Here is a 113,508-nt window from a genome sequence, read left to right on the forward strand (position 1 = left end):
GCCGTCGACGTCGAGCAGCAGGCCAAAGCGGGGAGAAGTCACCGTGCCAGTATTTCACCGGGGCAGCCGCGGCGAAAAACCGCAGGTGCGGGGCGTAGCTTCGCATTGATGCTGGTGAGAGCACGAATCACCGAAAAAGAACCCTTTGGCGCCCGTAATGTAGCGGAATGCACGGCGCCCCGCCGGGGCACGCTGTTTCAAAGGCCGCCGATCTTCCATACTCTGTATGAGTGATCTTCAAAGCTGTTGGCGACGGACGCCCTTACCCTGACCATGGATACGTGACACCCAAGGACTGGGCAGCGGTACCTCCCCGGCAGGTCCGGCTCGATGAGCTGGTCACCACCAAGAGCACTCTGGACCTCGGCGCGCTGCTGGCCGAGGACTCCACCTTTTTCGGCGATCTGTTTCCGCATGTTGTGCAATGGAAGGACACCATGTACTTGGAAGACGGGCTGCACCGGGCCGTGAGGACGGCGCTGCATCAGCGGACCATCCTGCATGCGCGCGTCCTGGTGATCGATGACTGACGAGCCCTCCGGCGCGCAGCACCGGAACAGGGCAGCGAGGAACGACCCCACCGAGTGGCACGGCCACCGGATCGTCACCGAAGACGATCTGGGGGCTGTGTTTGATCCCGCAGCTGACGCTGCCGCGCAGCTGCGCCGGCGGAGACGGCTGCGGCACCGGATCGTCATTGGCCTGCTGGCCGCTGTGCTCCTGGCGGCTGCGCTCTTCGCTGCGGCTGTCCTGCAGGGGTGGATCGTACTTTCCGAGCCGGAGCCGGCGCCCGCGGCGTCAACGGAATGCCCCGCAGGGCCCTTCTCCTATCAGGCACCGGACAGCATCACGGTCAATGTTTACAACACGACGGCGACGGCGGGACTCGCCTCGCAGGTCTCCGAGGCCCTCGCGGCCCGCGGGTTCCAGGCCGGAACCGTGGGGAACAGTTCCGTGAACCGTGAGGGAATGACGGCCATTATTGTCTCCGGCCCGGAAGGGGAAGCCGCTGCCTTCACCCTGCAGCAGCAGATTCCCGGAACGGAATACATCCAGGACGACCGCGCTGACGGCACCGTCGACGTCGTGCTGGGCTCCGGTTACACCGAGCTGGTGCCGGCGGAAAAGATTTCTGCAGCTGTCCCCGGGCCCATGAGCTGCCCCTGGGAATCGGCAACGCCGGCGCCTCCCGCCGGATAACCGGCCGGGGAGACGCCGGCGTGCCGTGCGTTGCCCGCGTATTAGTCCAGAGTGGCGGCCGTGGGATCCCAGTCTTCTGGCAGGGCAGGCACCCGTGCCGCCGAGCTCTCCACAGAAACGAAGTTTCCGGTTTCCACGGACTCCGTGATGGAGGCCATTGCATCCAGCACGTGGTAGGCCAGTTCACCCTGCGCCCGGTGCGGGCGCTCCTCCCTCAGCGCACGGGCCATTTCCAAGACGCCGCTGCCCCGCGTGGTGGTGGCACCGACGGACGGGACGGTGGTCCAGTCATCAGCGCCGGCCGCGCAGATCATGACGTTGCCGTCAAAGGTGTTGGGGTCGGGGAAGGCAATGGTGGCGTCCGTTCCGGTGACTTCCACCAGGCCTGGCCGCCGGTAGGGCGAGTCGAAACTGAAGATGCTCTGGGAGGACTCGCCGCCCTCAAACTGGGCGATGGCGCTGACATGCGTGGGGACGGTGACGGGGAACGTCTCCCCGGCGCGCGGCCCTGAACCGATGGTGCGCAGTTCCCGGGAGCGGGAGCCGAAGGCACCCACCTTGCGGATGGAGCCGAACGTCTGGACCAGGGCGGTCAGGTAATAGGGGCCAATGTCGAACAGCGGTCCGGCGCCCTCCTGGAACAGGAACGCGGGATTGGGGTGCCAGGACTCCGGCCCGGGGGACTGCATCAGGGTCAGGGCCGTGAGCGGGGTGCCGATGTCCCCGTTTTCAATCATCCGGCGGGCAGTCTGCAGTCCGGCGCCCAGGAACGTGTCCGGTGCGCAGCCGAGGCGGACACCGGCGGCGTCGGCAGCTTTGAGCAGCCCCAGGCCCGACTCGCGGTCCAGCGAGAACGGCTTTTCGCTCCAGACGTGTTTCCCCGCCGCGACCGCCGCCGTGGCGACTTCCACATGTGCGGACGGCACGGTCAGGTTCACGATGATCTCGACATCGGGATGGTTCAGGGCGGCGTCCACGCTGCCGGATTCTGCGATACCGAATTCCCGGGCGCGTTCCGCGGCGGCCTCAGGAAACAGGTCCGCCACAATGTGCACGGCGATGTCCGGAAAGGACGTGAGGTTGGTGAGGTATTCCTTGCTGATGACACCGGCGCCGATGATTCCGACGCCGACCGGTCCCCGCTTGGTCATGACGGCCTTCCTGCGTTGAGGTACTCGAAGCTTGCTGCGACTGCGTCCATCATGTTCCCGGCGTGGTCATCCAGTTCCACGACGCCGCTTTCCAGTGCGGATGCGGCATCGACGATGTTCCAGATCGGCAGGGTCCCGCTCCCCACGGCCACCTGGTCCGCGGGGTTGGAGGTTGCCGGGCCGTCCTTGATATGGATGAACCGGACCCGGTCGCCGAGCCGTTCCAGCAATTCCACCGGGTCCTGGCCGCCCACGGCCGCCCAGTAGGTGTCCACCTCCAGCACCACGTCGGGGCTCAGGTGTTCGGCCAGTACGTCCAGGCCGGTCCGGCCGTCGGGGAGCGTCTGCAATTCCCACCAGTGGTTGTGGTATCCCACGCGGACGCCGAGTGAAGCACCCTTTTCCGCCGCTGCGTTCAGGGCAGCGGCCGTAGCGGCGATGTCTTCCTCCGAGGTCCACTGTTCCTCCGGAACATGCGGATCAATCACCGTGCCAATGCCCAGCAGCCGGGCGGCTTCGAAGATGGCGTCCTGGTCGCTGCGCAGCAGGGGTGCATGGCCTGACGGGGCGCTGAGGTTGTTCTCCTTCAGGGCCGCCGCCAGCTCCTCCGCGTTGACATGGAAGTTGTAGGGTTCCACCTCGCGGAAGCCAATGGCTGCGAGCTGCTTGAGTGTCCCCGGAAGGTCGGCCTCAAGCTCCCTGCGGACGGTGTACAGCTGAAGGGAGAATGTCACTGCTCTGCTCCTCGTTGAGTACGATTGTGGTGCCCTGTGACCTACGGCACTCTCAATCTAGGGAGACTTATGACGACAGTCAAGCAAAAGTTGTCACCTGAGTGGGACCCGCTGCTTGGGCTGGGCCGGGCTCCTGGGGGCAAGCTCCGAAAGGATGCCGGAACGCTGGACGCAGGGACTCGCGGTGCGAATACTCGGGTTCATGACATCAACGCATTCCTGGGAGGAACGTGCCTTGCTGAGCTTGGAGTTCGGCACGGCGGCTGCGGCGCTCGGCGGGGGCATCCTTCTGGCCGTGCGCCCGGACGGAGCGTTCCTGCACGCTGATCCGTCGGTCCTGCGCCGCACGCCGTTCTCCGACTGGCGGGCTCCCGGTCTGCTTCTTGCCGCCGGGTGCGGAGGCGGTTTCCTGGTGGCGGGGCTGCTGCAGCTGCGCCGCCACCGGGCCGCCCGGCTGGTGTCGGCCGCCGCCGGAACGGCATTGATCGGGCTGGAAGCGTGGGAGATCGCCTTCGTGGAATTCCAGCCGCTGGAAGCGGTGTTCGCCGGAGTGGGAGCCGCCGTCGTCGTGCTGGCGCTGCGCTCACCGCCGGCAGCTGGCAGCCGGACCGCCGAGCGCCGGTGACCTACCTGTCGGCGTGCGCAGCCGTCCGGCTGTCCACGGTTTCGTCGGCCAGTTCGGCGCGGACCCGGCCGTTTCCGCGCACCCACAGGCGGTAGGCCGCGAACAGCAGGACAATCCAGGCCGCGCCCACCACCAGGGCCACGCGGGTGTCCGGCATGATGCCCAGCAGCACCACGATGAACGCCATGAACGCCAGGGCGGCGTAGGAGGCAAAGGGCCAGAACGGGGTGCCGAATTCGGAAGCCGGCAGGCCGCGGCGCTTAATGTCCCGCTTCATCGCGATGTGGGAGAGCAGGATCATCAGCCACACCCACACGGTGGCGAACGTGGCGATCGAGGCAATGATCGTGAACAGGGATTCAGGCAGCAGAGCGTTCAGCACCACGCCGGCCAGCAGCACCACGCCCATGGTGGCCACGGTCATCCACGGCACGCCGTGCCGGGAGATTTTCGAGAACGACGACGGCGCCTGGCCCTGCTGCGCGAGTCCGTAGAGCATGCGCCCGGCACCAAAAATGTCCGAGTTGATGGCCGAGAGGGCAGCGGTGATGACGACGGCGTTCAGGATGTGGGCGGCCGCGGGAATGCCCAGGGAATCGAAGATCTGCACAAACGGGCTGGTTTCGCCGTTGATGTCCTGCCACGGGAAAATCATCATCAGCACGCCCAGGGCGCAGACGTAGAAGAGCAGGATGCGCACCGGCACGGTGTTGACCGCGGCGGGGATGGCTTTCTTGGGGTTCTCGGCCTCGCCGGCAGTGATGCCCACGGTTTCGATCCCGCCAAAGGCGAACATCACAATGGAGAAGGAGGCCAGCAGGCCCCAGAAGCCGTTGGCGAAGAACCCGCCGGAGCCCAGCATGGTCTCCAGCCCCGGGTTTGCCGTGTCCGGCAGGCCGAAGCCGAACACCACGATTGCCGCGCCGCCCACAATCATGGCGATGATGGCGCTGACCTTAATGATGGACAGCCAGAACTCGGTCTCGCCAAAGACCTTCACCTTCATCAGGTTCAGTGCCGAAATCAGCAGGACGGCGGCCAGGATCCAGATCCATCGCGCCACCTCGGGGAACCAGAACCCCATGTAGATACCGAGCGCGGTGACATCGGCAATGGCGACGATGGCCATCTCAAAGGCGAACGTCCAGCCCGTGATGAATCCTGCGAACGGGCCGAGGTAGCGGCTCGCGTACTGGCCAAAGGAACCGGAGACCGGATGCCGCACCGCCATCTCCCCGAGCGCGCGCATGACCAAGAACACAGCCGCGCCGCCGATCATGTAGGCCAGCAGCACCGCCGGACCGGCTGACTGGATGGCCGAGGCAGACCCGTAGAACAGGCCCGTGCCGATGGCAGAACCGAGCGCCATGAAGCGGATGTGCCTGATATTCAGGCCGCGGGCCAGCGCCTGGGTAAAGGAGGACTTCAAAGAGAACGCACCTTGGAGATTGGGGGGATAGGCCGAATAGTCGGCCTATCCATATTACGCCGGTGAAGGGTTACGCCGGTGAAGGGGGCGACGCCGGAGGGTGCGGCCCCGGACGCCCCCTCGGGGACCGCCCCTAGCAGCCGTCCGGGCCGCAGGCCGGACCGTCCGCCGGACCGTCCGCCGAACCGGATGCCGGCACCGGAGTCAGGTTCACCAGCGGGTGGGCTTCCTGCCAGGCCTGTTCCAGGGCCGAAGTGAAGAGTTCGGCGGGCTGTGCACCGGAGATCCCGTACTTGTTGTCGAGGACAAAGAACGGCACTCCGCTGATTCCCAGCGACTGGGCCTGCGCAATGTCGGCTTTGACGGCGTCGGCGAATTCGTCGGTGGCCAGCACGGCGCGGATCCGTTCCGGATCGAGGCCTGCCCCGGCGCCAATCTCTGCAAGGGTATCCGCGGCACCGATGTCCCGGCCCTTCTCAAAGTGGGCGGACAGCAGCGCCTCCTTGACGGCGTCGGCGGCCTTGTTGCCGCCCTCGGCGCGTGCGAGGTGGATCAGGCGGTGCGCGGAGAAACTGTTGGCAACCACCAGGGAGTCGTAGTCGTAGTGCAGGCCCTCACCGGCGGCCTGTGCGGTGACCTGCTCCAGCATGCCGGCGAGCTGCGCGGGATCGATGCCCTTGCGCTCGCTCAGATACTCGACCTCGGTGCCGTCAAAGTGTTCGGGCAGGGACGGGTCCAGCTGGTAGCTGCGCCAGCGGACCTCCACCTCATCCCGGTGGGGGAAGCCGGCGAGGGCGGATTCAAAGCGGCGCTTGCCGATGTAGCACCAGGGGCAGGCAATGTCGGACCAAATATCAATCTTCATATCCGGTGCAACGCGGAAAGGACCGGAAGCCATTCCCGGAGTGCGCCAACACTCCGGGAACGGTTCCGGTCCTTGCTTAGGCCGCAGCCAGTTCCCGCGCTTCGTGCAGGAACCGGGCGTAGGCCGGAACCGTCAGGAAGGTCGGGAATTCCTCGCCGCAGGCCACTTCCTCGAAGAGCGCCCGGGCATCGTCGAAGCGGTCACCGTCGAAGCGCTGCAGGTTGTTGAACTCTTCCTCGAGGAGTTCCTCCACCCAGCGGTGCGTGATGATCTCGCCCTCGTCGGTGACGGCGGAGCAATGGATCCACTGCCAGATCTGTGAGCGGGAGATCTCGGCGGTGGCTGCGTCCTCCATCAGGTTGTTAATGGCGGCTGCACCGTTGCCGCGCAGCCAGGACTCGATGTAGCGGATGCCCACCTCAATGTTGCTGCGGATGCCCTCCTCGGTGATGACGCCCGGCGTGGAGGCAATGTCCAGCAGTGCCTTGTCGCTGGGCGCCACGTCCTCACGGGTGCGCTCCAGCTGGTTCGGGCGCTCGCCGAGGACGCCGTCGAACACCTCCATGGCCACCGGAACCAGGTCCGGGTGGGCTACCCAGGAACCGTCAAAGCCGTCTCCGGCCTCGCGGGTCTTGTCGGCACGCACCTTTTCCATGGCGACGTCGTTCACTGCGGCATCTTTGCGGTTCGGAATGAAGGCCGCCATGCCGCCGATTGCGTGGGCGCCGCGGCGGTGGCAGGCACGCACCAGCTGCTCGGTGTAGGAGCGCATGAAGGGCGCGGTCATGGTGACCATGTTGCGGTCAGGCAGCACAAACCGGGGGCCGCGGGTCCGGAAGTTCTTGATGACGGAGAAGATGTAATCCCAGCGTCCGGCATTCAGGCCGGCGGCGTGGTCCCGCAGTTCGTAGAGGATTTCCTCCATTTCAAACGCGGCGGTAATGGTTTCGATCAGGACTGTGGCGCGGATGGTGCCCTGCGGAATGCCCATCAGATCCTGTGCCAGGACAAAGATGTCATTCCACAGGCGTGCCTCGAGGTGGTTCTCAATCTTCGGCAGGTAGAAGTAGGGCCCCCGGCCCTGCGAAATCAAGCGGTGGGCGTTGTGGAAGAAGTACAGGCCAAAGTCGACGATGCCGCCGGCAATCGGGGTGTTGTCAATGAGCATGTGCTTTTCCGGCAGATGCCAGCCGCGGGGGCGGACCACGATGGTGGGCAGGTCGGTCAGCGAGGAGCCGGTCAGCTTGTAGTCCTTGCCCTCCGGGGAGGTGAAGTCGATCCGGCGGTCCAGGACATCGCGCAGGTTCAGCTGTCCGTTGATGACGTTGGACCACGACGGCGTGGAGGAGTCCTCCATGTCCGCCAGCCACACCTTTGCGCCGGAGTTCAGGGCGTTGACGGCCATCTTGCGGTCAACCGGCCCGGTGATTTCCACCCGGCGGTCTTCCAGCCCGGGTGCCGGAGGGGCAACCCGCCAGGAGTCGTCCTCGCGGATGGAGCGCGTCTCGGCCAGGAATGCGGGGTCCGCGCCGTTGGAGATCTGCCGGCGGCGGGTCTGGCGCTGCTGCAGCAGTTCCTGCCGGCGCGTGGCCGTGGCCCGGTGCAGCGCCTTGACGAAGTCCAACGCCTGCGGGGTGAGGATTTCCTCCTGGCGCCGCACAGCGGGAGCGGTGAGGGAAATACCGTTCAGCGTGATGGGGTCATTCATGGCGTTCTCCTTCGGGTCTTCAAGATGGGGGAATTTGCTTCTGCACATCCGCCGAGATGGCAGAAACTGCACGTACCAGCCCTGGGAAGAGCAGTTTCTGCCATCTCGCGGGGCGGGGTGGGGGAAGCGGGGGATGAGCGGGGGGAGGGGAGGTGAGGGTGGAGGATGGGGGCTCAGGGTGGTGGGTTAGTGGAACTGGGCGGACTCGGTGGAGCCGGCCAGGGCCAGGGTGCTTCCGGTCGGGTTCAGCGCGGTGGCAATGGCGTCGAAGTATCCGGTGCCGACCTCGCGCTGATGCTTGGTGGCGGTGTAGCCGCGGGATTCGGAAGCGAACTCCTTCTCCTGGAGTTCCACGTAGGCGCTCATTCCGTTGCGGGCGTAGCCGTGGGCCAGGTCGAACATGGAGTAGTTCAGGGCGTGGAAGCCGGCCAGGGTAATGAACTGGAACTTGAAGCCCATGGCGCCGAGTTCGCGCTGGAACCGGGCGATCGTGTCATCGTCCAGGTGCTTCTTCCAGTTGAAGGACGGCGAGCAGTTGTACGCCAGCATCTGGTCGGGGAACTCTGAGCGGACGGATTCTGCGAACTTCCGGGCCAGCTCCAGGTCCGGGGTGCCGGTCTCCATCCAGATGAGGTCGGAATACGGGGCGTAGGCCTTGGCGCGGGCGATGCAGGGCTCAATGCCGTTGCGGACCTTGTAGAAGCCTTCCGGGGTGCGCTCGCCTGTGATGAACTCCTGGTCACGCTCATCGACGTCGGACGTGATCAGGGTGGCAGCCTCGGCGTCGGTGCGGGCAATGACGACGGTTGGCGTGCCGGCAACATCTGCTGCCAGCCGGGCGGCGTTCAGCGTGCGGACGTGCTGGCCCGTGGGGATCAGGACCTTGCCGCCGAGGTGGCCGCACTTCTTCTCCGAGGCGAGCTGGTCTTCCCAGTGAACACCTGCTGCGCCCGCCTGGATCATGGACTTCATCAGCTCGTAGGCGTTCAGCGGGCCGCCAAAGCCGGCTTCGGCGTCGGCCACGATGGGGACCATGTAGTCCTCCACGCTCTGGATGCCTTCGGCGAACTCAATCTGATCGGCACGCAGCAGGGCGTTGTTGATGCGGCGGACCACGGTGGGAACCGAGTTTGCCGGGTAGAGGGACTGGTCCGGGTAGGTGTGGCCGGAATTGTTGGCGTCGGCTGCCACCTGCCAGCCGGAGAGGTAGATGGCCTTGAGGCCGGCCTTGACCTGCTGCACGGCCTGGTTGCCGGTCAGGGCGCCCAGAGCGTTGGTGTAACCCTCGTCGCCGGCGTTGCGGAGCTGGTCCCAGAGCTTCTCAGAACCGCGGCGTGCCAGCGTGTGCTCTTCCTGGAAGCGGCCGCGGAGGCGAACGACGTCGTCGGCGGTGTAGTCGCGCTCGATACCGGCCCAGCGGGGATCACTGGCCCACTCGGAGGCGAGCTGCTCGGCGGTGGGTGCGGTGTGCTGTTCCTGGGTCATGACCAACGTCTCCTTGAAGTGGTGCTGCTTCTCCGGCCATGAGAACCGGTGATTTCCTCTGTGCAACCCACTCTGCGGCAATAACAACCCCCTTTCTAGGACTTTTCCCTGGCAAGAAACGCAGTTCTTCGCATATTGTGAATTTGTGACCGACACAACATGGAACCGGCCCGTTCCGGCAGCCCGAACCTCCGCTCCCGGGTCTGAAGCGGAGCGCACTTTGGATGTGATCAGCCTCGGCAGGCGGGTTCGGCACCTGCGCAAAGCCAAGGGGATGACGCTCGACGACCTGGGCGCCGCCGTCGGAACCGTGGCCTCACAGTTGTCGCTCATCGAGAACGGCAAGCGTGAACCGAAACTGGGCATGATGCAGGCGCTGGCCGCCGCCCTGGATGTCAGCATCGATTCGCTGCTGGGTGCGGAGCCTCCGAGCCGGCGTGCTGCCCTGGAGATTGAGTTGGAACGGGCCCAGCGCGGGCCGCTGTATTCCTCCCTGGGCCTGCCGAAGGTCCGGATCAGCTCGCGGACTCCCATCGACGTCCTCGAGTCACTGGTGGGACTGCAGTCGGAGCTGGAGCGCCGGCTCAACGAGCAGGTGGCCACACCGGAGGAGGCACGCCGGGCCAACGGCGAACTGCGGAAGATGATGCGGGAGCGCAACAACTACTTTCCCGAATACGAGGCCGAGGCCCAGAAGGTGCTGGACTCGGTGGGGCACACGTCCGGGCCGCTGTCCCAGCACGTGATCGCTGATATTGCCGCGCACCTGGGATTCAGCCTGCATCACGTGAATGACCTGCCGCACTCCACCCGGTCCGTCACCGATTTGAAGAACCGGCGGATCTATCTCACGCAGTCCCAGCGTTCGGACCACGATCCGCGCTCGGTGTTGCTGCAGGCGCTGGGCCACTATGTGCTCCAGCACCGGACGCCCAGCAGCTACGGGGAGTTCCTCGGCCAGCGGGTGGCCACAAACTACTTTGCTGCGGCACTGCTGCTGCCGCGGAAGGCCACCGTGGAGTTCCTGCAGCGGGCCAAGGCGGCCAAGGAGATTGCCGTGGAGGACATCCGCGATGCCTTCGCCGTATCCTACGAGACCGCGGCGCACCGGTTCACCAACCTCGCCACGGAGCACCTGGGCATCCCTACCCACTTCCAGAAGGTGCACGAGAGCGGCATTGTCTACAAGGCCTACGAGAACGACGGCGTCACGTTCCCCGCCGATCACACCGGTGCCATTGAGGGCCAGCCAATCTGCCGGTACTGGACGTCGCGGGAGGTCTTCTCCGTGCCGGACCAATTCAGTGCATTCAACCAGTACACCGATACCCCGGCCGGGACCTACTGGTGCACCGCGCGCACCGAACGCAGCTCCGGCGGGCTGTTCTCCCTCAGCATCGGCGTTCCCTACGCGCACGTGAAATGGTTCCGCGGCCGCGACACCACCGCTCGTTCCAAGTCACGCTGCCCGGACCCGGACTGCTGCCGCACGCCTCCGGGCGCGCTGTCCTCGGAATGGTCCGGTTTTGCCTGGCCCAGTGCCCGGGCCCATTCGCATCTGCTGGCAGCCCTGCCGCCGGGAGCCTTTCCCGGCGTGGATGAAACCGAGGTGTATTCGTTCCTTCAGGCGCACTCGGCAGACTAGGGATCCCCTAGGAACGCCGGGACGGCAGCGTAAGGATCTCCGCGCCGTCGTCGGTAATGGCGATCGTGTGCTCGCTGTGCGCGCTGCGGCAGCCCGTTGCGCTTCGCAGCGTCCACCCGTCGTCGTCGGTCGTGAGTTCATCGGTGTCGGCCATGACCCACGGCTCCAGCGCGAGCAGCAGCCCGGGGCGCAGCTTGTAACCGCGGCCGGGCCTGCCGGCATTGGGAACGTGCGGGTCCTGGTGCATGGTTGATCCGATGCCGTGACCGCCGAACTGCGTGTTGACCGGGAATCCCGCGTCGCTCAGGACCGAGCCGATGGCGTCGGACAGATCGCCGATGCGCGCACCGGGCCGGGCTGCGGCGATGCCGGCGGCCAGGGCACGCTCGGTGGTCCTGATCATTTTCACGCTCTGCGGAGGCTTGGCGTCGCCCACGATGAAACTGATGGCCGAGTCGGCAGCGATACCGGCTTTGAGCACGGCGAGATCCAGGCTCACCAGGTCGCCGTCGGCAAGCGTGTAGTTGTGCGGGAGGCCGTGCAGCACCGCGTCGTTGACCGAGGTGCAGATGTAATGCCCAAAAGGTCCGCGTCCAAAGGACGGTTCATAGTCCACGTAACAGGACTCAGCTCCGGCTTCCGTGATCATGGCCGCCGCCCACCGGTCAATGTCCAGAAGATTCGTGCCAACCACGGCGCGGCTCTTCAGCGATTGAAGAATGTCTGCAACCAGCGCGCCCGTGACGCGTGCCTTGGCAATTTCGGCGGGATTCAGGATTTCGATCATGCGGTGCCTTTCGAGATGTCCAATAACTATACCGGCCATATTATCCCGGTAGGATAGTGCTCATGGTCAGACTGCCTCTTACACCCGGAGAAGTCGAGCGCGGACAGCGTCTTGGCGCCCTGCTGCGCCGAGCCCGGGGCGAACGCACCATGCTGGATATTGCGCTGCAGGCACATGTTTCCCCGGAGACCCTGCGAAAGATAGAGTCCGGCCGCGTGGCCACGCCTGCTTTCCCCACAGTCGCTGCCATCGCCGGGGTCCTCGGGCTCTCCCTGGACGCGGTGTGGGATGAGATCAGCCGGCCCGGTGTTGAGCAGCCCGGTGTTGAACAGTACGACGCCGTCCGCAGCGGATCCGGCCGCGGCAAGGATGAGCGGCTCGCCTCCTAAGGCTTGGCCCGGCTCCGGGTGAACTTCCGGCGCCGGTCACCGCGGCCTGTATGCACCGGCACAGACCGTTTAGGGTGTAGGCATGCCAGAGATGCCCGAGGTGCAGGGACTCGCCGATTTCCTGCGGACCAAGTTGATTGAGGCCGATGCTTCGCCTGCTGTGATTTCCGATGTGGAGGTCCTCTCCTTCTCCGTCCTGAAGACGGCAGGAGTTCCGCTGAGCGCCCTCACCGGTGCGCCGGTGACGGCTGTCCGGCGCCGGGGCAAGTTCCTGATCATCACCGCCGGCGGTGTCCATCTGGTGATGCACCTGGCCAAAGCGGGCTGGCTGCGCTGGTCCGATGCGCTGAAGCCGGGGCGGCTGCGGCCAGGCAAGGGGCCCATGGCGCTGCGGGTCCGCTTTGCTGCTTCCCCAGACGACGACGGCGGGGCTGAGCCGGGATTCGACCTAACCGAGGCCGGAACCAAGAAATCCCTGGCCGTCTACCTGGTGGAGGACCTGCAGGAGGTTCCGGGCATCGCGAGGCTGGGGCCGGAGGCGTTCGACGTCGACTATGACACTTTTGCTGCGCTGGTCGCCTCGCACCGGGGCCAAATCAAGGGGCTGCTGCGGGACCAATCGGTGATTGCCGGCATCGGGAACGCCTACAGCGACGAAATCCTGCACGCTGCACACCTCTCACCGTTCGCCAATGCTGCCCGGCTTCAGCCCGACGAGGTCCAGCGGCTGTACGAGGCGATGGAGGGCACCTTGGAATCTGCCATTGCCAATGCTGCGGGGCGCCCAGCCGCCCAGCTGAAGGACTCCAAGCGCCGGGCACTGCGGGTCCACGCACGCACCGGTGAGCCGTGTCCCGTCTGCGAGGATACGGTCCGGGAAGTGTCCTTTGCCGATTCCTCCCTTCAGTACTGTCCGCACTGCCAAACCGGCGGAAAACTACTGGCTGACCGCCGGATGTCCAAGCTGCTGAAGTGACGCTGCTTCACGTGAAGCGCCGGGGAAAGTAAACAGCGGGCGCTGAGGCGCCGGGAACAGTAAAACAGCGGGCCCGGGAGAATCTCCCGGGCCCGCTGTCTTTCTACCTGTTGGTGACTACTTGCAGTTACCGCCGTTGTCGGTGGTGTAACCGTCCAAGCGGTTGATGAACGCCGCCATGGCTTCACGCGAGACATCCTCCAGCGGACGGAACGAGTTGTCCGACCAACCTGTGGAAACGCCCGAGTCCTTCATCCACGAGATTTCCTTGTGGAAGAGGTTGTTCGTGGCAACGTCGGTGAAGGAAGCTGCAGCCGGGGCTTTGTATTCCGAGGCATCCCCGACGGAGCACTGCTCGCCGGCGAAGCGGTTCATGAACGCAGCCATCGCATCACGCTTGACCGGCGCCAGCGGGCGGAAAGAACCGTCCGGGTAGCCGGTGGAAACACCCGTCTCAGCGAGCCAGGAGATTTCCTTGTAGAACTGGTTGTTCGTAGCTACGTCAGTGAACGGGGACTTTGCCGGCGCGTTGTACGACGGGGATCCGGCCAGGCGGTAGAGGAACGCCGCCATGGCATCACGGTTGATCGAGCCAAGCGGGCGGTAGGTGCCGTCCGAGTAACCCGTGGTCAGTCCCTGATCTGCCATCCAGTTGATTTCGTTCTCGAACTTGGTACCGGCGACGTCGGTGAAGCGCAGGGCGCCCACCTCAACAGGAGACACCTGATCCTTGACGCCTTCGGCGTTGTGGTGGTGCAGGAACAGGGCCTTGCCGCTGGTGGTGGAGGCCTGGCGGTTGACCGCCAGGAGGGAGGCGTTCTCGTCTACGAACACGTTGGCGCCTTCGGAGCCGGGAGCTCCCTGGAACCACATGGCCGGTTCGGTGACGTTGAATCCGATCCAGGCGGTTTCATCAACGGGAACCTGTGCGCCGTCCGCGTTCACGCTGAAGGCGTTGTACGTGGAGACCCGGTACTGCATCGGAGCGGACTTGGAGAGGTCCAGTCCAAGCGCAGCGGCGGGGATCGGCAGGGTGACCACGTTGGTGTCGAAGTTGTTGGTATCTGTATCTCCGACAACCCCGTTGACCGGGAAGGTGCCCAGCGGCTTCACAGCCGGTGTGCCGTTGACAACCGGGTAGAGCGAGAACACGGACAGATCGATTCCGTCAGCAGAGCCGGTGTTCACCAGGAAATCGGCAGCGCCGTCGTTGTTGGTGTCCAGCTCAACGGAGATCTGGCTGTTGCTGTTCAGCGAGGCCCAGTTCTCCCACGTGCTCACACCGATATTCAGGACGGACTCCGCCAGGTCTCCCTTGGCGGCGGTCAGTGCGGGAACGGTGGAAGCGGCTCCCACATTGCGCAGGTCCAGTGAGTAGAGGGACTGCAGAGCCAGGTTGTCCCGGCGTGCGCTCTCTTCACCCAGTACCAGCGGCGTTACCAGCGAGGTGTACGCTTCGGTGCCCTCGCCCTGATTAAGGTCGCGGCCGTTGAAGGTTACTGCGGCAGTGCCGGCAGCAGAATCAGCAAAGGTGATCTTGGAGCTGGCCTGCATGTCGGACGTCGGCTTCGGAGCAGAGTAGACCGGCACCCGGAGGGTTCCGGCGGCGTCGCTCGTCAGCTGCAGACGGCCCGAGGCTTCCGCCACGTACTGGCGCGGAATGTCGCCCTGGGTCTTCTCTGCGGCGGGGTCGATCGTCTTGGCCAGCGCTGCGGGATCCTTGATGCTCAGCGTGACGGGAACCGTTGCCTTGCCGTTGGCAGGTACGGTGACCTGTCCGCCGGCGGTGATGGTGACGCCGGGGATCTGCGTTGCGGCAAGGTATTCGGCCGAGTAGGTCAGCACCTTGTCGCTCTTGTTCTCGACCGTCACGGAACGGGTGAGCTCGATGGGCGTGGACCCGAGTTCCAGGACGCCGAAGTTCACCGAGGTGAGTCCGGGCTGCTCGGAATCGTAGGCCAGGACCTTCGTGTTCAGTGCATCCAACGCGTCCACGCGGCCTGAACCGGTGCGGTTGGGTGCATAGACAACACCGTCAGCAGTCAGCAGGTCATGGGTGGCGGTGTTCATGATGATCGACTTGACCTCATACGGGTTGTAGTCGGTCTCGGCGATGACGAGGGCGGAGAGTCCGGCGACGTTTGGTGCCGCCATGGAGGTTCCGCTCTTGATGGAGGACCCGGTGCCCGTGCCCACCTGAGCGGACTTGATCTGGGTGCCCGGAGCGGCAACGTCAGGCTTGACGACGCCGTTGGAACCGTGGATGCCGCGCGAGGAGCTGGCGTTCAGGGTATCCAGTGCACCGGACTCGCCGGTCACGGTGCCCAGCAGGTCCTTGTTCAGGCGGACCTGAAGAGTACCGGCCTCAGCGGCGGGACGCAGTTCCTTCGCGGAATTCGCGGTGACCTGCATGCCCGGGATGGTTGCGTTTCCGGCAATGCCGGCGTCGAAACCGTTGAGGGTGGAGTCAATGATGACACCGGCGTAACCGGCCGCTGCGGCGTTGTTCCACCGGACTCCGGATCCGCACTCGCGGGTGCTGGAGTTGTCATCCCAAGTCAGCCAAACCCACTTGCCCTTGTTGGCGCCTGCAGGCTCAAGCGTGGCGCAACCGTCGGAGTTGTCTCCGGCCGGACCCATAACAACGGTGCCGGTCAGTGCTTCATCTGATGCGGTGGCGTAGTTGTAGTTCGCGGTGTACTGGCCGGACGCAGTTCCGGACTTCTTCTGCGACGTCGGTTCGAGAACCTCCGCGGCATCAAGAGTGGTCTGGGAACCAACGCTGTTGGCCACAGTCAGGGCTGTCTCAGCGCTGCCCGGGGATCCACCGATGTCGTAGATGTCGCCTGAGTTGCCCGAGGAGACAACGGACAGGATGCCCTGCGCGGTGAGGGCATTGACGATGTCGTTTTCCGGATCGTCATAGGCCGGGAAAGAAGAGCCGAGGGACATGTTGACTACCTGGGCGCGGTCATCGAAGTTGCCGTCGCCGTTCGGGTCAAGAACATAGTCCAGTGCCTGGCCAACAACTTCCGAGGAACCCTCGCAGCCGAAGACGCGGACGCTGACAAGCTTGGCCATGGGCGCGGTGCCCGGGCCAATGCCCATTCCGTTGACGTCCTTGGCGGTCAGGGCTGAGTAGTCGCCCCGGAAGGTGCTGCCGTCGGCGTTGGTGCCGTAGCCGGCCGCGGTACCGGCCACGTGCGAACCGTGGCTCTGGCAGTCCAGCGGGTTGGCATCCGGCTTGGGGATGGGGTTGTACAGCTCGGGGACCGAGGGATCGGCGTTGTAATCGTCACCCACCAGATCCCAGCCGCCGGCGAACTTCGCCGGATCGTAAAGTCCCGAATCCGCGGCCGGAATGGTCTCGGATGCCTGGGCCTGCGCGAAGGCTTCCATGGTCCCGGGGCCGCCGAAATCGGAGTGGGTATAGTCGAGGCCGGTATCCAGGACGGCGATGGTGACGCCCTCACCGGTCTGGTCGCGCTGAACCCAGGAGTCCAGGGCCCGGACATCAATGTCCCCGCCCTTGTTGTCGAACGTCTTGGGGACAATGCCGGTGATCTTAGCGACGTCACCGCGAGCTGCCAGTGCCCGAATCGCTTCGGCATCACCGTTAATGGCTACGCCCGGAATGGTGTTGGTGGTGGTGTAAATAATGCTGGACGACGCCTGCGCCGCAACATCGTCGGCCTGCGCCTCGATGGAGGCCCGGATCTGCTGGACCTCGGCTGTCTTGTTCAGCGGTGCTGCAAGTCCGTCGCGGACTTCCTGCGGCTGGGTCTGCTCAAAGGCACCCTTGCCGGTGAACTGAACAAATACGGAGACCTGACCTTGCTTGGCCAACAAGTCGCTGGAGACCTTAAGTTCCGGCGTCACACGGGCAAGGCCCTTGGCCGTCGGTTCCCCCTGAGTGTTCCCCTCAACGGCCGCGGCCGGGGTCCACATACTGGAGACCAGAGCAAGGCCGGCAACTGTTGCCAGCGCGGCCTTTCCTGATCTCCGATGGTTTGGATGCTTCATACTTCTCCTTATTAAGGGTCCGCCGGAGCCGGAATTGAAATCTGTTTGATTTCTAGTCCACCGACCGAGACCTAGCAATGACGTAGTGACGTAAAGACGGAGCTGAATCAGGTCCACGATTTTTTCGGTCAGGAAACAAATTGGGCCTTGCTTGTACCTTTGTTTGTCTCTTATCGAATGTCAACAGTATGAACGGATCCAATTTTCCCCGGAGTGCCGCCCTCGGCCGGCCGGTATATCGTAGTGGCTGAAGTGGAGCCGAACTATGGGAGCCAAGTGGCATCGCACGAACCATCGCACGTAGCAGTAATCGTTAGGACCAAGGATCGGCCGCTGTTCCTGAGAAGGGCTCTGCAGGACATTTTCGGCCAGACGTACGGCGGCTTCTCCGTAGTCGTGGTCAATGACGGGGGCGACGCCGACGAGGTTGACGGAGTGGTTGCCGAATTGCCCCCGGAGGTCCGGCAGCGGATCAACATCCTCCACCGTGAGCAGAGCACCGGCATGGAAGCAGCCTCCAATGCCGGCATCCGCAGCTGTGATTCCGCTTACATCGCCATCCACGACGACGACGACCTGTGGCATCCGGAATTCCTGCAGCGCACCGTCCGGCACCTTGAAAATTCGTTCGATGCCGGAGTTGTTGTTCGGACGAACGTCCGATTTGAGGAAGTGGTCGGCGACGATATCGTCGAAACCCGTTCCGAACCTTGTTGGCCGGCTTTCAACCGGATTTCGCTCGGGGAGCAGCTGCGCATTAATCGCGCGGTGCCTATTTCCTTCCTCTACCGGCGTTCACTTCATGAAGAAGTGGGATATTACAACGAAAACCTGGCGGTGTGCGGGGATTGGGAATTCAACCTCCGTGTCCTCGCGATGCACCCCGTCGGTTTTCTCGACGGCGAACCGCTGGCGTTCTGGTGCCAGCGGCCCACTGCCTCCGGTGCCGACGCCAACAGCATTTTTGAGAAGGCGGAGGAGCATCGCCACTTTGACCGCATGGTCCGGGACAACTACCTCCGGGAGGACCTGGCCAAGGGCGGATTGGGCTTCATGCTCCAGCTCAGCTCCCTGATGGCGCAGCAGGAAGAGCTGCTGCTTCAAAACCAGCGGCGAATGGACCGGATGCAGGAGGAACTGACCCAGGCCCTGCAGCGCGTGGAAGACACGGTCAAGCACCGGACCAGCCTGAGCAGTGTTTTCTCCAGGGGGAAAGCTGCCGTCTCGGTGGTCCGGGATGCGCTGCAGTTACGGCGGACATCATGACTGCAAAGATTGCAGTCCTTGCCGATCTTGGCCAGGATTTGTACCACGCGGGCGATGAAGCCATGGGCCACGCCGCTGCGGATGAGCTCCTGGCCCGCGGGTTCGAGGTCCTCCTGCTGTCCCGCAATCCGGAACAGACACAGCGCCTCTTTGGGGCCGGTGCTGCGGCCACGCTGCCGTTTCCCTGGCCTCCGGCCGAGCGCGAAGCGTATCTGAAGAGCATCCGCGAACACCTCTCCGGCACCGCCCCGCTTCCGGCAGGGGACCCGGCCCTGACCTTGATCGCTGAGCTGCAGAAGTGCGACGGCGTCGTCATTGCGGGCGGAGGCAACCTGAATTCACGCTATGGCTGGCTTTTGCATGAACGCGCCGCGCTGGTTGCCGTTGCCCGCTCCCTGGGGAAGCCCGTGGTGATATCCGGCCAGACGCTGGGCCCGCAGCTGACGGGCGTGGACGCAGGGATCCTGGCAGACATGTTTGAGGCAGCGAACCTGTGCTCAGTGAGGGAGCGGTCTTCGGCTGAGCTCTGCCGCCGGCTGGGGGTACGAGCCGTGAGCGGCCTGGATGACGCGTCGTTCCTGGCCTTCGGCGGCGGAACGGCAGGGAAGGATGCAGGGAAGGAAGCCTCCGGCCTTAATCTCCCGGAAACCGGCTATGTTGCCGTCACCGTGGCCCCGCATTCCGGGAACCCCGAGAACTTCCATGAACTCCTGGGTGCCCAGCTGGATGCCCTGCATGCCCGTACGGGCCTGGCGACGGTCTTCCTGCCGCACTTCGGTGTCGGCACCGAGGACAGTTGTGACCGGGAGACGCATGCCCGGATCGCGGCCTGCATGTCCTCTCCCCGGCGCCAGCTTCCGGTACTGCCTGCCCGGGACGTCGCGGCGGTCACTGCAGGCGCATCCCTTGTAGCTACAACGCGCTACCACCCCGCCGTCTTCGCACTTTCTTCCGCAGTGCCCGTGGCGGCGCTGACCAAAGACAATTACAGCGGCGCCAGGCTCGCCGGCGTCATGGCCAACTGGGGCCTGGCGGATTTTGTGGTTCCCCTGCCGGCGCTCTCCGACGGCACGCTGGCCGAAGCACTGGCAGAGACCTGGCAGCGCCGGGAGGAAATCTCGGCCCATCTGGAAGAACTGCAGCCGTCCCGGAGGGCCTGGTTCGCCCAGTGGTGGGACGGAGTGGCGGCGGTGCTTTCCGGCAGCAAGGATGCATCTGCTGCTGTGGACGAGCTTGCTCCGGCGCGTGCGCTGCGTGCCGCAGGGCCCTGGCATGCCGCGGTACAGGAGATAGCCGCCGGGTTCCATGGCCGGTCTGCGGTGGCAGCCCAGACAGACGTCGAAGAGGACAGGCTCCGCTCGTACGCCGTGCAGCGGGACCGTGAGCTCGAAGCTCTTCAGGCCGAGCACCAGCGCCTGCTGAATTCCCGTACGGTCAAGGCAGCGCTTTCCGCGCACCGGCTGTACGCAAAGATCCTGCGTCGCTAACGGGGCCCGGGCTCCCGGTCCCATCCGCCGACAATCCGGGGCCGCCTCGTTTTGCGGCGGGCGGCCCCGGCCGGATCCCAACAGGGCCCCGGGCACCAGCGGCCCGCCGCAAAACTACGTGAACCTACAGAGCAGGGCCGGAGCCTGCGTTGCCCTGCCACAGGGCGTCAAACGGCGTGTTGGAGGAAACCCGGTTGCGGATTCCTTCAGTGACAAAAGCCTTGGCGGTTTTTGCGGCCTGCAGGGGAGTGGCGCCCTTGCCTAGCTCGGCAGTAATGGCGGCGGCAAGCGTGCAGCCGGCTCCGCTGACGGCGACGTCGCCCACCTTGGGTGCCCGCAGGACCTCCATGGTTTCACCGTCGTAGAACACGTCCACGGCGTCGTCGCCTTCAAGGCGAACGCCCCCCTTGGCCAGGACCACGGCGCCGGAAGCTTCATGGATGCGCCGGGCGGCTTCCTTCAGGTCCTCGACGGTTTCGATGGAATCCATTCCGGAGAGGGACATGGACTCAAAGTGGTTGGGTGTCACAAAGGTTGCCAGCGGCAGGATTTGGGCTTTGAGCGCCTGATCCGTATCCAGCGCTGCACCCGGTTCCTGGCCCTTGCAGATCAGGACCGGATCCAGGACTATGTTGGTCCATTCCTGGCTCTGCAGCGCCTTGGCAACGGTGTCGATGGTGGCCGGTGTTCCCAGCATGCCGAGCTTGACGGTGTCCAAATCGTACGCGGACTGGATGGCTTCAAGCTGGTCACTGATGACCTGGGGATCCACGGGAACAAACCGGTGGTTCCAGTTGTCCTTCGGATCAAACGAGACAATGCAGGTCAGTGCGGCAATGCCGTAGGTGCCGAGCTCCTGGAAGGTTTTCAGGTCGGCCTGGGCGCCCGCGCCGCCCGTGGCTTCGGAACCGGCAATGGTCAAGGTAACGGCCGGGGCAGCCGTTTGCGCAGAATGTGTGTTAGCAGACATGCCTCCATCTTCCACCCATGACGGGCTTCGGTGCCACCGGCCGGCCGCAGCGCGAAATGCGCCCCGGTCCGGCCCCGGGAAGCCCGACGGCTGAAAGCAAGACTATGAGTCGACAAGGCCCCAGATGAGGGCCCGGCCCGCTGCCATGGACACGCCGATCGCCGTTCCCATCAGCAGGGGAACCAGCACCGCGTGCACGGTCAGGCCGATGATGATCCAGCCGAGCAGCAGGGGGACCAGAAAGAACGCCAGAAGGTGGATGCCCTGATTCGGGACCCGGCGCAGCAACCAGCCCAGGACGAGGGCTACGGGCAGGAGAGTGAACAGGCCGAGGCCGGCGGCATAGAACGCGGCGACGATGACGGTCCACACATAGCCCCAGAAGTCCCGCGAGGCGCCCCAGCCCACCGCAACGGTGGCAATTGTTGCCAGGACAACGCAGGCGGCGGCATATCCGAGCGCGGAGGCCAGCGGACCGGGGACCACGTAAGGCACGCTCACCACACGGCGAAGGGAGAGCGGAGCGGCGGGTTCGGCTGCGGAGGGAACTACGACGTCGTCGCTTCTGTCAGTCATCGCGCCTGGCTCCCTGGAAGAGGTGGACTACATCCTCAACGATATTTCGGACCACGGGAAGGCGGGAGAGGATAACGAGCTTCGCTGCCAGCGGTGCCACATTTTGCGCCAGCCTGCGCGACCGCCGCTGGCCGGGAGAACGGTCATAAATCCAGAAAAGCGTTACCCCCATGTGCATCAGCCACAGCAATTCGGGCAGATCGTCGCGGATGGCCAGCGGCGGCTGCGGCCGCGAAACGGTCACAACCTGCCGGAACAGGGCAATCGACTTGGCGCGGCCCACTTCCGCCCCGCCTCCGCCGGAGTGGCGGCCGCCGTTGGCCTCCGCTGCCGACGACGGCGGCGTCAAGGCAGTGCGCAGAAAATGGGCGCCGAAGTCGTGGTACGGCCCCAAGATGTCCAGGTTGGCCAGCAGAACCAGGCGCAGGTGTTCACTCAGGCTGTGTCCGTCGCGGAGCAGTGGAAGGGCCCGGCTGCGGTGTTCGTCCTGCAGGAACCGGTACAGCTCAGCCACCAGCTCATCCTTGGACCGGAAGTAGTAGTAGGCGTTGCCCACGGAGACCCCTGCGGCCTCGGCAATGCCGCGCATGGTGGTTTTTGCATATCCCTGTGTCTTGAACAGGGCGAGCGCTGAGTCGATCAGCAGCCGTCGGGTCTGCTCACTCTTGACCGTTGCGGTCATCAACGCTCCTGGATGCAGTTATATGCGGGCTTAGTGACGGGCGGGGAAGCGTGCTGCCATGCGCGCAGATCTCCCGGTCCGTCCGCCAGTACATCACGTTTTTGAACGCGTTCAAAAATGTGTCCGGAGCCTGCCTGCTACGCTGTCGATTTTGGCGCCGCTTGCGTCCGCAGGCCGCCTTTGGCATCTACCTGTCAGGAGTTCCATGTCCATCTCGCTGCGGTGCGGAGCGCTGCTTGTCTGAGTTGCTGCTGGATGCCCGGGGGGGTCGTCAAGGCTTTCCCCGCTCCGAGCCGCGGCGGGGAACCGGTCTCCGTGCTGCGGCATGTTTCGGCAGCCGTTGCACCGGGGGAGATGGTCAGCATTGTCGGCCCCAGCGGATCCGGGAAATCCACCCTGCTCTACTGTCTCGCTGGTCTGCAGGGATATGACGGCGGCCGGGTACACCTGCTGGGTGAGGATCTCGCCGGTCTTGGCCGCCGGCAGCTTGCTGCCCTCCGGCGGAATGAGGTGGGGTTTGTCTTCCAGTCATTCAACCTCATCCCGTCCTTGAACGTGCGGGAAAACATCGCACTTCCTGCCCGTCTGGCCAAGAAACGCCTCAGCGCAGAGGCGGTGGAGGACGTGCTGGCACGGGTGGGCTTGTCCGGGCAGGCCAAAAACCGCCCGGCCCAGTTGTCCGGCGGACAACGACAGCGGGTGGCGGTCGCCCGGGTGCTGGCTCTGCAGCCGAAGATCGTCTTCGCCGATGAGCCGACGGGTTCCCTGGATACCCTCACCGGTGCCACGGTTCTCAAGCTGCTGCGCGAAGCCGCCCGCGGGGATCGCGGGGTGGTCCTGGTGACCCACGACCTGGAAGCGGCAGCGCTGGCTGACCGGGTGCTTGTCCTTCGGGACGGCGCCATCCACGCCGAGCTGCGGGCTCCGTCACCGGCAGAGGTTTTTCCGCCGTCGCCGAGGCTGGAATTACCGCATGATCAAGCTGGTGGTCGCTGATTTGTGGACCCATGCCCGCGTCTGGGCGGGCGTCCTCCTGGTGTGCATTGCCACCGGCGGCATCGGCGCCGTCAGCGTTGGCCTGATCGAGACAGGCAACCACTACGGCGGCAGCATTCAATACGATCTTGCCGGCGCCAGCACCATCCTCATCCTGTTTTCCACGGCGGCCGCCCTGATCGTGCTCAGCTCTGCGACAGGTCTCGCTGTGGCACTGCAGCAGTGGACCTACGCGGTGTGGCAGCTGGCAGGATTGGCGCCCGAGCTGGTGACCGCCGTCGTTCTTGCCCAGCTGGCGGTGACCGGAGCCGTGGGAGCCGTGACCGGATGGGCCGTGGTGAAGGTGTTCTCCGCGCCGATCTTCGGGTGGTTGTGGAGGCCCCTGAATTTCGCTGAGGACATCAGTGTCCATCTCAGCGGAACGGGACTGGCCGGGATTGCCGCTGCACAGTGCCTGGTGGTGTTGGCGGGCGGGTTCGGCGGCGCCCGCAGGGCAGGGCGGGTGTCGCCCCTGGAAGCACTGCGGACGGCGGAGACCGCCATGATTCCTTTCGGGTGGGTGAGGGGCCTGGTTCTCCTGGTCCTGGCGGGTGCCGCAGCGGCATTCTCCGTGAGCCTGATGCAGGCCGAATTTGAGACGATTGCCGGCAGCGCGCTATTGCTGATTCCACTGTTTGCAGCGGTTTTGGCGGCCGCGGGAACCGTGGTGTTTCAGCCGGTGCTGAAGGGCTGGACATCGCTGGTTCCCCGGCGCTGGTCGGCCTCCTGGTATCTGGCGTGCAATTCCGCGGGTTACCGCCTGGGACAGAGCACTGCTTCCATCACGCCGCTGATGATGGCCACGGCCCTGTCCGGCGGGATCTTCACTACGGCAGCGACTCTGAGCGCCGCAGTGGGCGAGAAGAGGGAACTGTCTGTTGGGGTGGTCATCCTTATGATCGGCGGGCCGCTGCTGCTGGCCGGGGTGGGCGCCATGGCAACGGTGTTCATGTCCGGTTATGCCCGGGAGCGGGAGTTCGCGCTGATTCGCGCCGCGGGCTCAACTGCGGCCCTGGTGGTGCTGGCTGCAATCTGGGAAGCACTTATTTACACCGTTACCGCTGCGGTTTTGGGAACGGCAGCAATTCTGGCCGGTGCAGTGGTTCTTGCGCTCGCCCTGGGTTTGGACGCGCCGGTACTGTCACTGGCCAGCGTCGCCGTCGTGGGCGGCTGCGGGTTCGTCCTGCTTCTGGCGGCTACCCTCGTTCCCACCTTCCTCTGCCTGCGGGCTGAGGTCCCGAGCCAACTCGCTGCGGAATAGGGCGGCAGCGCCTGCTGCAGCGGCGGGGTGGCGGAACCGCGGACAAACGCCGGGGGCGGACGACGTGCCGGGCGTAACGTGGCAGAATTGACGGCGGCCCCTTCGGGCAGCCCGGTGCAGCGGGCCCAGTGCTAATACAGCCGGCAACAGCTACGGCGAACCACTAAGAAACGGAACACCCCAGATGCACACGCAGACAGGCGCCGCGACGGCGCCCGCTCCGGCCTTCGCCGCGCGCGGCAGCTCACATTACGACATCATCCTGACGCTCATGTGCGTCGTGATCGTCATCTCCAACATCGGCGCTACCAAGGGTGTGGTGCTCGGGCCGATCTTCGGCGACTTCAACATCGTGACGGACGGAGGTTTCTTCCTCTTTCCCGTGGCGTACATCCTCGGCGACGTGATCAGCGAGGTCTATGGATTCAAGGCAGCCCGCCGTGCGATCTTTACGGGTTTTGCCATGGCGGCACTGGCCGTGGTGAGTTTTGCCGTAATCATTGCGCTTCCGGGGTTCGACGACGATTACGGCCAGTCCAAGCAGGCGGCCCTGGAAATGGCGTTGGGACCCGTCTGGCGGATCGTCCTGGCCAGCCTGCTCGGTTTTGTGGCAGGTCAGATGCTCAATTCCTGGGTCCTGGTGCGGATGAAGCAGAAGTTCCGGGAACGCGCGCTGATCGGGCGGCTGATGGCTTCCACCGGCGTAGGCGAATTCGCGGACACGCTGATCTTCTGCATCATTGCCGCACCCGTCATCGGCATCACCGACGCCGGCGGCTTCATCAACTACGTGATCTTCGGGTTCGTGTACAAGACCCTTGTTGAATTCCTGTTTGTCCCGGTGACGGCCCTGGTCATCAAGGCCATCAAAAAGCGCGAACCCAGCTACACAGCTCCGGTGCTTGCCGGACCGCCGGAAAACTGACCGGTTCCGTCCAAATTTCTCTGGTCCTGCGGGTGCTGCTGCGCTAGCGTCGCATTGATGAGGGGGATCAGGCGCCAGCCGCCGGTCCCGTCGAGGAACAGGCAGCGAGCAGCCGGGAGGACAGCAATGGCGCAGGAAAAAGAGCGGCCCGACGAGGAAGAGTCCGCGGGCCCGGCTGCCCCGGATGGCCAAGCTGCTGCGGATGACCGCGGCGCTTCTGAAAACCGCAGCGACCCGGAGGGCCGCAGCGCTTCTGGAAACGGCGGGGCAGCCGGGGGACCCGAAGACCCCGCGGAGGCGGAGCAGTCTCCCACCGGCGAGGATGATCCGGAGCAGAACCCGCCGCTGCCCCGGGCCTGGAACTAGGGCCTGGGCAGCAACCGGGCCCGGCTAGATCTTGGCGCTGTAATAGTTGCCGAGGGTTTCGGCCTTGAAATCGAAGAATGACCCGTTCTCGATGGCCAGCCGGGCATCGTCCACGAGCTTTACCGTGAACCGCTCATTGTGGATGGAGACCAGTGTGGAGGCCACCATTTCCTTCGCCCGGAACAGATGGTGGATGTATGCCTTCGTGTAGTGCGCACAGGCATAGCAGTCGCAGCCCTCAACCAGCGGAGAGAAGTCCTTCTTGAAGCGGGCGTTGGAGAGATTCAAGCGGCCGTTCGGCGTATAGAAGGCGGACGTGCGCGCTACCCGGGTGGGGGAGACACAGTCGAAGGTGTCGGCACCGTTTTCGATGGCGGTGAAGATGTCATCGGGTTCGGAGATTCCCAGCAGGTGGCGGGGCTTGTCCTCGGGCAGTTCCTCGGTGCACCACCGCACGATGGTTCCCAGGTTTTCCTTCTCCAACGCCCCGCCAATGCCGAAGCCGTCAAAATCCATGGCACCGAGATCGCGGGAGGCCTTGCGCCGCAGATCCTCGTACTGGGCACCCTGCAGGACGCCGAACAGCGCCTGGTAAGGCTTCCCCGCGCGCTCCTTTGTGAGTCGCTGATGTTCGGCGATGCAGCGCAGCGCCCAGAGGCGGGTGCGTTCCAGCGACATTTCCTGGTACTCCCGCGAGTTCATCAGGGTGGTCAGCTCATCAAACGCAAACATGATGTCCGCGCCGATCTGGTGCTGCACCTGCATGGACACCTCAGGAGTGAAGCGGTGCTTGTCGCCGTTGAGGTGGGACTTGAACCAGACGCCGTCGTCGTCAATGTGGGCCAGGCGCTCCTTGCCGGGGGCGACGGCGTCGTCCGCTCCCGTAGCGTGGGTGGTGCCGTCCGCGTTCATGTTGATGACCTTCTTGAAGCCGGCGCCCAGGCTCATCACCTGGAAGCCGCCGGAATCAGTGAAGGTGGGTCCGGACCAGTTCATGAACTTGCCGAGCCCGCCCGCGGCGTCCAGAACATCGGGCCCGGGCTGGAGGTACAGGTGGTAGGCGTTCGCCAGGAGGGCCTGGGCGCCCAGGTCCGCCATGGACTCGGGAAGGACCGCCTTGACCGTGGCCTTGGTGCCTACGGCGATGAAGGCCGGCGTGGCAATTTCACCGTGCGGCGTGGTGATCGTTCCGGTGCGGCCCTGGAATTCACCGCCGTTGGCCTGCGTCTGCTCAGCTGAGGGGGCAGTGGTTTCGCGCAGGCGCTTACCAAGGGCGAAAGAAAAGGTTGAGGAAGGCACCTCTCCATTTTGCCCTACCCGGCATCTCGTTCCTGCCGCTCGGGGGCTGCTGCACCGCTCGAGGAGGGGGCGTGAAAGCAAAAGTCGGGGAAGACGCGACGCGCACCACACTTTTTAAGGACGGAAGGGTGCCGGGCGTAACGTGGAACGGGCGATTCTTGCCGTCCTCCCGTGTAAAGAAAGGCCATACCAGACCCTTGGATCAGCTACGAGAAATGTTCCGGATTGGTCCGGCCCACAATGACCATCAAGTGGCTATCCGCTGCGGGCTGGGTGTGGGATTACCGCTGCTGGTGCTGTTGGGGATGGACCGGATCGATCTTGCGATCTTCGCCAGCTTCGGTGCCTTCACCGGCATCTACGGCCGCAACGAGCCGCACCGCCAGCGGCTTGGGCATCAGCTGCGCGCGGGTTTCCTCATGCTCCTGGTGATTACGGCCGGAGCGCTGACTTCCCGGATTGACCCCAGTACCTGGGACATCGTCCTGGGCACATCCATAGTTGCCGGGCTGGGAACCCTGGCCTCCGGATTCTGGCGGCTGCGTCCGGCCGGGTCCCTCTTTCACATTTTTGCCTATGCCGCCATCTCCTCGGTGCCGAACCAGCCGCCGCTGTGGCAGGCGCTGCTGGTGGCCGTGTGCACCGTGGCGTTCTGCCTTTTGCTGGGCATTTCAGGCCGGCTCTTTCCCCGGCACCGCGGTCCGTGGACGAAGCCTGCCCGGCCGCGGTTCAGCTCTGCCCAGCGGAAGGCTGTATGTGCTGAGGCCTGCGAGTATGCCGTAGCCGCGGCGGTGGCCGGTTCCATTGCCACTCTGATGGGGATAGGACACAACTACTGGGCAATGGTCGCGGCTACGGTGCCGCTGGTGGGATTGGGCGCGCGGGTACGCATCTTCCGCGGCGTGCAGCGCATTCTGGGTACCTTCGGCGGTCTGGTGCTTACTGCGCTGATCCTGCTTCCGGGACTCAGCCCGTGGCAGATCGTGGTGGTCATCGCGCTGCTGCAGTTCGGGGCTGAAATGCTCATTGCCCGCCAGTATGCCCTGGCGCAGATTGTGGTCACGCCGCTGGCGCTGGTCAGCACCGAGCTGGCGCATCCGAGCAGCCCCGGGGTCCTGATCCGGGACAGGGCCATCGAAACAGTGATCGGCGCCGCAGTGGGCATGTCGATGGTCCTCATCATGCGCCTGTGGACAGATCACGTCCGCGGGCGTTCACGTCCGGATGCCGGATCCGGAACCCCGGCTCCGCAGAACCCCGAAGGGACCTAAAGGTCCTGGTTCAGTCCGCGGACCGCAATGAGCTCGTTGCGGATCCGGCGGTCCAGCTCATGCTCCGACAGCGTCTGGGAGCCGCCGTGGGCACGCAGGTACAGCAGGGCGTCCAGCCGCAGGACCCTCCAGTCCCGTTCGCCGCGGTCGTCCCCGGAATCGGACGCGCGGTGGATTTCACGGTCGTAGAGGTTCGGCTGGTTGAGCTGGCGCTGCAGCAACTCTGCTGCGAGCTTGGCCTTGAGCGGATCAGTTTCGGCAGTGTCGCCGGCCCGGACGGCCTGCGCATAGGCGGCTGACGTTTCCTGATCTCCAGCCTCATGGGTGATGCGCGCGGCCAGCGCAAGTGCACTCTGGATCCAGTTCCAGCGGCCGAAGTTCCCGTCAAACGGCAGGCCGGTGATGATATTGCAGACCTGCAGCGCGTTTTCGGCGTCGCTGAGGTTCACGTAGAGCATGTGCGCCAAATCCCGGACGTCACGAAGGTTGCTTCCGGACTTGACGTTCAGGCCGCGGCCCAGCCGGGAGGCCACCTCCTGGACGCGGACGTCGTCGGGGTGGGCCTGCGCAGCGGCTTCCACAATGGCAGCGTAGTTTTCCTCTTCATGAGGGACCAGGCGCACGGCGTCGGCCGGGGCACTGACGGGCGGGGGAGCCTGCACGCGCACGGACGAGCCGTACGCCAGGGACAGGGCCATGCCGTCCTCCAGGATCAGATTGACGAGCGCGGGCGTACCGAAATCGTCATCCTTCACCGTGCTGTCCTTCACCGGAGCCAGCGGGGCGCTTTCATGCACCGGGATTTGCCCGGGCTCCAGCAACTCGGCATTGACCCGGAATGTGTAGGATTCCGGTTGGCTCTCAGGCATGGCAGGTTCCTTCTCTTGAAGCAGTCGGCCCCCAGTATATAAAGAAGCGGTGCCGGTGCTCAGCGGCCCCAGGCAGCGGAGGCCAGGGCCTGCCGCAGCAGGTCCCCGCGGCCGCCGGCAAATTCTGCATAAATGTCCGGGCTGAGGGCTTCTTCCGGTGTCAGCCAGGACAGTTCCAGGGCATCCTGCCGCGGGTCGCATTCCCCGGTGACGGGGATGAGGTATGCCAGGGCGACGGCGTGCTGGCGCTCATCGGTCAGCCCCGACTGGGAGGGCGACGGGAAGTATTCGGCCACCGTGAACGGAACCAGGCTGGGCGGCAGCTGGGGCAGGGCCAGGGGACCGAGGTCCTTTTCGAGATGCCGCAGCAGGGCGCCGCGGATTGTCTCCCGGTACATCACGCGGCCGGAGACGAAAGTGCGGACCATCTTGCCCTCACTCGTGGCCTGCAGCAGCAGTCCCACTTCCGTGACGTACCCCAGGGGGTCGCAGCGGACGGGAACGGCTTCCACATAGACCATGGGCAGCCGCTGCCTCGCGTCTCTGAGTTCATCTTCGGAAAGCCAGCCGGGATAGGGGTCAGGGGTACGAACGCTCATAGCAGTGTTCTACCGCAATCCGCCGGGCGGGCTGCAGCGACGCGCGGCGCTTTGGCCCTCGGCTGAACTGGCGGCCGGTCTTCTGCCCTGCCTGCACGGAGACTACGCTCGTGCGTATGAGCGGCAATGATCAGGAGCCGACGACGGCCGGGCCCGCTTCCCCGGCCTCCGGTGCCGGCCCGCAGAAACCCTCGGCCGCCCAGCGTACGGATGCCCGGGGTTCGACGCAGCCCAGGAAGCCCAAACCCACGGCGCAGCCCAAGCCCCCGGCGCAGCCCAAGGCTCCGCTGCCCGAACTCCTGCTGCCGGACGCTGCGGCATGGCGGCAGTGGCTGGACGTCCATCATGCGCAGTCCCCGGGCGTGCAGCTGGTCCTGGGACGCAAAGGAGGCAGCATCACGGCGCTGACCTATGCCGGAGCGCTGCAGGAAGCGCTGTGTTTCGGCTGGATCGACGGACAGGCCAACAAACGCGATGGGGAAAGCTGGATTCAGCGCTTCACTCCGCGCGGCAAACGCAGCATCTGGAGCCAGCGCAACGTGGGCTTCGCGGAGCAGCTGGAAGCTGACGGCCGGATGCGTCCCGCCGGCCGCGCCGCCGTCGAACAGGCCAAGGCCGACGGGCGGTGGGAGGCCGCGTACGCCGGTCCGGCCAGCGCACAAATACCGGCGGACTTGCTGGCTGCGATTGCGGAGGTTCCCCGGGCGCAGGCCATGTATGACATCTTGAACTCCCAAAACCGTTACGCCATGTTCTTCCGGCTCAGTACTCTGAAAACCCCTGCTGCCCGGGAACGCAGGATCGCAGCCTTCGTGCAGATGCTCGCCGACGGACACACGTTGTATCCCCAGCGCCGGACCTCCTGAAGCCTCCGCCCTTGTCTTCGTCTGGAGCCCGCGGGACGCTTGAACGAAAGTGTTGCGTAGGAGGGCAAGCCCGCGGTGGAATCAACTGCGCTGCGGCAGAGCTGTGGAGGATCCCCGTATGTGTCGTCTCTTTGCTATGCACGCCGGAAAGGGCCCCGTCAAAGCCACCTTCTGGCTCCTCAGCGCGCCGGACAGCCTGGCGGAGCAGAGCCGGCGGGAGGCGGACGGATTCGGAATCGGCACCTTTGACCGGGAAGGCCGTCCGATGGTGGAAAAAGCTCCGATTGCGGCCTATGAGGACAAGGCCTTTGCTGCCGAAGCCCGCGACCTGTCCAGCATCACCTTCCTCGCCCATGTGCGGTACGCCAGCACCGGGGGAAACCTGAAGGTCAACACTCATCCGTTCGAGCAGGATAACCGCCTCCTGGCCCACAACGGCGTGGTGGAAGATCTGGACCGCCTGGACGAACGGCTGCGGAAGCTCGGCGCCATGGATCTCGTGAAGGGGGACACGGACAGTGAGAGAGTGTTTGCGCTGATCACTGCGGAGGTGCGCAGCAACGGGGGCGACGTGGAGGCAGCGATCGTGTCCGCCCTGGCCTGGGTGGCGGAAAACCTGCGGCTCTACGCCGTGAACATCATCCTGACCACCGGGGCCGATATGTGGGCTGTCCGCTATCCGGATACGCATCCCCTGTACATCCTCGAACTGTCCGGAACGGACCGGCATCAGGGGATGCGCACCAAACGAATCAGCGTGCACAGCCAGGAACTGGCCGAAGGGCAGCGGCCCGCCGTCCTGCTGGCCACTGAAAAAATGGACGACAACCCGAACTGGCGCCTGATGGACTCCGGCGAAATGATCCACGTTGGTCCCGGCCTGGAAATGGAAAGCAGCCATCCGCTGCCGCCGGAACCGCGCCACCGGCTGACGCTTGCGGATCTGGACGACCGGGCCGCGGCGTCCCAGCACCCGCAAAAGGTCAGCTGAGGAACGGCCTGCACGCATCCGTTTTCTGCACGCATCCCGTTGCGGGCACCTTTTGATGGAGCCGAGGTTCAGGAACCCCGGCAGCAGTCAGCCCAGGCCGCGCCTGATCCGCGCAGCGGCTTCCAGGATTATCCAGGCGGACAGCTGCGTCGAGAGGCCGACGCCGGTCCCCGCAGGATAGTGCCGTTCCGCTGGTTCCAGCGGATGCGGAGAAAATACGGTCCGGGCTCCGCGTTTGGCTCTTCCTTCCCAGAGTGCGCTGGCCGTGGCATCGACAAGCTGTGCGGCTTCCTGGCGCTGATCCGGCGGGAGGGTGGGTGAGACGGCGGCCGAGGCCAGGTAGCGGCAGAGGATTCCCGTGAACAGGCCGGCATCACCGGTGCCGTGCGTGATCAGCACCGAGGATCCGGGATGGGTCAGTTCCTTGCGCACGGCGTTGATCAGATCGGCCGCACGGGCGAGGTTCGCCGGACCGCCCAGCTCCAGCAGTGCTCCCAGAACGGGGCCCTGGTTGTAGGTGAAAACGGCCCGCTCAAGCACGGCATTTGAGGGTTGCCCTCCTTCTGCCGGCTTAATGCCGTCCAGATACAGGCCGGTCTCCGGATCAAGCAGGGTCGTGTTCAGCCAGTCGACCAGGGCCTGGGCGCGCTCGCGTTCACCGTTCCTGGCGAAATGCAGTGCCGCCGGAGCCGTTGCCGGAGTGTTCTTGAAGGAGCGGCGCCGGTTCCAGTACAGCCCGCCGCCAAGCGCCATGGTGTGGGCTGTGTGAAGAGCGCCCGTAAGCGCAGCCAGCATTCGCGGGTGGGGCAGGACGGACGGCACCCGGGGGCCGTCGTCGGGCTGCCGGCCGGACCTGCGAGCGGGAACAAGGGCATCAAGCCTGCTCACGGCCAGCGCCAGCCACGCCATGTCGTCAAAGTACCAATTGGTGGCCCGCAGCCCGTTCCGGAGGCGGATGCTGCGGACCACCACGTGGGCTCGCCGGGCCGCATCGGGGGCTCCGCGCAGGGCAGCGTCGACGAGCGCATCAACGTAATGTGCCTGCCACCAGTAGTGCCAGGGACCGGGCAGCACGTGCCTCGGCGCAGGGCTCTGAACCGCGGCGAGTTCCGTGCCCGGCAACCTGAATAAAGGCCGGGCAAAGGCGCCCGTCACGGATGCGGCGGCGGCGTCGGCGCGGGCCTGGATTTCATGCAGCGGTTCCGAGGACAGCATGCGACCCACCCTAGACCCGTCAGCCGCGCGGTTACAGCGGGAACGCCCGGCAAGCCAGCCTGTCACCGGATCGGGAGAAATCCCCGGAGAGTCGTTTCCCGGCACCTTGAAGGTGCGCTGTGTGCCTGATCACAGTAGGCTCATGATGCGCCGCCGCAGGGGCGGCAGCCTTGTTTGCAGGAGAACCCATGGACATTTCAGGCGCATCGGCACTCGTTACCGGAGGTGCCTCCGGGCTCGGGCGGGCCACGGCCCGCAGGTTGTACGACGCCGGCGCGTCAGTCATCCTCGTGGATCTTCCGTCATCCGGCGGGCTGGCCTACGCCGCTGAATTGGGCGACAACGCGCACTTTGTGCCCGGTGATGTCACTGATCCCGAGCAGATGGCCGCCGCCGTCGAGGCCGCCATGAATGCCGGTCCGCTGCGCGTAGCCGTGAACTGTGCCGGTATTGCCACGCCGGGCAAGGTGCTGGGGCGCAACGGGGTGCTCCCGCTGGAGGACTTTGCCCGCGTCATCCAGGTCAACCTTATTGGAACCTTCAATGTCAGCCGTCTTGCGGCGCAGGCCATGGCCGAAACCGAACCGGTGCAGACCGGCGGAACGACGGAGCGCGGCGTCATCATCAACACCGCATCGGTAGCTGCTTTCGACGGCCAGATTGGGCAGCCGGCGTACTCCGCATCCAAGGGCGGAGTGGCCGCCATGACCCTGCCGCTGGCGCGCGAGCTCGCACGGCACCTGATCCGGGTGGTGACAATCGCCCCGGGGATCTTCGAAACCCCCATGATGGCGGGTCTTCCCCAGGACGCGCAGGATTCCCTCGCTCAGCAGGTTCCGCATCCTTCGCGTTTGGGCCGGCCGGATGAATACGCCGCATTGGCCGTCCACATCATCGAGAACCAGATGCTCAACGGAGAGACGATCCGTCTGGACGGCGCTATTCGGATGGGACCGCGCTAATTTTGGCTTTGGAATCAGAACTTGAACTTCCGGACGCGGACTTCTACGCGTTCGAAGCTTTGCTGAGCGACCGGGAACAGGAGAAACTTGCCGAGCTGCGTGAGTTCCTCAAAACCGAGGTGGCTCCGCATGCCGGGCAGTGGTGGCAGGACGCATACTTTCCCGCTGAGCTGCTGCCCAAACTGGCGGCGCTGAAGCTCTCCACCCCCGTGCAGCAGGGCTACAGTCCGCTGTTCGCCGGACTGGTGATAGCGGAAATGACCCGCACCGATACCTCCATCGCCACGTTCTTCATGGTCCACCACGACTTGTTCGTGGAAGCACTGCACGCCTTCGGCTCGGCGGAGCAGAAGGACCGGCTGCTGGACGACGCTCTGACCCTGCGGATTACCGGAGCCTTTGCCCTCACCGAACCCGACCATGGTTCGGACGTTGCCGGCGGGATGGAAACCACTGCGGTGCGGGACGGCGACACCTGGATCCTGAACGGCAGCAAGCGCTGGATCGGCAACGGAACGTTCTGCGATTACATGCTCCTGTGGGCGCGTGAACCGGAAACCGGCAAGGTTCGGGGCTTCCTGCTGGATGCCTCGCTGCCCGGAGTTCACCGCACCCGGATCGAAAACAAGACGGCGCTCCGAACAGTGCAGAACGCGGACATTACCCTCACCGGGGTGCGGGTTGCGGAAGCTGACCGGCTGGCGGGAATCGACAGCTTCGAGGACATCAAGCACCTGCTGCGCGGTTCACGCATCATGGTGGGCTGGCAGGCTGTCGGCGCGCAGCTGGCCGCCGTCGACATTGCCCGCGCCTATGCCGTTGAGCGCAAACAGTTCGGCCGCCCGCTGGCTTCCTTCCAGCTCGTGACCGAACAGCTCGTCCGGATGCTCGGCAACACGGTGGCAAGCACCGGAATGCTGGCCAGGGTATCCGAGCTGGAGCGGGGCGGGTACCCCTCCGCTGAGGCAGCCGGCCGTCCCGGCGGCGGGCTGAAGCCGTCCGGTGCCGGCATGGCGCAGGCTGCCCTGGCGAAGTCCTATGCCAGCGCCAAAATGCGTGAAACCGTGGCGCTGGGGCGCAGCATTTTGGGCGGCAACGGAATTGTCACCGACTACCGCATGGCCAAGGTCTTTGCGGATGCCGAAGCCATTTACACGTATGAGGGCTCGTACGAGATCAATTCCCTCTTGGTGGGCCGGGATATCACTGGAATTTCAGCACTGAGGTAGGCACGCCCTTCCCCGCCGGCAGGTCCTTCCCCGCCGGCACGGCTGCGCCGGCGGGGAAGACCGGATCACCGCCGGAAGGCAGCCAGCGGGTTGTCGAGCCGCCCGGAGAACTGCAGCCCGCCGGAGGGATCGCTGAGATCCAGCATCTGCTGGTTGTTGCGCAGCTGCAGCCGGTTCAGGCAGGACAGCGGAAAGTCCCCGGCAAAGAGGTCATGCGCGGCAAACTCATCCGCCAGTTCCGGATGCGAGTCCTGGTAGTCCCGCACCACCGAGGCCACCGCGGCCCAAAAGTCCTGCCCGGACAGCTGCCCGTCTTCGTCCAGCAGTGCGGCCAGGAACCGGAAGATGCAATCGAACACATCGGTGAAGATGGACAGGACCTTCTCCTCCTGCGGAATCTGCACCCGCACCCGGGAGCATTCTTCGGGCAGGGCCGTACGGTTTCCCATGACCACGATTTCCTCGGCAATGTCCTTCATGATCATCCGCTGCACGGCCCCGTTCTTCAGCACCATGATCAGGTTCTCGCCGTGCGGCATGTACGCCAGCTCATAGGCGTAGAAGCTGTGCAGCAGCGGCACAAGGTAGGCCCGCAGGTACCCTTCCAGCCACGCCTGCGCACTGAGGCCGGACTGTTCAATCAGGGCCGAAACGAAGGGCCTGCCCGCGGCATCGGTATGCAGGAGGGAGGCCATGGTGGCCAGCTGCTCACCCTCGCCCAGGTGCGGCAGCGGGCTCTCCCGCCACAGGGCGGAGAGCATTTTGCGGTACGGCGAACCCTTGGGCGCCCCCGCCTCAAAGTAGCGGTTCGTGTAGCCGACGGCAGCGCTTTCGCGAAGGATGCTGAAGCCGGCGCCCTGCAGTGTGCCATCAGCCCGGACCAGTGCGTCCAGCCAGGCATTGATGGCGGGTGTGGCCAGCATGTATTCAGGGGAGAGGCCGCGCATGAAGCCCATGTTCACCACGGACAGCGCGGTTTTCACGTAGCAGCGGTCCGTGCGGCCGCGGTTGAAAAAGGTGCGGATGGACTGCTGTGCCTGATAAACGTCGTCACCGGTGCCCAGATGCACCAGATGGCCCTGGGCAATTTCGGCGGCAAAGGTGACCGTCAGCTTGTTGGTCCACTGCCACGGGTGCACCGGCATGTACAGATACGCGGCGGGGTCGGCCCCGCGCTGCGCCAGCCGGGCATCAAAGCCGGCGACGACGGCCGCGCCCAGTTCGCGCTCCAGATGGTCCCGGTAGTCCAGCCCCGGAAGAGAGGTGAAGACGGCGCGGTCGCGGCGCACGGCGATCCACTCCAGCTGAACCGGGGCACCGGCCTCCGGCGCATAGGCCAGGTAATCGTCCGAGCCGAAGCCCAGACGGCCGTTGTTGGCGACAAAACAGGGATGGCCTTCGATCATCGACCGCTCCACGGCCTGGAAGTCCGCAGCGGGGTCCATTCCGCCGGTCACTCCGCGGGCCAGCAGGTCCGACGACGGCGCTTCGGGTGAGTTCTTGAAGGCGTGGGAGGCGAGGGTGCTGCTGATTTCCTCCAAATAGACAGGGAGCATCTGCTCATTGATCCCGAGAGTGCCGGCGAATTCCGTAATAAACACCAGGGCATCCAGGGTTGTTTCACGGCCGTCGGCGAGCCGGCGGATGCCGGCGGCAGGAATGGACCAATGGTCCAGAGCGAGCAGCCGGGCATCGAAGCGGTACTCGGCGCCGCCGTCGTCGGACCACAGGTGATAAGTGGAGTTGTGCGCGCCGGAGGCGGATCCCCGTGATCCCGCCGTGGTGAGCGGTTCCGGACGCAGGATCCGTTCATGGGAAAACTCGGCCAGGGCTTTGCGGATGAGGTGCCTGTTTGCTGCTTCCCACCGTTCGGGAGTCAGGTGCTGGGTGGCCGGGGTGAGGGCCGGGGTGAGGGAAGAAGTCGGTGCTGCCCCGGAGGCGGAGACAGAGACAGAGGCGGAGACGAGGGAAGCGGGAGCTTCGGCAGTGCCGGCATCGGGAAGGGTGGTGGTCACAGGGCTGCTCCTGGCGGTGTGGTGGGGGCGGTCGGGGAATCTCGAACGGTCAGGGAATCGGGGAGTGGCTGGGCAGGGGCGAGGGCATGCAGCGCACGGTGATGGTCCGCCCGGGTGCAAAAGCTCAGGACGGCTTCCTTGTCCCGAAGGGAAATAGTTCCGGCGGGTACAAAACCCATGCGGGCATTCAGCGCCGCAATCTTGGTGTTGCGAACATCCGGTTCCACGACAATCCGCTGTGTGTGCTCGTCCGCAAAGAGGAACTCCAGCACGGAGCGGAACACCGCGGTGGTAAAGCCGGGTTTGGGCCTTTCCGCCGGCCCCACCAGGAGGTGCATGCCCGTGTCTCCGGGCTGCACCGCATAACGGCCGGCCAGCGGAGAGTGCGCTGGCGCGTAGGACTCCATCAGGAACGCCGGCGTTCCGTCATCCAGGCCCAGCCACGCGTGATGATGCGGATTAGCAGCAATGCGGTCATACTCGGCCTGCACCATGGCCCGGGTGGCGTTGAGCATGCCCCAAAACCGTGCGTAGTCGCGGGTCATCCAGCTGTGCAGCAGCGGTGCGTCCCGGCCGGCGTCGACGGGAACAATGGTGAAACTCATGCACCCGCCTCCGCGCCCACGGACGTCCTGGCGGGGACGCCGGCGGACCCGTGTGCCGGAACGCCGAATTCCTGGAAGGCAATGCGGGTCTCCACCGGGTAGTACTCCCGTCCCAGCATCTGCGCAATGATCACCGAGTTCCGGTAGGCGGCCATGCCCAGGTCCGGGCTGACAAAGCCGTGCGTGTGCAGCTCCGCATTCTGCACGAAGATTTCCCCCGGTGCAGTGCCGATTCCATACATCCGGTCAACATCGAACCGCCCGGCGGAATCACGCCGGATGCGCCCGCTGATCCCGGCCAGGAAATCCGGCTCACGGTAGGCGTAACCGGTGCCGAGTACGACGGCGTCGGTCTCCAGCAGGTGCCCCCGGTCCTGTTCACCGTGGTGCAGCGTGAGGGTATGGCTGTCCGTCCGGGGATGGTAGCTGGCGTCAAGCAGTTCCATGTGGGTCAGCAGCCGGGTCCGGGGCTCTCCGTGGAGGCTCTGGGCATACAGGGTGTCATAAATCGTGTTGATCAGGTCCGAGTCGATGCCTTTGTAGAGGTTCTTCTGGGTTGCGACGAGCCGGTCCCGTGTGGGTTCCGGCAGCGCATGAAAATAGTCCACATACTCCGGCGACGTCATTTCCAGGGTCAGCTTGGTGTACTCCAGCGGAAAGAAACGCCCGGAGCGGGTAACCCAGTTCAACTCGTAGCCGCGCGAGGGCAGGTCCTGGAGCAGGTCACAATAGATCTCCGCGGCGCTTTGCCCGCTGCCGACCACCGTGATGCTGGACCGCGACTGCAGTTCGGCTTTCCGGGCCAGATAGTCGGCGTTGTGCAGTACCAGCCCGCCGGCTTCGGTGATGGCACGGGCAGCTTCGGGGACATTCGGCTGGGTTCCGGTTCCCAGGATCAACCGGCGGCCGCGGCGGACCTTCGGCCCCTGCGGCCCGTCAGTGTGCACTGAGTAGGCGCCGTCGTCGTAATCCACGCCTGCGACGCGCTCGCCGAAGTGCACATTAGGCAGCGAGTCCGCCACCCACTGGCAGTAGGCATTGAAGTCGGCACGCAGCGGGTAGAAGTTTTCCCGGATGTAGAAGCGGTAGATGCGGCCGGTCTGTTTGAGGTAGTTGAGGAAGGAATACGGCGATGTTGGATCCGCCAGCGTGACCAAATCCGCCATGAACGGCACCTGGAGGTGGGCGGTGTCCAGCATCATCCCCGGATGCCAGTCGAATGCGGGCCGCGCATCAACGAACACCAGGTCGAGTTCCGCAATCGGATCAGTGAGCGCGGCCAGTCCCAGGTTGAAGGGGCCAACGCCTATACCGACGGCGTCATGCACGTGTACGGCTTCTGCCGCGGCGCTCATGCTGCCACCCCTGCCGCTGCAGCCAGATAGTCCTGTCCGGCGGTGCGGATCAGGGCGAGGATTTCCCGGATGTCCTCCAGGGTGGTTTCCGGATTGAGCAGGGTGAACTTCAAGTAATGCCTGTCCGCCAGCGTTGTTCCTGCGACCACTGCCTCACCTGAGGCAAAAAGTGCCTTGCGAATGTACCGGTTGGCCGCATCGGCACTCTCGTCATCCATGCCCGGCGGAAGGTAGCGGAACACCAGGGTGCTCAGTTGTGCCGGTGCGGCGAGGTCAAAGTCCGGATCAACGGCCAGGAGACCGGAAACATCCGCCGCGAGGTCCACCGCGGCATCGAGCAGGTGCCCGATCCCGTCGGCCCCCATCAGCCGCAGCGTGAGCCACAGCTTCAGTGCGTCGAACCGCCGGGTGGTTTGCAGGCTCTTGTCGACCTGGTTGGGGATCAGCTCCCTGGCTGCACTTTCCGGATTCAGGTAGTCGGCGTAGAAGGTGACGTGTCCAAGCATTGCCGCATCCCGGACCAGCAGGGCGCTGGAGGAAACCGGCTGGAAGAACGTCTTGTGATAGTCAACGGTGACCGAGTCGGCGGCGCTGATGCCGCGGAGCAGATGGCGGTGCTTCAGCGAGGTAATGAGCCCGCCTCCATAAGCCGCGTCCACATGCAGCCAGATGTCGTAGCTCCGGGCGAGGGTCGCGGCGGCCGGAAGCGGGTCAATGCTGCCGAAGTCCGTGGTGCCTGCGGTGGCAACGATGGCCATGGGCGTTTCGCCGCGGGCAATACTGGTCTCCAAAGCCGTCCGCAGTGCCTCGGAATCCATCCGGCGGCGGGAGTCGCAGGGCACCGGCACCACGGCGTCATATCCCAGTCCCAGCAGTGATGCGGACTTTGCGATGCTGAAGTGGCTTGCCTCGGAGGTGAAGATGCGCAGGCCGTCCAAAAGCGCCGGCAGGCGTTGGCCCTCGTGCCGCGGGTCCACGCGCAGCTTGGCTACCGCCTGGTTGCGGGCAATCAGGAGTCCCTGCAGGTTGGACGTGGTCCCGCCGCTGGTAAACACTCCGTCGGCCCGGCCGCCGAGGCCCAACCGGTCCGCCGTCCAGCGAATGAGCCGGCGTTCAATCAGTGTTGCTCCGGCGCTTTGGTCCCAGGTGTCCAGCGAAGAATTGACGGCGGACAAGATGGCTTCCCCCACCAGAGCGGGGATCACCACGGGGCAGTTCAAATGGGCCGCGTACTTTGTGTCGTGAAAGTACACGGCATCCCTCAGATACACGCGGGCAAGTTCCTCCAGGGCGGCGTCTGCGGCCTCCAGCGGCGCGTCCAAATCAATGGCTTCCACCTCCGGCGCCAGTTCTGCGGGCGTGATGCCCGTGAACGGTGCGGTGGTGCCGGCGACTGTTGCGGCAACAAGATTCACGCCCCGGGCGACGTCGGTGGCGTAGCGCGCGGTGGTCCGTGCGGTGAACAGCTGGTCGGCGGCCGCTTCACGTTCGTTCTGCAGAGCCCGGCCGGAGTGCTTTTCTGTGCCGGCGCGCTTTTCTGTGTCGGCGCGCTTTTCTGTATGGTGCAGCAAGGTCACTGCGACTCCCTCGTTATGTCTCAAAGTGGTAACTCAGGTAACCCTTACTTAGGCTTACCTTTACGTCAACATAATGTGACGTAATTCCTGTTAGGCCTGACATATCGCTGAAATTGGGTACAATTTCGCGCCTGCTTTGGGTCTGTGTTCCCTCCTTGAGATGCTCGAGTGGTATTCCGAGGGCTGCGTCAGTAGGCTTACTAACGACGATCTGCCGGATTTCCCCTCTTGTGCATCGGGTAATTGCATCCGGTGCACAAGAGCCGGCAGCCCGCACGCAACGGAAAGGCTAGGTTGATGACTGAGCAGAGTATTCCCGATCCCGAACTGGGCGATGATCCCGTACTGGCTGACGACATAGCCGATGTTGTAACTCCCGATGAAGTCTCGGAAGTCCCGCTCAGCGACCTGACGGATGTCGACGACCTGAGCAATGCGGATGAGCTCATCGATCCTGAGGACCTGAGCTACCCCGGCGCCGCTGAGGATAACCCGGACCGCTGGCAGGAGGATCCGCTGGTGAACGAGGAGCCCCTCATGGGCGAACCCGGAACGCTGTCGGACCAGACCCTGCGGGACGCAACAGAGGAAGAGCGCTACGAAGCGGGCGACTCCCAGATCCCGCCCGAGGTGCCGACGCTCGGGGAGGCGGCGAGCGACGTCGACTTCGATGACCCCGTCTCGGCCGATGAAGAGGACGCCAGCGATGATCCGGCGCACCTGGGCGGAAACCCGCTGGCCGATTTTGACCCGGAGGAACGCGAACTCTAACGGTGCGGATCTTCCGTGTTCTGAGAACTTCTTGAATTCTTAGGGACGAAGCAACCGGCCCGCCTGCCCGGCGGGCCGGTTGCCGTTAACCGTCTAACCTGTTTTTATGCCTTCATTTCGAGCACAGCTGAACATTACGGGGCTGAAACCGGGGACGCCTCCGGAAGCCGTAATGGAAACAGCTGTTGCCGCACTGGCCGCCAGCCATCACGTGGAGGCCAATCAACTCGACATAGTTGGCGGAATTCCCCGCATCACCCTGCGCTTTATGGTTCCGGATAATGAATGGTCGCTGGAAAACTCCTCCGCACTGCACGCTGCGGCAAACATGCGCCACGCCGTGGACGAAATCGCGGAGGCGGAGAGGCTGCGCGTCCTGCGGCGACAGCGGGGCCGTTGGGTTCCGCTGTAGCCGCCGGGGCCGTTGGGTTCCGCTGTAACAGCCGGGGCCGGAAGATCAGAAGAGCAGCACCAATCGGCCCCGGGCTCCGCCCGCCTCGAGCCTGCGGTGCGCCTCTTCGGCCTTTTCCGCAGGCAGGCGGTCCGCTACCCGAAGCGTCAGCGTCCCGTCCTCTGCGAGGCGCCGGAGGGCTTCCAGCTTTTGGCCTGAGTGGTACTCATCACGAACCGCAATGGGATGCACCGTGATGCCGCGTCCCGGTTCCTCGTTCCACCAGCGGAAGGTTGCGAAGCCTCCGCCGTCTTTGATGGCGGGAACGGCTTTTTCATTCATCACAGCTGCATCCGCGAGGGCGTCGACGCCGTCCGGGAAGAACTCCCGGATGCGTTCGGCCACATCGTCGCCCCGCTCCACGATGTAGTCCGGACCCAGGTCGGAGACCAGTTCGCGGTCCTTGGGAGCGGCGTCGGCCACCACCAGCAGGCCGGCGTGTTTAGCCAGCTGGACCAGATAATTTCCCAGCGTTCCCGCGGCTCCGGTAACGGCCAGTGACTGGCCGGGCTGCAGGTTCAACTTCTCCAGAGCCTGGACCGCGGTCAGCCCGTTCATGGGCAGAGTTGACGCTTCAGCGAAGTCCATCCCCGCGGGAATGTGTGCCAGGGAGTCCGCAGGAGCCACTAAGTATTCCGTGTAGGCTCCCTGATGGTCTCCGAACGGCAGCGCAACGGCCATAACCCGGTCGCCCACCTGCCATCCGCCGGCTTCGGACACCTCATCTATGATCCCGGCCGCATCCATGCCGGGCACCGCCGGCATCCGGCTGATGTCCCTGCCGGATCCACCGGCGCGCACAACGGTATCCGTGGGGCTGACTGCTGCCGCGCGGACCCGGATGCGCACCTCGCCCGGCCCGGCATGCGGCTCGGGTACGTCAAGTATTGTCAGGGCCTCGGGGCCGCCGAACTCTTCCACACCAATGATCTTCATATCCGGCGGCAACTTCCTCGGCCGCTGCCGTATTCCTTATCAGCGGTGTGCCGGCTTACATTTTCTGCTCTGGGGCGATGCCGCGGGGGTGGGGCGGGTGGGGCTAGGCGCTGGCCAACTCAGGTGCATCTGCTCGGCGGCGCCGCTCATTGTGCCGTTCCTCGCGGCGGCGTTCATGGTCCACCTCATGCCTGCGCGATCCGGCCGAGACAAAGACCAGGAAGGCCGCCGCAGCCGCTGCAGCACCAATGACAGTCGAATCCGGTGCTCCGGTCAGCCGTTCAAAAGCAACACAGCACAGTGCCCAGACGGATGCCAGCGCCACCGAGAGATGCCCGCGGTCCGTCATGCAGATTGCCACAGTGCCCACGGTGACCGTGATGAGGCCGACCAGTGCCCAAACAGTGCCGCCCCAGCCGGCCAGATCTGTTCCTTCTGCCGTCAGGATGAAGGAAAGTGCTGCAGTGAAGGACAAAACGCCTGCGGCCAGAGAGAACCCCTGAGGTATGTCGGTCAGGAACCCTTCCAGGGGGGATTCCGCCGGGTGGCGGTTCATGGTGTGGACGGCGAACAGGCCCGCAATGACTTGAGCTGCGGCGACGGCCAGCAGGAAACCCGCGCTCCCTGAAGAGACCGCGAGCAGCCAGGCAAAGGCGAGGATTTGGAACGCCAGTACGAACCAGCCAAGACGGCGGTGCCGGGGGTTTGACCGCTGCCGGGGAAGCCACTGGTACAGGGCGTATCCCAGCCAGCCGGCCGCGATGGGCACCCACAACCACCACACTGCGGCTGCCGGTGCGAGCAGTGATCCGCCTGCGCCAAGAACTCCCTGCGGTTCAGTCCCGGTAAGGTTTTCGGCTATAAAGGTGGTGCCGCCGCCAATCGAGTCATCGGGTCGTGCAAGAAAGCCTGTCGTCACCGCTGCTGCCACCGCTGCACCCGTGACGGCGATCCGCCGAAGGAGGTCAAACGGGATGTCCCGAGGATTCCGGAACCAGCCCATCCCGGCAGGACGCCGGGTGCCGGACGCCGCAGGCTCCGTTTCCGGTGCCGGCGGTGTTCGGAGCCGGTTCTGTGCAGCGGCTGATTTCGACGTCGGAATCATCAGGGTCCATACCTCACTCGCGGAGAGTATCCGCGGGCGATGCCCCGGACGTTTCACCCACCCTACCCAGTGACGCAGCCAAAAAGCACGGATTATTTCCTGTCCCGTCCCGGAGGACAAGCCCCGGTGGCAGTTTTGGGCCAGTCACGGTGGATTTAGGTGGGGAATCCGACCGAGATAACCCAGTGAGGTGACCTTCTCCGGTTAGGACTTCGGAGCGTGGGACAAGGAAAGGCCGCTGCGGTACTGCACGGGATGCTTCGTTAGCGGATCCACAAAGTCCACGGACCGGGCGAGCAGCTGCAGCGGCTCTTCGTAATTATCCGGCGACTGCGGCAGCAGGTTCGGATAGAAGGAATCGTTCAGGATACCGATTCCCAGAGAGGCCATATGGACCCGCAGCTGATGCGTTTTCCCCGTGTGCGGCTGCAAGCGGTACCGTCCAATGCCGTCGCGGGATTCCAGAAGCTCAATCCGGGTTTCGGCATTCGGCTCGCCCTCCACTTCCTGGGCCAGCAGGTAAGTGCGTGACTTGATCATGCGGCTGCGTACGATCCGGGGGAGCTCGAGGTCATCACGGACCGGAGCTACGGCTTCGTATTCCTTGCGGATCCGGCGTTTTTCAAAAAGGGTTTGATACTTTCCGCGCGTTTCCGGATTGGTTGAAAACAACAGCACCCCCGCTGTCATCCGGTCCAGGCGGTGCATGGGAATGAGATCCGGGATGTCCAGCAGCACCCGCAGCCGAACCAGCGCCGATTCGGCGACATACATGCCGCCCGGCGTGGTGGGCAGGAAATGCGGCTTATCGACAACAAGCAGGTTCTCATCCTGGTGAAGGATGTTGATGTCCACCGGGAGCCGCTCTTCGGGCGGCAATTCGCGGTAATACCAGATGAAAGTGTGCTCATTCAGCGCAGTCTTGGGGGTCAGCGGGACGCCGCCCAGGCCAACAACCTCGCCCCGGAGAAACCGGTCCGTTATTCCGTCCGGATCCACATGGCCAAATCTGGAGAGAACGTACTCCATGGCAGTTGCCCACGGCCCGTCAGCTGGCAGCCGAAGACGGGTTGCGTTCACTCCGTTGCGTACTGGAAGGGGGGATTGCATCACCCTTCCAGACTACCGACGTCGCGCACCCGCCCTTGACGCCCGCCCTGCCGAGGTCCCGGCGGGGTCAGGAGAGGCCCGTCAGCGGAGCCGGTGGCGGTGTTTCTTCCGGTTCGTTTTCCACGACTTCGGTCAATCGATTAAGGTAGCGCGTCACCGTTTCGGACTCCTCGGGCGTCAGGGCTGCGGTGACCTCCATGATGCGTTCATGGAGTCGGCTCAGTGTCTCCTGCATCTCGACATTCGATTTGTCGGTGGGAACCAATCGAAGGGCACGCCGATCAGTGGGATGAAGCTGCCTCTGGATGTGCCCGCTGCTGACCAGCCGGTCGATCAGCGCGGTGGTTGAAGCGGAGGAAATCGACAGCAGGCGGCTCAGATCCGACGGGCCCAGGGCGGCTCCATGCTGATGGGCGTGCATCAAATGCCTCAGCGCAATGAGGTCCTTTTCGGTGATATTCATTTCGTCACGGATTCGCCGGCGCATTTGCTGTTCTGCGGCGCGGTAATTCCTCAGCGCTTCCAGCAGAAGCCGTGACGGCTCTTGGGCCGGACCTCCCGGATACCAATAGCTGCTGACGCTTGATGCAGTACCTGCTGCACTAGAGGGACACATGTTGATTATCCTAGGGGCGTGCAGAGGCAGCCTCCGGTTAGGGCACAGGTACGTCGGATTGGGTACTCGCGAAATTGAACGGCCGAGTCCCTCTGCCGCCTAGCCCGGGTCCACCGCGGCGGCGGGCTGGCAGTAAGGGCAGTAATACAGATCCCGCAGCTCAAGTGCGTTATCTCCCACCAGCTCGTGCACGATCTTCGTCCCGCAGCGAAGACAGCCCCGGGTCTCGCGGTTATAGACCCACAGCGGATCCCCGCGCATATTTCCGGTGGTGATCCTGCGGCTGCGCGTCTTATTCGCTTCAAGCAACCGCTTGGACAGGTCCACCATCCGGGGCAGATTGGGCACCTGCGCTACAGGGGTCAGCGGATGCACTCCGGCCAGGAAGCAAATTTCACAGCGGTAAACGTTACCGATGCCTGCCAGATTTCGCTGGTCCAGCAGTGCCAGCCCGATCGGCCGTTCCGGTATGGACTGGATACGCCGCAGCGCCTCAGCGGCGTCCCAATCCGGACCCAGCAGATCGGGACCAAGGTAGCCGACGGCGTCGTCCTCCTCGGAGCGCGGAAGGACCCGCAGGAATCCGAGGTCAAATCCAACAACCTGCTTTGTTTCCGTTTCCAGCACGCAGCGTGCCTTAAACGCCGGCCGCCGCCATCGCTCGCCGCGGTTGTAGACGTGCCACAGGCCCTCCATTTTGAGATGGGAATGGAGAATCCACCCGCTGCTCGCATCGTCAAGCCTGATCAGCAGGTGTTTGCCGCGCGAGACGACGTCGGCAACGGTGGAACCGGTGAAGTCGGTTGTCGCGAACTTGGGCACGCGGATGTCGCATTTGGTGAGTTTCTCCCCGGCCAGTGCAGAGTTGAGCTCCCGAGCTGCCCGCCAGACGGTGTCTCCTTCAGGCATTTTGTCCTCCACTGTTGCGAGTCCGAGTCTGACATGGAAGGCGGCAGTACTTTTGGATGCGGCGGTGCCTTTGCACGGGGCTGTGCATCTGAGCTGGGCTGTGCAGCTGAATGGTGCTGTGCTTTTGAGCGGGGCCATGCTTTTGAACGGGACCGCGCAGCGGAACGGGGCTGTGCTTATGAGCTGGGCCATGCTTTTGAACGGGACCGCGCAGCTGAACGTGACCGCGCAGCTGAGCGGGGCAGTGGTGCCGAGCGCGGCGGGGACTGCCCCAGCCGGTGCGCCGACGCTGGTCTCGTGCCGTCGGGATCAGTTGTGTGAACGAATCAGACACGGTAGCGCAACCCCTTTGGCGTCGTGTAAAAACCGGCCTGGATCAGTGCACGGGAGGCGTCGGTGTCCAGAATTTCGGTGCCGTTAACTTTTTCGATCGCCATCTTTTCTGCGGCACCGCGGCGGATGATGTCCACAAGGGCAGCTGCGGAGAGCTCAAGCGCCGCCGGATCCTCCGTGAATGTGAGCAGTGTTTTCCCGCCCCGCTCGGCATAGAGGGCCAAGTTTCCGTCCACCAGCACCACTAACGCGCCGGCCTTGCGTCCGGGCCGGTGGCCGCCGTCAAGCGCCGGCCACGGAAGGGCAGCACCATATGGATTTGCAGGATCCGTGGCGGCAAGCGCTATGGCTGCGGGTTCCGGTTTCTTCAGTTGGGCGTCCTCGGAAAACGACCGGAGCCGGTCCACCGTGGCGGGAACGGCAAACTGTGCCGCACCGAGCTGCTCAATGAAATACCCTCGCCGGCACCGGCCCATTTCCTCAAGCCGGGCCAGCACCCGGTACAGCAGGGCAAACCCGCCCGGAGTGCCTTCGCTGGCTACCGAACCGCGGGTGACCACACCGTACCGGTCCAGCAGGAGTTCGGCGGTGGCATGCGCGTGGATGGTGGCGTCCTGCTCCACGGCGGGAAGCATGCTCCAGCGTCCTGCCACCAGCGCAGGAGCGTTGCGCAGAGCCGGTGGCTGATTGCCGGCGGCGAGGCGCATCGAGCTACCGGTAAGGGACGCTCCCGGAGCACGGCCGAGCCGGCCAAGACGCGCAGTCCGGGCCCGGGGTGTTGCCGCACGCTGCTTATGTGCGGTCTTGCCGCCGGAAAGCAGGGACCGGACAGGAGTGAAGGTGTCGTTGCTGATCCGTCCTGACCAGACCAGCTCCCAAAGCGCGCTGATGACGGCGGCGTCCGAGGTCTCTGCACCTGTCTGCGCCACTGCGTCCACCAGCTGTCGGAAGAAGTACGCTCCTCCGCCGGACAACAAGTCCAGCAGCTGCAGCTGAAGCTCCGAGGGATCAAACTCCGGCGCCGGATTCAAGGTCAGGGGCGCATTTTCCGCCAGATGAAGCGCAATCCATCCGTCATTTCCGGGCAGCGATCCGGTTCCGGACCAAATGACCTCTCCCGTAGCTGTGAGCTCGTCAAGCATGGACGGGGAATAGTTCCGCACCCTGGAGCCGAGGATGAGTGGCTCCCAAGCCGATGCCGGAATAGGCACTCCGGAGAGCTGGTCGATCACGGTTGCAACGCCGTCGAGCCCGCGCAGCGATGAGCCAACGTTCTGCCAGGCCGGAAGGAACCGGCCATAGGTGGCCGGATCCACCGGTTCCACTTCCGAGCGCAGTGCAGCGAGCGAGCGGCGGCGCAGGCGGCGCAGCACCTCGGCGTCGCACCATTCAGTGCCTGCACGCTCACCGGGAATCGTGATGACAGCACCGGGGGTGGTGTCCACCCCGGCTGCCGCGTCCAGTATCTGAGTCTCCGCCGGCCGGAACTCTCCTTCAACAACGCGTCCTTCGCCCGCGAGGCGCTGCAGGGTAGTGCTGACGACGGCGACTCCGAGTCCCAGCCGAGTGGCGGCTTCCGCAGCGGTGAAAGGCCCGTGGGTCCGGGCGTAGCGCCCGATCAGGTCACCCAGGGGATCAGCCACGGGCTCAATGAATGCCAGCGGAACACCCATTGGCAGCGGTACGCCCAGGGCGTCGCGCAGGCGGGCTGCGTCCTCGATGGCGGCATAGCGCTGTTGGCCGGCCACCCCAACCTTCAACGCCCGGTTGGCCCGGACCAGCTGTTCGAGCAGGTCCCCGGCGTACTCGGCAGATGCAGCAGAGGAGGCAGGGAAAGGGGAGGCAGAAGCAGGGGTGACAGAGGCAGAGACGGCTGGCGCAGTGCCGGAAAGCGAAATCTCTGCCCCTGCGTCAGTGGCACCCGCCGCAGAGGTGCCCGCAGTATTCGCCATGCCGGCGCCAGCCACCTCAGCGCCCGCCACGCCGACACCCGCCACCCCGGCGTCCGCCACCTCAGCGCCCGCTGTCCGGGTGTCCGCGGCAGGGTCCGCGTCGAGGGGCTGCAGCCGTGCAGCCACCTCAGAGACGGTCAGGGGTCCCAGCAGCCGCAGCAAATCAGCGACACCTTCAATGCCCCGTACCCGGCGGTCCTCAGCCAGCCGCTGCAGCTCGAGTTCAATCTGGGCAATGATGCGTGCATCGAGCAGTTCCCGGAGTTCGGCCCGGCCCAGCAGTTCGTTGAGCAGTGTGGGATCCAGTGACAGGGCTGCAGCGCGGCGCTCAGCCAGCGGAGAATCGCCCTCATAGAGGAAAGCTCCGACGTAGCCGAAGAGCAGGGACCGTGCGAAGGGGGACGGCGAGGGCGTAGTGGTCTCCACCAGCCGGATTTCGCGGCGTTCGATGCTGGCCGCAATGTCCTTGAGCGCGGGCAGGTCATAGACATCTTGGAGACACTCGCGCACTGTTTCCAGCACGATGGGGAACGTCGGATACTTTTTGGCGACATCCAGCAGCTGCGCCGACCGTTGGCGCTGCTGCCACAGGGGAGTACGTTTTCCGGGATTCTGCCGCGGCAGCAGCAGGGCGCGCGCAGCACACTCACGGAACCGCGAGGCAAACAGGGCGGAACCGCCAACCTCGGCGGTCACGATCGAATCAAGTTCATCAGGCTCGAAGATGAACAGCTCGGCTCCGGGGGGCTCGTCGTCCATTAAAGGCACCCGCAGGACAATGCCGTCGTCGGAGGCCATGGCTGACCCGTCAAGGCCGTAGCGCTGATGCAGTCTGGCTCCCACCGCGAGTGCCCACGGAGCGTGGACCGGCATGCCAAAGGGACTGTGCAGGACCACCCGCCAATCGCCGAGCTCGTCGTGGAAACGTTCCACCACCAGGGACCGGTCGTTGGGCACAACGTCCGTGGCCTGCTGCTGTTCCCGCAGATAGGTCATGAGGTTGCCCGTGGCCCATTCGTCCAGGCCGACGGCGGAAAGGCGTTTCGTTGCCGTATCGTCGTCTGCCCCGGCCATCTCGCGGACAAAGCTGCCGAGAGCTCGGCCCAATTCCACTGGTCTGCCGAGGGAGTCCCCGCGCCAGAACGGCAGCTTCCCGGGCTGCCCGAAGGCCGGGGAAACCAGCACCCGGTCATGGGTAATGTCTTCGATCCGCCAGCTGGTGGCACCCAGGGCAAAGACATCGCCCACGCGGGATTCGTAGACCATTTCCTCGTCAAGTTCACCCACACGGCGGCTGTTCTTACCTTCGGAATCGCCCACCAAATAGACGCCGAACAGTCCGCGGTCCGGAATCGTGCCGCCGGAGGTTACGGCGAGACGCTGCGCGCCCGGGCGTCCGGTAATAGTGCCTTCGGTGCGGTCCCAGACGATCCGCGGGCGCAGTTCAGCGAATTCATCCGAGGGATAGCGGCCAGCCAACAGGTCCAGTGTTGCGTCGAAGGCCGACCGCGGAAGGCCGGCGAACGGTGCAGACTGCCGGACGACGTCGAACCACTCCTCCACATCGATGGAGCTCAGCGCGCAGGCAGCCACGGTCTGCTGGGCAAGGATGTCGAGCGGATTGGCAGGGATGTAGAGGGGTTCGATTTGTCCGGAGAGCATTCGTTCAGCCACCACTGCCGAATTCAGCAGGTCTCCGCGGTGTTTGGGAAACATGACGCCCTGGGAGGTTTCGCCGACCTGGTGTCCGGCCCGGCCTACGCGCTGCAGGCCGCTGGCGACGGAGGGAGGGGACTCAACCTGGATAACCAGATCCACCGCGCCCATGTCGATGCCCAGTTCCAGGGAACTGGTGGCGACGACGCACCGGAGCCGTCCTGATTTCAGGTCATCCTCAATCAGGGCGCGCTGGTCCTTGGAGACCGAGCCGTGGTGGGCGCGGGCGAGCAGCGGGTTGTCGTCATCAACCGCTGCCTGTTCCGGCTCCCGGTAGCGGACGGACACTCCGGCCTGGGCCATGAGCTGAGCGGGCGGGCGGTTTGTCGGCAAAGCCGCGGGACCCGAGAGCCCGGTTTCTGCAGCGCCTGCACCAGGTCCGGCTGTTCCGGTTGCTGCTCGGGTCACGGACAGGGCGGCAGCTTCCTGCCGATACGCGTGGATTTCATTTAGCCGAGCAGTCAGGCGTTCCGCCAGCCGGCGGGAGTTGGCGAACACGATGGTGGATCGGTTCGTCTCAATGAGGTCAACAATCTTTTCCTCGACGTGCGGCCAGATACTGGCCTGCGGAGCGTAACCGCCCTCCACGGTGTCTTCGACGGCAGGTGTGCCACCCAGATCCGACATGTCCTCCACCGGAACCGTAACCGTGAGATCCCAGGTTTTTTTGGCTGCCGGGGCCACGATATGTACCGGGGCGTTTCCGCCCAGGAACCGTGCGACTGTCTCCTTCGGCTCCACAGTGGCGGACAGGCCGATGCGCTGCACAGGCTTGGAGAGCATCGCATCCAGCCGGGCGAGGGTCACCGCCAGATGCGCTCCCCTTTTTGTGCCGGCCACCGCATGCACTTCGTCGACAATGACCGTGTCCACCTCAGAGAGGGTTTCCCGGGCACGGGACGTCAGCATGAGGAACAGTGATTCAGGTGTTGTGATGAGGATGTCCGGGGGCCGCGTGAGCAGGGTTCTGCGCTCATTTTGAGGAGTATCGCCGGAGCGGACGCCTACCGTGATTGAGGGCGCGGGCAGACCCAGGCGCTTTGCCGTTTGGGTAATGCCGATCAGAGGCGAACGCAGGTTCCGCTCCACGTCCACGCCGAGGGCTTTCAGCGGCGAGATGTACAGGACCTTGGTCTTGCGCTTGGGTGCGGTGTTCTTGGTACGCGCGGACCTTTTTGCCGGGCCCGCGTTCTTTGCAGTACCGGTGGCCTCCTCCGCAGCAGGGAAGTTCTCCCCCGGAGAGCCAGCGGTTGCCTTTATAGCGCTGCCGCTCTCCTCGGCGGCAGCGGCCGATGCAATGAAGCTGTCCAGGGCCCAGAGGAAAGCAGCCAGGGTTTTGCCGGACCCGGTTGGCGCCACCACTAACGCATTGGACCCCTCCGATATTGCGTCCCATGCTCCCACCTGCGCCGGAGTGGGCGCAGCAAAAGCTCCCTCGAACCACTCCCTGGTAGCGGGAGTGAACTTCTTCAGCACCGAAGCTCCGGATGTCATGCGCACCATTGTTCCGCACAGCCCTGACACTTTTGGATTCTCTGCGGCAGTTTGGCTGCAGGCCGAATCCATCTGCACTCTCCCGAGGTCTGCGCGGCCCTTTTCCTCGATGCTTGCTGCCGAGTAGCCGCTGCGCGTTTTCTGCTGCTGTCGGTTTCCCGCTGCCCTGGCTTGCGCTTGCTCCTAGCGCTACGTCCGGCACCCAGCACAGTCACACGTGCGGGAACCCACGCTGAGCCGCCCAGCGTGGGCATCGGCCTCCTGCTCTGCCCAGCGACCTGCGTTCTGGGCCCCCTAAAGCTCATCATCAAAGACGGCCTGTCCAGAGTCCGAGGTTTCCTGTTCCGGATGCGAAAACGGTCGGAAGAACGTATTGCGCAGAGGCGCCCGCTCCGGATCGACGTAGGCCGGTGGAATGAACCAGGGGACACCCGACCTCACGTTGATTCGCCAGTTCTCCTTATGCACTTCATGGTGATGGTGCGAGCACAATAGGACACCGTTGTCCGTGGACGTTGGTCCGCCTCGGCTCCAGTGTCGAATGTGATGCGCTTCGGTCCAGGGGCCCGGAATGGTGCAGCCCGGAAAGGCACATCCTCCGTCTCGTGCGTGCAGCGCCCTCCTAAGATGAGGAGGAAACAGGCGCTGCGCCCGGCCAATGTCCAGTATTCGGCCTTCCCCTGAAAGGACGACGGGCAGCATGTCTGCCTCGCAGGCGAGTTTCCGCACCGTGGCTGCCGGCACGGGCCCCGTGAAGGCGTAGGAACCGGACATGAAGGAGCCAGGAGTTTTCCTCGGGCACCGGACCGGTGAAGGAGCTTGCCCGGAATCCAAGCCCTTAACCAGTGAACCGTAGTCGAATTCCTTCAAGAGGGAGGGTGCATCTATGGTCACCAGGACTTGGGGACGCAATCCGCCGGATGCAGGTATGCCACCCTGAGCCAGTGCAGCCTTTGCGGCGTCTACCAGCCCACCCAGCAAACGTTGCGGGCGGGTGCGACGATCCAACCGGGACGCGACCTCTGCTTCAGGCAAATTGCCGTCGGCACGCTGAGCCGAACCCGGCGCTGCCTGGGCACCGTCAGTGGTCCCCATTCCACTCGTTGGGCCGGCGGCAGCGTTCATCACCGTCAGCAGCGTCTCGTGCTGTTCGGCAGTGCAAAAAATGTTGAGATGATTCAGGCCGTTCCGCTTCCGTCCCGAGAAGATCCCTTGAAAACGCCGCAGCTCCTCCTCCGAGGGCTCCGCACCGTCCTGGTCGGAGAGGATTACCCAGCGGCGTGCCGTGCGGACAAGGAAGTCATGGTCCTGCATCCGGGCAACGGCGGAAAGGTCCGCTTCCATTGCAGATGCTGTATCGGCGTCGGTGCGGTGGCGGACCTGATCTACGGCGTCGGCTACGGTGGCAGCAGCGTAAGAGGAGATCTCTCCAGCCGCAGCGCTGTCTGCGAGAACGGGGAGGACAGGGGCGAGATGTTCCCCGGAGACGCCGACTGCCGGCAGGAGGACGGACGCCAGTTTCAACCGCCGGTGTGCCTCTCCCCGGCTGATGCGAAGCCTGCACCGCATGTAATCTGCGGTTGTCCGGAACTCAACGTGCGCTTTTGCAGAAGCATGCTGGGCAGGCGAATCACACGCACTGGGCCCACCAGGCCCATCAGGCCCACCAGGCATGCCAGCCGAGTCAGTGGCGACGGCAGGAACGCCAGACAACACCGATGCTGCTGAACCAAAAACTCCCGCCACACGATGGTTCTCCAGTGCCCCCGCGCAGACAATCTGCAGATACTCCACCGTTCGAGAGATGGCCTCCACCTGGGCGGCAAGGTGAACCGCCTGACCCGTAGTCATGAGAGCCGCGGCATGGACAGAACCATCGCGCAGGATGCCCATCGTGCCTGCACAATCAATTGCCAGTTGCAGAAACTCAACGGGCCCGGGGAGCTCCACAGGATCGCCCGGGTTGCCGGGCATCTCCGCAGCAAGAATCGTCTCCATATGACGATTCTTCCGAAAAACAGAAGTCGGAAGAGAAAAAGAATTGTTATTGTGCACAAGATTCCACGCGGGCTGTCCTGTGGAGGGGGACTTACCCGCGGCACTTGGCCGCCTGCGACCTGGCTGTCCGTGAAGCCCGGTTGCCCGTGGCGGCCCGCGCCACACGGACGTTTGATGCCGAGCGCCCGCACCCGGCGCACCCAGCGCCCGCACCCGGCGCACCCAGCGCCCGCGCTCGGCGACTGGCACCCGGCGCCCGTCTCCCGGCGCCCACGCCCAGCAGCCGGCACCGGGCACTGGCACCCGCCGCCGGCAGCTGTCTTCCGGCACCAGGCGCCCGCGCCCAGCAGCTGCCAGCTGGCACCCGTGGCACCCGGCGCCCGCGTCCGGCGACCGTCTTCCGGCACCGGGCGCACATCTCCTGGCAGGCCCTATCCGGCAACAGGCCCTATCTGGCAACAGGCCCTATCCGACCAGGGGCACTACCGTTTCTGCAGGGTGCTGATGGTCAACAATTCCACGTTCGGGTTTTCGCACGCCAGAATCGGGTGCTCGATCGTCAGTGCCTCAAGGTCTTCCGGCGGGTAAACCATCAGCTGGGTCGCCTGATGCGATTCGCAGTCGGCGCCGTAGTTTTCGGCGCGGGTTTCCTTCAATTCGGCGGCCATTGACTGGCCGGGTTCCAGGACGAAGGATGCGCCGGCTGCTGGCCCCTCGCCCGAGCGAACAGCTGCTGCCCCGATCTGTTCCCCTGAGCCGTCAGTGTAGGAGACTCCGGGGAAACCGGCGGCGGCGGTGCAGGCCTCCGGCGAGACATTGGTCAGCACCAGGGTGCGGTAGACACTGCCGGCAGCGCCTCCGCCCTGGGTCTCTTCAACTTCACCTGCCAAGCCTGAAGCGGCACAGGCGACAGGCTCACCGGCAGTGCCCCCGGCCGGGGGAGTAGCCCCGGGAAGGGCGGAGCTCGGAGACGACATCCCTGTTTCGCTTGCGGACGGCTCCAGGCTCGGTGAAGTCTCCGGGGACGCAGAAGGGGAACCGGAAGCGGAAGCGGAAACGGAGGGGGACGACGACGGCGCCGCTGACGGTGCCGATTGCTCGTCGCCGCCGGACCCGCAGCTGCTGACGGCCAGCACAGTGCCAAGCGAAACGGCGGAAAGTGTCATGTTTTTCCACAACGGCATGGTTCGCCCCGATACATGTTTCCGCGGCGCCGGGCTTTTGCCTGACGGCAAGCTATTGTCCGAGGACGAGGCATTTCTCAACGATGACATTTTCCATGACCGGTTATTCATAGGGTCACTTTCCACTTACCTGCGGTACATCGTCAATTACGCACCGCAGGAGGCAGAATAATGACGCCGCAAACGTTACGCTTTCCGGGTTCGGTAAAGGGCCGCAGCTCCGAGAACCAATCCCAGAATGCCTGCCCCGAGGCCCGCATAACCGGCAACGGCAGCTGCTTCCACGTCATCTTCATCAACGGCCTCATCGTCAGCGGTGCCGTGTTCATCAGCGCCGCCCCCCGCACTGGCGCCGTGAGCGTCGCCGTTGCCGCCGTCGTCGGACGAATTAGCCGCGGTGCTTACCGCAACCAGAGGGGCCGGGAAGGACAGGTCGTCCGCGGACTGGCCGTCAGCGGCGACCTGGGACCAGTCTGATTGTCCCTCCACACAAGTCTGCAGCACCGGGAACGCCAACGAGTCACCGGAGCCGTCGGGAATCCGGACGCTGAGCTGGAACGTGTCACGGATACCGTCGGGCAGCGGGCTGTCAGCTGTGAAAACAACCTGGCTGGTCCGTGATCCGATCGAGGTGCCGTTCTCCAGGACCCGCGGCTCCTTGAACTCCTCGGTAACTTTGCTGATGCTCCATCCGGGATGGGCGGTGGGAACGGCATCGGTCACCTGTTCGGGGAGGGTTACCGTGATCGCCGTCGTCGGCGAGCCCGAGCATCCATGGGACGTCTCGAAGGTGAGCAGCGTGCTGGCTCCGGCGTCGGCGGACTCAGGGGAGACATGGACGTGCGCGGACGCGGCACTCATGCCTGCGGCCATCAGGACGGCGGTTGCGACGGCGGCAGCGCCAGCGGAAGCCAGCGAACGTGAAGCCAGGGAACGGGAGGAACGGGGATGGCGCATGGAAGGCCTTTCAGCGGCGGGCAGCATAACGGGATTACTGTCTTCGCGGTTGCCCGGACAGGTGGTCTGCCGGAGCCGGAGTGGTGAGGCGAAGGGATTATTCGTGGTGGTACGGGCGTCCGCCGGCGATTTCCTGCGCCCGGTACACCTGTTCGGCAAGGATCAGGCGGACCAGCTGGTGGGGGAAGACCAGGGGGGAGAGAGACCAGATGAAGTCGGCGCGGTCGTGCACACTCTGGTCCACTCCGTACGCACCGCCGATGATCAGCGTGACGTTGCGGGAATTGTCCAGGGGCTTTTGCAGGGTCTTGGCGAGGGCGGGCGAGGTGATGGCTTTGCCCCGTTCGTCCAGCAAAATGACGTAATCGCTGCCCACCTTGGCCAGCAGCCGTTCGGATTCTTCCTTGCGGGCGGAATCACCCTCACGGGCCGAATGCGGAATGGAGACCCAGGTCAGGTCAAAGGGCTTTTTCAACCGCTTTTCATAGCGGTGGATGCCATCCGCCACCCAGTCCTCATGCTTCCGGCCAACCATCAATACTCGCAGTGCCATAACTCCATTGAATAGCAAGTGGAAGAACATCGAAAAAGTTGTGGGCGCGCTCACACTGCTGCGGTTTAGACTTCCCGCATGACAAACAGAAACGGAACGCGCGCAGTGGTCCTGGGCGGCGGCGGAGTGGCGGGCATTGCCTGGGAGGTGGGAGTCCTCGCGACTTTGCTGGAACATGGCATTGAGTTGAACGACGCCGACCTGGTGGTCGGCACGTCCGCCGGCTCCGTCGTCGGGACGGCTCTGCGGTCAGGTGTCCTGCGCCAGGTGCTGGCGGCGCAGCTGCATGAAGATGATCCTGCCGAGAGCACCATGGAGCAGGGCGAGCTGACGCATTTCAGCACCGAGCAGTTCATGAACATGATGGCTGCGGCTGCCAGCGGCCCCGGCGGTGAGCAGGAAGCCCGGGCTCGCATTGGCCGCGCGGCGCTCGCGGCCGGCGAGGGACTTTCCGATACGGCCTGGGTGGCCACCATCCGTTCGCTGCTTCCCGCCCGGTCCTGGCCGCCCGCACTGCTGAAAGTGACCGCCGTAAATGCCGACGACGGCGAGTTCACGGTGTTCGACGCCGGTTCCGGGGCAGAACTGGCCCTGGCCGTTGCGGCGAGCTGCAGCGTTCCCGGGGCCTGGCCGCCGGTGCGGATCCACGGCGTTCCCTATATGGACGGCGGGATGCGCTCCGCCTCGAACGCCGATCTGGCGGCCGGGTACGACTCGGTCCTCATCCTGTCCTGTGCACCCGAGGCCCCGGACAGCCCTTTTGGCCCAACCCTGCCCCAGGTACTGGAATCCCTGAAAGCCGGGTCCGACACCTATCTGATCGAGGCCGATGAAGCCAGCAGGGCCGCCTTCGGATCCAATGTTCTGCTGCAGTCCACACGTCGCCCGTCCGCGGTGGCCGGCCGGGAACAGGGGGCTGCGGTGGCCGACGCCGTCAAGGTTTTCTGGGGCTCTTAGCGGCCTCGCGGGCGGAGCCCCGGGGACGGTGCAGCAGACGGGTAGGAGAGCCCAATCAATGCTGTAATGGAACGTGAACGTGAGCGTCCCAACGGGGACGGCAGCCCACTCTCAGGGCCATTCCTACAACGGAAAGTCCGGTGACATGTCCAGCGACAACGATTCTGCCCAGATCTCAAATAATCTCGACGAGTTCGTCTCGGAAGCAGCGTTGTCCGAGGGCGGCTCCGGCAGGGACTATTCCAGCCTCCTGCAGGACATGGTTTTGGAAACGACCGATGTGGAGAGCTTCCTTGAGGACCTCACCCGCCTTACCGTTGACACTCTTTCCGGCGGTGGACGGGAATTCTTTTGCGGCGTAACCCTGCTGCGGCCGGGAAGTGCCGGCACGGTGGCCAGCGACACTGAGGAGTCGCGCCGCATGGACGAGGTCCAATATGAGCTCGGAACCGGTCCCTGCCTGGAGGCGGCGCGCACCAACAAAACCATTCTGGTGCAGAACATCGTTGAGGACCCGCGGTGGACGGATTATGGCAAGGCCATTGCGGACCTTGGGCTGAGATCGATCCTGGGTGTTCCCATTCCGCTGGATGGGGAGGCGCAGTGCGGCCTCAACGTGTACGCACGGGAAGAGGATGCATTTACGGACGAGATGGTCCGCGAAGCAGAGGAGTTTGCCCGCGGTGCGTCCAAATCGCTGCGCCTTGCCGTACGGATCGCAGCACTGGTCGAAAGCAGGGAAAACCTGAGGGCTGCGATGGGGTCACGCACCACCATCGACCTGGCCGCAGGAATCATCATGGCCCAGAACCGGTGCAGCCAGGACGCTGCCATCACCATCCTCAAAGCCGCCTCGAGCGCACGCAACATGAAGATGCGCGACGTCGCCGCCGCCGTCGTCGCCTCCGTGGGTGAGAAAGAACCCAAGACGCACTTCGTGGACTAAGGCCGGGGGAGCACTTCGACGACGGCGGCTGCCGACCCCTGTCCCCCTTCGGCGGACAGGGGGAGACTGGACGAATGGAACAAGCAGACGCAGACGCCGCAGGCACTCAGCCTGGACCGGCGGTTCAAAGGAATGACGTCCGGGATACCCCTGTGCAGCCGGGGCTGGTGATCCATGGGTTCGGCCCGGACAGTGGAACCTGGCTGGCCGGTCTTCTGCGCAGTGCCGGGAATGCACGGCGTGCGCTGGGCCCCGAGCGGTCGGTTGAAGTGGTGGTGCAGGGGCTGGGGGTCCGGCTCCTGCGTGCGGGCATTGGGGATCAGAGTGCCCTCGACGGCGCACTTTCGGCAGACATCCACGTCCTGGCGTGCGAGAACAGCATGACCCGCGCGGGAGTACAGAAGGATGAGCTGCACCGGGGCGTGGAAACTGTGGATGCCGCAGTGGCCCATTTGGCCCGCCGGCAGTGGGAGAACTGGGCCTACGTCCGGCTGTAACAGGGACGTGGGCCTTAACCGGGACACCGGACAGAAACCTGCCCACCCTATAATTTCTGTATGTCACTCACCTATATCCCCCGAGGCTTCCATGCCCGGACGACCCCTGTGCAGCACGGAGCCGTTCGTTGAGCGGCGGGCTTGTTGCCCTGCTGGATGACGTCGCAGCCCTGGCACGCATCGCAGCAGCCTCTGTGGACGATATCGCCGCCGGAGCCGCGAAAGCGGGAGCCAAAGCTGCCGGCGTCGTTATTGATGATGCCGCAGTGACACCCCAGTATGTTTCCGGCGCAGACCCGTCCCGCGAACTGCCGATGATCAAGCGCATCTTCTGGGGATCGCTGCGGAACAAGCTGCTGTTCATCCTGCCGGCACTGCTGCTGATCAGCGCCTTCATTCCCGTCGTCATCCCGTTCATCCTCATGCTGGGCGGCACCTACCTCTGTTACGAGGGCGCCGAGAAGGTCTGGCACAAGTTCTTCGGGCACCATGAGGCGGCCGAGGCCCCGGCAGTGGAGCGGGGACCCGGCGCGGAGTCCAAGGTGGTCAAGGGTGCCATCACCACCGACTTCATCCTGTCCTGCGAAATCATGGTCATCTCCATGAACGAGGTGGGCGACGCATCCATCTGGGTGCGGGCGGTCATCCTCGTCATTGTGGCCATCCTGATCACCGTGCTCGTCTACGGAGCCGTTGCACTGATCGTCAAAATGGACGACATCGGCCTGCATCTGACGCGCAAGGATTCAGCCGGCTCCCAGCGGTTTGGTGCGCTGCTTGTGAGGGGCATGCCGGCCGTGCTGGCTGCCATCACCTTCATCGGAACGATCGCGATGCTGTGGGTGGGCGGCCACATCATGCTGGTGGGCGTCCACGACCTGGGCTGGGATGCGCCGTATGACCTGGTCCACGCCCTGGAGCATCCCGTGGCAGGCATTGCCGTTGTCGGCGGTTTCCTGGGCTGGCTCGTGAACACGCTGTGCTCGGCCGTCATCGGATTGGCCTGGGGCCTGGTTGTCATGGCTGTTCTGCACCCGCTGATGAAGGTACTGCCGTTCGGCAAGAAAAAGGACGGGCACGACGACGGCGACACCCGGGCGGCAGCCGCCGGCCACCGTCCGCAGGCCCCGGACACCGATTCCGCCGGTTAGCCAAAAAGACCGTCAGGCAAAGCAAAAGACCCCGCTTCCCCTTTACAGGGAAAGCGGGGTCTTTTTCATCTGGCGGTGACGGTGGGATTTGAACCCACGTTGGCTTTCACCAAACAACATTTCGAGTGTTGCACCTTCGGCCGCTCGGACACGTCACCATCGCGTCAACCTTACCGGGTAAAGGGCCGATGCCCCAAAACGGCTGGCTGCGCTGTGCCGGGCGGCTGCCGAAACTAGAGGTCGACGACGTCGTTCTTGCCGATGTTGGGGGTGTCCCCGGTGACGGCGCTCTTGGCGATCTTGAACATGGTGGCTACACGGGGCTCGTCCGAGGCCCAGTATTCAGCGGTGTCCGAATCCACCTTGATCAGGGCAATGGAAGGATCTTCCCGGCCTCCGTCGAACCACGCGCTGACCGAGGACTTCCAGAGTTCCTCGATCTTGGCTTCGTCCTTGGTGATGGAGGCCGTGCCGCTGATGGAGAGGTAGCCCTTGGAATCATGCACCGAAACATTGACATTCGGATTGGCGCGGATTTCATCGGCCTTGGGGGAGGGATCCTGGGTGAAGAACCAGAGGTTCCCGTCAGAATCCGTTTCCTGCAGCTGAAGCGGCCGGCTGACCAGCTTGCCGCTGAGATCCTGGGTGGTCACCTGTGCGATGTCCGCGTGCTCGAGAATTTTGACGACTGTATCCAGTCCATCCTGATCTGAACTCACAATTGAACTCCTTCGGGTGTCGGGCTCTGAGGTAGTAAGCCTACGTATGAAACCCGCGACTGTCAGCCTGATCGCCGAGAGCCGAAAAAGTCGGTGAGCAACCGGGCGCACTCCGCTTCGCGAACCTCCGGGAAGACCTCCACCCAGTGGTTCAGCCGGCGTTCGCGGAGGATATCGAAAACCGATCCGGACGCGCCCGCCTTTTCGTCCCAGGCACCGAACACCACCTTCGGAATCCGTGCCAGGACGATCGCCCCGGCACACATGGCGCACGGCTCCAGCGTCACCACCAGGGTGCAGCCCTCCAGGCGCCACTCACCCATTGCAGCTGCAGCCTGCCGGATTGCCACCACTTCGGCATGAGCGGTGGGATCCCCGGTGGCCTCACGTTCATTGCGCCCGGTGCCAATGACTGTTCCGTCGGGGCCAACGACGACGGCGCCGATGGGCACGTCCTGCGTTTCCAGGGCGTTGTGCGCCTCGGTCAGGGCAAGGTCCATCCAGGACTCGTGCTGCTGTGTGGGGGGCATCATGATTCCATCTTCCCGCAGTTTCATGCCGGAACCGCAGTGCACGCCGGGGTGCTCGACTGTGCATGCTCCACAGGAAGGAGTTCCGCTGCGAGTGGTATTTTTGAAGCATGCGCGTACTTGTAGTGGATCACCCCCTAGTTGCCCACAAACTCACCGTTCTCCGCGATAAGGGCACGCCTTCACCGGTGTTCCGCCTGCTCACGGAAGAACTTGTCACCCTCCTGGCTTACGAAGCCACCCGCAACGTCCGCGTTGAGCCCGTCCAGATCGAGACTCCGGTCACGACCGCCGTTGGCACCGGCCTGGTCAAGCCCACACCCTTGGTGGTCCCGATCCTTCGGGCCGGCCTGGGAATGCTTGAAGGCATGACCCGCCTCGTCCCCACGGCAGAGGTTGGATTCCTGGGCATGGCGCGCAACGAGGAAACCCTCGAAGCCATCACGTACGCCGAGCGCCTGCCCGATGACCTCACGGGCCGCCAGGTCTTCGTCCTGGACCCCATGCTGGCCACCGGCGGAACACTCCGCGAAGCCATCAAATTCCTGTTCCAGCGCGGAGCTGCAGACATCACGTGCATCTGCCTGCTGGCCGCACCGGAAGGCCTCGAAGTGCTGAAGGCAGAACTCGCCGACGCGAACGTCACCATTGTGCTGGCTTCGATCGACGAGCGCCTGGATGAAAAGTCCTACATTGTGCCCGGTCTGGGCGATGCCGGCGACCGACTGTACGGCGTCGTCGACTAAAAGAGCTCTGCCGCCGCTTGTCGGGCTGTCCACCATGTGGACGGCTTGCTGAATGCTTGACTCGCACCCGTTTATAAGATCACTTATGGGCGGGTGCGTTTTTTATGCCTGGAAGCGCCCAGTCCGGGCAGATTCCGGCTGTCTGGCGGGACTGAAGGCAGGGCCGCTCCACAGGGCAGGTTTCACCCAAAAGCGTGAGGTGCGTCACAATATGCCCCGATCAGTCCACATGGTGAGACAACTGATGCATTATTACTTGCACACCCCCCTTTGTTACATGCAATAATCCGTAATGTGAACATCCACACGGCAGCACCCGCCGCAGTTCTTCTCAACGGCATCGTTGAGGAGCAGCAGCACTGTTGTCGAATGCTCGCCTGAGTTACCCACCCCCATCTCTCAGGCACCACTCAGGCCCAACGACGGGCGAAACCGCGCCATCTCGACCGGGCACACCCCCAGCATTCGAGCCGTGATGACGGTCACTCACAATGAGGTTGCAACATGTCAGTAGCATCAGGGTACGTACACATCTCACTGCGCAATGCGCAGAACCGCGCCGGTTCCGTTCGGCCCAGCGCAGCGGGGGAGTTTCCCCGTCAGTATGGTGGGTATGCACCGCAGCAGTACGGGGTTTCAGGATTTGCCCAGCAGCAGGCACGTCCGCTGCAGGCTGTTTCTTCGGCCAATGACGCGACGCCGATGACGGCACCTACCCCAGTCGTCACGCCCAACGGGATTCCCGGTCCCCAGGCGGTCAGCAATGACACCGTTGCCCGCGGCTTTGTCATCTACGTGGGACTGGACGAGGACACGGCAGCTGCCAACGGAACATCACTGACGAAGCTCGCCCAAGAGGTCCGCGCCTACATTCAGACCCTTTGCCCCGGTGCCCAGAGCCATGCGGCCGTAGCGCTGGCCCCGGCAGAGGCAGCGGGAGCCGATATCGACGTCGTCCGCCAGGCGCTGGGGGACCCGACGGCGCAGCGCCGCCCCCGGCCGGAAGCCGCGCCCGCGGTGCAGGCACAGGCCGCACCGCGCCCGTCCGGCGTCCTGATTGATCTCTCCCGCCGGGAAGTGCACCTGGACGGGGACACGCTGAACCTGACATTCAAGGAATTCGAACTCCTCAATTACCTGGTGGAGAACGGTACCCGGACCGTGGGCCGCGAGGAGCTGCTTGCCGGGCTGTGGAGGAACGCCGAGGAAGTGCCCAACGAGCGCACCATCGACGTCCATATCCGCCGCCTGCGCTCCAAGCTGGGGCGTCTCGCGAACACGGTGCGCACAGTCCGGGGCCAGGGATACCGCTTCTATGAGCACCCCGAAGTTGTAGTCTGGGCGGCGCCCGAATACAGCATCTGATGCGGCGGCGGTGCCGGCGGCGGATTTCCGGAGCCGGCACCGCCGATAGACTGGGCCAATGAGCGGCCACCACCTTAAAAAGCTGATGCTCCTGCGGCACGCGAAGGCGGACTGGCCCCGGGACGTTTCCGACCACGAGCGCCCGTTGTCCGGACGGGGCCACCGCGACGCACCGCTGGCCGGTCGCTGGATGGTGGAGAACAATTCCATCCCCGACTTCATCCTCTGCTCGTCTGCGCTGAGGACCCGGCAGACCTGCACCTGGATCTGCGAGGAGCTCGGCGACAAGGGGCCCACGCCCAAACTGGAAGACGGGCTCTACAGCGCGCCGGCCACCCGGATCCTGAGCATCATCAACAACGTTCCGGAGACCGTAACCAGCCTGCTGGTGATTTCCCACCTTCCCGGCGTGCAGGACCTCGCCATGAGGCTGGCCTCCGTGACGTCGGATGAGGAGGCCGTCATGGAGATGGCCACGAGGTACCCCACCTCCGGGCTTACCGTCATGGAGACGGAAAAACCCTGGGCAGAGCTCGATGGCAGGGATGCGCGCGTCACCGATTTCATCGTCCGCCGGGCCTAAGTGCCCCTTGGGCCGCCGCCAGCTGACGCCGCTTCCGGCTAGCCCCCTGCCCATCCAGCGGGCAGGCTGCGTTTACAGCCCGTACTTCTCCAGCAGGCGGAGCCAGATTTCGCTGATCGTGGGATATGACGGGACCGCGTGCCATAACCGGTCCAACGGGACCTCGCCCGTGACGGCGATGGTTGCGGAGTGCAGCAGCTCAGAGACATCCGGCCCGGCAAACGTCACGCCGACCAGGACCCTTCGATCTTCGTCCACCACCATCTGCGCCCAGCCCCGGTAATCGTCCGAATGCAGCGCGGAGCCGGCCACTGAGATCTCCAGCGAGGTCTCCGATGCATTGATTCCGTCGGCGCGCGCCTGCTCCAGAGTCCGGCCGACCATTGCCAGCTCCGGATCAGTGAATACCACCTGGGGTACGGCAACGTGGTTGGCAGTGGAGGCTTCGCGGCTCCACGCTCCCGGAGCATCGGTGGCGGCGAGATCACCGCGGGCACGCGCAGCGATGGCAGCCCCGGCGGCACGGGCCTCGTACTTGCCCTGGTGCGTCAGCAGGACCTTGCCGGCCGCATCGCCAACCACATACAGCCAGTCGGTTCCGTCCACCAAGCCGGAATCATCAGAGTCCAGCCGCACAGCGTCCAGCCCCAAATCCTCCAAACCCAGGTTGGAAAGGGCCGGAGTCCTGCCGGTGGAGACCAGCAGCCGGTCGGCAGAGAGCACCGTGCCGTCGGCCAGCACCATTTCCACGCCGCCGTCGGTACCCGGGCGCACGAAATCGGTGGGGGCGTTGGTGCGGATATCCACGCCGTCGGCGGCAAGACCTGCCTTCACCAGCTCCCTCGCGGGTTCCGGGTATGCCTCCAGCACCTCATGCCGCGCCACCAGGGTCACCTTCGAGCCCAGGCGTGCCCATGCCTGGGAAAGCTCGGTGCCCGAGACTCCGCCGCCAAGCACGAGCAGCCGGGCCGGCACCTCCTGCGCCGAGGTCGCTTCCCTGGTTCCCCAATAGTCGACGCCGTCCAGCCCCTGCAGCGGGGGAGGAGTCGGAACCGAGCCGGTGGCCAGCACCACGGCCCGGCGGGCGGTAATCGTGAGGGAACCGCCGTCGTCGTAATCCACGCGCACCTCGCGCGGCCCGGTGAGACGTCCGCGCCCGCGAACCAGTCCAATTCCGGTGCTGCGAACCCACTCCTCCTGCCCGGAATCATCCCAGTGGGAGGTGAAACTGTTGCGCCGGTCCAGCACGGCCTGCGCGTCCAGGCGGCCGGTCACCGCCTCGCGGGAACCGGCAACGGTTCGCGCCGCCTGCAGCGCAGTGCCCGGACGCAGGAGGGCTTTGGACGGCATGCAGGCCCAGTAGGAGCATTCCCCGCCAATGAGCGAAGGCTCCACGAGGACGGCTTCCAAGCCTTCCTGGACTACCCGTCCGGCCGCATTCTCACCCACCGCTCCGCCGCCCAGAACGACGACGTCGGTCTCCAGGTGCTGCGGTCGCTGTACTTCGGAGCTTTGATCCTGATCAGTCATGAACAGAGCTTGGCACGCCGGGCCGGCGGACGGAAGCCGGGGAAGGAACGGGCACGCGGAGCACGTCCGGGAACGTAACACTGCCCGTGGGGACCATGAGGTTCGGGGCGCCCCGAATCTTCAGGGCCGTAGGCTTAAGGGGCATCTTCAACGTTCTTCGGCTAGGAAAACAACACTATGGCTCTTGGATCCGTTCTCATCGTCGGCGGGGGCATGGCAGGCTTCGCGACGGCCAGCCAGCTGCGTGCCCGGGGCTTTCCTGGGCGGCTAACGATTATTGATCCGGAGGGCCTGCCCTATGACCGTCCGCCGCTGAGCAAGGATTATCTGCTGGGAACAAAGCCCGCAGAACAGATCCTGCTGGCCGACGCAGCGTGGTTCGCCGAGCAGAAGATTGATGTTGTTGCCGGCCGGGCTTCGGCGCTGATGCCTGATGAGGGCGGCGTCCTCCTCACGGACGGGCGGAAGCTCACGGCAGACAGGATTGTCCTGGCGACCGGAGCGTCTGCCCGACGGTTGGATATTCCCGGAGGCGAGCTTGAGTCCGTGCTGCACCTGCGCACCCGGGCGGATGCCGACAGGCTGCGTGCATCCCTGACCCCCGGAGTCCGGCTGGCCATTATTGGTGCGGGCCTGATTGGTGCCGAAACGGCGTCGGCAGCCTTGGATCTCGGCGCTGAGGTGACCTTGCTCGATCCGGTCAGCCCGCCGCTGGTTCCTGCCGTGGGCTCGGACATTGCGAACCGCCTGCACCGGATGCATGCGGCCCGCGGCATTCGCGTGTTGACCGGAATCCCCAAGGCCATTACCGCGGACAGCACCGGCCATCGCATTGCCATGGGAGGAGGCGCTTCGATCGACGCCGATCTGGTGCTGGTGGGGATTGGAGCCGTACCGGATGTCAGGCTGGCCGAAGACGCCGGTCTGGACGTGGACGGCGGAGTCCTCGTGGACGAGCATCAGCTCAGCAGCCATGCGCACATATATGCCGTGGGGGACGCGGCCCGGACCCGGCTGGGTGACGGCACGCTCCTGCGGCGGGCCGAGCACTGGGAGCATGCCCGGAACACGGGCACCACCGCCGCTGCCGCGCTGCTCGGTCAGGAGCTGCCGGACCACGGTGCGCCGTGGTTCTGGTCCGACCGCCACGGCGTCCACCTCGAAGGAGTGGGTTCCATGTCCGGGGAGGGGATCACCGTGGTCAGGGTTGCGGAGGGTGTACCGGTGGCAGGCTTCCACCTGGACCCGGCGGGATACCTGGTTGGCTGTGCCGCAATTGACGGCGGCCTGCTGGTCCGCGCTGCCCGCCGCATCATTGACCGCCGGATCCTGGTGGATCCGGCCAAACTGGCAGACCCGGCCGTCGATTTAAAGCGCCTGGCACGCTGAGGCGTCCGGCTCACCGGGTTGGCCGCCCGGGCAACAAAAAAACCCGGTTCAACCAGTAGTTATACTGGTCAAACCGGGTTTAGCTGGTGCGCGCGAAGGGATTCGAACCCCCAACCTTCTGATCCGTAGTCAGATGCTCTATCCGTTGAGCTACGCACGCATTTGGATTTTTCTTTGTTTTCCCGGCCGCTTGGGCCTTCCTTCAAAGTTTGTCCGTGGCTGTTTTGCCGTAAATAACTATAGCCCAGATTTACGGGTGCGCCTAATCGGCATTTCTCCCCGGTCAAAACTAGACCGGTCTATATGACCTTCGTCACATCTGCGTAAGCTGGCCCACACAAGTTCCTTGATTTCTAGGGAGAGCCGGAACCGTCCCGAATACAGGTATTACCTTTTCTGCGGAGGGTTGCCGCGTGCTGACAACTAGCATCAAAATCATCTCACTGGCCCAACGAAGGGAAGAATCATGGGCGATGACGCGCGTCAGCTAGTTCTCGATGAGAGCGGCGACAACGCTGCTCCAAGCCATTTGGACAGCAGCACCCCGGCCGCCCCCGGCGGTGCGCCCACCACCCACCAGGCGCTGCTTGCATGGGTCCAGCAAATGGCCGAGCTGACGCAGCCGGATCGCGTGTATTGGGTGGATGGTTCAGAGGCGGAGAACAAGCGCCTCACCGATGAGCTGGTGGATGCCGGAACCCTGGTCCGGCTTAACCCCGAGACCTTCCCCAATTCCTTCGCGGCTTTCTCCGACCCCAAGGACGTGGCACGCGTCGAAGAGCAGACATTCATCTGCTCGGAGAAGAAGCAGGACGCGGGCTTCACCAACAACTGGATGGACCCGTCCGAAATGCGGGAAAAGCTTAATGGGCTTTTTGCCGGGTCCATGCGCGGGCGGACCATGTACGTCATCCCCTTTGTCATGGGCCACCTCGAGGCCGAGGATCCCAAGTTCGGCGTCGAAATCACCGACAGCGCCTATGTGGTGGCCTCGATGCGGATCATGGCCCGCATCGGCACCGACGTGCTGCGGAAGATGGAAGAACTGGACGCATTCTTTGTGCCTGCCATGCACTCCGTCGGCGCTCCGCTGGCCGAGGGCGAGCAGGACGTTCCCTGGCCCTGCAGCGATGAGAAGTGGATTGTGCACTTCCCCGAAGACCGCTCCATTTGGTCCTACGGCTCCGGCTACGGCGGCAACGCCCTGCTGGGCAAGAAATGCTACGCCCTGCGCATCGCCTCCATCATGGCCCGGGACGAGGGGTGGCTGGCCGAGCACATGCTCATCCTGAAACTCACCAGCCCGGCGAAGAAGGACTACTTCGTGGCGGCGGCCTTCCCGTCCGCCTGCGGCAAGACCAACCTGGCGCTGCTGGACCCGACCATTGAGGGCTGGAACGTCGAGACCCTCGGCGACGACATCACCTGGATGCGCTTTGGCCACAACGGTGAACTGCGCGCCACCAATCCCGAGGCGGGCCTGTTCGGCGTCGCCCCCGGCACCGGCTGGAGCACCAACCCCAACGCCATGCGCGCCATCGCCAAGGGCAACTCCATCTTCACCAACGTGGCACTGACGGACGACGGCGGTGTCTGGTGGGAGGGCATGACCGACGACGCCCCGGCGCACCTGACCGACTGGCTCGGCAACGAGTGGACCCCGGAGGCCGGCCATCCCGCTGCGCATCCGAACTCCCGCTTCTGCACGCCGATCGACCAAATCGACATGCTGGCCGAGGAATACCATTCCCCGAACGGAGTGCCGGTCTCGGCGATCCTCTTCGGCGGCCGCCGCAAGACCACGGTTCCCCTGGTGACGCAGTCCCGTAACTGGACCAACGGCATCTTCATGGGTTCCACGCTCTCCTCGGAAACCACTGCTGCAGCTGCCGGCCAGGTTGGCGTTGTCCGCCGCGACCCGATGGCCATGCTGCCGTTCATGGGCTACGACGCCGGCGATTACCTGCGCCACTGGATCACGCTCAGCGGCAAGGCCAACCAGGAAACCCTGCCCAAGATCTTCCTGGTCAACTGGTTCCGCCGCACGGCCGACGGCGGCTTCGCCTGGCCCGGTTTCGGTGACAACTCCCGCGTGCTCAAGTGGGTCATCGAACGCATCGAAGGCACCGCCGACGCCGTGGAAACCCCGATCGGCTACGTGCCCACCGGCGAGTCCCTGGACCTCACCGGGCTGGACATGACGCCGGCCGACGTCGAGGCTGCCGTACGAGTCGACCCCGCCGAATGGGAAAAGGAACTGGCCGGCATCGAAGAATGGTATGCCCGTTTCGGCGAATCCCTGCCCGAGGACCTCGTTGCCGAGCTGCGTACCCTCAAGGAGCGGTTCGCAGCCGCTTAGGCGACCCGGTTTAGCGAAGTCCATCCGCGCCGCAGGGCAGTAAAAAAGCCGGGCTCCTTCCAAATGGAAGGAGCCCGGCTTTTATCGCTTTTATCGAGGCGAAAGAGAATCAGGCCTCTTCAGCGGCCTCGTCGGTGCCCCAGACCAGCCGGTCGCCCGATTCCCACTGCGGCTCTGCGAAGGTCCACTCGCCGTCGACCTCGGAGTAGGTCTGGATCGCGGAGATGCAGACGCCCTCGGAGTGCTCGGCCACCACATGGATGGCGTCGGTGGCCTCGTCCGGCAGGTGGATGTCGGAGAAGACAGCAGCGGCGCGGTTGTCGCCCTTCTGCTCCGTGAGGACCTGGTAGATGTCATCGATCATGGCGTCGGCGTCGAGGTCTTCGTCGCTTTCCTCCGGCGCAACGGCGATCATGCGCAGTTCGCCGTCGTTCTGGACAACCAGAGCTGCGGGCAGGAAGGCACCCTGTGCTTCCAGCTGCTCCTGGGCGACGCCCAGAGCGGTGCCCAGGAGGGAATTCAGGTCCTCCTGGACCTGGGCGGAAGGTTCTCCGCCGTTCAGTTCAACATCAGCCATTGGTTCAGTTCCTAACTAGTTCAAGTACGCGGTCGCGGACCCGCACCATGGTGGGGAGGTCTTCGGCTTCGGCGTTCAGCCGGAGGAAGGGCTCAGTGTTGGACGCGCGGAGGTTAAACCACCACTGTCCGTCATCGGCAGTGAAAGTCAATCCATCGAGCGTATCCACGGTGACACCGTCGCGGTCAAATTCAGCGCGGACCCGGGCTACTGCCGCGGGGACGTCGGAGAGCTCGGAATTGACCTCGCCGGAGGCGAAGTACGGCTCGTATTCGCGGGCCAGGTCCGAGAGCGGGAGGGTCTGTTCACCCAGCGCCGCGAGGACGTGCATGGCCGCGAGCATGCCGGTGTCCGCGTTGTAGAAGTCGCGGAAGTAATAGTGCGCGGAGTGCTCGCCGCCAAAGACGGCACCTTCCTCGGCCATCAGCGCCTTGATGAAGGAATGGCCCACGCGCGTGCGGACGGCGCGGCCGCCGTCGGCCTCCACCAGCTCCGGAACCGCGCGGGACGTGATGAGGTTGTGAATGATGACCGGCGTCGTTTCCCCGGCGGCCTTGGCGCGCGCAATTTCCCGGCGGGCCACGAGGGCGGTGATGGCCGAGGGGCTGACCGGGTCGCCCTTCTCATCGATGACAAAGCAGCGGTCCGCATCGCCGTCGAAGGCCAGGCCCAGGTCCGCACCGTGCTCGACGACGGCGGCCTGCAGATCCCGGAGGTTCTCCGGCTCCAGGGGGTTGGCCGGATGGTTCGGGAAGGAACCGTCCAGCTCAAAGTAGAGATCAATGATTTCCAGCGGCAGGCCCGGCAGCAGCGTATCGCCCAGGACCGCCGGGGTGGTGAGGCCGGCCATGCCGTTTCCGGCGTCCACAACCACCTTGAGCGGACGGATGGCGGAGAGGTCCACCAGGCTGCGGAGGTATTCGGAGTAATCGCGCAGGATATCGCGGACACTGATCTGCCCGGGGGTCTCGACGGCGGGAATGGTGCCGGCGTTCAGGTACTGCTCGGCCTTCGCCTGGATGTCATAGAGTCCGGTTTCCGAGGAGATCGGAACCGCTCCGGCCTTGGCCATCTTGATGCCGTTGTACTGGGCCGGGTTGTGGCTTGCAGTGAACGTGGCTCCGGCCGCATTTAAGGCACCGCAGGCGTAGTACAGCTCGTCGGTGGAGATGAGGTCCAGCAGGAGGACGTTGGCTCCGCGCATGGTGGCTCCGGCCGCGAAGTCCCTGATGAACTCGGGGGAGGACGGGCGCATGTCGCCGCCCACCAGGACAGTCTGACCGGCAAGATCCAGCACGTCCACAAAGGCGGCACCGACGGCCTTAACGATCTGCGGGGTGATGGTCTCGCCTACAACGCCACGAACGTCATAGGCCTTAAAGGATGCGGAAAGATCGAATTCACTAGTCACCCGCACAGTCTATAGGTCAAGCCGCGCGGACCCCGGTCCTACACCCCGGAGCCTGTCCACAACCGTTCCCGTCCACAGGAGTTGTGCCGGCTGGAGGAAACAGTCAGCAGCGGCTGGAATAGTGGAAGGTATGGAATTCCCGCAAGACACCCCAACTTTTCGTGAGACTGAACCGGATATGGCACCCCAGGCCGGCGGTACCGGCTCCGTGCATACCTCGGATGCCAACCCCGGGCTGCGGGCGGAAGCCACCGTCCTGCTCCGCGCCCTGGTGGGCAACGACGCCGCCGAATTCCACGAGGGCCAGTACGAAGCCATCGAGGCCCTGGTGTCCGGCGGACGGCGTGCGCTGGTGGTGCAGCGCACCGGGTGGGGCAAATCAGCCGTGTACTTTGTGGCAAGCCTGCTGCTGCGTGCCCGCGGCGCCGGCCCAACGCTGATCGTTTCGCCGCTGCTGGCGCTCATGCGCGACCAGGTTGCCGCTGCCGAACGTGCCGGTGTCCGTGCCGTGGCCATCAACTCCGCCAACCAGCTGGAATGGCAGGACATCTCCGCCAAGCTCCAAGCGGACCAGGTTGATGTTCTGCTTGTTTCCCCCGAGCGCCTGAACAACCCCGGGTTCCGGGAAACACATCTCCCGGAGCTGATTCGCCGTTCCGGGCTGCTCGTGATTGACGAAGCACACTGTATTTCCGACTGGGGCCATGACTTCCGCCCGGACTACCGGCGCATCCGCAGCCTGATCGAGCAGCTGCCCGCCTCGGTGCCGGTCCTGGCCACCACGGCCACCGCCAACTCCCGGGTGGTGAAGGACATTGAGGAACAACTGGCCGCCGGGGGAGAGGACGTGTTCACCATCCGCGGACCGCTCGCACGGCAATCCCTGCGTCTGGGCGTGCTGCGGCTGCCCAGCCCCAAGGCCCGGCTGGGATGGCTGCTGACCCACCTCAACGAGCTGCCCGGTTCCGGCATCATCTATGCACTGACGGTCTCCGCGGCCGAGGACACCGCCCGCCTGCTGCAGAAGGCCGGGCATCCCGTCCTTTCCTACACCGGCCGCACCGATCCGGCCGACCGGGAACAGGCGGAAGCGGCGTTGAAGAACAACGAGGTCAAGGCGCTGGTGGCCACCAGCGCGCTGGGCATGGGATTCGACAAACCGGACCTGGGCTTTGTGGTGCACCTGGGTGCTCCGTCCTCGCCCGTGGCCTACTACCAACAGGTGGGCCGTGCCGGCCGCGGCACTCCCAGCGCTGATGTACTGCTGCTGCCCGGCACTGAAGACAAGGACATCTGGGAGTACTTCGCCACCTCTTCCATGCCGGCGGAAGGCCCGGCCAACGCCGTGCTGACCGAGCTGGCATCCGGAGCGGTGATGTCCACCGGAGCTCTGGAGACACGGGTGAACCTGAAGCGCTCCCCGCTGGAGCTGCTCTTAAAGGTCCTGGCCGTGGACGGCGCAGTGGAACGTGTTTCCGGCGGCTGGCGGGGCACGGGTGAACCGTGGACCTATGACCGGGAGCGGTACGAGCGGATTTCCGCAGCCCGCGTCCGCGAACAGCAGGCCATGCTGGACTACGAGGCCACTGCGGGCTGCCGCATGGAGTTTTTGTCCGTCCAGCTCGATGACCCCGCTGCGGCTCCTTGCGGTCGCTGCGACAACTGTGCCGGACGCTGGTTCTCCGGCGACATTGCCGCCGAAGCCACCGACAGCGCAGACCAGGCCCTCAGCCGGGTGGGAGTGGATGTGGATCCGCGCGGAATGTACCCCTCCGGCATGGACCGGCTGGGTGTTCCCGTGAAGGGGAAAATCAAGCCGGATCTGGCCCTGTCCACCGGCCGGGCGCTGGCCCGGCTGACCGACCTGGGCTGGGGCGGGCGGCTCAGGGAGATCTTTGCCCCTGACGCCGCGGACACCCAGGTGGACGACGCGCTGCTTAAGGGCTGCGTGCAGGTGCTGGCGCAATGGGGCTGGGAGGAACGGCCCGTGGCAGTGGTCAGCATTCCGTCGCGGTCACGACCGCAGCTGGTGGGATCCCTGGCTCACGGCATTTCCACGTTGGGACGCATCCCGTATCTGGGCGCCCTGCAGCTGCCGCACGGCGGTCCCACGGGCGGCTCGGGCGGAAACAGTGCCTTCCGGCTCGCAGCGGTCTGGGACCAGTTTGCCGTTCCCGAAGAGGGCGCAGCCTGGTTTGCGGCTAACCCCGGACCGGTCCTGCTGGTGGATGACTTTGCTGACAGCCGCTGGACCCTCACCGAGGCGGGCCGGGTGCTTAGGCAGGCCGGCGCGGCTTCCGTGTTGCCTTTTGTCCTGGCACTGAAGGCATAGCGAACAACTCGTACAGCGCGGGCTCCCTCGCGATTCGGGCAATCTGCGGTGCCGGGCGGCTGGGTTCGGCCGGGCGGCTGGGCTCGGCGGGGCGGCTGGGCTCGGCGGGGCGGCTGGGCTCGGCGGGGCGGCCGGGCCCGGGCGGGGAAGGGGCAGCGGAGGCAGGCAAAGCGGCTGCGCGCTGAACAGCGGATGCGGCGCGCGGGTTCGGAACGGGCGGTTGCGCTGCTGCCCCCGGAGCTTCGGCTCCTGCCCCGGCCGGGGGCTGGCGCAGCCAGCGTTCCGCCGAAGCGATATGGACCGTCATGAGAGACCGCGCCAGCTCAGCGTCGCCCAGTATCAGCGCCTCCAGGATGGCAGCGTGCTCGGCGATGACGGACCCCTCCGCCCCGGCTTCAGTAATGCGCTGCCAGGTCCGCAGCCGCAGGGCACTGCCGGTCAATGAATCCAGCAGTCCGGCCAGATAAGGGTTGCCCGAGGCGCGGGCAATGTGGGAGTGGAACGTGTTGTCATGGGCAGCCAACTCGGCGGCTGTTGCCCCGGCCGGCACTGAATCCAGGCAGGCCCGCAGGGCAGCCACGGCGCGGGCGTCGATGCGTCCGGCAGCATGGGCTGCGGCACCGGGTTCGAGGATGCGCCGGACCTCGATCAGTTCGGCGGCCGAGCTTTCCTGATGGATTTCCACCATGAAACCCACGGTTTCCGTCAACAGGCCCGGGTCGAGGCTGGTGACGTAGGTCCCGTCTCCCCGCCGCACATCCAGTACGCGGATCAGCTCCAGCGCTTTCACGGCCTCCCGAAGCGAGCTGCGGGACAGTCCCAGCTGGTCACTGAGCTCGTTCTCCGGAGGAAGACGGTCACCGGCCTTGAGCTGCCCGCTGATGAGCATTGCCTTGATCTTGGTAATTGCTTCATCGGTAACAGCCACCTGACCATCTTAAGGGGCTGTTGGCGGTCCCCCGTCCGGGCAGGGGTAAATTCCGGAACCTAGTCGCCGGTGAAGACGGCGGGGCGGCGCTCGGCAAACGCTGAGGTTGCTTCATGGAAATCCCGGCTGGCGAGGAACGCGGAATTCCACAGCTGGACATAGTCCAAGCCGGCCTGGACGGGTGCCTCCAAGGCATGGTTCATCACCTGTTTCACGCCCTGCACCGTCAACGGAGGGTTCGCGGCAATCATGGCGGCAAGCTCGCGTCCCCGGCCGACGACGTCGTCCGGCAGTTCCGTGACCAGCCCCAGCCGGTAGGCGCGGTCGGCGTCGAAATCCTCTCCGGTCAGGGCGAGGTGGCGGGCGGGGCCTTCTCCGATGATTGCCGGGAGGCGCTGGAGGGATCCCAGATCGGCAACGATGGCCACCTTCACTTCGCGCACGCTGAACCTGGCGGCAGGGGAAGCGATGCGGATGTCGGCGGCGGCGATGACGTCGATCGCTCCGCCAATGCACCAGCCGTCTACCGCTGCAATGACCGGTTTGGCGCATCGGGCCAGGGAGCTGACAGCGTCCTGGAGTTCCCTGATGCTGCGGCGGAACCCTTCCCTCCGGCGCGCGTCCATTCCTCCGGCGCCCAGCAGCGGCGCAAAGACGGGAGCCATGGCCGGCAGATCAAGCCCGTAACTGAAGTTGCCGCCGGAACCGTAGAGCAGTACCGCCCGCACGCTGTCATCCTCGCTCAGGGCGCCGAAGACTTCGGGCAGTTCCCTCCAAAAGTCCGGGCCCATCGCGTTTCCTTTGGAAGGGCCGGTGAGCTCCACCTCAGCTATTCCGTCCGCAATGTGCACGCGCAGGGAACGCAGGGAAGTGGTCGGGCTCATGGAATCTCCTGTGATTGGCGGCGGCTGCACGCCAATATACCGGCAGCGAAGCACGGGGTATCGCTGAAAAGCTAGGATCGGTATATGGAGTTCCTGGTGATTGTCCTATTTGTCGTGGCCATTGTTGTGGTGAACTTTGTCATCACCCGTGCTCAGAGCCGGAAGAAGCAGGCCGAAGGGGAGGCCGTCCTGAACGGCGGGGACCGTCCTGAACGCGCTGTGAAGCCGCAGCGCACTCCACGCAGGAATGTCTCCGGCGCAACGGGAGTATCACCGGCTCCCCGTACGTCCGCAGCGGCGGCGCGTGAAGCCAATGCCAGGCTCGATGCCACCCAGCACCAGCAGGTGTACGCCGCCATTGCGCAGGGGCACCCCGTCAAAGCCGTCAAGCTCTATGCGCAGTTCACCGGTGTGGGGGTTCGGGCGGCGGGAGCGGCCGTGGAGAATCTGGCGGTGCACCCGCAGCCCTATCAGCAGCCGCGTCCGGCCGGAACGACACCTGCTGATGCGACGCCGGCCGGAGCGACGCCGGCCGGAGCGACGCCTGCCGACCAGACGCCTGCTGACGCGACGCCTGCCGATGCAAAGCCCGACGCACCTGCAGCCGGTGCAACGCCCGCCGGCCCCGAAACCCGCAAGCCTGCGGATGATGCTGCCGGTTCCACACCGAAAGCTCCCGAAAAGGCTGCTGAGCCGGAGAACCCTACAGCGGACAACTCCGCCGCCGGCAAGTCCGCACCGGGAAGCGGCGCTGCCCGGGCTGCTGACCCCCGCCGGGAATCAGCAGCCAAGCCGCCCGCTGCCCCTGAAGAAGATGAAATCAGCAAGTGGGTCAAGGACCTCCGGCCGGAAGACTTCTAAGGCATCTAAGGCATCTAAGGCAGGCATGTGGCAGACCGGCATCGCCTAGGGGCGAGTTTCTCCGGCACACGCGCCTAGGGCAGCTGCCGTGATCGTTGGTTGACCCCGTCCGTTCCGTACGGATAGTTGCCCACGGCCGGGCGGCTGAGGCCGTTCAACCTCTGCTCCTCCTGCGTTGAGAGCCGGAGCGAAGCTGCACCCAAATTGTCGGTGAGCTGCTCAACCGACCGGGCGCCCAGGATTACCGAGGTTACTCCGGGCTGAGCAGCCAGCCAGGCCAGGGCCACCTGCGCGGGGCTGGCATGGTGTGCAGCGGCAATGTCCTTCAGCGCGTCCAGGATGTGCCAGGTGCGCTCATTGTTGCTGCGCAGGTCCCAGCCCTGGAACCGCCTGGTGGGATCGTCACCGACCCGCGTCTTGCCGGCAGGAACCGACTCACGGCGGTACTTCCCGGTGAGCCATCCGCCGGCAAGCGGGGACCAGGGCAGCAGCCCCAGTCCGGCGTCGATAGCGGCGGGCACCACTTCCGACTCGATCTCGCGCTCCAGAAGGTTGTATTGGGGCTGCAGGGTCACCGGCTCGTTCCAGCCGTGCGCCCGCGCCGTGAACACTGCTTTGGTCAGCTGCCAGCCGGTGAAGTTGGAGAGGCCGTAGTAGCTGATTTTGCCTGCCGTCACCGCGTCCTGGAGGAAGCCGAGGGTTTCCTCCAGCGGTGTGAGCGGATCCCAGGCGTGCAGCTGGTACAGGTCGATGTGGTCCACGCCCAGCCGCTTCAGGGAGGCGTCCAGCGCCTGGCGCAGGTGGCGGCGGGAGGTGCCCAGATCATTCGGGCCGTCTCCCATCGGGAACCTGCCCTTCGTGGCGAGCACCATGTTGCGGGCTGCTTCCGGGCGGGCCTGGAGCCAGCGGCCCACAATCTCCTCGGAGGTCCCTCCGGTATAGACGTCGGCGGTGTCGATGAAGTTGCCGCCGGCCTCCACATAGGTGTTGAGGAGGTTGTGGGAGACGTGCTGGTCGGATTCATTGCCGAAGGTCATGGTGCCGAGCGCATAGCTGCTGACAACGGTGCCGCTGCGGCCCATCAGACGCATTTCCATGGAATTCCTTTTTGTTCGAGGAGTCACAGTTCAAGCTGCAAAGTGAATGTGCCCAACATAGTCCGAAAAGGGAATCGGCGACAGAAACAGAAAAACCCCCGGTTGCCCGGGGGTTTTAGCGCGGAGACGGGGAGATTTGAACTCCCGGTGGGCTTTAGGCCCACACTTCATTAGCAGTGAAGCCCATTCGGCCGCTCTGGCACGTCTCCAAAATGCTCTCTGATAGCTTCCGCTGCCAGCCTGACAAGACTACCCATAAGGGGCCGGTTAGAGCAAAACGTCGTCACGGCTCAGCCGGCGCCGCCGCCGGCAGGAAGTGGAGAACTGCCGGACTGTTCCGCATCGGGTTGATACATTGCAGCGAAGAAGCCGTACTTCCGGGCCTCTGCACCGGGCCCGATCCCGGCGTACTCCTCGATGAGCGCATGCAGCCTTCCCTGAAAAGCTGACAGCTGCGCGGGGGACAGGAAAAGGGTAACGCTGGTTTCGGACAGACGGCCGGACCCCGGTGCGCGGCGGTAATTCTCCAGAGCCGATTCCAGGATGGCCGGTCCCACAAGCGCGCTTTCCGGCATGGCGGGATTGAAGCTCAGGCCCAGGGTTTTGCCTGTTGCCCGGTAGGGGATCTCGCGGGCGTTCCGGTTACCCGGGCGCGCTTCCTCCGCCTCAACAAACCCGTGCTCACTGAGCAGATGCAGATGGTGAAGGGTTGCTCCGGGTGTTGCTCCCAGCCGCTGCGCAATTTCCTTGTTGGTCAGGGTCTCCCCGCGCAGCACCTGCAGGATCCGAATCCGCAGCGGGTGGGCCACAGCCTTGGCCTCATCCGCCGTCGCCTCCCGCCTCTGCACCGGTTCACCGGCCATGGTTCACCCCAGCCGTCCGGTCAGGGCCTCCCACAGGAACTCATAGGACATGGCATGCATCCGAGCGGCCTGCCTGTTGTCCGCCGCTCCGGCATGCCCGCCTTCCAGCGCCTCATGGAACCAAACCTTCCCGATGCCCATCGCCTTCATGCGGGCAGCCATCTTCCGTGCCTGCACGGGGCCCACGCGGTCGTCGCTGGTAGCTGTCCAGATCAACGTGGGGGGATAGTCGGCGTCGTCCTTGAGCAGGTGGTACGGCGAGAACGTCTGCACAAATTCCCACTGGCGGGGATCCTCCGGATCGCCGTACTCGGCAATCCAGGAGTACCCGGCGGACAGCTTGGTGTAGCGGCGCATGTCCAGCAGCGGCACCCCGCAGGACACTGCGCCGAACAGATGCGGATAGGTGGTGAGCATGTTGCCGACCAGCAGGCCGCCGTTGCTGCGGCCGGTGCAGCCCAGATGCGCGCGCGAGGTGACCCCGCGGCGAATCAGGTCCTCGGCCACGGCGGCAAAGTCCTCATAGGCACGGTGCCGGTTTTCCTGCAGGGCAGCGCGGTGCCATTCGGGTCCGTACTCGCCGCCGCCGCGGATATTGGCCAGCACGTACACACCGGACCGCTTCAGCCCCGAGGCATCCGTGAAGCTGCGTTCCAGCCATCCGCGGCCCACCATTCCGCTGTAAGCCGGTGTCAGCGCCTGTTCAAAGCCGCCGTAGCCGTTCAGCAGGGTGGGGTTGCCGCCGTCGAGCACCAGGTCCTTGGGACCCACCTGGAAATAGGGCACCCTGGTGCCGTCGGCGGAAACGGCAAAATGCTGCTCCACGATGTCCGAAGAGGCGTCAAAGAACGACGGCGACTGCTTGACCACCGCTGCCGGCCCGCCCTTGAGCTGCCCGAGGGTTCCGCGCGAGAGCGTGGACGGGGTCAGGAAACCGGTGCTGATGAGCCAGTAGTCGTTGCCGGCCTCCTCATCCTCATCGTCCACCGCGTACGCATCAACGCTGTGCAGGGGCGGGCAGGCATCCAGCTCCGACGCGGCCCAGCCGTTGGCCGGATCCAGCACCGAGATTTGGGACGACACATCCCGCAGCAGGTTCAGCAGCAGATAGTCCCGGGTCCAGCTCCAGGACTGCAGGGATGTTGCCGGGTCCGGGGTAAACAGTGTCACCAGCTCGCGGCTGCCGGCCAGGAAGGACTCGATATCTGCGGCCAGCAGCGACCCGGCGGCGTACACGATGCCGTCCAGCTCCCAGTCGGTGCGCGGGCGCAGCACCAGCCACTGCCGGTGCACATCCACATTCACGTCCAGCGGCACATCCAGGCGCACCCACTGGTCTGCGCGGCGCAGGAAGGTGGAGCTGTTGTAGAAGTCCACGATGTCCACCGCGAGGTCGCGTTGGAAGCCGGGCGTCTGGTCATGCACCACCACCGCCATCATGTGGTCTTCGGGCACTTCGAAATAGGGTTCGGCGTCGGCCAGCGGCATACCGCGGCGCAGAATCCGGCTGGTGCGCGGATACGAGGAGGTGGTCATGGACCCGGGACCAAAATCGGTGCCGACGTACAGCTCGTCCGGTCCGGCCCAGCTGATCCGGTTCTTGGCCGCGGGAATGTCAAAGCCGCCGGGAACAAAGGCACGGTCGACGACGTCGAACTCGCGGTAACGGGCAGCGTCACCACCGTCGGGGGAGAGGACCACCAGCGCGCGGCGGTAGGGAGCGCCGTCGGCCGGCCGCAGGAAGGCGGAGCCGCCCCAGACCCACTCCGTATCTTCGTCGCGGCTCAGTTCGTCCACGTCGAGAAGGATTTCCCACTGCGGCTCGTCGGAGATGTAACTCTCCCATGTGGTGCGGCGCCACAGACCCTTCGGATGCTCGGCGTCGCGCCAGAAGTTGTAGTAGTGCTCGCCCCGCTTGGCAGCCATGGGAATGCGGTCAGTGGAGTCCAGTACTTCCAGCAGCCGCTTCTCGGTGTCCTCAAAGCCGGTTTCAGAGAGCAGGTCCTCCGTGACCTTGTTTTCCGCGCGCACCCAGTCCAACTGTTTGTCCCCGTAGATATCCTCCAGCCAGAGGAACTCGTCATCAGCAAAGGAGCCGGCGGACAGGTCAGGAGTCGAGGAAGTCATGTGCCCATCCTAGGGGTGATGCCGCAGCCGTAAGCGTGCCTTTGGCCGTGCAGGATGTTCCCGCCCCGGACCCCGGAGTAGAGTTCCCGGACCAGCCGGGACCACCCGGCATCAATCGCGGCGGCGGCCGGACCGCCCGGCAGCCCGGAGGCACCTCCTGAACACCTTCGTCCTTTCCCTGATGATCGTGGGCATGGCGGCCGCGCTCGTTCTTTTCTGGCTGGCCTTCCAGCTGTACCGGATTCCTGCGGCCCAATTGCAGCGCCGGCAGCGCCTATATGTCTGGTTCTGGATCCTGACCGGCTTTGTGCTGCTGATCTTTTTGATCGTGTTCCTGCTCTAGGGCCTGCTCCTCCGCCGGGAGGGTGCCGAGAACGTGGAGCAGGGCTTCCCGGGCCAAACCAGTCCAGTTGTCCCGTGTCTTCCGTGAGTCATTCCCGGCGGGGACGGCAACCCACTCACGCATGGTCCGCCGGCCCATGGTGACCGGCTCGGCAGCGCCCGCCGCAACCAGGCCCGCAGCCCGCTCCCGCGGAAGCTTCACGATCAGGCTGCCGTCGTGGGCGAGGAAAGCCACGATCGTGTTGCCGGTGCGCAGCCCCGGGCTGCGAAACATCGGGCCGACGGTTACCGGCCCGTCCGCCTGCAACGCGGCCGCCAGGTCCTCCAAGAGGTTCAGCGCTGTTTCAGAAGGAACCACTGCCCTGTCCCCTTCCTCCCCAAGGCCCGTTCGACTCAGGCCCGTTCGACGCGAGCCCCATTAAAGGCTGCCCCGTTGGACCACAGCCCCTTCTGAAGATTCCCTCTTTCCTTTCCATGCATCAAGGGCGGGAAGCCGCGGTTCTTGTGATCCACGCCGGATCGCTGTTTACGGGACAGATACTCTTGAAGCATGATCAACACCGCACAGAGCTACCAAGTGGCCGTAATTGGAGCGGGTCCGCGGGGAATCTCTGTTGTGGAACGCACGCTGGCCCACTACCTTTCGCTGCCGGCAGCGAACCGGCCCAGCCTGAAAATTACCGTCTTTGATCCGTTTAATCCGGGGCCGGGCCATGTCTGGCGCACGGGACAGTCCCGGCTGTTCCTGATGAACACGCCCTGCCTTTTTCCAACAGTGGTTCCGGCCGGGGCAACCGCCGATGAGCTGGCGGCATCGCCCTCGGCGCTGTCCTTCGACCAATGGCGGATGCTGATGGACGACGACGACGCTGCTGCCCGGCTTTCGTCCGCGGACCGTGAGGAACTGGCCGCGCTGACACCGGGAACCTTTCCCAGCCGTGCCATTTACGGACGCTACCTGGAGTGGACCTTCGCCCGGCTCGAGGAAGCTGCGCTCGCCGCCGGAGTGGAACTGGCACATGTGCGTTCCGAGATCCTCGGACTCGAGCGCCCGGAGACCGGGAACGGCTGGTTCCTTGAGGTTGCAGGCGAAGGCAAGCGGGAGGCCGACACCGTCGTGCTCGCCCTGGGCCACCTGCCCGCTGCGCTGAGCCCCGAACAGGACCGGCTGCGGAACGCCGCTGACCGGCACGGCCTGCGCTACCTGCCTCCCGCCGTGCCCTCCGATGTTGATTTCAGCGTCTTTCCTGCCGGTGAGCCGGTCCTCGTCCGCGGTCTCGGACTGAACTTCTTCGACATTATGATCCAGGTGACCACCGGCCGCGGCGGCCGGTTTGTGTCCAGCGGCGGCCCCGCCGGCCGTTCCCTGCGGTACGAGCCCAGCGGCCGCGAACCGGTCCTGGTGGCGGCTTCCCGGCGGGGCACCCCCTACCGCGCGAAAGCCCGCCTGGACTCCTACGTCCCGCGCAGTGTGCGGCTGAACTACTTCACCCCGGAGGCCGCCGCCGCCCTCAAGGACCAGGGCATTTTGCCCGGCTTTGACCACGATCTGTGGCCGCTGCTGCACCGCGACGCTGTCTGGGCCTACTACTCCACGCTGGCACGGGTAGCCGGAAATGAATTGCTGGAACCCGCGGAGCTCTTCCTCACCGAGCTGCGCGCAGCCCTGGATCTTCCCGGGCCCGAGTGGGATGCGGCCAAGGAGAAGGTCCTGGACCGCTTTGTTCCGGCAGCACGCCGCACCAACCTCGAAGGGTTGGCCCAACCCCTGGGACGGCGTCCGTACAGCGGCGCCGAGGACCTGGACAACGCCGTTCTGGCCTACCTGGAGAACGACGCAGCCGGATCGGCGGCGGGCGAAGACGATCCCCTGAAAATGGCCATCGGTGCGCTCAACGCCGGGCGCACGCTGCTGAAAGCGGTAGTGGCCGACGGCGGACTCGCCGAAGCTTCCTGGCTCTCCGAGCTGCGGGGCTGGTTTGAACCGCTGGTGGAAGGCCTGGCCAGCGGGCCTCCGCCCGAGCGGATCGAGCAGCTGGCTGCCCTGGTACGGGCCGGCGTCGTGCACTTTGTAGGTCCCGATCCGCGCTTTGACATTGACGAGGCACGGGGAGTCTTCACCGCAAATTCGCCCTGGTCCGGCACTGAATACGCTGCCCGCACCTTGGTGGAAGCGATGATGCCGCCAAACCGGGTGGACCGGAACATCTCCCCGCTGCTGGGTGGACTGCTGCGTGAGGGCCTGGCGCGGCCGAAGGTCATGATGGCTGCAGACGGAACGGCCGTGATCACTCCGGGTCTTGATGTCACTCTGCCGCCATACCGTCCGGTGGGGATCAGCGGTGAGCCGCAGGAAGATCTTTACGTTCTGGGGCTTCAGCTCTCGTCGGTGCAGTGGGGAACCGCCATTGCGGCCGAGGCCGGTTCGCCCGCGGGCACCGGTGCCCGAACGCTGCGGGACGCGGATGACATAGCCGCCGCCCTTCTGGCTTCGGCTGCCGCCGCGCAGGCGCGGCCGGATCCGCGGGACCGGGCCACCGAAGCAGCAGGGAACCTGCGGGAGGATTCGCGGAGCGCGGGCTAACCCCTGCGGGCTAACCCCTGCGGGCTAACCCCTCCGAACTAACCCCCTGCGGTTCCGGCGGTCGCGTAGCGCGCTGGGGCGCGGCGCCGGCCGTAATGCTTGCCCGCCGGCGTTTGCTTTCCTATGCTCAGGCGATGACTGCCGAAGCGGTGCCCGGGAATCCACACACAGCCCTCCGGCGCGAGCGCTCCGCACTGCTGGCTGCAGGATTCACCAACGGTCCCGCTGAGCTGGTTGATTTCCTGATTCCGCTCTGGGCCGGCATTGCCCTTGGCGCTCAGGCCTGGCAGGTGGGCCTCCTCATAGCGGCCGAACTGCTGGTGTCCGTGGTGGTCCGGCCGATGGCCGGGCGGCTGGCGGACAGCAGGGAACGGAAATCCCTCGCCGGCATTGGGGCGGTGATCTACGGACTCTCGTGCTGCGGATACGCTGTTGCCGATTCCTTGCCGATGGCCTTTGCCGCGGCCGTTCTGGGCGGCATCGGCGGGGCGCTCCTCTGGGTCTGTCTGCGCGCCATCGTCAGTGAACGGCTCGCAGTTGATTCCGGTGTGTTTGCCCGCCTGATGTCCGTCCAGGAGACCGGTTCATGGGTGGCTTTTGTTGCAGGACTGGTGCTGCTGTCCTTCACGGATCTCTTTGCCCCGGTTCTGGCCGGGTGCGGTGCAGCCTGCCTGGTGGGCGCCGTCGTACTGCTGGCGAGTCCGTCCCGGCCGGACACCGCTCCCGCACCCGGCGGTGGCAGCGCGGCCCTGGCCCCCGGTGCGCCGGACGTGAGCTCGCGCCGGATTGCCGCGCGTATCCGGCCGATGCTGATTACTTCGGCGACCACGGCCGTAGCTGAAGCTGCCGTGTCGATCCTGCTTTTGCTGCACCTGCAGCGGGGGTTCGGCCTGGGCGTCATTGAAACCGCCTATGTCTTCCTGCCGGGAGCCATTGCCCTGGCGGTGCTGCCGCCGGTGCTGCACAAGGCCGTTCGGCGGATCGGGCGACGGCGGGCCATGGCTGTCGCCTCGGTTTTCAGCGCGGTTTTTGCGGTGTCGCTGGCCTGGGCACCGAATCCCTGGGCGATTTCCGCCCTGTGGATCCTGAGCGGAGTGGCGTTTGCCGTCCTGATGCCCATCGAACAATCGGTCATTGCCGAGGCCGAGCCGACCAGGGTAGGGGCCGGCATAGGAATCTACACCGCCGTCGGCCTGCTCAGCGCAGCTGCCGGTGCACTGGCCGCGGGCCTGTTGTATGAGTTCAGCTCCTGGCCGGCAGCGTGCCTCATTTCCGGCGTCCTGATCCTCAGCGGCGCCGTGCTGGGGCCGTGGGCAATCCGGAAGCTTGGGGTTGCCGATGTTCCTGCCGAAGAGTCGCCGGTCATTCCGGACCGCTAATGCGGCCCGCGTCGGATGGGGGTGCGATGGCCAGCCGCAGCATCCGGCAGAACGCGGTGCTGTCCTCGACGGGCCACCAGTGTCCGCCGTCCACCGGGCTGATGCGCAGATCCCGCACTTCCTCCCGCAGCCCGTCAGTCAAACGGGGGGAGAGGAACGGATCATGCAGCGGAACAATGACGTGGACCGGTACCTCGATCATTGGCGGCAGGCCGTAGGCGGAAACACCCGACCCGAGCAGATTTGCCCGGTACAGCTGGAGACCGCGGACGCCATTGTCTGTGGCGGTCCCGGCACTGATCCCGGTATCCGAGGCCCGGTTTGCGGCAAGCCGGGCATAGCGCGGACCCACCAGCCGCCACAGCAGTTCCGGCAGGACAGGCAGCTGGAAGAAGGCAACATACGTGCTGCGCAGGGCCTGGCTTGCTGCCAGCAGCCACCGGCGCGGTGTCTGCAGGCAGCCCGCAAACCAGCGGCGGAGGTGGAGAAGGTCGGGGCCGGAAATGCTGGTGAAGCTGAGGATGCTCCCGGCGGCACGTGGATCGCGGACTGCGGCCCAGCACTGGACGGAACCCCAGTCATGGCCCACCAGATGCACGTGCTCTGCTCCGGCTGATGCCAGGACGGCGTAGAGGTCAGAGACCAGCAGCGGCAACCGGTACGGGGTCAACGGATTATCCGTCTGCGCTTCCACCCGTGAGGCCCCGGCATTGCGGGTGTCATAGGCCAGCACCCGGTGATCCGCGGCCAGATCCTCGATCACCCTGTGGAACACGGTGTGGTCGTCGGGATAGCCGTGGACCAACAGGATGGTTGGAGCATCTGCTGCCGGCGGCAGGCCGTACTCAAAAACTGCCAGCCGTGCGCCGTCGTTCTCCACCGTCCACTGCCTGTTCTCCTGCATCCGGATGTGTCCCTTCATCTGCTTTTGCGCCGGGCTGAAGGCGATACCGCGGCCGGTCAAACGGGCCTTAACGCGGGATGCCGCCCCGGCAATGTGCCGGGACGGCATCCTTTCAGCTTTGGCTGTCCAGAGGAAGCCGTGCTGCCAAACGGTGCTGCTTAGAACGGGTACTGACGGGCTCCGCGCTGAACGGTGACGGTGTGGTCCGTGGTGAATTCCTCGATCGCCCACTCGCCGTTGAAGCGGCCAAGGCCGGAGTTCTTCTCGCCGCCGAAAGCAACGTGTGCTTCGTCCTGGACCGGAACGTCGTTGACGTGCGTCATGCCTGCCTTGATGCGGCGGGCAAACTGGGCTCCGCGGTCCAGATCCGAGGTGAACACCGAGCTGGACAGCCCCAGGTCGCTGGCGTTGGCCAGTGACAGGGCATCTTCAGCATCTGCGGCGCGGACGATGCCGGCGATGGGACCGAAAATCTCTTCCTGGAAGAGTTCCATGTCCTTGGTGACGTCGGCGAAGACGTACGGGGAGAGGACCTGCCCGTTTGTTTCCCCTTCAACCACCATCCGGGCGCCCTGTTCCTGGGCCAGCTCAATCTTCTTCTGCAGCCCCTGGAGCTGCTTTGCATTGATGATCGGGCCTACGGTGTTCTGCGGATCCCGGGGGTCCCCGGAGTTCAGCGTCTTGGCATGCGCGGCGAACTTCTCCACGAACTCGTCATACACGGCGTCTTCGACGATGATCCGGTTGATAGCCATGCAGATCTGTCCCTGGTGGAGGAACTTGCCCATGATGGCGGCCTTGACGGCCTGGTCCACATCCGCGTCAGCCAGCACCACGAACGGGCTGTTGCCGCCGAGCTCAAGGGCGACGTGCTTCAGGGTGGGGCCGGAGGATGCCAGCGCGCCGAGGTTCTTGCCCACCGGCGTCGACCCGGTAAAGGAAATGAAGGACGGAACGGGGTGCTCCACGAAGGGGTCGCCGATTTCGGAGCCGGCACCCACCACGACGCTGAGCACGCCGGCGGGCAGGCCGGCCTCCTCAAAGATCCGTCCAATCATCAGGCCGCCGGTCACCGGAGTATCGCTGGCCGGCTTGAGGACGACGGCGTTGCCCACTGCCAGGGCCGGTGCAACTGAGCGCATGGACAGGTGAAGCGGGAAATTCCAGGGGCTGATCACGCCCACCACGCCCAGCGGTCCGCGGTAGACGCGGGATTCCTTACCGGGAACGTCCGAGTTCAGGATCTTGCCGGTGACGCGGTGCGGGAAGGTAGCCGACTCCTTGGTGATGGAACGGGCCGAATTGATTTCGATGGTGGCCTTGACCACGGTGCTGCCGGATTCTGCCGCCAGCCAGGCCATGATTTCGTCACGGCGTTCGTCAAAGATCAGGGCAGCCCGCTCCATGACCGCGCGGCGTGCTGCCGGGGTCTGCGCTGCCCACTCCTGCTGGGCCTTCGCTGCGGCGGTGTACGCCTCGTCCAGGTCCTCAACGGAGGCCTGGCGGATGCTCATGAGTTCCCTGCCGTCAAAGGGGCTGGTGTCGCTCAGGACCCGGTCGGAGCTTCCGTCGCGCCACTGTCCGGCAATGTACTGCTTCGAGGGAATCCAATCGGTGAGCACGGTTGTGGGTGATTCGACCTGGGAGGTCATGTGGTTCTCCTTGAAATCTTGACGCATGTGCCGGATTCAACCGGAGCATCTGCTGTTTCATTCCCGGGGTGCCAACACGCCGCCTGTGGCCGGAGGATGCAGAAGGGGGCGCCGGCCTCTGGACGCGGGCGAAAGCGGAGCCCTACGATACAAGACACGGCGCCCTCTTCCGGGGGCCGCTGAAAGCACAGTGTTCTGGCCTATGCACCCAAGGGATGGCATTGCATGTCGACGCTCAAGTACTCCACTGATGAATCCGGAACCTTTGTACCGCCGCGCGTCGTGCCCCTCTCCAAGGGCCGGATCGTAGTCAACTGGCTGACCTCAACGGACCACAAGACGATCGGCTACATGTACCTGATCGCCTCCTTCACGTTCTTCTGCCTGGGCGGAGTAATGGCCCTGGTCATCCGCGCCGAGCTGTTCGAACCCGGCATGCAGATCCTGCAGACCAAGGAACAGTACAACCAGCTGTTCACCATGCACGGCACGGTGATGCTGCTGATGTTCGCGACGCCGCTGTTTGCCGGATTCGCCAACATCATCATGCCGCTGCAAATCGGTGCTCCCGACGTTTCCTTTCCGCGGCTGAACGCCCTGGCGTTCTGGTTCTTCCTCTTCGGCAGCACCATTGCGGTGAGCGGATTCATCACTCCCCAGGGGGCGGCATCGTTTGGCTGGACGGCCTACGCGCCGCTGTCCAGCACCACGTTCTCGCCCGGAGTGGGCGGGGACCTGTGGGTGTTCGGCCTGGCGCTGTCCGGTTTCGGAACCATTCTCGGCTCGGTCAACTTCATCACCACCATCGTCTGCCTGCGCGCTCCGGGCATGACCATGTGGCGCATGCCGATCTTCACCTGGAACACCCTGGTGACCGCCATCCTGGTGCTCATGGCCTTCCCGCCCCTGGCAGCGGCGCTGTTCGCGCTGGGCGCGGACCGGCGGTTCGGTGCCCACATCTTCGATGTGGAACGCGGCGGGTCCATCTTGTGGCAGCACCTGTTCTGGTTCTTCGGCCACCCCGAGGTGTACATCATTGCCCTGCCCTTCTTCGGCATCATTTCCGAGATCCTGCCGGTCTTCAGCCGAAAACCGATCTTCGGCTACAAAGGCCTGGTGTTCGCCACCATCGCCATTGCCGCCCTGTCCGTGACCGTGTGGGCGCACCACATGTATGTCACCGGCGCCGTGATGCAGTCCTTCTTCGCGTTCATGACCATGCTGATCGCGGTGCCAACGGGTGTGAAGTTCTTCAACTGGATCGGCACCATGTGGCGGGGCTCAATTACCTTTGAGACTCCCATGCTGTGGAGCATCGGCTTCCTCATCACCTTCCTGTTCGGTGGCCTGACCGGTATCATCCTGGCTTCACCGCCGCTGGATTACCAGGTGTCGGACACCTACTTTGTGGTGGCGCACTTCCACTACGTGGTGTTCGGAACCGTGGTGTTTGCCATGTTTGCCGGGTTCTACTTCTGGTGGCCCAAATTCACCGGAAAGATGCTCAACGAACGGCTCGGCAAAATCCACTTCTGGATGCTGTTCATCGGCTTCCACGGCACCTTCCTGATCCAGCACTGGCTCGGCGTGAGCGGTATGCCCCGCCGTTACGCGGATTATCTGCCTGAGGACCACTTCACCGGGATGAACCAGCTGTCCACCGTCTCCTCGATGCTCCTGGGCGCTTCGATGATCCCGTTCTTCTGGAACGTCTACATCACCTGGCGGCGGGGGCGGAAGGTAGGCGTTGATGATCCCTGGGGCTTTGGCTGTTCACTGGAATGGGCTACGTCCTGCCCGCCGCCGCGGCACAACTTCACCTCGCTGCCGCGCATCCGTTCCGAGCGTCCTGCCCTGGACCTGCACCACCCGGAGCTCAAGCCGCGTCCCAACCAGGAGACCGACAACCCGGCGGTGAAGGTGTTTGGCGCAGCAGACATGGGCAGCGAGAAACCCAACGACCCGGATCCGCGCGACTAGCGGGACCTCCGGCACACAAAAGCGGCGCCGCCCGGACCAAGTGTCCGGACGGCGCCGCTTTTGTGCTTGCCCGAGTTAGTGCTGCCCGAGCCGCTGCGGGTTAGCCGCGGCTGTAGAGGCAGCTCACGTACTTGGCCCAGTCAACGGCATACCGCAGCCAGCCCCGCAGGTCCCACCAATGCTGCGGCGGAACGGGGGCGGTGCACACCGGAGCCGGCGGAACCGTAGGAGCGGCCTCCACCGTTACCGGATGGGACACAGCGGTTCCGGACGGATCGGCGGTGAGCACCAGGGTGCCCGGCCCGGAGGCCGACGGCGGAAGGGTGACGTTGACCGTTGCCGTCCCGGCGGACACCGCTGCGGTGGCCAGCGCGGTGGCGGTACCGGAGCTGTTCACCCAGCTGGCCGCGAGAGTGGTGTTTGCCGGACTGCCCAGTGAGGTCAGATCGAGGCCGGACACCGTGAAGGACGCTGCTGCTCCGGCCTTTACTGTTGCCGGAGCGCCCTTCAAAATGACACCCTGGCGGGCGAAGTCCGGGGACAGCGGGCTGTTGGCCTTGATGTAGCTGATCCACGCATCGCGGTCCACCAGTCCCGTATCCCGGGTGTTGGTTCCTTCCGAGAAGACGGTGAAGTTGTCGCCGCCCTGGGCCAGGAAGCTGAAAGTGCCCACCCGGTAGTCGCGGGCCGGATCCATGGCGGCACCGTTAATGGTGACGGTCTGGATGCGGGAGCCGCGCGGCTGGTCGGGATCGTAGGTGTAGGTGATGTTGTCGGACAGGCCCAGTGCCAGGAAGGCACGCGAGCTTCCCTCGGGCTGCCACTGCTGTTCCAGCATGGTCTTGAGCTGGGCGCCGGTGAGCGTGGTGGTCCAGAGGTTGTTCACGAACGGCAGCACGGCGTTGGCTTCTGCATACGTGATCACGCCGTCGTCGCCGTAGTACAGCTCAGCGCGCAGCCCGCCGGGGTTGGTGACGCCGATTTCGGCGCCTCCGCGCTCAGCGGAGGAGAGGGTGCTCAGCAGCGAATCGGCCACGAGGTTGCCCAGTGTGGATTCCGAGCTGCGGTCATCGCGGACGGTGCCCTTGAACGCCGTCGTGATGTCAGCGGTGACCGAGCCGACCGGCTGGTTGCCGATCTCGGCAGCGGAGGCCAGTGCTGCACCCACGATGGACTTGACCTTGGCCACTGCCGGGTAGGCGGCGACGAGTGAATCGGCGCTCGCGGTGGTCCGCGGAACGTTCGTGGCCGTGTAGGACAGGACTTCATCTGTTGCCGGGTTGTAGTCCAGGTTGATCTGGCCAATGAACTCGCCGTAGGACCCCGTCTGCAGCACCGGGCGGGTCTTGCCGCCGGCACCGGGAACGGGGGCGTCCCAGGCGTACTGCTTGTGGGTGTGGCCGGTGTAAATGGCGTCCACCAGCGCGGTGGTGCCGGTGACGATGTCGGCAAACGCGCCGCCGTCGGCCAGTTCGGCGTCCAGTGTGGCGCCGTCCGGGGTGCCGCTTCCGGCGCCCTCATGGTACTCGGCGATGATGACGTCAACGTTGCCCTCCGACTGGAGGCGTTCAGCCACGCGGTTCACGGCTTCCACCGGATCCCCGAACTCCAGTTCGGCGATTCCGCCGGGGCTGACCAGTGCGGACGTTTCTTCGGTGATGGCGCCGATGACGGCCACTGAGACGCCGTCGACGTCCAGGACCGTGTACTCATCCAGCGCGGGGGTGGTGGTGCCCTTCAGGTAAACGTTGGCGCCCAGGTACGGGAAGTCCGCAGTCGGATCAACGCGGTCCCGAAGGTCCGCGAAACCGGCATCGAACTCATGGTTGCCCACAGCGGAGGCCCGCAGCCCCAGCGCGTTCAGAACATCGAGGGTCGGAACATCCTGCTGCACCGAGGAGGCGAACAGCGAGGCGCCGATGTTATCCCCCGCGGAGAGGAACAGTGAGCTGCCCTCGGGTGCGGCGGCCTTGAGCTGTTCAACGGTTCCGGCGAAATTCAGGGTGTTTGCGTCAATTCGACCGTGGAAATCGTTGATGTTCAGCAGGTTGAGTTCTTTGGTCTCGGTGCCGGCCGGCGTGAGGTCCAAGCCAACGATGATCGGATCGTGGTCCGAGGACCGGTACGGATCCGGAGCGTAATAGTTGGTGGCATTGGTGTTGTACCGGCTGTATTCCAGGGCCACCGACTCCACGGAGTTGATGTTCCAGATGTCGGCACCGGTGACGGCTTCGGCCGCAGCCGGAGAAGCCATGATGTGGTCCAGGGAACCCACCAGACCGCTGTAGGCGTAGGAGTGCTTTCCTATGGCCTTGCCCAGGTCCACGTAACCGGCATCAACCAGGGTGGTCATGGGGTCTTCGGCGGAATAGGCGTTGAAATCACCCAGCAGGAAGACCTTGTCGGTTCCGGCAGCCTTGGCGGTGCTGTCCGCAAAACCGGCCAGTGCCTTTGCCTGCCGGACACGGTCGGCATTCCAGCCGCCCTGTCCGGTATCCGCGTTCTCTCCGGTCGCCGGGGCAGAGCCCTTGGACTTGAAGTGGTTGCTGATGGCCAGGATAGTGGAGCCGGCGTCGCCGTTCGCAGGCTTGAAGGCCTGTGCCAGCGGTTCACGGGCGTTGGAGAACACTGATTCATCGTTGAGGATCACGGACTCGCCAACCGGTTCTGCTGCGGCCGTCCGGAAGATGAAGGCCGTCCGGATGACGTCTTCGGCGTCGGGCAGCGCGGCGGGGGAGCGCACGTAGTCCCAGGTTCCCGGTGCTGCCTGGTTTAGGGCTGCGGTCAGGTTGGCCAGGGCTTCGTCACGGTCCTTGCCGAACACGGCCGAGTTTTCCACCTCCATCAGGGAGACGACGTCGGCGCCCAGGGCGTTGATGGCGGCAACAATCTTGGCCTGCTGGCGCTCCAGGTTCTCCGGGTTCGCGGCGCCGCGGGCATTGCATCCGCCGCGCACGGTCAGCGGAGCCCCGGTGCGGTCATTGTTGTAGGTGCAGCCGGTCAGGTCAGCCCCGGTGGTGCTGAAGTAGTTCAGCACGTTGAAGGAGGCGAGCTTGAGGTTTCCGCCCACGCTTTCGGGTGCTGCGGTGCGGGTGGCTTCGAACGACGCCGGGGTAACCTCGGCAGCGTTGGCGGCGGTGAGCGCGGTCAGCGGCTGAAACTTCCAGGCGCTGTTGCGGTAGTCCAGGATGACGCCGGTGGTGAAGGTGGCGGCGGCACCGATGCGTACCGGGTTGTCCAGTGTCAGGTACGGCAGGGGAGTGCCCTGGTTGGCGGCGCTGAGGAAATTGATGCTGGCGCCGTCGTCGAGCTTGACGGCACGTGCAGCGTTGTCGGCGACGACGGCGGCGTGCTCGGGGGTGCCCACGGCGGCCACCGCGGTGGGCTGGACCAGGGGCGATTCACCGGCAGCCAGTCCGATTTCCGCGTACTGGTTCAAGGAGTAGTTGTCGGTGACGGTAAAGCTGCCCTGAGGCGCCAGCAGCATGCCTTCCAGCGCTTCGCGTTCGACGTCGGTGGCCGGCCAGGCGACAGCGGCCGGCTTGACCTCCTTGGCAGGCTCATCGAGCTTGGTGACGTTCCCGGCGGAGACAGTGAGCTGGGTGAGGCCGAAGTATTCGCCGACCGTGCCGGTGACTTCCACATAGTCGCCGGCGGCCACGGAAGCTGCGGTGTCGGCGGAGAAGACAAAGATGCCGTCGGAGGCGGTGTGGGTGGCCGGATCCAGGGTGCCGCCGGTGCCCGGGGTCTGGATGTAATAGCCGTTGAAGCCGCCGGTGGGGTAGACGCCGGTGACCTTTCCGCGGGTGGTGGCCGTTTGGCCAACCAGGGGGCTGGTGTCGCCGGAACCCTGGATCTCGGCGATGGAAACCGCTCCGGCCGGCGGGTCAACCGGTGTGGTGGGCGACGGCGTGGGGGTGGGGGTGGGGTCCGGCTCGGTGGGAGCTGTGCCGCCCGTTCCGGTGGGGGTGACCTCAGGGCTCAGTACGAAGTCGGCGGCGTTGTTGTTGGTGTCGGCAAATCCGCTGCGGTTCAGGGACTTCGGATCACTGTTGCCGGCCGGAGCCTGCGCTGCTGCGGTTTCAAAGGTGTTGGAAGTCCCGTAACCCAGCAGGTCCACCACGCCGGGAGCGGCGGTGACCGAACCGACGGGCAGGGGATCCACGCGGGTGGCCTGGTTGGACAGGATCAAGGTGCCGCCCGCGCCGCCGAAGCTGGCGCCCACGGTGGCGTCTGCTGCCGGGAGGGGAGCGCCGGTGCTGCCGTTGGACGCGCCGGACACCAGATAGTAGCCTCCGGCGGGGATGGATCCGGAGAGTGCACCGATGCCGGTGGGAGCCGCCGTCGAGCCGGCCGCGCGGTACTGCAGCGACCAGCCCTCCAGGCTCACGTCCGAGGAGGTGGGGTTGTACAGTTCCACGAACTTGTTGGCGAACGGGGCGTTTGCGCTTCCGCCGCTCAGGTAGGCCTCATTGATGATGATGCCGGGGGCAACAGCTGCAGTGCTGTCTTGTGCGTAGGCCGGCAGCGCCGTGATGGGCGCTGCCAGCAGTCCGGCTGAGAGGGTGGTTCCCAGCGCGGCCTTCCAGAAAGTTGGGCTCATGCCTCTTGCTCCTTGGTCAGCCGGGAAGCCAGCTGACGGTAGTGGCCGCCGCGAGCGGCGCCGAGGGGGTGTAACGCGTGTGACGCACGCAATACTATGTGGTTCACGTTACAAACGGGTGACACGCCGGTGGAGTGCAGGGAAACGGAGGCGGAGATTCCGCTGTTCGGGAGCCCGGATCGAGGCGGAATCCCCGTATTGGGGCGCCGGGCGACGGAATAAGCCGGGCGCCGGAATAAGTGCCCTGCGGCGGAATAAGCTCGGCCGGCGCGAAGTTGTCTGTGCTCGGGGAAGGGTACGGGCAGCAAAAAAGCGGCCCCTCTAAAGGGACCGCTTTCTTTATTTGCGCGGAAGGTAAGGGATTCGAACCCTTGGTACGGGGTTACCGCACACTGGTTTTCAAGACCAGCTCCATCGGCCGCTCGGACAACCTTCCCCCTAGTAGTCTGGCAGACAGGTGCATTTCACCAAAATTCGATCAATCTCCGTGGAGGACAAAATGAGAGCGATTGTCATTAATACGCCCGGCGGCCCGGAAGCGCTGCAGGTACAGGACGTTCCCGCACCGGTGCCCGGACCCGGAGAAATCCTGATCGACGTGGCAGCAGCAGGCCTCAACCGCGCTGACGTGCTGCAGCGCCAGGGGCACTACCCGGTTCCGGCCGGAGCCTCCGAATATCCCGGACTTGAAGTGTCCGGACGGGTCGCCGCTGTGGGAACCGGAGTTGAAGGGTTCTCCGTGGGAGCCGACGTCGTCGCCCTGCTGACCGGCGGCGGTTACGCCGACCAGGTGAACGTTCCGGCGGGACAGGTCCTGCCCGTACCGGCCGGAATGGATCTGGTCACGGCAGCGTCCCTGCCGGAAACCGCGGCTACGGTCTTCTCCAATCTCTTCATGGCGGCCGGAGTCACCGAGGGAGACCATGTCCTGATTCACGGCGGTGCCGGCGGCATCGGCACCATGGCCATTCAGATGGTGGCAGCCTTCGGCGCCGTACCCATGGTGACGGCCGGCTCGGATGAGAAGCTGGAACTGGCGCGCTCCCTGGGCGCGGAAATCCTGATTAATTACAAGGCGGAGGACTTTGTGGCACGGGTGCATGAAGTCACCGACGGGCGAGGAGCGGACGTCATCCTGGACGTCATCGGGGCGAAGTACCTGCAGCGCAACCTCGACGCACTCGCAATTTCAGGGCGGCTCGTCATCATTGGCCTGCAGGGCGGCGCCACAGCGGAAATCAACCTCAACCAGCTGATGAGCAAGCGGCTGGCGGTCATTGGAACCACTCTGCGTGCCCGCCCCACTGAGGAAAAGGCGGCCATTATGCAGGCGGTCAAACAGTATGTCTGGCCGTTGATTGAAGCCGGCAAGATCCGCCCGCTGGTGGATAAAACCTTCCCGCTGGCCGAAGCGGCTGCCGCGCATGACTACTTTGACTCAGGGCAGCACACGGGAAAGATCCTGCTGACAACCTGATCGGGGATTCTACGCAGCCCAGCAAGCTGTAAAGGCGAGTAATTTGCCGCGAGGGTAATTCCTGCAGGCCGGTGACCGAGTAACGGTGACCGGCCTGTTTTGCGTTTTGTGGAGTGTGTCACAGGGCACTGCTAACCTCGATGGCAAGAGTGCGGAATATTCCGCACTCCCGGCCGGTTCACTGCCGGCTCCTTCACGCCGTTACCGCAAACAAAGGGAATCCCCCATGAGTGAGAATCGCCGGCGCAGGGCCGCGCCCGGACAGCCCCAGGACGCAGACGTCCTGCTGCAGGACCCGGATCTTCCGCCGGTAGCGGTCGATCCCGAAGCAGTCGAAGCCGAAGACCGCCGCTGGACGCCCATGAAGATCGCCGTTTGGGCCGGCATCGCCCTGCTGGGCGGTCTCAGCTGGACCATGCTTGCCATAGTGCGCGGGGAAACCGTGAACGCCATCTGGTTCGTGTTCGCGGCCGTGTGCACCTACCTCATCGGTTACCGCTTCTACTCCAAGCTCATCGAAGCGAAGCTGCTCAAGCCCAATGACCGCCGTGCCACCCCGGCCGAGTACAAGGCCGACGGCAAGGATTACGCCGCCACGGACCGCCGGGTCCTGTACGGCCACCACTTCGCTGCCATTGCCGGCGCCGGACCTCTGGTCGGCCCCGTGCTGGCCGCGCAGATGGGCTACCTCCCCGGCACCATCTGGATCATTGTGGGCGTGGTGCTCGCCGGCGCCGTCCAGGACTACCTGGTGATGTTCTTCTCCATGCGCCGGGGCGGACGGTCGCTGGGCCAGATGGCCCGGGATGAACTGGGGCTCATCGGCGGCACCGCCGCCCTGATCGCCACCCTGGTTATCATGATCATCATCGTGGCCATCCTTGCCCTCGTGGTGGTCAATGCCCTCGCCGAAAGCCCGTGGGGTGTCTTCTCCGTGAGCATGACCATCCCCATCGCCCTGTTCATGGGCGTGTACCTCCGGTTCCTGCGTCCGGGCAAGGTCACCGAGGTCTCCATCATCGGGTTCGTGCTCCTGCTCGCGGCTATCATCGCCGGCGGCTGGGTGGCCGGCACCCCGCTGGGCGACGCTCTGACCCTGGAACCAACCACCATTGCGTGGGGCATCATCATCTACGGCTTTATTGCCGCCGTCCTGCCGGTTTGGCTGCTGCTGGCCCCGCGCGACTACCTCTCCACCTTCATGAAGGTGGGCACCATCGTGATGCTGGCCGTGGCCATCATCATTGTCCGCCCGGAGATCAGCGTTCCGGCGGTCAGTGAGTTCGCCAGCCGCGACGACGGCCCGGTGGTTGCCGGCCCCCTGTTCCCGTTCCTCTTTGTCACCATTGCCTGCGGTGCGCTTTCCGGTTTCCATGCGCTGATTTCCTCCGGTACCACCCCGAAGATGCTGGAGAAGGAACGCCAGACCCGGTTCATCGGCTACGGCGGCATGCTGATGGAATCCTTCGTGGCCATCATGGCCCTGGTCGCTGCCCTTTCCATTGACCGAGGCATCTACTTCGCCATGAACTCGTCCGCCGGAGCCACCGGCGGCACCGTGGAAGGCGCCGTCGCCTTCGTCAACGGTCTGGGCCTGGCCGGAGTGAACCTCACCCCGGACATGCTCTCCTCGCTTGCGTCCGGCGTGGGTGAGGAATCCATCGTCTCGCGCACCGGCGGGGCGCCCACCCTCGCCGTCGGCCTGGCCACGATCATGCATTCGCTGATCGGCGGGCCCTCAATGATGGCCTTCTGGTACCACTTCGCCATCATGTTCGAGGCCCTGTTCATCCTCACCGCGGTCGACGCCGGCACCCGGGTGGCGCGGTTCATGCTGCAGGACACCATCGGCAACTTCGCCCCGAAGTTCAAGGACATGGCCTGGCGCCCCGGCGCTTGGATCTGTACGGCAATCATGGTTGCCGGCTGGGGGTCGATCCTGATCATGGGGGTCACCGATCCGCTGGGCGGCATCAATACGCTGTTCCCGCTGTTCGGCATTGCCAACCAGCTCCTAGCCGCTATTGCGCTGGCCATCTGCATGGCCATCATTGCCAAGAAGAATGCCTTCAAGTGGCTCTGGATCGTGGCCGTGCCGCTGACCTTCGCCGCGGTGGTGACCATCACGGCGTCGTTCTACAAGATCTTCTCCCCGGTCCCGACAGTCGGCTACTGGGCCAACCACGAGGCGTTCCAGCAGGCCCTGGCGGACGGAAAGACCAGCTTCGGCACGGCCAAAACGGTGGAGGCCATGGAAGCAGTGGTGCGCAACACCTTAATCCAGACCACGCTCTCGGTAGTGTTCGTGACCCTGGCGATCATTGTCATTATCGCGGCGATCATTGCCACCATCCGGTCCTTCCGTTCCGGCGGCGCCCCGAGCGCCGAGGATCCGGCAGTTCCGTCAAGGATGTTTGCCCCGGCGGGCTTCCTGGCGACCCCGGCGGAAAAGGAAATCCAGGCACAGTGGGATGCGCTGCCGGCAGACAAGAAAGTTGTCCGGAAGGCCCACTCATGAGCACGGCCGGCATGAAACAGGGCCTGAGCGGATTCGTGCGGTTTTTCCGCGACGTCATGGGGGAGGACGCTTACCGGAAGTATGTTTCTTTCCATCAGTCCTCGGGATGCGCGGGACCCCTGCTGACCGAGCGGGAGTTTTGGAAGGACAAAATGGATCGCCAGGACGCCAACCCGGAGGGCCGCTGCTGCTAGCGGCAAGTCCCTTTTCAGGACGGCTTGCGTAACGGCTTTCGACCCGCCGCTTGCTCCGGAGAACGACGGCGGCACCTGCTGTGGGTGCCGCCGTCGTCGTTTGTGTGCTTCGGCAAAGCCGGCCCCGCCTGGCGGAACCCTGGCCGGCCCACCGAACCGTGCGAGCCGGCTGAGCTGTCCAATCCGTCTGGGTCGCCGTGTTACAGGGCATTGAGCCGCGGCTCCGACCGCCCTGCCGTAAGGAGGGAGGCGTCAAAAGGCTGAGGAGCTGCCGCAATGTGAGCGGAGAAGAGCTGTAAAGCTGACCGTCCTCCGGCATTGGAGCCCAAGCATGAGAGCATTAACGCATGACTGAAGAGAACGGATCCGCCGACCGGCCGGATACGGTGCCTGCGCCCGGTTCCGAGGATTCATCAGACGCCAACAGGGCCGGCAGCGGTCCGGAAATCCCGTCCAGCAATCCTCCGGTGGGAACCTCTGCCGCCAATTCGGGATCTGCCCAGGGCCGTGCAGGGAACGGTGCGGGTGCGTCCCAGGGGGTTGTCAGCCACGCTTCCAGCGAGGGGTCCGGAGACCCGGGAACCGCAGCCCCCAGCGGGGAGGGGTCCGGTCCCGCCAAGCTGCGTGAGCTGGTGGCCGAACCCGCCAAGGTGATGCGGATTGGCACTATGATCAAGCAGCTTCTGGAAGAAGTCCGGAATGCGCCCTTGGATGACGCCGCCCGCAACCGTCTGGCGGAAATCCATGAGCGCTCCCTGCATGAGCTCGAAGACGGCCTGGCTCCCGAACTGGTGGAGGAACTGCACCGGATCAACCTGCCCTTCGTGGATGAAACCGTTCCCACGGATGCTGAACTTCGCATCGCCCAGGCCCAGCTGGTTGGCTGGCTGGAAGGACTGTTCCGGGGAATCCAGACTGCAATTGCCGCCCAGCAGACAGCCAACCAGCAGCTGGCGTCACGCCTGCAGCTGCGCCAGCTGCCGCCGGGCACCGTCCTGGCCCCCGGGGTCATCGTCGGCGAGAACGGCGAGCCGCGCCGCGCTGACGCCCCCGTCCCCGGACGACCCGCTTCAACCCGTTCCGAACCGCACGCCGGTCCCGGTCAATACCTGTAGGACACATGGCATTATTTGCAGCCGCCCGGCAGGGGCGCAAGGACGATACCCAGCTCGGCAAAGGCGTGTGGCGCAGAGCCCACGACCGTTTCACCCGCGGCCTGGACCGGTACCACCAGATGTTGGAGGGCGTGGAGGACGACGCCGTCTACAACGAACTGGTGACCGTGGCCAACCAGCTGGCGGAGCTGCTGCCGCGCGTGCGCGAAGTGTGCATGAGCGCGCAGCGCCGTCTGCCCAGCAACGGTCAGGACATCCCGGGTGCGCTGATATCAGTGCACCGGGCCCTGTCACGCAGCGGAAACTCACTGGCGGCCACCGCGGAAGCTGCCGCCATGTCCCGGCTGGAGGGCGAACGCTGGGGCTTCGCCTCCGCCGGACTGGAAAACGTCCACCGGCGCGCGCAGCTGGTGGCAGAGGACATTCTGGAGGCCGAGCGGGCCCTGAAGGCTGTTGTTACCGGTCCGTCCGGTTCCTAAAAATAATTCCGTAATTCGGGAATAGGCCCGGCGGTTTTTTCGCGGGCAGCATAGAGGCGTCATTCAATGCGGATTACTGTCGGTCATTTGCAAGGATAGGCAAATGACTACATCTCCGCTTGTGACATTCAATGACGGCAACACCATTCCCCAGCTCGGCTACGGCGTGTGGCAGGTTGAAGACGATGTTGCCGAGAAGGTTGTCGGCCAGGCCTTCGAGGTTGGCTACCGGCACATCGACACCGCCAAGATCTACGGCAACGAAGCCGGCGTCGGCCGCGCCATCGCCGCCACCTCCGTTCCCCGCGAGGACATGTTCATCACCACGAAGGTGTGGAATGCCGACCAGGGCTACGAAGAGACCCTGAAGGCATTTGACGCTTCCATGGAACGCCTTGGCCTGGAAACCCTGGACCTGTACCTGATCCACTGGCTCCAGCCGAAGCAGAACAAGTACGTGGACACCTGGAAGGCCCTGATCGAGCTGCAGAAGTCCGGCCGGGTAAAGTCCATCGGCGTCTGCAACTTCACCGTCGAGGCGCTGCAGGAAATCATCGACGCCACCGGCGTTGTCCCGGTTCTCAACCAGGTGGAAACCCACCCGTACCTGAACCAGTCCGAACTGCGCGCCTTCGAGGCGAAGCACAACATCCTGCACGAGTCCTGGTCCCCGCTGGGCTCGGGCAAGGGCCTGCTGGAAGACCCCAAGCTGGTGGAGATCGCTGCCAAGTACGACGGCGCCACTCCGGCCCAGGTGGTCATCGCCTGGCACCTGGCTCTGGGCAACATCGTGATCCCGAAGTCCGTGACCGAGTCGCGGATCAAGGAAAACTGGGAGTCCCTGGACCTCAAGCTCTCCGACGAGGACATCGAGGCCATCAACGCCCTGGACAACGGCACGCGTTACGGCGCGGATCCGGCCACGGCTGACTTCGCCTAAATAGCTCCGAGTCTCCCTGGCGGCCGTCGAGGAGAAACGCAAAAACCCCTGGAAACTGAGTTTCCAGGGGTTTTTGCTGTGGAGCCTCCTGCCAGAATCGAACTGGCGACCTTCTCATTACGAGTGAGACGCTCTACCAACTGAGCTAAGGAGGCGGGCTTCACCTGTCCGCTAACGGCCAGAATCCACAAGGAACAACTTTATATGCCACAGCCCGGCTGGTCAAAACGACTCTTCTCCATCAGGCAGGAGACTGCGGTCCGGCATAGAACCGGGACCATTTTCGGGCAGCGCCTGTGACCTGGTAATAGATGTTGGCGAACGCGATGAGCACCACCGTGGTGACGGCGGACAGGACGGTGGACAACGCCGGCACGCTGTCAACGGGCAGCGTGTAGGCCATGAAAATGCGCAGTATGCAGTCAATGATCAAGGCGATCCCCCAAGCCACGGAGGTGACCAGCCAGATCCGGCGGAAACGCGGCACCCGCTCCCATACGGCGTCCCAATCGTCTGGCCAGCCGAAGCGTCCCTCCAGCAGCGGCCTGCTGAAGAGATAGACCAGCGGTGCCCGGGTGAAGGCGCTCACCAAAAACCAGGCTCCCGCGAGGCCGGTGGCCCAAGCACCGCGGGCCAGCAGGAAACGCACATCTCCGGCGATCAGGGAAACTCCGGTGCTGAAGACCATCAGGGTGATCACGAAGGCCGTCACCGGCCCGATGGTCCGGCGGCGGACCAGATCGACGGCGGTTCCGGCAAGGGACACCGCCGTTCCGGCCAGCAGGGCAAGATAGGCGCTGACCCCCGCCGCGCGAAGTCCGTAAAACAGCGCCAGCGGCAGGAGGAAATCCGCAGCTGTCCTAAACCCGCGCAGCAACAGCGGATATCGGGAACCCCGGGATCCTTCGGAACGCTTCACCTGCGGTCCTCCTATTAGCTTTGGTCCGGCGCCTGCCCTGCGCCGTGTGCCCCCCCCCCCCCCGGGGCACGGCTAGGGATGGCTGATCTGCGGGTCACTGCGGGTACCCAGCTCAAAGAGCATCGCCAGTTCTCGGGCGTAGGCAGCGCAGTCCAGCTGAGGTTCGCGTTCCAGCAGGAACGGCAAGCCGTCCACACAGCGCTGGACGGCTGCAGCCATGACCACCGGGTCGAAAGAGCGGAACTCTCCGGTTGCCTGTCCCCGGCGCAGCATCTCCACCAGGGGAGCTCCAGCCTCGGCATCGTCGTCGGTGGAGTACTCCAGCGCGCCGGCCAGGAGAATGTCCGTCAGGGCTTTCATGGAGGCCCGGTTGTCGCTGATGAACTGCACCGTCGCCTCGATGTAAGCGCGCAGCTGGGCGGCGGCGCCGGATTCTGCATGTACGGCCCGGCCGGTCCAGCCGCTGACGGCGCCGATCACCTCCGCCGCCACGGCGCCCATGAGGTCCGCCTTGCCCGCGAAGTGGTAGGAAATCAGGCGCGTGCTGGAAATTCCGGCCCGCTCGGCAATACGGGCAAAGGAAGCCCTGTCATAACCCTGCTCGGCGATGACCGCGATGGTGGCGTCGATGATCTGGGTCCGCCTTGCGGCCCCGGTGACGGTCACCTGTTTTACCTGCATGGGTAAAAAGTACGCCGCTCAGGTAATTATGGACAGAGATTCCCGTAATTCGAACCAGAGATTTCCGCAAAAAACTGCCCCGCCCCTCGAAGGGCAGGGCAGTTCCAGGGCAGGGGCGGGGAAGGGCTTAGGAGCAGACCTTGTCCCCGTCGGGAAGGGTTCCACTGATGAAGTAGTCGTCCACGGTGTCGGCGATGCACTTATTGCCGCGGCCGTAGGCGGTGTGTCCTTCGCCTTCCCAGGTCACCAGGGTTGCCGAGTCCAGCTGTTCGGCCAGGGCAACGGACCACTTGTAAGGGGTGGCCGGATCTCCGGTGGTTCCGATGACGAGCATGTCCGCGGCGCCGGCGGCGTTGATCTCGTGCGGGGTGTTGACCGGCGGGTACGGCCACGATTCACAGGTGATTCCGCCGTAGGCCAGGAACTTGCCGATCGTGGGGGAAGCTTCCTCCAGCTGTTTGGCGTCCAGCGCCATCTGCTCATTGTCGGCAGTCATGGGATAGTCCAGGCAGTTGATGGCGCTGAAGGCCACGGTGGTATTGGATCCGTAAGTGCCGTCGGGCTGGCGGTCAGCGTTCAGGTCGGCCAGATAGAGCATGGTGGAGGGATCGCCCTGAAGGGCCTCGTCGATGGCCCGGGTCAGGATGGGCCAGTTGTCCGAGTTGTACAGCGGCACGATGAAGCCGGTGACGAACGTGGACGCTGTCACTGTGCGCCCGTCCTTAGCCGTCATCGGGCTGGCCTCAACAGAAGCGATCAGCTCGCGGATGGTCTCGATAGCCTCATCCGTGGTGCCGGACAACGGGCAGTCAGCGGAGGTCAGGCAGTCCTCCACGTACGCGCGGATGGCGTTCTCAAACCCTTCGGCCTGTCCGAGGGTGATTTCTTCGTTGCTGGCGGAAGGATCAAGAGCGCCGTCCAGCACCATGCGGCCAACCTTTTCGGGGAAAAGCTCAGCGTAGGTGGCGCCGAGGAACGTGCCGTAGGAGAAACCAAGGTAGTTCAGCTGCTTATCCCCAGCCACTGCCCGCAGGATATCCATGTCCCGGGCTGCGCTGACGGTATCCACGAATCCCAGCAGGTCCCCGGATTTCTCCGCGCATTTATCGGCCAGTTCCTTTGCATCGGCACGGGCGGCCTGGAGCCCGTCCGGTTTGGAGGGGTCGTAATACTCTTCGCGGGCGGCGTCGAGTTCCGCGTCCGTGAGGCATTCGACGGGATCGGAGCGGCCAACACCCCGGGGGTCAAAGCCCAGCACATTGAAGTTCTCCCGCAGCCGGTCCGTGGTCACGTAATCCACGGAGTCATGGACGATGTCATAGCCCGAGCCGCCCGGACCGCCGGGATTGATCAGGATGGTGCCCTCTGCCGTGTCCTCGGATTTGGCGAGGATGACGGCAAGGTCAATGCTCTTGCCCGCCGGATCCGCGTAGTTCAGCGGAACCTCCACTGTGGCGCACCGGAAGGCGTCCGAGGAAGTGTCCTCACATTCTCCCCATGCCACTTCCTGGCTGTAGTAGTGCCGCAGGTCCTCGGGAACGTCTCCAATGACGTCTGCCGCAGCTGTGGTCGTCCCGGTGGATACGGACGGCGAAGCGGTACCGGTATCCTCCGGTGCGCTGTCTCCGGTACAGGCAGTCATTCCGGACAGCACGACGACGGCGGACGCTGCTGCCAGCGCGAGTCGGGGAAAGCGGCGGCTGGCTGGGGTCATCGTTGCTCCTGGATGGAATGGAAACTCATGGCCCGCGGAGGAGCCGGTGGGCACACACGGGGTTATAACAGGCTAACCGCCATTGCTTCGATGGCCAGCAGCGGTGCCACGTTTGTGGACACCAAACGGGTACGGACCAGATTGATTTCCTCCATGCGCAGCAGGGTCTGTTCCGGGGATCCGTGGGCGGCGTACTCGGTCAGCTCACGGCGCAGGGATTCATTGACCAGCGTGTCGCTGCTGCCCATCTGGAGCATCAGCACATCCCGGTAAAAGGACAGCAAATCGGTCAATGCGCGGTCAAAATAATCATTCTTGGAGCGCTTGGCCCGGCGCACCTGGTCTTCTTCCAGCCGTTTGACCTGGCTCCGGATCGACGGCGGCAGGGTGCCGCTCTCGGGTGCGCCCAGCGAGGCCAGCAGCGACTTCCGTTCGGCGGCGTCACGCTGTTCGAAGGAACTGGTGGCTTCGGCCTCAGCCAGGGCTACCAAATCGGCGGCGGCTTTCATGGCACCGGAGACATTGCGTAGCGACAACGGGAGCCGCACGATGGATTCGCGGCGGCGGCGGGCCCCCTCATCCGTGGCCAGCCGCTTGGCAATGCCAATATGGCTTTGGGCGGCACGGGCGGCGTCGCGGGCAACATCGGGATCAATGCCGTCCCGGCGGATCAGCAGCTCGGCCACGTCCTCAACCGGAGGCAGCCGCAGGCTGACAGCGCGGCAGCGGGACCGGATGGTGACCAGGACATCCCCGGGGCTGGGGGCACACAGCAGCCAAATGGTGCGCGGCGGGGGTTCTTCGATGGCCTTGAGGAGGACGTTGGTGCTGCGTTCCTGCATGCGGTCAGCATCTTCGACGATGATGACGCGCCAGCGCCCCGTGGAGGGTTTGTCCTGTGCCTTGCGGACCAGCTCCCGGGCCTCGTCGATGCTGATGGTCACTTTCTCCGTGGTGACGGAGGTGACGTCGGCGTGCGAACCGGCGAGCGCTGTGCGGCAGGCCTTGCACTCGCCGCAGCCGCGGAGCGCGGGGTCGGGCTGGTCACACAGCAGGGCCGCGGCAAAGGCACGGGCGGCATTGGACCGGCCTGAACCGGGGGGACCGGTAAACAGCCAGGCGTGGTTGGGGGTTGCCTGCGCGGCTCCGCGGCGCAGCTGGTCCACCACGGGAGCCTGGCCCTGCAGATCGTCCCAGACGGTCACGGCAGCAGCTCCTTCACCCTGGCGAGGATGGCTTCCGCCAGTTCGTCCACGGGCTGACGGGCGTCGAGCACGAGATAACGGGAGGGATCTGTCCGCGCCTGTTCCAGGAAAGCCCGCCGAATCCGCAGATGGAACGTGTCAGGCTCTGATTCCAGCCGGTCTTCGGCGGCCTGGTTGGCGGTACGCCGCAGCCTGCCTTGTTCCGGATCCACGTCAAGGAGCACCGTGAGGTCCGGCGAGAATCCTTCGGTGGCCCAGACGTTGAGCTGCCGGACGTCCCCGGTGCCCAGCGAGCGCCCGGACCCCTGGTAGGCCACGGAGCTGTCGATAAAGCGGTCGCACACCACTATGTCTCCGCGTTCCACAGCCGGGCGGATCACCTGGGCGACGTGCGCGGCGCGGGATGCGGCGAAGATCAAGGCCTCGGTGCGGGCGTCGATCTCTCCGTTGCCGTGTTCCAGGACCAGCGAGCGCAACTGTTCACCCACGGCGGTGCCTCCGGGTTCGCGGGTGCGCACAACCTTTCGGCCGTCAGCTTCGAGAGCCTCGGTGAGCTTAGCGGCCTGGGTCGACTTCCCGGCTCCGTCGCCGCCTTCGAACGTTATGAACAGGCCCGGCCTGTTGGCGGGGGACTCAGAAATACTCACCCTCCTAGCCTACCCAGTCGGGCTGGAGGCCGCGGCGGCGGGGGCAGGGGGAGGCGGGTCGGCGGCCGCAGCCTGCACCCCGGACACATTGGCACTGACTTTGCGCCTCGCACTACCCTGTGAGGATGAGCCACGCGCCGAAGAACCACAGCACCGCAGACCTTTCCCCCGAGACCATAGTGGTGTCCGCCGGCCGCCCCGCGCGTGAGCCGGATGCGCCGGTCAACCCGCCCATCGTGCTTTCCTCCACCTTCCACGGTGCCGGAACGCCGCTTCCCGGCGAACGGGTCTACGGACGGTTCTCCAACCCCACGTGGGATCCCTTTGAAGCGGCACTGTCCGAGCTTGAAGGAGCCGCCCTGCCGGCGCTGGTCTTTTCCTCCGGCCTGGCCGCCGTGGCAGCAGCGCTGTCCCTCGTCCCCACCGGCGGGATCCTGGTCATGCCCCGGCACAGCTACCAGGGCTCCCTGCTCCTGGCCGCCGAGGAAGCCGCCAACGGACGGTTCGCCGTCCGCACCGTGGACATTGCCGACACACAGCAGGTGCTTGATGCACTCCGGGGCGCGGGTCCCGGCGAAAGCGGTTCTGCCGGGCCGGCCAGCATGCTGTGGATCGAAAGCCCCACCAACCCCATGCTGGAGGTGGCGGAAATTGACGTCCTGGCGCGCGCAGCGCATGACGCCGGGGCAGTGGTTGTTGCGGACAACACCTTTTCCACCCCGCTGGTGACCCGCCCCCTGGAACTGGGGGCCGACGTCGTGCTCCATTCGGTGACCAAATACCTTGCCGGGCATTCCGACGTCGTCCTGGGGGCGCTGGCCACCTCCGATGATGAACTGCACGGCCGCCTCCACAGCTACCGTTCGCTGCACGGCGCAGTTGCGGGGCCGTTCGAGGTATGGCTTGCGCTGCGCGGCCTGCGGACCCTGGCGCTGCGCGTGGAGCGCTCGCAGGCTACCGCCGGGTTGCTTGCCGAGCGCCTGGCCGCACATCCTTCGGTGGAAGCGGTCCGTTATCCGGGCCTGCCCGGGGACGCCGGGCATGCGCGGGCGGCACAACAGATGAACGGGTTCGGCTCCATCCTGTGCATTGAAGTTGCCGGTGGAGCCTTGGCGGCGGAAGCCGTGGCCAACAGCGTGCGTTTGTGGCTGCCCGCCACTTCGCTGGGCGGAGTGGAATCGCTGATTGAACGGCGGCGGCGGCAGCCGGGAGAGCCGAAATCGGTTCCGGAAAACCTGCTGCGGCTGTCCGTGGGCATTGAGAACGCGGAGGACCTCTGGGCCGACCTCTTCCAGGCCCTGGGCAACCGGGACACGGTAGGCTGAAGCGGTGATCCTCTTCGTCGTTCTCCTTGAGCCCCTCCTGTACCGCGCCCTCGGCCTGGCGACGCTGATCCTCGCGCTCTGGGCCTTCTCGGATGCCCTGCGGCGCAAGCCGGAAATGTTCGAAGCCGCGGACAAGCGCACCAAGGGTTTCTGGCTGGGCATGACCGGAGCCGCCACCGCCGTCGGGCTGCTCAGTTTTGTGGCCGCGGGAGGCCTGCTGCCCTTTACCGTGGTTGCCCTGGTGGCAGCGGGCGTTTACCTGGCGGACGTCAAACCGGCGGTCAGCGGTTCCGGCCGCGGGTACTCCGGACCGTACGGCCGCTGGTAACCGGAGCGGGACCCGTCAGCTCGGTGCCACGGCGTTCCACGCCACGGTAATTTCGCCCAGCCGCCAGCGGCCCGGGCCGGTCAACAGCGGCCATCCGGCTGAGCGCAGGCTCTCGCACATCGCCAGCCAGCGCTGCCGGTTGCCGTAGGACGCCTGCGGTGCTGCGGCAAGCCAGGCCTGGTCCATGGCCTGCAGCAGCGCATGAACCTTTTCGCCCGGAACGTTGCGGTGAATCAGCGCCTTGGGGAGCCGTTCGGCCACATCGGAGGGCAGCGTGAAAGCCCCGAAACGCATGGAGATGCTCAGCGACAGCGGCCCGGTGGAGTCCAGTTCCACCCAGGTGGAGCGCCGCCCGATCTCATCACAGGTGCCGTCCACGAAAATCCCGCCGAATGCGAGCCGGGACACCACCATGTTCCAGTGCGCCTGATACTCGTCTTCGGAATACTGGCGCAGCACGTTGAACGCGCGCACCATGACCGGACGGCGCCCGTCCACCGGCAGTTCAAAGCCGCCCTGCCGAAAGGTCAGGCCCTCCCGCTCCAGGGACTTCGCTGAAAGCACCCGCACGGGGTCGATCTCGATTCCCATGACCTCTACGTCCGGGCGGATCCGTCCCAGCCGGGTGTGAAGTTCGACGGCGGTGGTGGGCGCCGCGCCGTAGCCAAGATCAACGATCAGCGGGTCTGCCGCTCTGCGCAGGCGCCACCCCTGCGGTCCGGCCAGCCACCGGTCCACCCGCCGCAGTCGATTAGGGTTTGTAGTGCCCCTGGTCACATTTCCTACGGGTTTTTGCTGCTTTTGCACTAAACAATATTACTGGTCCGCCGCCGTCGCTCCTGACCGCTGAAGGGCTGCCAGCGGTGCGGATACTGGGACCGGGCGGGAGGCCTGCCAAAATGCCGGCCGCCGCGGCCCAGCCGGACGCAGCCCTGCCCCGGTCCGGTGTCCTCCGTTACGATGACATATATGACTTACAAACTGATCCTTCTGCGCCACGGCCAGAGCGAATGGAATGAAAAGAACCTGTTCACCGGCTGGGTGGATGTGGATCTGACGGACCTGGGCCGCGCCGAAGCCCTCCGCGGCGGCGAGCTCCTGGTGGAAGCGGACATCCTCCCGGACATTCTGTACACCTCGCGTCTTCAGCGCGCGATCAACACTGCCAACATTGCCCTGGGTGCGGCGGACCGCATCTGGATTGATGTGAAGCGCAGCTGGCGCCTGAATGAGCGGCACTACGGCGCACTGCAGGGCAAGGACAAGGCCCAGACGCTGGCGGAATACGGCGAGGAGCAGTTCATGCTCTGGCGCCGGTCCTACGACACCCCGCCGCCGCCCCTGCCCGATGACAGTGACTTCTCCCAGGCCCACGACCCGCGCTATGCGGACCTGTCCTCGGATGAACTGCCCCGCACGGAGTGCCTGAAGGACGTGCTGGAGCGGTTCCTGCCGTACTGGGAATCGGATATCTCCGCTGATATCAGGGCCGGCAAGACCGTCATGATCGCCGCCCACGGAAACTCGCTGCGCGCCCTCGTCAAGCATCTGGACGGAATCAGCGACGCCGATATTGCGGCCGTCAACATTCCCACGGGCATTCCGCTGGTCTATGAGCTGGATGAGGACCTGAAGCCGATCAAGGCCGGCGGTACCTACCTTGATCCTGAGGCCGCCGCAGCGTCCATCAAGGCCGTTGCCAACCAGGGCAAGAAGAAATAACAAAAGGTTCAGCAGAAACCAAAGGGCGGCCCCTCGGGGCCGCCCTTTGGTTTCTCGCGCATCTGTTTGCGGGCTGCCGCCTACCGGCTGGATTCTGACATGGGCTGCCATTCACCGGTCACGAGGTAGTTCACCTTCCGGGTCACCGATACACCGTGGTCAGCGAAGCGCTCAAAGTAGCGGCTGGCCAGGGTCAGGTCCACGGTGCTGACGGCGGACACTGCCCAGTCAGGCGCCGCAATGGCCTTAAAGACGCCCGCGTGAAGCTCGTTGATCCGATTGTTGCAGGCGTAGATCTCCGTGCTCAGCTCCAGGTTCCGGGTCTCAAGGAGCTCAGTCAGCAGCTCGGAAATCCGGATATCCAGCCGCGCCATCTCGCTGAAGGTCTCCACCATGGCCTCCGGAACCACATGCTCGGGATAGCGCAGCCTGGCCAGCTGGGCGATATGCCGTGCAAGGTCGCCCATCCGTTCGAGGGATGCACTCATCCGCAGGGAACCGACGATCATCCGCAGATCGCTGGCAACCGGCCCCTGGAGGGCGAGGACATCAATGGCCCGCTCATCCAAATCATTCTGGAGGAAATCGATCCGCGCATCGGCGGCAATCACATCCTGAGCCAGTTCCGTGTCGGCGCCTTCGAAGGCGAGTGTGGCTTTTTGCATCGCTTCCGTGACGAGCTCGGAAATCTGGGTCAGCTCTTCGCCAATCTGATGAAGCTCGGCCTGAAAAACCTTACGCACTTCGGCGTCCTTTCACTTGTCCAGCCTCTGTTCACGTTTCCACGGCGTCTTGCACTGCCGTCTCCACAGGATTTCAGCCGGGGGTTAACCGCTGGGCGTCTTTTGATGAACGTTAGTTTAACGAATGCCCCAATGCCACCGCGGGGGAATCCCCGGGTCCCGCCGTCCGCCTAAGCTAGGAGGGTGAATCCTGTACTGCTGGGCCTGATCGCCGGGATCCTCGGCCTCGCCGTGGGCGCCTCCGGTGTGCTGGCATATGTGGCCAGTCGCCGCCAACGGCAGGAACTCGCCGCCAATGATGATCCCGCCATTCCCGACGGCGCGGCGGAGGTCCTTGCCGTGATCGGACGTGCCTACGTCGTGGTGGACGCGGTCGACGGCGTGGTCCGGGCCAGTCCGGGCGCCTACGCCCTCGGGCTGGTCCGCGGGCACACCCTCGTTCCCCCGGAACTGCTGGACCTGACGGCCCGCGTACGCAGGGACGGCGTCATCGAAGAACGCCAGCTGGAGCTGCAGCGGGGCCCGCTGGGGCAGGGCAACACCATCCTCCAGGTCCGGGTTGCCACCGTGGGGGAGGAATACATCCTCATCCTCGCCGACGATCACACCGAGATTGCCCGGACCGAGGAGGTGCGCAATGACTTTGTGGCCAATGTGTCGCACGAGTTGAAAACTCCGGTCGGAGCCATTTCGCTGCTTTCCGAGGCGCTGGACGATGCGGCCGGGGATGAGGAGGCAGTGCGCCGCTTTGCGGCCCGGATGAGCAAGGAATCCGCAAGGCTCACCGCCCTGGTGCAGGACATCATCGAGTTGTCCCGGCTGCAGAGCACCGACATGGTGGACCGCGCCCGGGAAGTGGACATCAACCAGCTGGTCGCGGAAGCAGTGGAAGCCAACCGGCTGCCGGCCGAGAACAAGAACACCACCGTCGTCGTCGGGGGAGCTGTGGAAGGCTCCGTCTACGGTGATGCGAAGATGCTGACCACGGCCTTCCGCAACCTGATCGACAATGCAATCCGGTATGCGCCGGACGGAAGCCGGGTGGGCGTGGGCCTGCGTTCGCGTGAGGGGATGGCGCAGGTTGCCGTCACGGACCAGGGACCCGGAATCCAGCCCGAGGACCAGGAACGCATCTTTGAACGCTTCTACCGCGTGGACAGTGCACGGTCCCGGCATACCGGCGGCACCGGACTGGGGCTGAGCATCGTCAAACATGTGGTCTCCAACCACGGCGGCGAAGTGAGCCTGTGGTCCCAGCCGGGGCAGGGCTCCACTTTTACCGTCCGGCTGCCGGAAATGGAAAATTCCGAACGGCCGCGCCGGGAACGGCCGGAAAACCAAGGCGCCAGCGCCCGGCCGGCGACTCCGCCGGCCGGCGGCGGGGCACACGAACAAGGAGTCAGTGCGTGACCAGGATCCTGATCGTTGAAGACGAAGAGTCCTTCAGCGACCCTCTTTCCTACCTGTTGTCACGGGAGGGTTTTGATGTGCAGGTGGTGGACAACGGGACAGACGCCGTTTCCGAGTTCGACCGCCGCGGAGCGGACCTTATCCTGCTGGACCTCATGCTTCCGGGCCAGTCCGGAACCGAGGTGTGCCGGCAGATTCGCCAGCGCTCCGACGTGCCGGTCATCATGCTCACCGCACTGGACGGTGAGATCGATAAGGTGGTGGGCCTGGAGATCGGCGCGGATGACTACGTCACCAAGCCCTACAGTTCCCGCGAACTGACGGCCCGGATCCGAGCCGTCCTCCGCCGCCGGAAGGAGGGCGGGGAATTATCCGGTTCCGCCGTTGAAGCCGGGCCCGTGCGCATGGATCTGGACCGTCATATTGTGAGCGTCAACGGCACGCACATACCGCTGCCCCTCAAGGAGTTTGAACTGCTGGAAATGCTGTTGCGCAATTCCGGGCGGGTCATGACCCGCGGACAGCTGATCGAACGGGTGTGGGGCGCGGACTACGTGGGAGACACCAAGACTCTGGATGTCCATGTGAAGCGGCTCCGCGGAAAGATCGAGCCCGATCCCGCCGCTCCCCGCCACCTCGTCACAGTGCGCGGACTCGGATACAAGTTTGAAGCCTGACAGCTTCCGGGGCTGAAAACAGAAAGGGACCAGGCCACAAAGGCCCGGTCCCCTTCCTGTGCCGGCGTTGGGCCGGCACAGCCGCCCCGGGGCGGCTTACTTCGATTCGGCAGGCGCAGTTTCGGACGTGCCGGTGCTCGCCTGGTCGGAGGGGACCATGGTGGCCGTCTCCTGAGGCGTGGCGGCGGACGTGGGAAGGTACTCGCGGTAATCCTTCAGGGTTCCATCGACCACGGGGATGTTCACCATCACGGTCTCGGTGCCGTTGCCGGCGTCTGCCCGAAGTCCCGTGCCGGGCAGGGTGTCCACGTTGGGCACGGTTACTTCGGAGTCCGGGGCATCTTCAAAGACAACTTTGTCTCCGGAAGCAATGTTCCAGGTCAGTGTGGTTCCGCCCGTGGCCAGCGAGAAGTCGACGTCCTCGGGGGAAGCATTCACGACGGTGCCCAGCAGGCGGCCTTCTTCGCCGCCGCCGTTGCTGACCACCAGGATGTTCCGCAGTTCCACCTCGCCAACGTTCTCCACGATGCCGTCCGACGGGGAGTACTCGCGCGTCGTTGCCTGCTCGCTCGTGGCGCTGCAGCTGGAGACTCCCAGTACGGCCAGCGCAATGACACCAGCGGCAGCAGCTCGCTGCGCTCTGTTCTTGGGGGTGAATCTCACAGCACAAACTCCTGGGGTATTGCGGTCTTTCGACCTGCGGCTAACTTTTGTGCCTAGCCTATCGGCAAACGGGCAAAATGTTGGATTTCCACCCGTTGCCCGGGTACGGCAAGCGTGCCGCCGGAAGCGCATCCGTGCAGGTGAGAATGGAAGAACGCCTCGAAAGTACCTGCGCAGATCACGACCAGATACCTGACCTGCGGAAACTCTTCTCGGCGTGTTGCACACATGGTAAACTAGAGGTTGGGAAAGGGGAAAGTCCACATGGTTTTTGAGGTTGGCGAAACAGTTGTTTACCCTCACCACGGTGCCGCGAAGATCGAAGAGATCAAGATGCGGACCATCAAGGGCGAAGAGAAAATGTATCTCAAGCTTAAGGTGGCACAGGGTGATCTGACCATAGAAGTACCGGCTGAGAACGTTGACCTCGTAGGGGTTCGGGACGTTGTGGGCAAAGAAGGCCTGGAGCATGTGTTTGATGTGCTGCGCGCCGAGCTCACTGAAGAGCCCACCAACTGGTCGCGCCGGTACAAGGCAAACCTGGAGAAGCTGGCCTCCGGTGACGTGGTAAAGGTGGCAGAGGTCGTCCGTGACCTGTGGCGCCGCGACCACGACCGCGGCCTCTCGGCAGGAGAAAAGCGCATGCTCGCAAAGGCCCGCCAGATTCTGATTTCGGAATTGGCGCTGGCTGAAAAGACGGACGAAGACCAGGCCGCAGTTGTCCTGGACAAGGTTCTGGCAAGCTAAGCAGCATCCACAACCGCAGCACGTATGGCATGCTGCCGGTCCTTCGGGACCGGCATTTTGTCGTTAAAGGGCCTTTTGTGTTTGAAAAAGGAAAGAGGCGCTTTCGGCCGGTCCGGCACAGGGCACTAGGCTGAGGGGGTGTCTTCAACAACTTCCCCTCCGCAGCGCATCGGCGTCATTCTCGT

General features: G+C 64.8%; 99 protein-coding genes and 5 tRNA genes (2 of these 104 running past the window's edge). 47 read left to right on the forward strand and 57 right to left on the reverse strand.

Annotation, left to right across the window (positions count from 1 at the left end; all coding sequences use genetic code 11):
• Nucleotides 1-42: the start of a hypothetical protein gene (locus ACIQXM_RS16475; protein WP_400933408.1), read on the reverse strand. Its footprint begins 852 nt before the window's first position; only the first 42 of its 894 coding nucleotides appear in the window; its start codon is at nt 40-42; its stop codon lies beyond the left edge, outside the window.
• A 188-nt stretch (nt 43-230) separates the two neighbouring features.
• On the opposite strand from ACIQXM_RS16475, the gene ACIQXM_RS16480 reads away from it, so the two are divergent.
• Together ACIQXM_RS16480 and ACIQXM_RS16485 are read left to right on the forward strand one after the other, a co-directional pair.
• The gene (locus ACIQXM_RS16480) at nt 231-530 is read left to right on the forward strand and encodes a type II toxin-antitoxin system VapB family antitoxin (protein WP_227892491.1); all 300 of its coding nucleotides are present in this window, start codon (nt 231-233) and stop codon (nt 528-530) included.
• Nucleotides 523-1,200 (forward strand): LytR C-terminal domain-containing protein, encoded by a 678-nt coding sequence (locus ACIQXM_RS16485; protein ID WP_400933410.1) that lies wholly within the window; start codon nt 523-525, stop codon nt 1,198-1,200. The genes ACIQXM_RS16480 and ACIQXM_RS16485 overlap by 8 nt, the downstream gene beginning before the upstream one ends.
• A 41-nt stretch (nt 1,201-1,241) precedes the next feature.
• Here ACIQXM_RS16485 and ACIQXM_RS16490 read toward each other — a convergent pair whose 3' ends face one another.
• Complete coding sequence (locus ACIQXM_RS16490) at nt 1,242-2,351, reverse strand: Gfo/Idh/MocA family protein (protein ID WP_400933412.1); 1,110 nt, start codon at nt 2,349-2,351, stop codon at nt 1,242-1,244.
• Nucleotides 2,348-3,085 (reverse strand): sugar phosphate isomerase/epimerase family protein, encoded by a 738-nt coding sequence (locus ACIQXM_RS16495; RefSeq protein ID WP_400933414.1) that lies wholly within the window; start codon nt 3,083-3,085, stop codon nt 2,348-2,350. The genes ACIQXM_RS16490 and ACIQXM_RS16495 overlap by 4 nt, the downstream gene beginning before the upstream one ends.
• 235 nt (nt 3,086-3,320) lie before the next feature.
• Here ACIQXM_RS16495 and ACIQXM_RS16500 point away from each other — a divergent pair, with 235 nt between their 5' ends.
• The gene (locus ACIQXM_RS16500) at nt 3,321-3,710 is read left to right on the forward strand and encodes a hypothetical protein (RefSeq protein ID WP_400933416.1); all 390 of its coding nucleotides are present in this window, start codon (nt 3,321-3,323) and stop codon (nt 3,708-3,710) included.
• Between the two features lies 1 nt (nt 3,711).
• On the opposite strand, the gene ACIQXM_RS16505 is transcribed toward ACIQXM_RS16500, so the two are convergent.
• From ACIQXM_RS16505 to aceA, 4 genes are all read right to left on the reverse strand, one after another.
• The gene (locus ACIQXM_RS16505) at nt 3,712-5,079 is read right to left on the reverse strand and encodes an amino acid permease (RefSeq protein WP_400933603.1); all 1,368 of its coding nucleotides are present in this window, start codon (nt 5,077-5,079) and stop codon (nt 3,712-3,714) included.
• 193 nt (nt 5,080-5,272) lie between these two features.
• Entirely contained in the window at nt 5,273-6,004 is a 732-nt protein-coding gene (locus tag ACIQXM_RS16510) for a DsbA family protein (protein WP_400933418.1), read from the reverse strand.
• Nucleotides 6,005-6,080: 76 nt separating this feature from the next.
• Nucleotides 6,081-7,712, reverse strand: a complete 1,632-nt coding sequence (gene aceB / locus ACIQXM_RS16515; protein WP_400933420.1) for a malate synthase A — start codon at nt 7,710-7,712, stop codon at nt 6,081-6,083.
• Nucleotides 7,713-7,898: 186 nt separating this feature from the next.
• Complete coding sequence (aceA, locus tag ACIQXM_RS16520) at nt 7,899-9,197, reverse strand: isocitrate lyase (protein ID WP_400933422.1); 1,299 nt, start codon at nt 9,195-9,197, stop codon at nt 7,899-7,901.
• A gap of 145 nt (nt 9,198-9,342) precedes the next feature.
• On the opposite strand from aceA, the gene ACIQXM_RS16525 reads away from it, so the two are divergent.
• Nucleotides 9,343-10,842 (forward strand): helix-turn-helix domain-containing protein, encoded by a 1,500-nt coding sequence (locus ACIQXM_RS16525; RefSeq protein WP_400933424.1) that lies wholly within the window; start codon nt 9,343-9,345, stop codon nt 10,840-10,842.
• A gap of 7 nt (nt 10,843-10,849) precedes the next feature.
• On the opposite strand, the gene map is transcribed toward ACIQXM_RS16525, so the two are convergent.
• Nucleotides 10,850-11,629 carry a type I methionyl aminopeptidase gene (gene map / locus ACIQXM_RS16530; RefSeq protein ID WP_400933425.1) on the reverse strand — a complete coding sequence of 260 codons (780 nt, stop codon included), beginning with the start codon at nt 11,627-11,629 and terminating at the stop codon, nt 10,850-10,852.
• Between the two features lie 62 nt (nt 11,630-11,691).
• Here map and ACIQXM_RS16535 point away from each other — a divergent pair, with 62 nt between their 5' ends.
• Nucleotides 11,692-12,018 (forward strand): helix-turn-helix domain-containing protein, encoded by a 327-nt coding sequence (locus ACIQXM_RS16535; protein ID WP_400933427.1) that lies wholly within the window; start codon nt 11,692-11,694, stop codon nt 12,016-12,018.
• An 82-nt stretch (nt 12,019-12,100) separates the two neighbouring features.
• Nucleotides 12,101-12,994: an Fpg/Nei family DNA glycosylase gene (locus ACIQXM_RS16540; RefSeq protein ID WP_400933429.1), complete on the forward strand. Its 894-nt coding sequence runs from the start codon at nt 12,101-12,103 to the stop codon at nt 12,992-12,994.
• Between the two features lie 117 nt (nt 12,995-13,111).
• Here ACIQXM_RS16540 and ACIQXM_RS16545 read toward each other — a convergent pair whose 3' ends face one another.
• A complete protein-coding gene (locus ACIQXM_RS16545) occupies nt 13,112-17,017 on the reverse strand; it encodes a S8 family serine peptidase (protein ID WP_400933431.1) in 3,906 nt (1,301 codons plus the stop codon).
• Between the two features lie 276 nt (nt 17,018-17,293).
• Here ACIQXM_RS16545 and ACIQXM_RS16550 point away from each other — a divergent pair, with 276 nt between their 5' ends.
• A complete protein-coding gene (locus tag ACIQXM_RS16550) occupies nt 17,294-18,283 on the forward strand; it encodes a glycosyltransferase family 2 protein (RefSeq protein WP_400933433.1) in 990 nt (329 codons plus the stop codon).
• Nucleotides 18,280-19,770, forward strand: coding sequence for a polysaccharide pyruvyl transferase family protein (locus ACIQXM_RS16555; protein ID WP_400933435.1), 1,491 nt, complete (start codon nt 18,280-18,282; stop codon nt 19,768-19,770). Before ACIQXM_RS16550 ends, ACIQXM_RS16555 begins: the two co-directional genes overlap by 4 nt.
• A gap of 124 nt (nt 19,771-19,894) precedes the next feature.
• Here the strand turns inward: ACIQXM_RS16555 and thiD are convergent, their stop codons facing one another.
• The 3 genes from thiD to ACIQXM_RS16570 form a co-directional block, all read right to left on the reverse strand.
• Nucleotides 19,895-20,740, reverse strand: a complete 846-nt coding sequence (gene thiD / locus ACIQXM_RS16560) for a bifunctional hydroxymethylpyrimidine kinase/phosphomethylpyrimidine kinase (RefSeq protein WP_400933436.1) — start codon at nt 20,738-20,740, stop codon at nt 19,895-19,897.
• Between the two features lie 102 nt (nt 20,741-20,842).
• A complete protein-coding gene (locus ACIQXM_RS16565; protein WP_400933438.1) occupies nt 20,843-21,316 on the reverse strand; it encodes a hypothetical protein in 474 nt (157 codons plus the stop codon).
• Entirely contained in the window at nt 21,309-21,998 is a 690-nt protein-coding gene (locus ACIQXM_RS16570; protein WP_400933440.1) for a TetR family transcriptional regulator, read from the reverse strand. The genes ACIQXM_RS16565 and ACIQXM_RS16570 overlap by 8 nt, the downstream gene beginning before the upstream one ends.
• A 255-nt stretch (nt 21,999-22,253) precedes the next feature.
• Between ACIQXM_RS16570 and ACIQXM_RS16575 the strand changes: the two genes are divergently transcribed.
• The 4 genes from ACIQXM_RS16575 to ACIQXM_RS16590 all read left to right on the forward strand — a co-directional run bounded on the left by ACIQXM_RS16575 (nt 22,254) and on the right by ACIQXM_RS16590 (nt 25,585).
• Nucleotides 22,254-22,994, forward strand: a complete 741-nt coding sequence (locus ACIQXM_RS16575; RefSeq protein WP_400933442.1) for an ABC transporter ATP-binding protein — start codon at nt 22,254-22,256, stop codon at nt 22,992-22,994.
• Nucleotides 22,972-24,294 carry an ABC transporter permease gene (locus tag ACIQXM_RS16580; RefSeq protein WP_400933444.1) on the forward strand — a complete coding sequence of 441 codons (1,323 nt, stop codon included), beginning with the start codon at nt 22,972-22,974 and terminating at the stop codon, nt 24,292-24,294. Before ACIQXM_RS16575 ends, ACIQXM_RS16580 begins: the two co-directional genes overlap by 23 nt.
• 184 nt (nt 24,295-24,478) lie before the next feature.
• A complete protein-coding gene (locus ACIQXM_RS16585) occupies nt 24,479-25,219 on the forward strand; it encodes a queuosine precursor transporter (protein WP_400933446.1) in 741 nt (246 codons plus the stop codon).
• Nucleotides 25,220-25,345: 126 nt separating this feature from the next.
• Entirely contained in the window at nt 25,346-25,585 is a 240-nt protein-coding gene (locus ACIQXM_RS16590) for a hypothetical protein (RefSeq protein WP_400933448.1), read from the forward strand.
• Nucleotides 25,586-25,609: 24 nt separating this feature from the next.
• On the opposite strand, the gene tgt is transcribed toward ACIQXM_RS16590, so the two are convergent.
• Nucleotides 25,610-26,884: a tRNA guanosine(34) transglycosylase Tgt gene (gene tgt, locus ACIQXM_RS16595; protein WP_400933450.1), complete on the reverse strand. Its 1,275-nt coding sequence runs from the start codon at nt 26,882-26,884 to the stop codon at nt 25,610-25,612.
• A 197-nt stretch (nt 26,885-27,081) separates the two neighbouring features.
• Here tgt and ACIQXM_RS16600 point away from each other — a divergent pair, with 197 nt between their 5' ends.
• On the forward strand, nt 27,082-28,155 hold the full coding sequence (locus ACIQXM_RS16600; RefSeq protein WP_400933452.1) for an FUSC family protein: 1,074 nt from the start codon (nt 27,082-27,084) through the stop codon (nt 28,153-28,155).
• On the opposite strand, the gene ACIQXM_RS16605 is transcribed toward ACIQXM_RS16600, so the two are convergent.
• Both ACIQXM_RS16605 and ACIQXM_RS16610 read right to left on the reverse strand, forming a co-directional pair.
• Nucleotides 28,152-29,024, reverse strand: a complete 873-nt coding sequence (locus tag ACIQXM_RS16605) for a DUF6707 family protein (RefSeq protein WP_400933454.1) — start codon at nt 29,022-29,024, stop codon at nt 28,152-28,154. The two genes, ACIQXM_RS16600 and ACIQXM_RS16605, sit on opposite strands and share 4 nt — an antisense overlap.
• A 59-nt stretch (nt 29,025-29,083) precedes the next feature.
• Nucleotides 29,084-29,623 carry an NUDIX hydrolase family protein gene (locus tag ACIQXM_RS16610; protein ID WP_400933456.1) on the reverse strand — a complete coding sequence of 180 codons (540 nt, stop codon included), beginning with the start codon at nt 29,621-29,623 and terminating at the stop codon, nt 29,084-29,086.
• 287 nt (nt 29,624-29,910) lie between these two features.
• Here ACIQXM_RS16610 and ACIQXM_RS16615 point away from each other — a divergent pair, with 287 nt between their 5' ends.
• Nucleotides 29,911-30,489 carry a YdeI family protein gene (locus tag ACIQXM_RS16615; RefSeq protein WP_400933605.1) on the forward strand — a complete coding sequence of 193 codons (579 nt, stop codon included), beginning with the start codon at nt 29,911-29,913 and terminating at the stop codon, nt 30,487-30,489.
• Nucleotides 30,490-30,607: 118 nt separating this feature from the next.
• Nucleotides 30,608-31,480 (forward strand): class II glutamine amidotransferase, encoded by an 873-nt coding sequence (locus ACIQXM_RS16620; RefSeq protein WP_400933458.1) that lies wholly within the window; start codon nt 30,608-30,610, stop codon nt 31,478-31,480.
• Between the two features lie 87 nt (nt 31,481-31,567).
• On the opposite strand, the gene ACIQXM_RS16625 is transcribed toward ACIQXM_RS16620, so the two are convergent.
• Entirely contained in the window at nt 31,568-32,695 is a 1,128-nt protein-coding gene (locus tag ACIQXM_RS16625; RefSeq protein ID WP_400933460.1) for a glycoside hydrolase family 76 protein, read from the reverse strand.
• A 188-nt stretch (nt 32,696-32,883) separates the two neighbouring features.
• Here ACIQXM_RS16625 and ACIQXM_RS16630 point away from each other — a divergent pair, with 188 nt between their 5' ends.
• Nucleotides 32,884-33,657: a 3-hydroxyacyl-CoA dehydrogenase gene (locus tag ACIQXM_RS16630; protein ID WP_400933462.1), complete on the forward strand. Its 774-nt coding sequence runs from the start codon at nt 32,884-32,886 to the stop codon at nt 33,655-33,657.
• 2 nt (nt 33,658-33,659) lie between these two features.
• Nucleotides 33,660-34,886: an acyl-CoA dehydrogenase family protein gene (locus ACIQXM_RS16635; protein ID WP_400933464.1), complete on the forward strand. Its 1,227-nt coding sequence runs from the start codon at nt 33,660-33,662 to the stop codon at nt 34,884-34,886.
• Nucleotides 34,887-34,951: 65 nt separating this feature from the next.
• Here ACIQXM_RS16635 and ACIQXM_RS16640 read toward each other — a convergent pair whose 3' ends face one another.
• The 4 genes from ACIQXM_RS16640 to ACIQXM_RS16655 form a co-directional block, all read right to left on the reverse strand.
• A complete protein-coding gene (locus ACIQXM_RS16640; protein WP_400933607.1) occupies nt 34,952-36,766 on the reverse strand; it encodes an IucA/IucC family protein in 1,815 nt (604 codons plus the stop codon).
• 131 nt (nt 36,767-36,897) lie between these two features.
• Complete coding sequence (locus tag ACIQXM_RS16645; RefSeq protein ID WP_400933466.1) at nt 36,898-37,506, reverse strand: GNAT family N-acetyltransferase; 609 nt, start codon at nt 37,504-37,506, stop codon at nt 36,898-36,900.
• Nucleotides 37,503-38,861, reverse strand: coding sequence for a lysine N(6)-hydroxylase/L-ornithine N(5)-oxygenase family protein (locus ACIQXM_RS16650; RefSeq protein WP_400933468.1), 1,359 nt, complete (start codon nt 38,859-38,861; stop codon nt 37,503-37,505). The genes ACIQXM_RS16645 and ACIQXM_RS16650 overlap by 4 nt, the downstream gene beginning before the upstream one ends.
• A complete protein-coding gene (locus ACIQXM_RS16655; RefSeq protein WP_400933609.1) occupies nt 38,858-40,360 on the reverse strand; it encodes a pyridoxal phosphate-dependent decarboxylase family protein in 1,503 nt (500 codons plus the stop codon). Before ACIQXM_RS16655 ends, ACIQXM_RS16650 begins: the two co-directional genes overlap by 4 nt.
• A 375-nt stretch (nt 40,361-40,735) precedes the next feature.
• On the opposite strand from ACIQXM_RS16655, the gene ACIQXM_RS16660 reads away from it, so the two are divergent.
• Complete coding sequence (locus ACIQXM_RS16660) at nt 40,736-41,209, forward strand: hypothetical protein (RefSeq protein ID WP_400933470.1); 474 nt, start codon at nt 40,736-40,738, stop codon at nt 41,207-41,209.
• A gap of 106 nt (nt 41,210-41,315) precedes the next feature.
• Nucleotides 41,316-41,621: a hypothetical protein gene (locus ACIQXM_RS16665; protein ID WP_400933472.1), complete on the forward strand. Its 306-nt coding sequence runs from the start codon at nt 41,316-41,318 to the stop codon at nt 41,619-41,621.
• Between the two features lie 45 nt (nt 41,622-41,666).
• Here the strand turns inward: ACIQXM_RS16665 and ACIQXM_RS16670 are convergent, their stop codons facing one another.
• The 8 genes from ACIQXM_RS16670 to ACIQXM_RS16705 all read right to left on the reverse strand — a co-directional run bounded on the left by ACIQXM_RS16670 (nt 41,667) and on the right by ACIQXM_RS16705 (nt 54,806).
• The gene (locus ACIQXM_RS16670) at nt 41,667-42,596 is read right to left on the reverse strand and encodes an NADP-dependent oxidoreductase (protein WP_400933474.1); all 930 of its coding nucleotides are present in this window, start codon (nt 42,594-42,596) and stop codon (nt 41,667-41,669) included.
• A 103-nt stretch (nt 42,597-42,699) separates the two neighbouring features.
• On the reverse strand, nt 42,700-43,701 hold the full coding sequence (locus ACIQXM_RS16675; RefSeq protein WP_400933476.1) for a hypothetical protein: 1,002 nt from the start codon (nt 43,699-43,701) through the stop codon (nt 42,700-42,702).
• 204 nt (nt 43,702-43,905) lie between these two features.
• Nucleotides 43,906-44,811, reverse strand: coding sequence for an RluA family pseudouridine synthase (locus ACIQXM_RS16680; protein WP_400933478.1), 906 nt, complete (start codon nt 44,809-44,811; stop codon nt 43,906-43,908).
• Between the two features lie 67 nt (nt 44,812-44,878).
• On the reverse strand, nt 44,879-45,298 hold the full coding sequence (locus ACIQXM_RS16685) for a MarR family winged helix-turn-helix transcriptional regulator (protein ID WP_400933480.1): 420 nt from the start codon (nt 45,296-45,298) through the stop codon (nt 44,879-44,881).
• Between the two features lie 228 nt (nt 45,299-45,526).
• On the reverse strand, nt 45,527-46,336 hold the full coding sequence (locus ACIQXM_RS16690; RefSeq protein ID WP_400933482.1) for an Fpg/Nei family DNA glycosylase: 810 nt from the start codon (nt 46,334-46,336) through the stop codon (nt 45,527-45,529).
• 326 nt (nt 46,337-46,662) lie between these two features.
• Entirely contained in the window at nt 46,663-51,831 is a 5,169-nt protein-coding gene (locus ACIQXM_RS16695; protein WP_400933484.1) for a DNA glycosylase AlkZ-like family protein, read from the reverse strand.
• Between the two features lie 294 nt (nt 51,832-52,125).
• Complete coding sequence (locus tag ACIQXM_RS16700) at nt 52,126-53,829, reverse strand: DUF222 domain-containing protein (protein WP_400933486.1); 1,704 nt, start codon at nt 53,827-53,829, stop codon at nt 52,126-52,128.
• A gap of 482 nt (nt 53,830-54,311) precedes the next feature.
• Nucleotides 54,312-54,806, reverse strand: coding sequence for a DUF4232 domain-containing protein (locus ACIQXM_RS16705; RefSeq protein WP_400933611.1), 495 nt, complete (start codon nt 54,804-54,806; stop codon nt 54,312-54,314).
• On the opposite strand from ACIQXM_RS16705, the gene ACIQXM_RS16710 reads away from it, so the two are divergent.
• A complete protein-coding gene (locus ACIQXM_RS16710) occupies nt 54,754-55,185 on the forward strand; it encodes a hypothetical protein (RefSeq protein WP_400933615.1) in 432 nt (143 codons plus the stop codon). The genes ACIQXM_RS16705 and ACIQXM_RS16710 overlap by 53 nt on opposite strands.
• Nucleotides 55,186-55,199: 14 nt before the next feature.
• Here ACIQXM_RS16710 and ACIQXM_RS16715 read toward each other — a convergent pair whose 3' ends face one another.
• Nucleotides 55,200-55,970: a YcnI family protein gene (locus tag ACIQXM_RS16715; RefSeq protein WP_400933488.1), complete on the reverse strand. Its 771-nt coding sequence runs from the start codon at nt 55,968-55,970 to the stop codon at nt 55,200-55,202.
• Nucleotides 55,971-56,067: 97 nt separating this feature from the next.
• Nucleotides 56,068-56,523: a 23S rRNA (pseudouridine(1915)-N(3))-methyltransferase RlmH gene (locus ACIQXM_RS16720; protein WP_400933490.1), complete on the reverse strand. Its 456-nt coding sequence runs from the start codon at nt 56,521-56,523 to the stop codon at nt 56,068-56,070.
• A 78-nt stretch (nt 56,524-56,601) separates the two neighbouring features.
• Between ACIQXM_RS16720 and ACIQXM_RS16725 the strand changes: the two genes are divergently transcribed.
• The 4 genes from ACIQXM_RS16725 (at nt 56,602) to ACIQXM_RS16740 (ending at nt 60,074) form a co-directional block, all read left to right on the forward strand.
• On the forward strand, nt 56,602-57,480 hold the full coding sequence (locus tag ACIQXM_RS16725; RefSeq protein WP_400933492.1) for a patatin-like phospholipase family protein: 879 nt from the start codon (nt 56,602-56,604) through the stop codon (nt 57,478-57,480).
• Nucleotides 57,481-57,559: 79 nt separating this feature from the next.
• Nucleotides 57,560-58,426, forward strand: coding sequence for a GAF and ANTAR domain-containing protein (locus ACIQXM_RS16730; RefSeq protein ID WP_400933494.1), 867 nt, complete (start codon nt 57,560-57,562; stop codon nt 58,424-58,426).
• A gap of 74 nt (nt 58,427-58,500) precedes the next feature.
• Entirely contained in the window at nt 58,501-58,923 is a 423-nt protein-coding gene (locus ACIQXM_RS16735) for a hypothetical protein (RefSeq protein ID WP_400933496.1), read from the forward strand.
• A 128-nt stretch (nt 58,924-59,051) separates the two neighbouring features.
• Nucleotides 59,052-60,074, forward strand: a complete 1,023-nt coding sequence (locus ACIQXM_RS16740) for a DUF808 domain-containing protein (protein ID WP_400933498.1) — start codon at nt 59,052-59,054, stop codon at nt 60,072-60,074.
• Between the two features lie 70 nt (nt 60,075-60,144).
• Here ACIQXM_RS16740 and ACIQXM_RS16745 read toward each other — a convergent pair.
• The 3 genes from ACIQXM_RS16745 to tadA form a co-directional block, all read right to left on the reverse strand.
• Nucleotides 60,145-60,232: transfer RNA gene (locus ACIQXM_RS16745), tRNA-Ser, on the reverse strand.
• A 75-nt stretch (nt 60,233-60,307) separates the two neighbouring features.
• Nucleotides 60,308-60,793: a pyridoxamine 5'-phosphate oxidase family protein gene (locus ACIQXM_RS16750; protein WP_400933500.1), complete on the reverse strand. Its 486-nt coding sequence runs from the start codon at nt 60,791-60,793 to the stop codon at nt 60,308-60,310.
• A 62-nt stretch (nt 60,794-60,855) separates the two neighbouring features.
• The gene (gene tadA, locus ACIQXM_RS16755) at nt 60,856-61,326 is read right to left on the reverse strand and encodes a tRNA adenosine(34) deaminase TadA (RefSeq protein ID WP_400933501.1); all 471 of its coding nucleotides are present in this window, start codon (nt 61,324-61,326) and stop codon (nt 60,856-60,858) included.
• A 107-nt stretch (nt 61,327-61,433) separates the two neighbouring features.
• On the opposite strand from tadA, the gene upp reads away from it, so the two are divergent.
• The 3 genes from upp (at nt 61,434) to ACIQXM_RS16770 (ending at nt 64,017) form a co-directional block, all read left to right on the forward strand.
• Nucleotides 61,434-62,069, forward strand: a complete 636-nt coding sequence (gene upp, locus ACIQXM_RS16760; protein ID WP_400933503.1) for a uracil phosphoribosyltransferase — start codon at nt 61,434-61,436, stop codon at nt 62,067-62,069.
• 504 nt (nt 62,070-62,573) lie between these two features.
• Complete coding sequence (locus tag ACIQXM_RS16765; RefSeq protein WP_400933504.1) at nt 62,574-63,434, forward strand: winged helix-turn-helix domain-containing protein; 861 nt, start codon at nt 62,574-62,576, stop codon at nt 63,432-63,434.
• A gap of 58 nt (nt 63,435-63,492) precedes the next feature.
• Complete coding sequence (locus ACIQXM_RS16770) at nt 63,493-64,017, forward strand: SixA phosphatase family protein (protein ID WP_400933506.1); 525 nt, start codon at nt 63,493-63,495, stop codon at nt 64,015-64,017.
• Between the two features lie 72 nt (nt 64,018-64,089).
• Here ACIQXM_RS16770 and ACIQXM_RS16775 read toward each other — a convergent pair whose 3' ends face one another.
• A complete protein-coding gene (locus tag ACIQXM_RS16775; RefSeq protein ID WP_400933508.1) occupies nt 64,090-65,547 on the reverse strand; it encodes a dihydrolipoyl dehydrogenase family protein in 1,458 nt (485 codons plus the stop codon).
• A 177-nt stretch (nt 65,548-65,724) separates the two neighbouring features.
• On the opposite strand from ACIQXM_RS16775, the gene ACIQXM_RS16780 reads away from it, so the two are divergent.
• On the forward strand, nt 65,725-66,936 hold the full coding sequence (locus ACIQXM_RS16780) for an NAD(P)/FAD-dependent oxidoreductase (RefSeq protein ID WP_400933509.1): 1,212 nt from the start codon (nt 65,725-65,727) through the stop codon (nt 66,934-66,936).
• A gap of 84 nt (nt 66,937-67,020) precedes the next feature.
• Here the strand turns inward: ACIQXM_RS16780 and ACIQXM_RS16785 are convergent.
• Nucleotides 67,021-67,096 (reverse strand) — tRNA-Arg (locus ACIQXM_RS16785).
• Between the two features lie 306 nt (nt 67,097-67,402).
• Here ACIQXM_RS16785 and ACIQXM_RS16790 point away from each other — a divergent pair.
• Complete coding sequence (locus ACIQXM_RS16790) at nt 67,403-69,295, forward strand: phosphoenolpyruvate carboxykinase (GTP) (RefSeq protein ID WP_400933510.1); 1,893 nt, start codon at nt 67,403-67,405, stop codon at nt 69,293-69,295.
• A 109-nt stretch (nt 69,296-69,404) separates the two neighbouring features.
• Here ACIQXM_RS16790 and ACIQXM_RS16795 read toward each other — a convergent pair whose 3' ends face one another.
• Nucleotides 69,405-69,872, reverse strand: coding sequence for a hypothetical protein (locus ACIQXM_RS16795; RefSeq protein WP_400933512.1), 468 nt, complete (start codon nt 69,870-69,872; stop codon nt 69,405-69,407).
• 4 nt (nt 69,873-69,876) lie between these two features.
• Nucleotides 69,877-71,283 (reverse strand): phosphomannomutase/phosphoglucomutase, encoded by a 1,407-nt coding sequence (locus tag ACIQXM_RS16800; RefSeq protein ID WP_400933514.1) that lies wholly within the window; start codon nt 71,281-71,283, stop codon nt 69,877-69,879.
• A gap of 178 nt (nt 71,284-71,461) precedes the next feature.
• Here ACIQXM_RS16800 and ACIQXM_RS16805 point away from each other — a divergent pair, with 178 nt between their 5' ends.
• Nucleotides 71,462-73,615, forward strand: coding sequence for a RecQ family ATP-dependent DNA helicase (locus tag ACIQXM_RS16805; protein ID WP_400933516.1), 2,154 nt, complete (start codon nt 71,462-71,464; stop codon nt 73,613-73,615).
• On the opposite strand, the gene ACIQXM_RS16810 is transcribed toward ACIQXM_RS16805, so the two are convergent.
• Together ACIQXM_RS16810 and ACIQXM_RS16815 are read right to left on the reverse strand one after the other, a co-directional pair.
• Nucleotides 73,560-74,543 (reverse strand): FCD domain-containing protein, encoded by a 984-nt coding sequence (locus tag ACIQXM_RS16810; RefSeq protein WP_400933518.1) that lies wholly within the window; start codon nt 74,541-74,543, stop codon nt 73,560-73,562. The two genes, ACIQXM_RS16805 and ACIQXM_RS16810, sit on opposite strands and share 56 nt — an antisense overlap.
• Nucleotides 74,544-74,602: 59 nt before the next feature.
• Nucleotides 74,603-75,427: a crotonase/enoyl-CoA hydratase family protein gene (locus ACIQXM_RS16815; protein WP_400933520.1), complete on the reverse strand. Its 825-nt coding sequence runs from the start codon at nt 75,425-75,427 to the stop codon at nt 74,603-74,605.
• 84 nt (nt 75,428-75,511) lie between these two features.
• Between ACIQXM_RS16815 and ACIQXM_RS16820 the strand changes: the two genes are divergently transcribed.
• A complete protein-coding gene (locus tag ACIQXM_RS16820; protein WP_400933521.1) occupies nt 75,512-76,288 on the forward strand; it encodes a hypothetical protein in 777 nt (258 codons plus the stop codon).
• A gap of 74 nt (nt 76,289-76,362) precedes the next feature.
• Here ACIQXM_RS16820 and ACIQXM_RS16825 read toward each other — a convergent pair whose 3' ends face one another.
• The 5 genes from ACIQXM_RS16825 to ACIQXM_RS16845 form a co-directional block, all read right to left on the reverse strand.
• A complete protein-coding gene (locus tag ACIQXM_RS16825; RefSeq protein WP_400933523.1) occupies nt 76,363-77,385 on the reverse strand; it encodes an aldo/keto reductase in 1,023 nt (340 codons plus the stop codon).
• A gap of 121 nt (nt 77,386-77,506) precedes the next feature.
• Nucleotides 77,507-77,594, reverse strand: a tRNA-Ser gene (locus ACIQXM_RS16830).
• Nucleotides 77,595-77,675: 81 nt separating this feature from the next.
• On the reverse strand, nt 77,676-78,248 hold the full coding sequence (locus tag ACIQXM_RS16835) for an ArsR/SmtB family transcription factor (protein ID WP_400933525.1): 573 nt from the start codon (nt 78,246-78,248) through the stop codon (nt 77,676-77,678).
• Between the two features lie 3 nt (nt 78,249-78,251).
• The gene (locus ACIQXM_RS16840; RefSeq protein ID WP_400933527.1) at nt 78,252-80,375 is read right to left on the reverse strand and encodes a prolyl oligopeptidase family protein; all 2,124 of its coding nucleotides are present in this window, start codon (nt 80,373-80,375) and stop codon (nt 78,252-78,254) included.
• 274 nt (nt 80,376-80,649) lie between these two features.
• Complete coding sequence (locus ACIQXM_RS16845; RefSeq protein ID WP_400933529.1) at nt 80,650-81,075, reverse strand: hypothetical protein; 426 nt, start codon at nt 81,073-81,075, stop codon at nt 80,650-80,652.
• Nucleotides 81,076-81,267: 192 nt separating this feature from the next.
• Here ACIQXM_RS16845 and ACIQXM_RS16850 point away from each other — a divergent pair, with 192 nt between their 5' ends.
• Both ACIQXM_RS16850 and ACIQXM_RS16855 read left to right on the forward strand, forming a co-directional pair.
• On the forward strand, nt 81,268-83,301 hold the full coding sequence (locus tag ACIQXM_RS16850; RefSeq protein WP_400933531.1) for an FAD/NAD(P)-binding protein: 2,034 nt from the start codon (nt 81,268-81,270) through the stop codon (nt 83,299-83,301).
• 134 nt (nt 83,302-83,435) lie between these two features.
• Nucleotides 83,436-84,680, forward strand: a complete 1,245-nt coding sequence (locus ACIQXM_RS16855; RefSeq protein WP_400933533.1) for an MFS transporter — start codon at nt 83,436-83,438, stop codon at nt 84,678-84,680.
• Here ACIQXM_RS16855 and ACIQXM_RS16860 read toward each other — a convergent pair.
• Nucleotides 84,664-85,584, reverse strand: a complete 921-nt coding sequence (locus tag ACIQXM_RS16860) for an alpha/beta fold hydrolase (protein ID WP_400933535.1) — start codon at nt 85,582-85,584, stop codon at nt 84,664-84,666. The two genes, ACIQXM_RS16855 and ACIQXM_RS16860, sit on opposite strands and share 17 nt — an antisense overlap.
• Nucleotides 85,585-85,742: 158 nt before the next feature.
• A complete protein-coding gene (locus ACIQXM_RS16865) occupies nt 85,743-87,236 on the reverse strand; it encodes an aldehyde dehydrogenase family protein (protein WP_400933537.1) in 1,494 nt (497 codons plus the stop codon).
• A gap of 225 nt (nt 87,237-87,461) precedes the next feature.
• Here ACIQXM_RS16865 and ctaD point away from each other — a divergent pair, with 225 nt between their 5' ends.
• Nucleotides 87,462-89,216: a cytochrome c oxidase subunit I gene (gene ctaD, locus ACIQXM_RS16870; protein ID WP_400933539.1), complete on the forward strand. Its 1,755-nt coding sequence runs from the start codon at nt 87,462-87,464 to the stop codon at nt 89,214-89,216.
• 100 nt (nt 89,217-89,316) lie between these two features.
• Here the strand turns inward: ctaD and ACIQXM_RS16875 are convergent, their stop codons facing one another.
• Both ACIQXM_RS16875 and ACIQXM_RS16880 read right to left on the reverse strand, forming a co-directional pair.
• Nucleotides 89,317-93,819 (reverse strand): ExeM/NucH family extracellular endonuclease, encoded by a 4,503-nt coding sequence (locus tag ACIQXM_RS16875; protein WP_400933541.1) that lies wholly within the window; start codon nt 93,817-93,819, stop codon nt 89,317-89,319.
• Between the two features lie 348 nt (nt 93,820-94,167).
• Nucleotides 94,168-94,255, reverse strand: a tRNA-Ser gene (locus ACIQXM_RS16880).
• Nucleotides 94,256-94,318: 63 nt separating this feature from the next.
• Here ACIQXM_RS16880 and ACIQXM_RS16885 point away from each other — a divergent pair.
• The 6 genes from ACIQXM_RS16885 (at nt 94,319) to ACIQXM_RS16910 (ending at nt 100,542) form a co-directional block, all read left to right on the forward strand.
• Nucleotides 94,319-95,296 carry an NAD(P)H-quinone oxidoreductase gene (locus tag ACIQXM_RS16885; protein ID WP_400933543.1) on the forward strand — a complete coding sequence of 326 codons (978 nt, stop codon included), beginning with the start codon at nt 94,319-94,321 and terminating at the stop codon, nt 95,294-95,296.
• Between the two features lie 226 nt (nt 95,297-95,522).
• The gene (locus ACIQXM_RS16890) at nt 95,523-97,814 is read left to right on the forward strand and encodes a carbon starvation CstA family protein (RefSeq protein WP_400933545.1); all 2,292 of its coding nucleotides are present in this window, start codon (nt 95,523-95,525) and stop codon (nt 97,812-97,814) included.
• Nucleotides 97,811-98,008: a YbdD/YjiX family protein gene (locus tag ACIQXM_RS16895; protein WP_400933547.1), complete on the forward strand. Its 198-nt coding sequence runs from the start codon at nt 97,811-97,813 to the stop codon at nt 98,006-98,008. The genes ACIQXM_RS16890 and ACIQXM_RS16895 overlap by 4 nt, the downstream gene beginning before the upstream one ends.
• Before the next feature lie 347 nt (nt 98,009-98,355).
• The gene (locus ACIQXM_RS16900; RefSeq protein ID WP_400933549.1) at nt 98,356-99,123 is read left to right on the forward strand and encodes a bacterial proteasome activator family protein; all 768 of its coding nucleotides are present in this window, start codon (nt 98,356-98,358) and stop codon (nt 99,121-99,123) included.
• Between the two features lie 5 nt (nt 99,124-99,128).
• Nucleotides 99,129-99,602, forward strand: coding sequence for a hypothetical protein (locus tag ACIQXM_RS16905; protein WP_400933551.1), 474 nt, complete (start codon nt 99,129-99,131; stop codon nt 99,600-99,602).
• A 103-nt stretch (nt 99,603-99,705) separates the two neighbouring features.
• The gene (locus ACIQXM_RS16910) at nt 99,706-100,542 is read left to right on the forward strand and encodes an aldo/keto reductase (protein WP_400933553.1); all 837 of its coding nucleotides are present in this window, start codon (nt 99,706-99,708) and stop codon (nt 100,540-100,542) included.
• 79 nt (nt 100,543-100,621) lie between these two features.
• On the opposite strand, the gene ACIQXM_RS16915 is transcribed toward ACIQXM_RS16910, so the two are convergent.
• The 6 genes from ACIQXM_RS16915 to tmk form a co-directional block, all read right to left on the reverse strand.
• Nucleotides 100,622-100,697: transfer RNA gene (locus ACIQXM_RS16915), tRNA-Thr, on the reverse strand.
• Between the two features lie 86 nt (nt 100,698-100,783).
• Complete coding sequence (locus ACIQXM_RS16920) at nt 100,784-101,461, reverse strand: VC0807 family protein (protein WP_400933555.1); 678 nt, start codon at nt 101,459-101,461, stop codon at nt 100,784-100,786.
• A 72-nt stretch (nt 101,462-101,533) separates the two neighbouring features.
• Nucleotides 101,534-102,127, reverse strand: a complete 594-nt coding sequence (locus tag ACIQXM_RS16925) for a TetR/AcrR family transcriptional regulator (RefSeq protein WP_400933557.1) — start codon at nt 102,125-102,127, stop codon at nt 101,534-101,536.
• A 142-nt stretch (nt 102,128-102,269) separates the two neighbouring features.
• Nucleotides 102,270-103,856: an alpha/beta hydrolase gene (locus ACIQXM_RS16930; RefSeq protein ID WP_400933559.1), complete on the reverse strand. Its 1,587-nt coding sequence runs from the start codon at nt 103,854-103,856 to the stop codon at nt 102,270-102,272.
• A 62-nt stretch (nt 103,857-103,918) separates the two neighbouring features.
• A complete protein-coding gene (locus tag ACIQXM_RS16935) occupies nt 103,919-105,061 on the reverse strand; it encodes a DNA polymerase III subunit delta' (protein ID WP_400933561.1) in 1,143 nt (380 codons plus the stop codon).
• Complete coding sequence (gene tmk, locus ACIQXM_RS16940; protein WP_400933563.1) at nt 105,058-105,708, reverse strand: dTMP kinase; 651 nt, start codon at nt 105,706-105,708, stop codon at nt 105,058-105,060. Before tmk ends, ACIQXM_RS16935 begins: the two co-directional genes overlap by 4 nt.
• 125 nt (nt 105,709-105,833) lie before the next feature.
• On the opposite strand from tmk, the gene ACIQXM_RS16945 reads away from it, so the two are divergent.
• Nucleotides 105,834-107,033 carry a trans-sulfuration enzyme family protein gene (locus ACIQXM_RS16945; RefSeq protein WP_400933565.1) on the forward strand — a complete coding sequence of 400 codons (1,200 nt, stop codon included), beginning with the start codon at nt 105,834-105,836 and terminating at the stop codon, nt 107,031-107,033.
• 7 nt (nt 107,034-107,040) lie between these two features.
• Nucleotides 107,041-107,361: a DUF2516 family protein gene (locus ACIQXM_RS16950; RefSeq protein WP_400933613.1), complete on the forward strand. Its 321-nt coding sequence runs from the start codon at nt 107,041-107,043 to the stop codon at nt 107,359-107,361.
• Nucleotides 107,362-107,376: 15 nt separating this feature from the next.
• Here the strand turns inward: ACIQXM_RS16950 and ACIQXM_RS16955 are convergent, their stop codons facing one another.
• Nucleotides 107,377-108,138, reverse strand: coding sequence for a class I SAM-dependent methyltransferase (locus tag ACIQXM_RS16955; protein ID WP_400933567.1), 762 nt, complete (start codon nt 108,136-108,138; stop codon nt 107,377-107,379).
• 192 nt (nt 108,139-108,330) lie between these two features.
• On the opposite strand from ACIQXM_RS16955, the gene ACIQXM_RS16960 reads away from it, so the two are divergent.
• On the forward strand, nt 108,331-109,083 hold the full coding sequence (locus tag ACIQXM_RS16960) for a phosphoglyceromutase (RefSeq protein ID WP_400933569.1): 753 nt from the start codon (nt 108,331-108,333) through the stop codon (nt 109,081-109,083).
• An 80-nt stretch (nt 109,084-109,163) separates the two neighbouring features.
• Here ACIQXM_RS16960 and phoU read toward each other — a convergent pair whose 3' ends face one another.
• On the reverse strand, nt 109,164-109,826 hold the full coding sequence (phoU, locus tag ACIQXM_RS16965; protein ID WP_400933571.1) for a phosphate signaling complex protein PhoU: 663 nt from the start codon (nt 109,824-109,826) through the stop codon (nt 109,164-109,166).
• A 183-nt stretch (nt 109,827-110,009) separates the two neighbouring features.
• Here phoU and ACIQXM_RS16970 point away from each other — a divergent pair, with 183 nt between their 5' ends.
• Entirely contained in the window at nt 110,010-111,236 is a 1,227-nt protein-coding gene (locus ACIQXM_RS16970) for a sensor histidine kinase (RefSeq protein WP_400933573.1), read from the forward strand.
• Nucleotides 111,233-111,913, forward strand: a complete 681-nt coding sequence (locus ACIQXM_RS16975; RefSeq protein ID WP_400933575.1) for a response regulator — start codon at nt 111,233-111,235, stop codon at nt 111,911-111,913. Before ACIQXM_RS16970 ends, ACIQXM_RS16975 begins: the two co-directional genes overlap by 4 nt.
• Nucleotides 111,914-112,009: 96 nt before the next feature.
• Here ACIQXM_RS16975 and ACIQXM_RS16980 read toward each other — a convergent pair whose 3' ends face one another.
• The gene (locus ACIQXM_RS16980; protein ID WP_400933577.1) at nt 112,010-112,576 is read right to left on the reverse strand and encodes a hypothetical protein; all 567 of its coding nucleotides are present in this window, start codon (nt 112,574-112,576) and stop codon (nt 112,010-112,012) included.
• A 264-nt stretch (nt 112,577-112,840) separates the two neighbouring features.
• Between ACIQXM_RS16980 and ACIQXM_RS16985 the strand changes: the two genes are divergently transcribed.
• Both ACIQXM_RS16985 and ispD read left to right on the forward strand, forming a co-directional pair.
• Nucleotides 112,841-113,323, forward strand: a complete 483-nt coding sequence (locus ACIQXM_RS16985; protein WP_104055910.1) for a CarD family transcriptional regulator — start codon at nt 112,841-112,843, stop codon at nt 113,321-113,323.
• 138 nt (nt 113,324-113,461) lie between these two features.
• Nucleotides 113,462-113,508 carry the start of a 2-C-methyl-D-erythritol 4-phosphate cytidylyltransferase gene (ispD, locus tag ACIQXM_RS16990; protein WP_400933579.1) on the forward strand. The gene runs 718 nt beyond the window's last position, so the window shows 47 of its 765 coding nt (coding positions 1-47); its start codon is at nt 113,462-113,464; its stop codon lies off the right edge, out of view.

Origin of the sequence: Arthrobacter sp. NPDC097144 (assembly GCF_044762205.1) — a bacterium.
Lineage (GTDB): Bacteria > Actinomycetota > Actinomycetes > Actinomycetales > Micrococcaceae > Arthrobacter_B.

Bases quoted from the DNA above. Each gene is read 5' to 3' on its own strand.
- ACIQXM_RS16675 (WP_400933476.1), bottom strand. From the start codon at position 43,701: ATGATTCCGACGTCGAAATCAGCCGCTGCACAGAACCGGCTCCGAACA.
- ACIQXM_RS16835 (WP_400933525.1), bottom strand. From the start codon at position 78,248: ATGGCCGGTGAACCGGTGCAGAGGCGGGAGGCGACGGCGGATGAGGCC.
- thiD (WP_400933436.1), bottom strand. From the start codon at position 20,740: ATGTCTGCTAACACACATTCTGCGCAAACGGCTGCCCCGGCCGTTACC.
- ACIQXM_RS16720 (WP_400933490.1), bottom strand. From the start codon at position 56,523: ATGGCACTGCGAGTATTGATGGTTGGCCGGAAGCATGAGGACTGGGTG.
- upp (WP_400933503.1), top strand. From the start codon at position 61,434: ATGCGCGTACTTGTAGTGGATCACCCCCTAGTTGCCCACAAACTCACC.
- ACIQXM_RS16680 (WP_400933478.1), bottom strand. From the start codon at position 44,811: ATGCAATCCCCCCTTCCAGTACGCAACGGAGTGAACGCAACCCGTCTT.
- ACIQXM_RS16540 (WP_400933429.1), top strand. From the start codon at position 12,101: ATGCCAGAGATGCCCGAGGTGCAGGGACTCGCCGATTTCCTGCGGACC.
- ACIQXM_RS16820 (WP_400933521.1), top strand. From the start codon at position 75,512: ATGGAGTTCCTGGTGATTGTCCTATTTGTCGTGGCCATTGTTGTGGTG.
- ACIQXM_RS16645 (WP_400933466.1), bottom strand. From the start codon at position 37,506: ATGAGTTTCACCATTGTTCCCGTCGACGCCGGCCGGGACGCACCGCTG.
- ACIQXM_RS16775 (WP_400933508.1), bottom strand. From the start codon at position 65,547: ATGACTGATCAGGATCAAAGCTCCGAAGTACAGCGACCGCAGCACCTG.
- ACIQXM_RS16605 (WP_400933454.1), bottom strand. From the start codon at position 29,024: ATGCCTGAGAGCCAACCGGAATCCTACACATTCCGGGTCAATGCCGAG.
- ACIQXM_RS16960 (WP_400933569.1), top strand. From the start codon at position 108,331: ATGACTTACAAACTGATCCTTCTGCGCCACGGCCAGAGCGAATGGAAT.
- ACIQXM_RS16860 (WP_400933535.1), bottom strand. From the start codon at position 85,584: ATGCAGGAGAACAGGCAGTGGACGGTGGAGAACGACGGCGCACGGCTG.
- ACIQXM_RS16765 (WP_400933504.1), top strand. From the start codon at position 62,574: ATGTCAGTAGCATCAGGGTACGTACACATCTCACTGCGCAATGCGCAG.
- ACIQXM_RS16890 (WP_400933545.1), top strand. From the start codon at position 95,523: ATGAGTGAGAATCGCCGGCGCAGGGCCGCGCCCGGACAGCCCCAGGAC.
- ACIQXM_RS16715 (WP_400933488.1), bottom strand. From the start codon at position 55,970: ATGCGCCATCCCCGTTCCTCCCGTTCCCTGGCTTCACGTTCGCTGGCT.
- ACIQXM_RS16875 (WP_400933541.1), bottom strand. From the start codon at position 93,819: ATGAGCCCAACTTTCTGGAAGGCCGCGCTGGGAACCACCCTCTCAGCC.
- ACIQXM_RS16865 (WP_400933537.1), bottom strand. From the start codon at position 87,236: ATGACCTCCCAGGTCGAATCACCCACAACCGTGCTCACCGATTGGATT.
- ACIQXM_RS16695 (WP_400933484.1), bottom strand. From the start codon at position 51,831: ATGACATCCGGAGCTTCGGTGCTGAAGAAGTTCACTCCCGCTACCAGG.
- ACIQXM_RS16570 (WP_400933440.1), bottom strand. From the start codon at position 21,998: ATGACCGCAACGGTCAAGAGTGAGCAGACCCGACGGCTGCTGATCGAC.
- ACIQXM_RS16770 (WP_400933506.1), top strand. From the start codon at position 63,493: ATGAGCGGCCACCACCTTAAAAAGCTGATGCTCCTGCGGCACGCGAAG.
- ACIQXM_RS16620 (WP_400933458.1), top strand. From the start codon at position 30,608: ATGTGTCGTCTCTTTGCTATGCACGCCGGAAAGGGCCCCGTCAAAGCC.
- ACIQXM_RS16735 (WP_400933496.1), top strand. From the start codon at position 58,501: ATGGAACAAGCAGACGCAGACGCCGCAGGCACTCAGCCTGGACCGGCG.
- ACIQXM_RS16805 (WP_400933516.1), top strand. From the start codon at position 71,462: ATGGCACCCCAGGCCGGCGGTACCGGCTCCGTGCATACCTCGGATGCC.
- ctaD (WP_400933539.1), top strand. From the start codon at position 87,462: ATGTCGACGCTCAAGTACTCCACTGATGAATCCGGAACCTTTGTACCG.
- ACIQXM_RS16545 (WP_400933431.1), bottom strand. From the start codon at position 17,017: ATGAAGCATCCAAACCATCGGAGATCAGGAAAGGCCGCGCTGGCAACA.
- ACIQXM_RS16985 (WP_104055910.1), top strand. From the start codon at position 112,841: ATGGTTTTTGAGGTTGGCGAAACAGTTGTTTACCCTCACCACGGTGCC.
- ACIQXM_RS16815 (WP_400933520.1), bottom strand. From the start codon at position 75,427: ATGAGCCCGACCACTTCCCTGCGTTCCCTGCGCGTGCACATTGCGGAC.
- ACIQXM_RS16660 (WP_400933470.1), top strand. From the start codon at position 40,736: ATGACTGAGCAGAGTATTCCCGATCCCGAACTGGGCGATGATCCCGTA.
- ACIQXM_RS16580 (WP_400933444.1), top strand. From the start codon at position 22,972: ATGATCAAGCTGGTGGTCGCTGATTTGTGGACCCATGCCCGCGTCTGG.
- ACIQXM_RS16910 (WP_400933553.1), top strand. From the start codon at position 99,706: ATGACTACATCTCCGCTTGTGACATTCAATGACGGCAACACCATTCCC.
- ACIQXM_RS16650 (WP_400933468.1), bottom strand. From the start codon at position 38,861: ATGAGCGCCGCGGCAGAAGCCGTACACGTGCATGACGCCGTCGGTATA.
- ACIQXM_RS16630 (WP_400933462.1), top strand. From the start codon at position 32,884: ATGGACATTTCAGGCGCATCGGCACTCGTTACCGGAGGTGCCTCCGGG.
- ACIQXM_RS16555 (WP_400933435.1), top strand. From the start codon at position 18,280: ATGACTGCAAAGATTGCAGTCCTTGCCGATCTTGGCCAGGATTTGTAC.
- ACIQXM_RS16505 (WP_400933603.1), bottom strand. From the start codon at position 5,079: ATGGCGCTCGGTTCTGCCATCGGCACGGGCCTGTTCTACGGGTCTGCC.
- aceB (WP_400933420.1), bottom strand. From the start codon at position 7,712: ATGAATGACCCCATCACGCTGAACGGTATTTCCCTCACCGCTCCCGCT.
- ACIQXM_RS16895 (WP_400933547.1), top strand. From the start codon at position 97,811: ATGAGCACGGCCGGCATGAAACAGGGCCTGAGCGGATTCGTGCGGTTT.
- ACIQXM_RS16690 (WP_400933482.1), bottom strand. From the start codon at position 46,336: ATGCCTGAAGGAGACACCGTCTGGCGGGCAGCTCGGGAGCTCAACTCT.
- ACIQXM_RS16625 (WP_400933460.1), bottom strand. From the start codon at position 32,695: ATGCTGTCCTCGGAACCGCTGCATGAAATCCAGGCCCGCGCCGACGCC.
- ACIQXM_RS16665 (WP_400933472.1), top strand. From the start codon at position 41,316: ATGCCTTCATTTCGAGCACAGCTGAACATTACGGGGCTGAAACCGGGG.
- ACIQXM_RS16685 (WP_400933480.1), bottom strand. From the start codon at position 45,298: ATGCGCCGGCGAATCCGTGACGAAATGAATATCACCGAAAAGGACCTC.
- ACIQXM_RS16780 (WP_400933509.1), top strand. From the start codon at position 65,725: ATGGCTCTTGGATCCGTTCTCATCGTCGGCGGGGGCATGGCAGGCTTC.
- ACIQXM_RS16790 (WP_400933510.1), top strand. From the start codon at position 67,403: ATGGGCGATGACGCGCGTCAGCTAGTTCTCGATGAGAGCGGCGACAAC.
- ACIQXM_RS16575 (WP_400933442.1), top strand. From the start codon at position 22,254: ATGCCCGGGGGGGTCGTCAAGGCTTTCCCCGCTCCGAGCCGCGGCGGG.
- ACIQXM_RS16795 (WP_400933512.1), bottom strand. From the start codon at position 69,872: ATGGCTGATGTTGAACTGAACGGCGGAGAACCTTCCGCCCAGGTCCAG.
- ACIQXM_RS16700 (WP_400933486.1), bottom strand. From the start codon at position 53,829: ATGGAGACGATTCTTGCTGCGGAGATGCCCGGCAACCCGGGCGATCCT.
- ACIQXM_RS16535 (WP_400933427.1), top strand. From the start codon at position 11,692: ATGGTCAGACTGCCTCTTACACCCGGAGAAGTCGAGCGCGGACAGCGT.
- ACIQXM_RS16930 (WP_400933559.1), bottom strand. From the start codon at position 103,856: ATGACCCCAGCCAGCCGCCGCTTTCCCCGACTCGCGCTGGCAGCAGCG.
- ACIQXM_RS16945 (WP_400933565.1), top strand. From the start codon at position 105,834: ATGAGCCACGCGCCGAAGAACCACAGCACCGCAGACCTTTCCCCCGAG.
- ACIQXM_RS16670 (WP_400933474.1), bottom strand. From the start codon at position 42,596: ATGAAGATCATTGGTGTGGAAGAGTTCGGCGGCCCCGAGGCCCTGACA.
- ACIQXM_RS16705 (WP_400933611.1), bottom strand. From the start codon at position 54,806: ATGTCGTCTCCGAGCTCCGCCCTTCCCGGGGCTACTCCCCCGGCCGGG.
- ACIQXM_RS16855 (WP_400933533.1), top strand. From the start codon at position 83,436: ATGACTGCCGAAGCGGTGCCCGGGAATCCACACACAGCCCTCCGGCGC.
- ACIQXM_RS16840 (WP_400933527.1), bottom strand. From the start codon at position 80,375: ATGACTTCCTCGACTCCTGACCTGTCCGCCGGCTCCTTTGCTGATGAC.
- ACIQXM_RS16825 (WP_400933523.1), bottom strand. From the start codon at position 77,385: ATGGAAATGCGTCTGATGGGCCGCAGCGGCACCGTTGTCAGCAGCTAT.
- ACIQXM_RS16585 (WP_400933446.1), top strand. From the start codon at position 24,479: ATGCACACGCAGACAGGCGCCGCGACGGCGCCCGCTCCGGCCTTCGCC.
- ACIQXM_RS16490 (WP_400933412.1), bottom strand. From the start codon at position 2,351: ATGACCAAGCGGGGACCGGTCGGCGTCGGAATCATCGGCGCCGGTGTC.
- ACIQXM_RS16900 (WP_400933549.1), top strand. From the start codon at position 98,356: ATGACTGAAGAGAACGGATCCGCCGACCGGCCGGATACGGTGCCTGCG.
- ACIQXM_RS16485 (WP_400933410.1), top strand. From the start codon at position 523: ATGACTGACGAGCCCTCCGGCGCGCAGCACCGGAACAGGGCAGCGAGG.
- map (WP_400933425.1), bottom strand. From the start codon at position 11,629: ATGATCGAAATCCTGAATCCCGCCGAAATTGCCAAGGCACGCGTCACG.
- ACIQXM_RS16885 (WP_400933543.1), top strand. From the start codon at position 94,319: ATGAGAGCGATTGTCATTAATACGCCCGGCGGCCCGGAAGCGCTGCAG.
- tadA (WP_400933501.1), bottom strand. From the start codon at position 61,326: ATGATGCCCCCCACACAGCAGCACGAGTCCTGGATGGACCTTGCCCTG.
- ACIQXM_RS16565 (WP_400933438.1), bottom strand. From the start codon at position 21,316: ATGACTGACAGAAGCGACGACGTCGTAGTTCCCTCCGCAGCCGAACCC.
- ACIQXM_RS16510 (WP_400933418.1), bottom strand. From the start codon at position 6,004: ATGAAGATTGATATTTGGTCCGACATTGCCTGCCCCTGGTGCTACATC.
- ACIQXM_RS16610 (WP_400933456.1), bottom strand. From the start codon at position 29,623: ATGAGCGTTCGTACCCCTGACCCCTATCCCGGCTGGCTTTCCGAAGAT.
- ACIQXM_RS16905 (WP_400933551.1), top strand. From the start codon at position 99,129: ATGGCATTATTTGCAGCCGCCCGGCAGGGGCGCAAGGACGATACCCAG.
- ACIQXM_RS16725 (WP_400933492.1), top strand. From the start codon at position 56,602: ATGACAAACAGAAACGGAACGCGCGCAGTGGTCCTGGGCGGCGGCGGA.
- ACIQXM_RS16590 (WP_400933448.1), top strand. From the start codon at position 25,346: ATGGCGCAGGAAAAAGAGCGGCCCGACGAGGAAGAGTCCGCGGGCCCG.
- aceA (WP_400933422.1), bottom strand. From the start codon at position 9,197: ATGACCCAGGAACAGCACACCGCACCCACCGCCGAGCAGCTCGCCTCC.
- ACIQXM_RS16850 (WP_400933531.1), top strand. From the start codon at position 81,268: ATGATCAACACCGCACAGAGCTACCAAGTGGCCGTAATTGGAGCGGGT.